Source organism: Micromonospora sp. NBC_01796 (assembly GCF_035917455.1).
GTDB lineage: Bacteria > Actinomycetota > Actinomycetes > Mycobacteriales > Micromonosporaceae > Micromonospora_G.
The window spans coordinates 5252169-5367135 of sequence record NZ_CP109078.1; the positions used below are offsets into that span (position 1 = coordinate 5252169).

At 71.1% G+C, this 114967-nt stretch carries 99 protein-coding genes, 1 tRNA gene and 2 pseudogenes (2 of these 102 only partly in view); 61 read left to right on the forward strand and 41 right to left on the reverse strand.

Annotated features, from left to right (window positions below):
• On the forward strand, window positions 1–582 hold the end of the coding sequence (locus OIE47_RS24270; RefSeq protein ID WP_326556820.1) for an ATP-binding protein. It extends 2748 nt beyond the left edge of the window; only the last 582 of its 3330 coding nucleotides appear in the window; the start codon falls outside the window, past its left edge; the stop codon is at window positions 580–582.
• Window positions 583–889: 307 nt separating this feature from the next.
• Here OIE47_RS24270 and OIE47_RS24275 read toward each other — a convergent pair whose 3' ends face one another.
• Window positions 890–1735: a GNAT family N-acetyltransferase gene (locus tag OIE47_RS24275; protein ID WP_442791986.1), complete on the reverse strand. Its 846-nt coding sequence runs from the start codon at window positions 1733–1735 to the stop codon at window positions 890–892.
• 194 nt (window positions 1736–1929) lie between these two features.
• Here OIE47_RS24275 and gltB point away from each other — a divergent pair, with 194 nt between their 5' ends.
• The 6 genes from gltB (at window position 1930) to OIE47_RS24305 (ending at window position 13094) form a co-directional block, all read left to right on the forward strand.
• On the forward strand, window positions 1930–6645 hold the full coding sequence (gene gltB, locus OIE47_RS24280) for a glutamate synthase large subunit (RefSeq protein WP_326563228.1): 4716 nt from the start codon (window positions 1930–1932) through the stop codon (window positions 6643–6645).
• Window positions 6638–8119: a glutamate synthase subunit beta gene (locus OIE47_RS24285; protein WP_326556822.1), complete on the forward strand. Its 1482-nt coding sequence runs from the start codon at window positions 6638–6640 to the stop codon at window positions 8117–8119. The genes gltB and OIE47_RS24285 overlap by 8 nt, the downstream gene beginning before the upstream one ends.
• A gap of 276 nt (window positions 8120–8395) precedes the next feature.
• Entirely contained in the window at window positions 8396–8980 is a 585-nt protein-coding gene (locus tag OIE47_RS24290; protein ID WP_326556823.1) for a hypothetical protein, read from the forward strand.
• A gap of 266 nt (window positions 8981–9246) precedes the next feature.
• Complete coding sequence (locus tag OIE47_RS24295) at window positions 9247–11787, forward strand: FtsK/SpoIIIE domain-containing protein (protein WP_326556824.1); 2541 nt, start codon at window positions 9247–9249, stop codon at window positions 11785–11787.
• Entirely contained in the window at window positions 11784–12638 is an 855-nt protein-coding gene (locus OIE47_RS24300) for a hypothetical protein (RefSeq protein ID WP_326556825.1), read from the forward strand. The genes OIE47_RS24295 and OIE47_RS24300 overlap by 4 nt, the downstream gene beginning before the upstream one ends.
• 30 nt (window positions 12639–12668) lie before the next feature.
• Complete coding sequence (locus OIE47_RS24305) at window positions 12669–13094, forward strand: hypothetical protein (protein ID WP_326556826.1); 426 nt, start codon at window positions 12669–12671, stop codon at window positions 13092–13094.
• Here OIE47_RS24305 and OIE47_RS24310 read toward each other — a convergent pair.
• Both OIE47_RS24310 and OIE47_RS24315 read right to left on the reverse strand, forming a co-directional pair.
• Window positions 13052–14023 carry a hypothetical protein gene (locus OIE47_RS24310; protein ID WP_326556827.1) on the reverse strand — a complete coding sequence of 324 codons (972 nt, stop codon included), beginning with the start codon at window positions 14021–14023 and terminating at the stop codon, window positions 13052–13054. The two genes, OIE47_RS24305 and OIE47_RS24310, sit on opposite strands and share 43 nt — an antisense overlap.
• Window positions 14020–14358 carry a hypothetical protein gene (locus OIE47_RS24315; RefSeq protein ID WP_326556828.1) on the reverse strand — a complete coding sequence of 113 codons (339 nt, stop codon included), beginning with the start codon at window positions 14356–14358 and terminating at the stop codon, window positions 14020–14022. Before OIE47_RS24315 ends, OIE47_RS24310 begins: the two co-directional genes overlap by 4 nt.
• A 103-nt stretch (window positions 14359–14461) precedes the next feature.
• Here OIE47_RS24315 and OIE47_RS24320 point away from each other — a divergent pair, with 103 nt between their 5' ends.
• The 3 genes from OIE47_RS24320 to OIE47_RS24330 all read left to right on the forward strand — a co-directional run bounded on the left by OIE47_RS24320 (window position 14462) and on the right by OIE47_RS24330 (window position 15941).
• Window positions 14462–14680 (forward strand): winged helix-turn-helix domain-containing protein, encoded by a 219-nt coding sequence (locus OIE47_RS24320; protein WP_326556829.1) that lies wholly within the window; start codon window positions 14462–14464, stop codon window positions 14678–14680.
• Window positions 14681–14859: 179 nt separating this feature from the next.
• Window positions 14860–15312 carry a nuclear transport factor 2 family protein gene (locus OIE47_RS24325; RefSeq protein ID WP_326556831.1) on the forward strand — a complete coding sequence of 151 codons (453 nt, stop codon included), beginning with the start codon at window positions 14860–14862 and terminating at the stop codon, window positions 15310–15312.
• A gap of 11 nt (window positions 15313–15323) precedes the next feature.
• Complete coding sequence (locus tag OIE47_RS24330; protein WP_326556832.1) at window positions 15324–15941, forward strand: TetR/AcrR family transcriptional regulator; 618 nt, start codon at window positions 15324–15326, stop codon at window positions 15939–15941.
• A 30-nt stretch (window positions 15942–15971) separates the two neighbouring features.
• Here the strand turns inward: OIE47_RS24330 and OIE47_RS24335 are convergent, their stop codons facing one another.
• The 4 genes from OIE47_RS24335 to OIE47_RS24350 all read right to left on the reverse strand — a co-directional run bounded on the left by OIE47_RS24335 (window position 15972) and on the right by OIE47_RS24350 (window position 18112).
• Window positions 15972–16673, reverse strand: coding sequence for a hypothetical protein (locus OIE47_RS24335; protein ID WP_326556833.1), 702 nt, complete (start codon window positions 16671–16673; stop codon window positions 15972–15974).
• A complete protein-coding gene (locus OIE47_RS24340; protein ID WP_326556834.1) occupies window positions 16670–17308 on the reverse strand; it encodes a hypothetical protein in 639 nt (212 codons plus the stop codon). Before OIE47_RS24340 ends, OIE47_RS24335 begins: the two co-directional genes overlap by 4 nt.
• Before the next feature lie 14 nt (window positions 17309–17322).
• Complete coding sequence (locus OIE47_RS24345) at window positions 17323–17583, reverse strand: hypothetical protein (RefSeq protein WP_326556835.1); 261 nt, start codon at window positions 17581–17583, stop codon at window positions 17323–17325.
• A 91-nt stretch (window positions 17584–17674) separates the two neighbouring features.
• Window positions 17675–18112 (reverse strand): nuclear transport factor 2 family protein, encoded by a 438-nt coding sequence (locus OIE47_RS24350; protein WP_326556836.1) that lies wholly within the window; start codon window positions 18110–18112, stop codon window positions 17675–17677.
• 35 nt (window positions 18113–18147) lie between these two features.
• Between OIE47_RS24350 and OIE47_RS24355 the strand changes: the two genes are divergently transcribed.
• Both OIE47_RS24355 and OIE47_RS24360 read left to right on the forward strand, forming a co-directional pair.
• Window positions 18148–18960: a helix-turn-helix domain-containing protein gene (locus tag OIE47_RS24355; RefSeq protein ID WP_326556837.1), complete on the forward strand. Its 813-nt coding sequence runs from the start codon at window positions 18148–18150 to the stop codon at window positions 18958–18960.
• 169 nt (window positions 18961–19129) lie between these two features.
• On the forward strand, window positions 19130–19510 hold the full coding sequence (locus tag OIE47_RS24360) for a hypothetical protein (RefSeq protein WP_326556838.1): 381 nt from the start codon (window positions 19130–19132) through the stop codon (window positions 19508–19510).
• Window positions 19511–19555: 45 nt separating this feature from the next.
• Here the strand turns inward: OIE47_RS24360 and OIE47_RS24365 are convergent, their stop codons facing one another.
• On the reverse strand, window positions 19556–21250 hold the full coding sequence (locus OIE47_RS24365; protein WP_326556839.1) for a S9 family peptidase: 1695 nt from the start codon (window positions 21248–21250) through the stop codon (window positions 19556–19558).
• 555 nt (window positions 21251–21805) lie between these two features.
• On the opposite strand from OIE47_RS24365, the gene OIE47_RS24370 reads away from it, so the two are divergent.
• Window positions 21806–22738: an ArsR/SmtB family transcription factor gene (locus tag OIE47_RS24370; RefSeq protein WP_326556840.1), complete on the forward strand. Its 933-nt coding sequence runs from the start codon at window positions 21806–21808 to the stop codon at window positions 22736–22738.
• A gap of 50 nt (window positions 22739–22788) precedes the next feature.
• Here the strand turns inward: OIE47_RS24370 and OIE47_RS24375 are convergent, their stop codons facing one another.
• Together OIE47_RS24375 and OIE47_RS24380 are read right to left on the reverse strand one after the other, a co-directional pair.
• Window positions 22789–24435 (reverse strand): amidase, encoded by a 1647-nt coding sequence (locus tag OIE47_RS24375; protein ID WP_326556841.1) that lies wholly within the window; start codon window positions 24433–24435, stop codon window positions 22789–22791.
• Window positions 24435–24734, reverse strand: coding sequence for a hypothetical protein (locus OIE47_RS24380; RefSeq protein WP_326556842.1), 300 nt, complete (start codon window positions 24732–24734; stop codon window positions 24435–24437). The genes OIE47_RS24375 and OIE47_RS24380 overlap by 1 nt, the downstream gene beginning before the upstream one ends.
• 226 nt (window positions 24735–24960) lie before the next feature.
• On the opposite strand from OIE47_RS24380, the gene OIE47_RS24385 reads away from it, so the two are divergent.
• Both OIE47_RS24385 and OIE47_RS24390 read left to right on the forward strand, forming a co-directional pair.
• Window positions 24961–25524 (forward strand): O-acetyl-ADP-ribose deacetylase, encoded by a 564-nt coding sequence (locus tag OIE47_RS24385; RefSeq protein ID WP_326556843.1) that lies wholly within the window; start codon window positions 24961–24963, stop codon window positions 25522–25524.
• Between the two features lie 319 nt (window positions 25525–25843).
• Entirely contained in the window at window positions 25844–26974 is a 1131-nt protein-coding gene (locus OIE47_RS24390; protein ID WP_326556844.1) for a lytic polysaccharide monooxygenase auxiliary activity family 9 protein, read from the forward strand.
• A gap of 98 nt (window positions 26975–27072) precedes the next feature.
• On the opposite strand, the gene OIE47_RS24395 is transcribed toward OIE47_RS24390, so the two are convergent.
• The gene (locus OIE47_RS24395) at window positions 27073–29334 is read right to left on the reverse strand and encodes a discoidin domain-containing protein (protein ID WP_326556845.1); all 2262 of its coding nucleotides are present in this window, start codon (window positions 29332–29334) and stop codon (window positions 27073–27075) included.
• A 497-nt stretch (window positions 29335–29831) separates the two neighbouring features.
• Between OIE47_RS24395 and pyk the strand changes: the two genes are divergently transcribed.
• The 3 genes from pyk to OIE47_RS24410 all read left to right on the forward strand — a co-directional run bounded on the left by pyk (window position 29832) and on the right by OIE47_RS24410 (window position 32806).
• Window positions 29832–31283 carry a pyruvate kinase gene (gene pyk, locus OIE47_RS24400; protein WP_326556846.1) on the forward strand — a complete coding sequence of 484 codons (1452 nt, stop codon included), beginning with the start codon at window positions 29832–29834 and terminating at the stop codon, window positions 31281–31283.
• On the forward strand, window positions 31280–32164 hold the full coding sequence (locus OIE47_RS24405) for an acyl-CoA thioesterase (RefSeq protein WP_326556847.1): 885 nt from the start codon (window positions 31280–31282) through the stop codon (window positions 32162–32164). The genes pyk and OIE47_RS24405 overlap by 4 nt, the downstream gene beginning before the upstream one ends.
• A 156-nt stretch (window positions 32165–32320) precedes the next feature.
• Window positions 32321–32806 (forward strand): RrF2 family transcriptional regulator, encoded by a 486-nt coding sequence (locus tag OIE47_RS24410; RefSeq protein WP_326556848.1) that lies wholly within the window; start codon window positions 32321–32323, stop codon window positions 32804–32806.
• Between the two features lie 19 nt (window positions 32807–32825).
• Here the strand turns inward: OIE47_RS24410 and OIE47_RS24415 are convergent, their stop codons facing one another.
• From OIE47_RS24415 to OIE47_RS24435, 5 genes are all read right to left on the reverse strand, one after another.
• Window positions 32826–33038 carry a hypothetical protein gene (locus OIE47_RS24415; protein ID WP_326556849.1) on the reverse strand — a complete coding sequence of 71 codons (213 nt, stop codon included), beginning with the start codon at window positions 33036–33038 and terminating at the stop codon, window positions 32826–32828.
• A gap of 170 nt (window positions 33039–33208) precedes the next feature.
• Complete coding sequence (locus OIE47_RS24420; protein WP_326556850.1) at window positions 33209–34717, reverse strand: pyridoxal-dependent decarboxylase; 1509 nt, start codon at window positions 34715–34717, stop codon at window positions 33209–33211.
• A gap of 56 nt (window positions 34718–34773) precedes the next feature.
• On the reverse strand, window positions 34774–35832 hold the full coding sequence (locus tag OIE47_RS24425; protein ID WP_326556851.1) for a LacI family DNA-binding transcriptional regulator: 1059 nt from the start codon (window positions 35830–35832) through the stop codon (window positions 34774–34776).
• Window positions 35832–38936 carry a glycoside hydrolase family 3 C-terminal domain-containing protein gene (locus tag OIE47_RS24430; protein WP_326556852.1) on the reverse strand — a complete coding sequence of 1035 codons (3105 nt, stop codon included), beginning with the start codon at window positions 38934–38936 and terminating at the stop codon, window positions 35832–35834. The genes OIE47_RS24425 and OIE47_RS24430 overlap by 1 nt, the downstream gene beginning before the upstream one ends.
• A 296-nt stretch (window positions 38937–39232) precedes the next feature.
• A complete protein-coding gene (locus OIE47_RS24435; RefSeq protein WP_326556853.1) occupies window positions 39233–40453 on the reverse strand; it encodes an ROK family transcriptional regulator in 1221 nt (406 codons plus the stop codon).
• Between the two features lie 222 nt (window positions 40454–40675).
• Here OIE47_RS24435 and OIE47_RS24440 point away from each other — a divergent pair, with 222 nt between their 5' ends.
• The 5 genes from OIE47_RS24440 to OIE47_RS24460 all read left to right on the forward strand — a co-directional run bounded on the left by OIE47_RS24440 (window position 40676) and on the right by OIE47_RS24460 (window position 49509).
• Complete coding sequence (locus OIE47_RS24440) at window positions 40676–42352, forward strand: extracellular solute-binding protein (protein ID WP_326556854.1); 1677 nt, start codon at window positions 40676–40678, stop codon at window positions 42350–42352.
• The gene (locus tag OIE47_RS24445) at window positions 42349–43398 is read left to right on the forward strand and encodes an ABC transporter permease (RefSeq protein ID WP_326556855.1); all 1050 of its coding nucleotides are present in this window, start codon (window positions 42349–42351) and stop codon (window positions 43396–43398) included. The genes OIE47_RS24440 and OIE47_RS24445 overlap by 4 nt, the downstream gene beginning before the upstream one ends.
• Window positions 43395–44435, forward strand: a complete 1041-nt coding sequence (locus OIE47_RS24450) for a carbohydrate ABC transporter permease (RefSeq protein ID WP_326556856.1) — start codon at window positions 43395–43397, stop codon at window positions 44433–44435. Before OIE47_RS24445 ends, OIE47_RS24450 begins: the two co-directional genes overlap by 4 nt.
• 272 nt (window positions 44436–44707) lie before the next feature.
• Window positions 44708–46936, forward strand: coding sequence for a beta-galactosidase (locus OIE47_RS24455; RefSeq protein ID WP_326556857.1), 2229 nt, complete (start codon window positions 44708–44710; stop codon window positions 46934–46936).
• 224 nt (window positions 46937–47160) lie between these two features.
• Window positions 47161–49509: a rhamnogalacturonan lyase family protein gene (locus OIE47_RS24460; protein ID WP_326556858.1), complete on the forward strand. Its 2349-nt coding sequence runs from the start codon at window positions 47161–47163 to the stop codon at window positions 49507–49509.
• Between the two features lie 196 nt (window positions 49510–49705).
• Here the strand turns inward: OIE47_RS24460 and OIE47_RS24465 are convergent, their stop codons facing one another.
• Complete coding sequence (locus tag OIE47_RS24465; protein WP_326556859.1) at window positions 49706–50701, reverse strand: LLM class flavin-dependent oxidoreductase; 996 nt, start codon at window positions 50699–50701, stop codon at window positions 49706–49708.
• A 121-nt stretch (window positions 50702–50822) separates the two neighbouring features.
• Entirely contained in the window at window positions 50823–50990 is a 168-nt protein-coding gene (locus tag OIE47_RS24470; RefSeq protein WP_326556860.1) for a hypothetical protein, read from the reverse strand.
• Window positions 50991–51339: 349 nt separating this feature from the next.
• Here OIE47_RS24470 and OIE47_RS24475 point away from each other — a divergent pair, with 349 nt between their 5' ends.
• From OIE47_RS24475 to OIE47_RS24495, 5 genes are read left to right on the forward strand one after another with little or no spacing between them, the layout of a single operon-like run.
• Window positions 51340–52170: an IclR family transcriptional regulator gene (locus OIE47_RS24475; RefSeq protein ID WP_326556861.1), complete on the forward strand. Its 831-nt coding sequence runs from the start codon at window positions 51340–51342 to the stop codon at window positions 52168–52170.
• 21 nt (window positions 52171–52191) lie between these two features.
• A complete protein-coding gene (locus OIE47_RS24480) occupies window positions 52192–53643 on the forward strand; it encodes an aldehyde dehydrogenase family protein (RefSeq protein ID WP_326556862.1) in 1452 nt (483 codons plus the stop codon).
• Window positions 53640–55172, forward strand: coding sequence for a sugar ABC transporter ATP-binding protein (locus OIE47_RS24485; RefSeq protein WP_326556863.1), 1533 nt, complete (start codon window positions 53640–53642; stop codon window positions 55170–55172). The genes OIE47_RS24480 and OIE47_RS24485 overlap by 4 nt, the downstream gene beginning before the upstream one ends.
• Entirely contained in the window at window positions 55169–56170 is a 1002-nt protein-coding gene (locus tag OIE47_RS24490) for an ABC transporter permease (RefSeq protein ID WP_326556864.1), read from the forward strand. The genes OIE47_RS24485 and OIE47_RS24490 overlap by 4 nt, the downstream gene beginning before the upstream one ends.
• 54 nt (window positions 56171–56224) lie before the next feature.
• Complete coding sequence (locus tag OIE47_RS24495; protein WP_326556865.1) at window positions 56225–57202, forward strand: substrate-binding domain-containing protein; 978 nt, start codon at window positions 56225–56227, stop codon at window positions 57200–57202.
• Window positions 57203–57290: 88 nt separating this feature from the next.
• Here the strand turns inward: OIE47_RS24495 and OIE47_RS24500 are convergent, their stop codons facing one another.
• From OIE47_RS24500 to OIE47_RS24525, 6 genes are all read right to left on the reverse strand, one after another.
• A complete protein-coding gene (locus tag OIE47_RS24500) occupies window positions 57291–57641 on the reverse strand; it encodes a DoxX family protein (RefSeq protein WP_326556866.1) in 351 nt (116 codons plus the stop codon).
• A gap of 174 nt (window positions 57642–57815) precedes the next feature.
• Complete coding sequence (locus OIE47_RS24505; protein WP_326556867.1) at window positions 57816–59330, reverse strand: glycoside hydrolase family 130 protein; 1515 nt, start codon at window positions 59328–59330, stop codon at window positions 57816–57818.
• Window positions 59327–60325: a glycosyltransferase gene (locus tag OIE47_RS24510; protein WP_326563229.1), complete on the reverse strand. Its 999-nt coding sequence runs from the start codon at window positions 60323–60325 to the stop codon at window positions 59327–59329. Before OIE47_RS24510 ends, OIE47_RS24505 begins: the two co-directional genes overlap by 4 nt.
• A 161-nt stretch (window positions 60326–60486) precedes the next feature.
• The gene (locus OIE47_RS24515) at window positions 60487–61632 is read right to left on the reverse strand and encodes a glycosyltransferase (protein WP_326556868.1); all 1146 of its coding nucleotides are present in this window, start codon (window positions 61630–61632) and stop codon (window positions 60487–60489) included.
• Between the two features lie 195 nt (window positions 61633–61827).
• Complete coding sequence (locus OIE47_RS24520) at window positions 61828–62829, reverse strand: glycosyltransferase family 4 protein (protein ID WP_326556869.1); 1002 nt, start codon at window positions 62827–62829, stop codon at window positions 61828–61830.
• Window positions 62826–62999 carry a hypothetical protein gene (locus tag OIE47_RS24525; protein ID WP_326556870.1) on the reverse strand — a complete coding sequence of 58 codons (174 nt, stop codon included), beginning with the start codon at window positions 62997–62999 and terminating at the stop codon, window positions 62826–62828. The genes OIE47_RS24520 and OIE47_RS24525 overlap by 4 nt, the downstream gene beginning before the upstream one ends.
• 434 nt (window positions 63000–63433) lie before the next feature.
• Between OIE47_RS24525 and OIE47_RS24530 the strand changes: the two genes are divergently transcribed.
• From OIE47_RS24530 to OIE47_RS24545, 4 genes are all read left to right on the forward strand, one after another.
• The gene (locus OIE47_RS24530; RefSeq protein ID WP_326556871.1) at window positions 63434–63793 is read left to right on the forward strand and encodes a LapA family protein; all 360 of its coding nucleotides are present in this window, start codon (window positions 63434–63436) and stop codon (window positions 63791–63793) included.
• Window positions 63790–64314, forward strand: a complete 525-nt coding sequence (locus OIE47_RS24535) for a DUF5994 family protein (protein WP_326556872.1) — start codon at window positions 63790–63792, stop codon at window positions 64312–64314. Before OIE47_RS24530 ends, OIE47_RS24535 begins: the two co-directional genes overlap by 4 nt.
• A 73-nt stretch (window positions 64315–64387) precedes the next feature.
• Complete coding sequence (locus OIE47_RS24540; protein ID WP_326556873.1) at window positions 64388–65218, forward strand: transglutaminase-like domain-containing protein; 831 nt, start codon at window positions 64388–64390, stop codon at window positions 65216–65218.
• A 143-nt stretch (window positions 65219–65361) separates the two neighbouring features.
• The gene (locus OIE47_RS24545; RefSeq protein ID WP_326563230.1) at window positions 65362–66168 is read left to right on the forward strand and encodes an SAM-dependent methyltransferase; all 807 of its coding nucleotides are present in this window, start codon (window positions 65362–65364) and stop codon (window positions 66166–66168) included.
• A 4-nt stretch (window positions 66169–66172) separates the two neighbouring features.
• Here the strand turns inward: OIE47_RS24545 and OIE47_RS24550 are convergent, their stop codons facing one another.
• The gene (locus OIE47_RS24550; protein WP_326556874.1) at window positions 66173–66970 is read right to left on the reverse strand and encodes an SAM-dependent methyltransferase; all 798 of its coding nucleotides are present in this window, start codon (window positions 66968–66970) and stop codon (window positions 66173–66175) included.
• A 48-nt stretch (window positions 66971–67018) separates the two neighbouring features.
• Window positions 67019–67684, reverse strand: a complete 666-nt coding sequence (locus OIE47_RS24555) for a DedA family protein (RefSeq protein WP_326563231.1) — start codon at window positions 67682–67684, stop codon at window positions 67019–67021.
• A gap of 176 nt (window positions 67685–67860) precedes the next feature.
• On the opposite strand from OIE47_RS24555, the gene OIE47_RS24560 reads away from it, so the two are divergent.
• Window positions 67861–69072 carry a sensor histidine kinase gene (locus OIE47_RS24560; RefSeq protein ID WP_326556875.1) on the forward strand — a complete coding sequence of 404 codons (1212 nt, stop codon included), beginning with the start codon at window positions 67861–67863 and terminating at the stop codon, window positions 69070–69072.
• Complete coding sequence (locus tag OIE47_RS24565) at window positions 69069–69713, forward strand: response regulator transcription factor (protein WP_326556876.1); 645 nt, start codon at window positions 69069–69071, stop codon at window positions 69711–69713. Before OIE47_RS24560 ends, OIE47_RS24565 begins: the two co-directional genes overlap by 4 nt.
• A gap of 235 nt (window positions 69714–69948) precedes the next feature.
• On the opposite strand, the gene OIE47_RS24570 is transcribed toward OIE47_RS24565, so the two are convergent.
• Window positions 69949–70551 carry a hypothetical protein gene (locus OIE47_RS24570; protein WP_326556877.1) on the reverse strand — a complete coding sequence of 201 codons (603 nt, stop codon included), beginning with the start codon at window positions 70549–70551 and terminating at the stop codon, window positions 69949–69951.
• Window positions 70552–71167: 616 nt separating this feature from the next.
• Between OIE47_RS24570 and OIE47_RS24575 the strand changes: the two genes are divergently transcribed.
• Together OIE47_RS24575 and OIE47_RS24580 are read left to right on the forward strand one after the other, a co-directional pair.
• Window positions 71168–71902, forward strand: a complete 735-nt coding sequence (locus OIE47_RS24575) for a GAF and ANTAR domain-containing protein (protein ID WP_326556878.1) — start codon at window positions 71168–71170, stop codon at window positions 71900–71902.
• A 42-nt stretch (window positions 71903–71944) separates the two neighbouring features.
• Window positions 71945–72682, forward strand: coding sequence for a GAF and ANTAR domain-containing protein (locus OIE47_RS24580; RefSeq protein ID WP_326556879.1), 738 nt, complete (start codon window positions 71945–71947; stop codon window positions 72680–72682).
• Window positions 72683–72905: 223 nt separating this feature from the next.
• On the opposite strand, the gene OIE47_RS24585 is transcribed toward OIE47_RS24580, so the two are convergent.
• Window positions 72906–72979 (reverse strand) — tRNA-Leu (locus OIE47_RS24585).
• 108 nt (window positions 72980–73087) lie between these two features.
• Here OIE47_RS24585 and OIE47_RS24590 point away from each other — a divergent pair.
• The 8 genes from OIE47_RS24590 to polA all read left to right on the forward strand — a co-directional run bounded on the left by OIE47_RS24590 (window position 73088) and on the right by polA (window position 82961).
• On the forward strand, window positions 73088–73708 hold the full coding sequence (locus OIE47_RS24590) for an ANTAR domain-containing response regulator (protein WP_326556880.1): 621 nt from the start codon (window positions 73088–73090) through the stop codon (window positions 73706–73708).
• 38 nt (window positions 73709–73746) lie between these two features.
• On the forward strand, window positions 73747–74940 hold the full coding sequence (locus OIE47_RS24595) for a hypothetical protein (RefSeq protein ID WP_326556881.1): 1194 nt from the start codon (window positions 73747–73749) through the stop codon (window positions 74938–74940).
• Window positions 74941–75178: 238 nt separating this feature from the next.
• A complete protein-coding gene (locus OIE47_RS24600; RefSeq protein ID WP_326556882.1) occupies window positions 75179–76333 on the forward strand; it encodes a branched-chain amino acid ABC transporter substrate-binding protein in 1155 nt (384 codons plus the stop codon).
• A gap of 64 nt (window positions 76334–76397) precedes the next feature.
• A complete protein-coding gene (locus OIE47_RS24605) occupies window positions 76398–77339 on the forward strand; it encodes a branched-chain amino acid ABC transporter permease (protein WP_326556883.1) in 942 nt (313 codons plus the stop codon).
• Complete coding sequence (locus OIE47_RS24610; protein ID WP_326556884.1) at window positions 77336–78481, forward strand: branched-chain amino acid ABC transporter permease; 1146 nt, start codon at window positions 77336–77338, stop codon at window positions 78479–78481. Before OIE47_RS24605 ends, OIE47_RS24610 begins: the two co-directional genes overlap by 4 nt.
• Window positions 78474–79400, forward strand: a complete 927-nt coding sequence (locus OIE47_RS24615; RefSeq protein WP_326556885.1) for an ABC transporter ATP-binding protein — start codon at window positions 78474–78476, stop codon at window positions 79398–79400. The genes OIE47_RS24610 and OIE47_RS24615 overlap by 8 nt, the downstream gene beginning before the upstream one ends.
• Window positions 79390–80100 (forward strand): ABC transporter ATP-binding protein, encoded by a 711-nt coding sequence (locus OIE47_RS24620; RefSeq protein WP_326556886.1) that lies wholly within the window; start codon window positions 79390–79392, stop codon window positions 80098–80100. The genes OIE47_RS24615 and OIE47_RS24620 overlap by 11 nt, the downstream gene beginning before the upstream one ends.
• 146 nt (window positions 80101–80246) lie before the next feature.
• Window positions 80247–82961 (forward strand): DNA polymerase I, encoded by a 2715-nt coding sequence (gene polA / locus OIE47_RS24625; RefSeq protein ID WP_442791987.1) that lies wholly within the window; start codon window positions 80247–80249, stop codon window positions 82959–82961.
• Window positions 82962–82979: 18 nt separating this feature from the next.
• On the opposite strand, the pseudogene OIE47_RS24630 reads toward polA, so the two are convergent.
• The 3 genes and pseudogenes from OIE47_RS24630 to OIE47_RS24640 all read right to left on the reverse strand — a co-directional run.
• A pseudogene (locus tag OIE47_RS24630) lies at window positions 82980–83312 on the reverse strand (DUF3140 domain-containing protein); the annotation flags it as partial.
• On the reverse strand, window positions 83299–83517 hold the full coding sequence (locus OIE47_RS24635) for a DUF2945 domain-containing protein (RefSeq protein ID WP_326556888.1): 219 nt from the start codon (window positions 83515–83517) through the stop codon (window positions 83299–83301). The pseudogene OIE47_RS24630 and the gene OIE47_RS24635, both read right to left, overlap by 14 nt.
• A 55-nt stretch (window positions 83518–83572) precedes the next feature.
• Window positions 83573–84391 (reverse strand): class I SAM-dependent methyltransferase, encoded by an 819-nt coding sequence (locus tag OIE47_RS24640; RefSeq protein WP_326556889.1) that lies wholly within the window; start codon window positions 84389–84391, stop codon window positions 83573–83575.
• A gap of 333 nt (window positions 84392–84724) precedes the next feature.
• Here OIE47_RS24640 and rpsA point away from each other — a divergent pair, with 333 nt between their 5' ends.
• Window positions 84725–86221: a 30S ribosomal protein S1 gene (gene rpsA / locus OIE47_RS24645; protein WP_326556890.1), complete on the forward strand. Its 1497-nt coding sequence runs from the start codon at window positions 84725–84727 to the stop codon at window positions 86219–86221.
• Window positions 86222–86483: 262 nt separating this feature from the next.
• Window positions 86484–87665 carry a dephospho-CoA kinase gene (gene coaE / locus OIE47_RS24650; protein ID WP_326556891.1) on the forward strand — a complete coding sequence of 394 codons (1182 nt, stop codon included), beginning with the start codon at window positions 86484–86486 and terminating at the stop codon, window positions 87663–87665.
• Window positions 87666–87688: 23 nt separating this feature from the next.
• Here coaE and OIE47_RS24655 read toward each other — a convergent pair whose 3' ends face one another.
• Window positions 87689–89338, reverse strand: coding sequence for a hypothetical protein (locus OIE47_RS24655; RefSeq protein WP_326556892.1), 1650 nt, complete (start codon window positions 89336–89338; stop codon window positions 87689–87691).
• Between the two features lie 345 nt (window positions 89339–89683).
• On the opposite strand from OIE47_RS24655, the gene uvrB reads away from it, so the two are divergent.
• Window positions 89684–91792, forward strand: coding sequence for an excinuclease ABC subunit UvrB (gene uvrB / locus OIE47_RS24660; RefSeq protein ID WP_326556893.1), 2109 nt, complete (start codon window positions 89684–89686; stop codon window positions 91790–91792).
• Window positions 91793–91813: 21 nt separating this feature from the next.
• Here uvrB and OIE47_RS24665 read toward each other — a convergent pair whose 3' ends face one another.
• The gene (locus tag OIE47_RS24665; RefSeq protein WP_326556894.1) at window positions 91814–92452 is read right to left on the reverse strand and encodes an MBL fold metallo-hydrolase; all 639 of its coding nucleotides are present in this window, start codon (window positions 92450–92452) and stop codon (window positions 91814–91816) included.
• 187 nt (window positions 92453–92639) lie between these two features.
• On the opposite strand from OIE47_RS24665, the gene OIE47_RS24670 reads away from it, so the two are divergent.
• The 7 genes from OIE47_RS24670 to OIE47_RS24700 all read left to right on the forward strand — a co-directional run bounded on the left by OIE47_RS24670 (window position 92640) and on the right by OIE47_RS24700 (window position 99878).
• The gene (locus OIE47_RS24670) at window positions 92640–93533 is read left to right on the forward strand and encodes a GNAT family N-acetyltransferase (RefSeq protein WP_326556895.1); all 894 of its coding nucleotides are present in this window, start codon (window positions 92640–92642) and stop codon (window positions 93531–93533) included.
• A gap of 221 nt (window positions 93534–93754) precedes the next feature.
• Window positions 93755–94678, forward strand: a complete 924-nt coding sequence (locus OIE47_RS24675; RefSeq protein ID WP_326556896.1) for an STM4015 family protein — start codon at window positions 93755–93757, stop codon at window positions 94676–94678.
• A complete protein-coding gene (locus OIE47_RS24680) occupies window positions 94675–95625 on the forward strand; it encodes an STM4015 family protein (protein ID WP_326556897.1) in 951 nt (316 codons plus the stop codon). Before OIE47_RS24675 ends, OIE47_RS24680 begins: the two co-directional genes overlap by 4 nt.
• Entirely contained in the window at window positions 95622–96773 is a 1152-nt protein-coding gene (locus tag OIE47_RS24685) for an STM4014 family protein (protein ID WP_326556898.1), read from the forward strand. The genes OIE47_RS24680 and OIE47_RS24685 overlap by 4 nt, the downstream gene beginning before the upstream one ends.
• Complete coding sequence (locus tag OIE47_RS24690; protein ID WP_326556899.1) at window positions 96770–97591, forward strand: STM4013/SEN3800 family hydrolase; 822 nt, start codon at window positions 96770–96772, stop codon at window positions 97589–97591. The genes OIE47_RS24685 and OIE47_RS24690 overlap by 4 nt, the downstream gene beginning before the upstream one ends.
• On the forward strand, window positions 97588–98991 hold the full coding sequence (locus OIE47_RS24695) for an STM4012 family radical SAM protein (RefSeq protein ID WP_326556900.1): 1404 nt from the start codon (window positions 97588–97590) through the stop codon (window positions 98989–98991). Before OIE47_RS24690 ends, OIE47_RS24695 begins: the two co-directional genes overlap by 4 nt.
• The gene (locus tag OIE47_RS24700) at window positions 98988–99878 is read left to right on the forward strand and encodes an STM4011 family radical SAM protein (RefSeq protein WP_326556901.1); all 891 of its coding nucleotides are present in this window, start codon (window positions 98988–98990) and stop codon (window positions 99876–99878) included. Before OIE47_RS24695 ends, OIE47_RS24700 begins: the two co-directional genes overlap by 4 nt.
• A 23-nt stretch (window positions 99879–99901) precedes the next feature.
• On the opposite strand, the gene OIE47_RS24705 is transcribed toward OIE47_RS24700, so the two are convergent.
• The 3 genes from OIE47_RS24705 to OIE47_RS24715 form a co-directional block, all read right to left on the reverse strand.
• Entirely contained in the window at window positions 99902–101134 is a 1233-nt protein-coding gene (locus OIE47_RS24705; RefSeq protein WP_326556902.1) for a DUF6745 domain-containing protein, read from the reverse strand.
• Window positions 101134–101454 carry a hypothetical protein gene (locus OIE47_RS24710; RefSeq protein ID WP_326556903.1) on the reverse strand — a complete coding sequence of 107 codons (321 nt, stop codon included), beginning with the start codon at window positions 101452–101454 and terminating at the stop codon, window positions 101134–101136. Before OIE47_RS24710 ends, OIE47_RS24705 begins: the two co-directional genes overlap by 1 nt.
• Window positions 101455–101638: 184 nt before the next feature.
• Window positions 101639–101932 (reverse strand): antibiotic biosynthesis monooxygenase family protein, encoded by a 294-nt coding sequence (locus tag OIE47_RS24715; RefSeq protein WP_326556904.1) that lies wholly within the window; start codon window positions 101930–101932, stop codon window positions 101639–101641.
• A gap of 563 nt (window positions 101933–102495) precedes the next feature.
• On the opposite strand from OIE47_RS24715, the gene OIE47_RS24720 reads away from it, so the two are divergent.
• Window positions 102496–103494 carry a TerC family protein gene (locus OIE47_RS24720; RefSeq protein ID WP_326556905.1) on the forward strand — a complete coding sequence of 333 codons (999 nt, stop codon included), beginning with the start codon at window positions 102496–102498 and terminating at the stop codon, window positions 103492–103494.
• An 18-nt stretch (window positions 103495–103512) separates the two neighbouring features.
• Here OIE47_RS24720 and OIE47_RS24725 read toward each other — a convergent pair whose 3' ends face one another.
• The 4 genes from OIE47_RS24725 to typA form a co-directional block, all read right to left on the reverse strand.
• Window positions 103513–104454, reverse strand: a complete 942-nt coding sequence (locus tag OIE47_RS24725; protein ID WP_326556906.1) for a C40 family peptidase — start codon at window positions 104452–104454, stop codon at window positions 103513–103515.
• A 210-nt stretch (window positions 104455–104664) separates the two neighbouring features.
• Window positions 104665–105738: a mandelate racemase/muconate lactonizing enzyme family protein gene (locus OIE47_RS24730; RefSeq protein WP_326556907.1), complete on the reverse strand. Its 1074-nt coding sequence runs from the start codon at window positions 105736–105738 to the stop codon at window positions 104665–104667.
• A gap of 27 nt (window positions 105739–105765) precedes the next feature.
• Window positions 105766–106635 carry a serine hydrolase gene (locus OIE47_RS24735; protein WP_326556908.1) on the reverse strand — a complete coding sequence of 290 codons (870 nt, stop codon included), beginning with the start codon at window positions 106633–106635 and terminating at the stop codon, window positions 105766–105768.
• Window positions 106636–106687: 52 nt separating this feature from the next.
• Entirely contained in the window at window positions 106688–108556 is a 1869-nt protein-coding gene (gene typA / locus OIE47_RS24740; protein ID WP_326556909.1) for a translational GTPase TypA, read from the reverse strand.
• Window positions 108557–108687: 131 nt separating this feature from the next.
• On the opposite strand from typA, the gene OIE47_RS24745 reads away from it, so the two are divergent.
• From OIE47_RS24745 to OIE47_RS24760, 4 genes are all read left to right on the forward strand, one after another.
• Window positions 108688–110085 carry a VTT domain-containing protein gene (locus tag OIE47_RS24745; RefSeq protein WP_326563232.1) on the forward strand — a complete coding sequence of 466 codons (1398 nt, stop codon included), beginning with the start codon at window positions 108688–108690 and terminating at the stop codon, window positions 110083–110085.
• 97 nt (window positions 110086–110182) lie between these two features.
• Window positions 110183–111049, forward strand: coding sequence for a transglycosylase SLT domain-containing protein (locus OIE47_RS24750; RefSeq protein ID WP_326556910.1), 867 nt, complete (start codon window positions 110183–110185; stop codon window positions 111047–111049).
• A gap of 221 nt (window positions 111050–111270) precedes the next feature.
• Entirely contained in the window at window positions 111271–111864 is a 594-nt protein-coding gene (locus OIE47_RS24755) for a peptidoglycan recognition family protein (protein WP_326556911.1), read from the forward strand.
• A 28-nt stretch (window positions 111865–111892) separates the two neighbouring features.
• On the forward strand, window positions 111893–112105 hold the full coding sequence (locus tag OIE47_RS24760; protein WP_326556912.1) for a hypothetical protein: 213 nt from the start codon (window positions 111893–111895) through the stop codon (window positions 112103–112105).
• 36 nt (window positions 112106–112141) lie between these two features.
• Here OIE47_RS24760 and OIE47_RS24765 read toward each other — a convergent pair whose 3' ends face one another.
• Window positions 112142–113167 carry an NAD-dependent epimerase/dehydratase family protein gene (locus OIE47_RS24765; protein ID WP_326556913.1) on the reverse strand — a complete coding sequence of 342 codons (1026 nt, stop codon included), beginning with the start codon at window positions 113165–113167 and terminating at the stop codon, window positions 112142–112144.
• A 147-nt stretch (window positions 113168–113314) separates the two neighbouring features.
• Between OIE47_RS24765 and OIE47_RS24770 the strand changes: the two genes are divergently transcribed.
• Entirely contained in the window at window positions 113315–113890 is a 576-nt protein-coding gene (locus OIE47_RS24770; protein ID WP_326556914.1) for an ArsR/SmtB family transcription factor, read from the forward strand.
• A pseudogene (locus OIE47_RS24775) lies at window positions 113887–114967 on the forward strand (MFS transporter); its annotated part runs 176 nt beyond the window's last position; the annotation flags it as partial. The gene OIE47_RS24770 and the pseudogene OIE47_RS24775, both read left to right, overlap by 4 nt.

Genomic DNA, 114967 nt, shown 5'->3' on the forward strand with positions numbered 1-114967 from the left:
AGCCGCCGCTGGTACGAGCAGCTCGGCGAGCCGAGGGCCGAGGCGGAGACGCTGATGAACCTCGGCGCGGTGGCTCTCTACCGGGGCGACACCGACCGGGCGGCGTCACTGCTCGACGTGGCGTTGCGGCGCTACTCCGTACTCGGGTTTCCCGAGGGGGTGGGTTGGGCGCACAACCTGCGTGGCCTGGTGGAGCTGCGCGGTCGGCGTACCGATCGGGCAGCGGCACACCTGTTGACCAGTCTCGCGGCCCATCGCCAGGTCGGCGACCGGTGGCGTACGGCCAGCGTGCTGGAGGCGTTGGCCGAGGTGGCCCGGCTCGACGGTGCTCCGGGCCGGGGTGCCCGGCTGCTCGGCGCCGCGGCCCGGATCCGGGACGAGATCGGCGCCCCGGTCCCCGCCTGTGAACGCCCCGACACCGAGGCCACCGCCCGTGCCCTCCGCTCCCAACTCGGCGAGGCCGCCTTCCTCGCGGCCCAGGAGTACGGCCGCGACGCCCCCCTCGACACCCTCCTCGCCACCCCCACACCCACCCGCACCGACCGCTCCCAGGGCCGCCACGCCCTCCCCCGAACCGGCTGACCCTGCTGGGGTGGGTTCGGCCCGCTGTGCCTGCTGGGATGGGGTTGGGCCCGCCGTGCCTGCTGGGGTGGGGTTGGGCCCGCCGTGCCCGGCGAGCGCCGTCACGCTTGATCCGCTCGCCGGTCACGGCGGGCCCAACCCCGGGCTCTCCGGCCCCGCAGATCTGGGCGTTGATCATGAAGTTAGCGACACCGCGGAGCTGATTTTTCGTCGCTAACTTCATGATCAACGCGTTGGGGGCGGGGGCGTTGGGGAGGGGGCGGCGGGGTGGGGTGGGGCGAGGCGGGGTGGGGTGGGGTGGGGTGGGTTAGGGGGTTACGGGGGTGGGTTCGGCTATGCAGGCGGTGCCTAGGCGGCGGAAGCCGGCGTGGAGGTAGACGCGGGCTATGTCGTCGCTGCCGGCGGAGAGGAAGACGACCTCGGTTCCGGCTTCCAGGAGGTGTCGGGCCAGTGCGGCGGTGACGGCGGCGGCCAGGCCGCGGCGGCGGGCGGTGGGGAGGGTGGCGATGCCGGCGATCTCGGCCACGTTGCCGACCCGCATCGCCATGCCGGCCGAGACCGCGCCCTCGTCGGGTGTCTCCGCCAGCGCGAAAACCCTGGTCCCGGCTTCGACCTGGGCCCGTTCCTCGTCCACCCGCCGGGGTGCCAGGGAGACCAGGGCGGCGTCGCGGGCGATCGGGCCGGCGTCTCCGGGGGCGGTGCCGGGCACGCCGAACCCGATGGCGGCGACCGCTCGCTGGGTGGCGACGTCGCGGCCGAAGTCGGGCGAGGTCGGGTCGGCAAACCGCACCGGTACGTCGCCGAGGCTGTCGGCCGGCGGCAGCGCTGCCGGATCCAGCACCATCAGCGGTGCCTCCAACACGGCCAGCCCGGCCGATCGGGCCACCGGCAGTAGACTCGGGTGGTTCTCGTGCACCCACTCGAACGCCTCGGGTACGCCGAGGGCGCGTTGCCGTTCACGGACCGCGGTCACGTCGGCGGCGTTCGGGGGCTCGGATGCGCCGGGGCGGGGACGGGCGTAGAACGGCCAACCAGCACCATCTCGGACGAAGAGCACCAGGCCGCCGTACTCTTCCACGTGAGCTACATCACGCGGCACTCCGTCGTAAAAGTGTTCTAAGCGCTCAAATACCTCACGATGCACCAGGCTCACCGCGCGAGACTACACGTCCCACTCCGTGGAAGTGTGATCAATCCGTACTGGTGGTGCGACGTGGGACCTAACGTAGACTCAAGAAACCTCGCAGGGCCGACGTCGTCCCGACCCATGATTGAACGTGAGTGACGACAGGAGACCCGGTGGTTTTTCCGTACCCTCAGGGACCTCGCCTCTCCTCGCCGCCCGCCTTGCCGGCGTCGCCGGCCCCGGGTATCGCGAACCTGGCCCGGACCCCCGAAGCGCAAGGGCTGTACGACCCCGCGTACGAGCGTGACGCCTGCGGGGTGGCCTTCATCGCCGACCTCAACGGACGCCGCTCGCACGACGTGGTGGCCAAGGGGCTCGGCGCGCTGTGCCGGCTCGACCACCGGGGCGCCCGTGGCGCGGAGCAGAACACCGGCGACGGCGCCGGCATCATGCTCCAGGTACCGGACGGATTCCTCCGCGAGGTGGTCGACTTCCCGCTGCCGCCGGCCGGGCAGTACGCCACCGGCCTGGTCTTCCTGCCCCGCGAACCGGACGCCGAACAGCGTGCCCGCGCCGTGCTGGAGAAGTACGCCCTGGTCGAGGGCGCGGAGGTCCTCGGCTGGCGGGACCTGCCGGTCGACGCGACCGACCTGGGCGAGACCGCCCTGGCGGCGCGTCCGCTGATCCGGCAGGTGTTCCTCGCCGCGCGTCGGCTCACCGGTTCGCCCGCCGGTCCGGCGGGTAGCGCGCTGACCGGGCTCGAACTGGACCGGGTCGCGTTCTGCGTGCGCAAGCAGACCGAGCGGGAGACCGCCGAGCGCGGGGTGCCGGCGTACTTCCCGTCGCTGTCCGCCCGGACCATGGTCTACAAGGGCATGCTCACCCCGGACCAGTTGCCGGCGTTCTTCCCCGACCTGACCGACGAGCGGGTGACCAGCGCGATCGCCCTGGTCCACTCCCGGTTCTCCACCAACACCTTCCCGTCGTGGCCGCTGGCGCACCCGTACCGGTTCATCGCCCACAATGGAGAGATCAACACCATCCGGGGCAACAAGAACTGGATGAACGCCCGCGAGGCGCTGCTGGCCAGCCCGAAGGTGCCCGGCAACCTCAAGCGGCTGTTCCCGGTCTGCACCCCCGGCGCCTCCGACTCGGCGAACTTCGACGAGGTCCTCGAACTGCTGCACCTGGCCGGGCGGAGCCTGCCGCACGCGGTCCTGATGATGATCCCCGAGGCGTGGGAGAACGACCCGGAGATGGCGCCCGCCGAGCGGGCCTTCTACCGGTTCCACGCCAGCCTGATGGAACCGTGGGACGGGCCGGCGTCGGTCGCGTTCACCGACGGGACCATGGTCGGCGCGGTCCTCGACCGCAACGGGCTGCGCCCCGGCCGCTGGTGGCAGACCAGCGACGGACTGGTGGTCCTGGGCAGCGAGGCGGGCGTGCTCGACCTCGACCCGGCGACCGTGGTGGCCAAGGGTCGCCTCCAGCCGGGCCGGATGTTCCTGGTCGACACCGCCGCCGGCCGGATCGTCCACGACGACGAGATCAAGGCCGGACTCGCCGCCGAGCAGCCGTACGCCGAATGGCTGCACGCCGGGCTGATCGACCTGGCCGACCTGCCGGCCCGCGAGCACACCGTCTACACCCACGACTCGGTCCAGCGTCGTCAGCAGACCTTCGGTTACACCGAGGAGGAGCTGAAGATCCTGCTCGGGCCGATGGCGCGTACCGGGGCCGAACCGCTCGGGTCGATGGGCACCGACACCCCGATCTCCCCGCTGAGCACCCGCCCCCGGCTGCTCTACGACTACTTCCACCAGCTTTTCGCGCAGGTCACGAACCCGCCCCTGGACGCGATCCGCGAGGAACTGGTCACCAGCCTCCAGTCGACCATCGGCCCGGAGGGCAACCTGCTCGACCCCGGCCCGGCGAGCTGCCGGCAGATCGTGCTCCCGTACCCGGTGCTGGACAACGACGAGCTGGCCAAGCTGCTGGACGTGGACGAGGACGGTGACCTGCCCGGTTTCAAGGCGGTACGGGTCTCCGGGCTCTACCGCCTGCGCGACGGCGCGGCCGGGATCCGCGCCCGGCTGACCGAGATCTGCCGGCACGTCTCGGAGGCGATCGAGGACGGCGTACGGATCCTCGTCCTCTCCGACCGCGACTCCACCGCCGACCTGGCCCCGATCCCGTCACTGCTGCTCACCGCGGCCGTGCACCAGCACCTGGTACGCGAGCAGACCCGGACCCGGGCGGCGCTGATCGTCGAGTCCGGCGACTGCCGGGAGGTGCACCACGCCGCCGTGCTGATCGGGTACGGCGCCGCCGCGGTGAACCCGTACCTGGCGTTCGAGTCGGTCGAGGACCTGATCGCGACGGGTGCACTCGCCGGGATCGAGCCGGCCAAGGCGGTCCGCAACTACGTCAAGGCGCTCGGCAAGGGCGTCCTGAAGATCATGTCGAAGATGGGCATCTCCACCGTCTCGTCGTACTGCGGTGCGCAGGTGTTCGAGGCGGTCGGCCTCGACTCCCGGCTGGTCCAGCGGTACTTCGCCGGTACGGCCGGCAAGATCGGCGGGATCGGCCTGACCGGCATCCACGAGGAGATCGCCGCCCGGCACGCGGTCGCGTACCCGCCGAGCGCGGCTCAGGGCGCGCACCGGCGGCTCGAGGTCGGCGGCGAGTACCAGTGGCGGCGCGAGGGTGAACTGCACCTGTTCAACCCGGAGACGGTGTTCCTGCTCCAGCACGCCACCCGCTCCCGCCAGTACGAGGTGTTCCGCGACTACACCGCCAAGGTCGACGAACTGGCCGCGAAGGCGGGTTCGCTGCGCGGGCTGTTCACCCTCCGTACGGGGGTCCGGCCGGCGGTGCCACTGGACGAGGTCGAGCCGGCCAGCGAGATCGTCAAGCGGTTCGCCACCGGGGCCATGTCGTACGGGTCGATCTCGGCCGAGGCGCACGAGACCCTCGCGATCGCGATGAACAACCTCGGCGGCAAGTCGAACACGGGCGAGGGCGGCGAGGACGTCGAGCGCCTCTACGACCCGCGTCGCCGCTCCTCGGTCAAACAGATCGCCAGCGGCCGGTTCGGCGTCACCAGCGAATACCTGGTCAACGCCGACGACCTCCAGATCAAGATGGCGCAGGGGGCGAAGCCCGGCGAGGGCGGCCAGCTCCCCGGCAACAAGGTCTGGCCGTGGATCGCCCGTACCCGGCACGCCACCCCCGGCGTCGGCCTGATCTCCCCGCCGCCGCACCACGACATCTACTCCATCGAGGACCTGGCCCAACTCGTCCACGACCTGAAGAACGTCAACCCGGCCGCCCGGGTGCACGTCAAGCTGGTCAGCGAGATCGGCGTCGGTACGGTCGCCGCCGGGGTGGCGAAGCTCAAGGCCGACGTCATCCTGATCTCCGGCCACGACGGCGGCACCGGCGCCTCCCCGCTGAACTCGCTCAAGCACGCCGGCACCCCGTGGGAGCTGGGACTGGCCGAGGCGCAGCAGACCCTGCTGCTCAACCGGCTCCGCGACCGGGTCACCGTGCAGGTCGACGGCCAGCTCAAGACCGGTCGGGACGTACTCGTCGCGGCGCTGCTCGGGGCCGAGGAGTTCGGCTTCGCCACCGCCCCGCTGATCGTCGCCGGGTGCGTCATGATGCGCGTCTGCCACCTCGACACCTGCCCGGTCGGCATCGCCACCCAGAACCCGGTGCTGCGCGAGCGCTACACCGGCAAGCCGGAGTTCGTGGAGAACTTCTTCCTCTTCCTCGCCGAGGAGGTCCGCGGTTACCTGGCCGAGCTGGGCTTCCGGACCCTGGAGGAGGCGATCGGGCAGACCGAACTGCTCGACCTCGCCCCGGCGCTGAACCACTGGAAGGCGCGCGGGCTCGACCTGCGGCCCGTACTCCATGTGCCGGACCTGCCCGAGGGCGCCGCCCGGCGCGGCATCCGGGCCCAGGACCACGGCCTGGCCGCCGCCCTGGACAACGAACTGCTCGCCCTGGCCGCCCCGGCGCTGGCCGACGGCACCCAGGTCCGGGCGTCGATCCGGGTCCGCAACGAGCACCGCAGCGTCGGTGCGATGCTCGGCGGCGAGGTGACCCGCCGGTTCGGCGGCGCCGGCCTGCCCGCCGACACCATCGAGTTCGCCCTCACCGGCACCGCCGGCCAGTCCTTCGGCGCGTTCCTGCCGGCCGGGGTCACCCTGCGGCTGCACGGCGACGCCAACGACTACGTCGGCAAGGGACTCTCCGGCGGCCGGCTGGTCGTCCGCCCGGACGCCGCCGCGCCGTTCGCCGCCCGCGCCGCGGACCGGACCGACGGTACGCCCGGCGCCGAGGACCAGATCATCGCCGGCAACACCATCCTGTACGGGGCCACCGCCGGTGAACTCTTCCTCCGGGGCCGGGTCGGTGAGCGGTTCGCGGTCCGCAACTCCGGCGCGGTGACGGTGGTCGAGGGGGTCGGCGACCACGGGTGCGAGTACATGACCGGTGGCACCGTCGTGGTGCTCGGCCCGACCGGGCGGAACTTCGCGGCCGGCATGTCCGGTGGCGCCGCCTTCGTCTGGCAGCTCGACCCGCGCCGGGTCAACCCCGAACTGGTCGACCTGGCCCCGCTCACCGTCGACGAGCGGGTCACCCTGCACGACCTGGTCCAGCGGCACTTCGCCGAGACCGACTCGGCGGTCGCCGAGCGGCTGCTCAAGCGCTGGCCGGAGGCGGTCGAGGAGTTCACCGCCGTGGTACCCCGCGACTACAAGCGGGTAATGCAGATCATGCGGGCCGCCGAAGCCGCCGGCCACAACGTCGACGAGGCGGTCATGACCGCGCTGGCCGCCCCCGTGGCGCCGCCGGCCGCGCCCGTGCCGTCGCCCGCCGCGCCCGCGCAGGTCACGCCGCGCGCGTCCCAGGAGGTGGCTCGTGCCTGACCCGAACGGTTTCCTGCGCTACGACCGGCGGTTGCCGGCCCGCCGTCCGGTGCCGGTGCGGATCAGCGACTGGCGGGAGGTCTACCCGGCCGCCGCCGACGATCTCGTACGCGAACAGGCCACCCGCTGCATGGACTGCGGCATCCCGTTCTGCCACGACGGCTGCCCGCTGGGCAACCGGATCCCGGACTGGAACGACCTGGTACGTACCGGCAACTGGTCGCACGCGATCGAGTCGCTGCACGCCACGAACAACTTCCCGGAGTTCACCGGGCGGCTCTGTCCGGCACCGTGCGAGGCGGCCTGCGTACTCGGGATCTCCGGGGGGCAGCCGGTCACCATCAAGCAGGTCGAGGTCGAGATCATCAACCGGGCGGTGGACCTGGACCTGGTCCGTCCGCAGGTGGTGGCGAAGCCGTCCGGCAAGCGCATTGCCGTCGTGGGTTCCGGGCCGGCGGGACTCGCTGCCGCGCAGCAGTTGGCCAGGGCTGGGCACGCTGTCACCGTCTACGAGCGCGACGACAGGATCGGCGGCCTGCTCCGGTACGGCATCCCCGACTTCAAGCTGGAGAAGGAGCACATCGACCGGCGGCTGGAACAGCTCACCGCCGAGGGCGTCGCCTTCGTCACCGGCGTCAACGTCGGTGTCGACATTACCGCCGAGCAGCTCCGCGCCGAGTACGACGCCGTCCTGCTCGCCTGCGGTGCGCTCCAGGGCCGGGACACCCAGGCCACTCCCGGGCGGGCCCTGCGCGGCGTGCGCCAGGCGATGGAGCACCTGGTCGCGGCGAACCGGGTGGTGAACGGACTGGACGAGAGCACCCCGATCGACGCCGCCGGCAAACACGTTGTGATCATCGGTGGTGGTGACACCGGCGCGGACTGCCTCGGTGTGGCCCACCGGCAGGGCGCTGTCGGCGTACACCAGCTCGACCTGTACCCGGTGCCACCGGGCAGCCGGGACGAGAACCGCGACCCGTGGCCGACCTGGCCGTGGATCCTGCGCGACTACCCGGCGCACGAGGAGGGCGGCGAGCGGGTCTTCGCCGTCGCGGTCCAGGAGTTCGTCGACGACGGCACCGGCCAGGTACGCGCGGTCCGGGTCGCCGAGGTCAGCGTGACCAAACAGGACGGGCAGCGGATCATGACCGTCAAGCCCGGCTCGGAACGGGAACTTCCGGCCGACCTGGTGCTGCTGGCGATCGGCTTCGACGGAACCGAGGAGCAGCCGCTGCTCGACCAGCTCGGGGTGGCCCGCAACCGGCGCGGCGCGATCGACGCCACCGCCGACTGGCAGACCTCCACCGACGGGGTCTTCGTCGCCGGTGACATGCACCGGGGCGCGTCGCTGATCGTCTGGGCGATCGCCGAGGGCCGCGCGGCCGCCGCCGCGATCCACACCTACCTCGACGGTCCCGGCACCCTGCCGGCCCCGGTCACCGCCTCCGCCCAACCCCTGACCGCCGCCCGCTGACACCCCACCGCGGCTCCCCACGCGGGTCAAGATCCGCAGACTTCCACTGAGAAGGGTGGCTATCCCACGCCGGATAGCCACCCTTTTCGGTGAGGGTTGTTCCGGGAAGCGGGGCGGGCCGGGATTACCGTCCGCAGTGTAGTGGGAATGTAGAGGACGCCTCGAAAATCTCCGCAAGGCGTTTGTGCGGATGGAGAGAGGGCTCGCCTCGATCTGGGTCGGAGCGCAGCTGCCCGTTCGTCTGCCTGTCGGTGTCCCTAGTCGGAGGAGTTGTTTGTGTCGAGGAACTGGTTCGGCTCACGAATGCCATTTCTGACGAGCATGGTCCTGGCGGCCCTGTTCCTCGGTCCCGTCAATGCCGCCATCGCCGCACCCACCGGCCCGGGTGCCGGTGGCCAGGACTTCCGGGCCGACGCCCGGTCGGCGGGCCTCACCGCTGCTGAAGCCGATGAGCTGCAGAAACGTGTCGACGCCCGGCTGGATCAGCTCGGCGGCAAGCAGGTCGCCGCAAACAAGATCGAGTACGCCCCCGGCAGCCACCTGCTCCTCAATCTGCCCGGGGAGAAGTACGCCCGCGAACTCAACCAGCCGATCGGCACACTGGCGAGCTGTGCCGAACTCTACTTCTGCGCCTGGAGCGGAGGCGGATGGAGTGGGGAAAAGCGTTCCGAATGGAGATGTTCGGTCTGGATCCACATCCCGACGTGGGCCGGATACGGATCCTGGATGAACACTCAAACTCCGGGTACCCGGGCGTATTTCCTCGGAGCGGACGGTAGTGAACTCGGCCGCTCGTCGGCCGCCCCCAGTCACAGCTCGAACTACGTCTGGACTCCCGTCTACCACATCGACCCCTGCTGAGGCAGGCGCCCGAACGCCTCGGTGACGCTCGACCCCCGACAGGTGCGCTGAGGCGCTAGGGCCGAGGTCGGGGTCGCCACAGCCCAGGCGGCGCGACGATCCTGCACTTGTGGTGGTACACAAACTCGGATGACTGCCCCAATCCGGGCGCCACAAGTGCAAGATCGTCGGAGGAGTGGTGACTCGGTCGCGTCCGGGTGCCCGTACGGGGGTGCTTCGGTTAGTGTTCCGGTGACTACGCACGCCGACAGGGGTGGGGGAGCAGGGTGGGCAGGCTCGCGGTCACGTACGGGCGGGCGGTCGCGGCACACCGGCAGGCGCGTGCGCATCTGGACGCCGCCCGTCGAGGGCTCGCCGGAGTCACCGCCCCGCCGCCACCGCCCGAGACCGGGGACATGGTGCAGCGGCTGCGCCGGGTCGGCGAAGCTCTCAGCGCCGTGTCGGCCGGACCGGAGTTTCCGGGCCGCCCGGTGCCGATCCGGGTCGGTGAGGCGGCCACTTCGGACGGCGGTTTCCCGGTGGTCGTACCGCTGGTCGGTGGGGCGCACCTGGCGATCGACACCGACGCCCGCGATCCACGTACGGGGGCGGCGCTGCGTTCCCTGGTGATCCGGCTCCTGATGGCCGCCCCGGCCGGCTCGGTACGGGTGGTGGCGATCGACAACGCCGCGCTCGGCGCCACGTTCCTGCCCCTGCGACCACTCGTCGACGCGGGTGTGCTGAGCCCGCCCGCGACCAGTGACGGGGAGATCCAGGCCCTGCTCACCGGCGCCGAGCAGCACGCCCGCGCCAGCCACTCCGACCCGAACGGCCGGGACCGGTTGCTGCTGGTGGTGGCGGCGTCCATGCCGGAGGGTCGGGCCGAGCTGACCCGGCTGGCCGCGTTGACACACGCCGGCCCGGCAGCCGGGGTGTGCGTGCTGGCGGCCGGTTACCCGCCCCGGTCGACGGGGCTGGAACCACCTCCGTTCGGCAACACCACCCGGGTGACCCGCGACAGCGACTACGCCTGGGTCGGTGACCCGCCGTGGTGGCCGTACAGCGGGGACGGGACCGGGTTGGTGGTGCCGGTCCTGCTCGACGGGGACCCGCCCGCCGGGACGATCGCCGCCGTCGCGGAACGGCACGGGGACGCCACCCGGCGGGACGCCAGCCTGGAGTTCGCCGACCTGCTGCCGGCCCGCAACTGGACCGAGTCGGCCGGCACCGGGCTGCGTACGGTCATCGGCCGCAACGGCCGCGACCCGGTGACCCTGGCGTTCGACGACGCGACCCCGCACTGGCTGGTCGGCGGCCGGACCGGCTCCGGCAAGACCGTCTTCCTGCTCGACGTCCTCTATGGACTCGCCGCCCGCTACTCGCCCGACGAACTGGCCCTCTTCCTGCTCGACTTCAAGGAGGGGGTCAGTTTCACCGAGTTCGTCCCGACCGGGCACGACGGTTCCTGGATCCCGCACGCCCGCGCCGTCGGCATCGAGTCCGACCGGGAGTACGGCGTGGCGGTCCTGCGGGAGCTGCGGCGGGAGCTGAACCGGCGGGCGAACGCGCTCAAGCGCCACGGTGTCACCAAGCTCGCCGACCTGCCCCGCGACGGCAAACCCGTGCCACGGGTGGTGGCCGTCATCGACGAGTTCCACGTGCTGTTCGCCGGCAACGACGCGCTCGCCCGCGAGGCGGTCGCACTGCTCGAGGAACTGGCCCGCAAGGGCCGCTCGTACGGCATCCACCTGGTGCTGGCCAGCCAGAGCATGTCCGGGATCGAGGCGCTCTACGGCAAGGTCGACTCGATTTTCGGCCAGTTCCCGCTCCGGGTGGCGTTGCCGGGCGGCTCCGGCGTACTCGATGCCCTGAACGAGGCCGCCGGGGCGCTGCCGCTCGGTTCCGCGATCATCAACCCCGCCGCCGGCCTCTCCTCGGCGAACACGGTGGTCCGCTTCCCGGACGCGCACGGCAGCGCCGCGCGGGTCGCGGCCCTGCGGCACGAACTGTGGCAGGGGCGGGCGCAGGGCTCGTTCCCACCCGCGGTCTTCAAGGGGTACGACTCCGCACACGTCGAGGACGACCCGACGTACCGTGGCCTGATGCCCGGTGGACGCCGGCCGATGGCCCTGGTCGGCCGGGTGGTCGACGTGAACCTGACGTCGGCGATGTTCATGCTCGACGCCACCCCCGGCCGGCACCTGGCGGTGGTCGGCACCACCCCGGTCGGCGCCGACGTGCTGCAGGCGGCCACCCTCAGCCTGGCCCGCCAGGCCCAGCCGGGTACCGCCCGATTCCTGCTCGCGCCGCTGGTCGCCGCCGCCGACGAGGTGGCCGACGCGACCGCCGACGCACTGGTCGCGGCCGGTCACCCGGTGACCCGGTTGGACGCGATGGCGTTGCGGGAGGAGATCCGCAAACTCGCCGAGCCGGTCGCCCAGCCGAGCGACCGGACCTATCTGGTGGCCTTCGGCATGGACGGGGCCAGCGGGGTGCTGTCCGCCAAGGACCAGAACTACCGGTCCGGCCTGGACGACCTCCAGCAGGTCCTGCGCCACGGCCCGGCGTACGGGGTGCACCTGCTCGGCTGGTGGCGGGGGCTGCGCCGGCTCGCCGACGACATCGGCGGGGCGCACAACAAGGACGACATCGCCTGCCTGGTGGCGCTGAACGTGCCCGGTGGGGAACTGGGCATGTACCTCGGGATGCACGATTTGGCGTACACGCCCCGGGCGAACCGGGCGCTGCTGGTGGATCGGCACGACCAGCGCAGCCGGCTGATCGTGCCGTTCGTTCGACCCGGGTACGAGCTGGACGAGGGGCAGTGACGATGCAGGGCTTCGACGAGTACGCCACCCTGGCCCGGCACCTGCACCAGCTCCAGCGCACCGGTGAGCGTACGACCGCGCAGGCGGCGGCCCGCCGTGATGCCACCGGTGACACGATCGACCAGCTCGGGCAGCGGCTCACCATGCAGGAGCAACGGCTGGTCGAACTCGCCAAACTGATCGGGGAGCCGGTCCCGCAGCTCAGCGCCCCACTGCCGCCGCTGACCGTCGCCGGTCACCTCGGGTCGCCGGCTTCCCGTCACCAGGGGGCGGAGCAGGAGTTGGCGGGCGGTTCGGCGTACCCGGAACTGCCGGTTGGTCCCGATCGGGTGGCGCTGACCTCGACGCCCGCGTCGGCACCGGCGGTGCCCGGCCCGCGGCTGCCGTCGGCAGGCGAGGACGGTCCGCCGACGCGACACCTGTCGTCCCCGGCCGCGCCGGTGAACCCGGACGTCGAGCTGGACCTGGCGCACCGGGCGGCGGCAGCGGCCGACGAGGCCGCCGCCCAGGTCGAGGAGCTGGCCCAGCAGCCGGCGCTGCTACCGGGCTCGTCGCCGTTCAGCCGGGCGATCGTGGTCTACGTCGGCTTCATCGCCGCCGGCAACCTGGCTCAGGCCCTGCTGGCGCTCGTCGCCAAGGCCGGCGCCGTCGACGGCTTCACCCTGTACGCCTGGATGCTCGCCGGACTGCCGGCGTTGACCTTCTTCGCCGCCTACTTCGCCCTCGGCGCCTGGGGGCGGGCCCGGATCGGGGGCGGCCGACCGGCCCGGTACGCCAGGCTCGGCTTCGCCATGTGTTTTGTCATCATGTCGATCACCTCCTGTTTCTGGACCGTCCTGCTGGACGTCTGAGCCGGGTCGGGCGGTGTTGAGTTCGGCGGTGTGGAGGAGATCGGTCAGTTCGGCGGAGGACATGCCCTCGTCATCGAGCAGCCCGACGATGAGCATGGTCTGGGCGGCGATCGTCATGGGGTCCATCGACAGCGGCTCCCGTTGACCGAGCGCGGCCTGGATCAGGGCCTCGGCGGTCACCGGGTCGATCTCGACACCACTGTGGTCGTACCGCTCGCGGACACTCGCGACGAACCGGATGATCGGGGCGTGGTCCTGACCGGGGCGGAATCGCCGGTCGACGCAGAGCAGGAAAACGCAGTCGAGCAGCTCGCCGTACCGTCGCCAACCGGTCTCGTCGAGGCTGCGCAGCCGATGGCGGTGTTCGCGTACCCGGCCGAGGGCCAGGTCACGCACCGCCCTGCTGTACGGGTTCAGGCTGTCCACGAGCGGGTGAACTCCTTCCAGGCTTCGTGACGCCACCGGGCCATGAAGCCCCGCCAGCCGCCCCACGGGTGGCGTCGGACGACGAGCCGGGCGGCCACCGTCGCGCCCTCTCGGGTCTGTGTGACGGTCGGGCGGGCTCGGGTCAGCAGGCGGTCCAGTCGGACGGTGACGCTGATGGGGGCGGGTTCGGGGGTGCCGGCGAGGTTGGCGGCGTACCGGTCGAGGGCACGGGAGCCGATGGCGAGGCGGGCGGCGACCAGGTCGAGTCGGCGGCCCGCCCACGCCCAGCGCTCGGCTGCGGCGAGAGCACGCGGATCGTCCTGGTCGCGGCGGAGCCAGTCTTCGGCGGTGGACAGCTGTCGGCGTACCCGATCGACCTGGTCGGCGGCGCGGCCGGCGCCGAGGCGGGCAGCCTTGAGGCCGGCGAGCACGTAGCCGATGTTGTGGGGTTCGGCGTGGGGGAGTCGGCGGGCCTCGGCCAGGCCGGAGTAGACCGTGGTCAAGGCTTCCCAGGCGAGATCGAGGGCGCTGTCCCAGTTGGCGAGGGCGGTTCGGGGGAGTGGATGCTCGACGCCGTCGACCTGCTGGCTGGCGCGTTCGAGCGCTTCGGTCGCGGCCAGGCAGGCGGCGCGCAGGGCGTCGACCGTGCCGTCCGCGGTGCGGATCGCGGTGTTGAGCAAACCGTTCGCTCCGGGATTCTTGGCTGAGGTCGACTGGTGGCGGGCGATGGGCCAGTTCGACGGGTGGCTCCGGTTGTCCGGCGGAGGATTGCGGGTGCGCCGGGAGTAGTGCGCCAGCGTCCGTTCCGCCTGGTCCCGCTCGTCGCAGGGGCCGGGCCGCCCGCACCCCAGACACACCCCGGTGTACGCGGACACGACGTGCCGATCGATCGCCTGTTGCGCCTCGGCGGCTCGGGTCCGGGCGTACCGGCTGTAGTAGGTCTCGGAGAGGGCGTTCACCTCCCCGCCTCCGCGACCTGAGTGATCAGTCGCGCCCACTGGACGTCGGTGCACGGGTACGCCGCACCGCAGGTGCAGTTGACGGTGGCGATTCGCATCGGTGCGTGGGTCCGCAGGATGTCGTCGGCGTCTTCGAGATCTTCTTCGGAGAGGAAGTCGGGTGGTGGCGGGTTACTGGGTTGCGGGGTGGGTGGGGTGGCGCTCACCGGTTTGGTGCCTCCCGTCGCTGAGGTGCGGGCAGGTTCACGCACCCGGCCGACCAGGGGGAACCGATCGGCCGGGCTCTGTGCGGTGGGGACCAACTCCGGGTTGCTGACCAGGGAGCCGGCTGCCATCGAGCTTTGCATGGGTGCGTATGTAAAGCAAGCCATGAGCGGCGATTGGTTGCTATATAAAGTTCGCCTGTGATCAAATGGCGGTGCTGACCAGGGAGACCAGATGCCCGCCAAACCGAAGTGGGAGCGGCTCGCCGACCACCTGCGTGCGCAGATCGAGTCAGGCGAACTCGCTCCAGGAGACAAGCTGCCGTCGACCTCGCAACTCTGTCAGGAGCACAACGTCTCGGCGATCGTGGTGCGACAGGCGATCTTCAAGCTCAGAACCGAAGGCCTCATCGAAGGCGTTCAGGGCGTGGGAGTGTTCGTCACCGAGCGGTGACCGAGGCTGTGGCGACTTTGCGCCCCTCTAGGGGCAGTGGAACGCCACAGCGCCTCGTCTGCTTGTGGTGGCACGGATCGACTGAGCGCTTGACAGTGTCAAGTTGCCGTGTCAGTCTCAGGGGGCCCCTTACTTGACAGTGTCAAGCAAAGAGCTTCCCGTGCGTCGAAGGAGCGATCATGTATCACGCCATCGTCAAGCGCATCGCTACCAAGAACTTCAACCGGGTCAACGAGAAGGACTACGACGCCCTGCTCAAGGACTGTGTGCCGGACGTCTACCACCGCTTCGGTGGGGATCACGCCCTCGGCGGTGAGCGCCACGACCGGGAGGCGTTGAGGCGGTGGTTCGAGCGCCTCGGACGACTCAGCCCAACCCTGAGACTGACGGTGCGCGACGTCTGGGTGAAGGGCACTCCCCACAACACGACGATCATCATCCGCTGGACGGCGACCCAGAACATGCCGGACGGTTCGCCGTACAACAACCATGGCGTACACATCGTGCAGATGAAATGGGGCAAGATCGTGTCGATCGACGCCAACGAGGACTCTCAGCTCGTCGCTGCGGCCCTGCGGGTCTTCGCCGCCCAAGGTGTGACCGAAGCTTCGGCCGAGCCCATCGTGAGCTGAGCGGAACACCGATGTCCATCAAGCCCGATGCGGATGGTCGCACCGCTCTGCTCAGCGCCGCCCGGGCGGAACTCGATGAACACGGCCATGCCGGGATCAGCCTCCGCGCGGTTGCCCGCCGTGCCGGCGTCTCCCACGCCGCCCCCAAATACTTCTTTCAGGATCGCGCAGGGCTCCTGACCGCGATCGCGACCGAGGGCTTCACCGCGTTGGCGGCCGCGTTGCGCACGGTCTCGGCGTCGCGGCCAGCCAACCCGCTCTCGGCCCTGGGCCGGGCGTACATCGACTTCGGCCTGGGCAACCGCGCCCTGTTCGACCTGATGTTCCGCCCCACCGAGCTGCACACCGACGACCCGGCCCTGCGTACGGCACAGGAAGAGGCGATCGGCGAACTCGGCTCGGCCGTTTTCGGCCGGGCATCGGGGTCGGGCAAGGGCGAGGTTCCGCAACTGTCGCTGGTGAGCTGGGCCCTGGCGCACGGCCTGGTCGTGCTCGCCCGCGACGGCGCGCTGCAATCCGCGACCAACGCCCCTACCCCCGAAGAGGCCGCGGAGACCGCCCGAAGCCTGGCTGGCCTGTTCGCCGCCCATCTGGGTGCTGACCCGGATACTCGAAAGACTCCAAGCTGAGGTCGGTGGCGGCGTTGACTTCGCCATTCGTCAGATGCTCGCCCGGTAGGCGCGTAGGTCCTCGCTGGCGCTGCGCAGCAGGACAGCGCTGTCGTACACCTTGTCCCGAGCACCCGACATCGCGTCATGGGTACGCCGCACCACATCCGCGCGTCCGCCGTAGATCAGGACCATCATCGAGTCCTGGCTGTTGCGCATGCTCGCGGCAACCGCGTTGAGCTTGGCTGCCGTCTGCTCGATCTGCTCCATGACCTGCTCGATCCCGGAGATCACCTGCCCGGCGATCCCGCCTCCTGATCCGCTACCCGACAAAACGCGGCTGCGGCCGGTTGGTGTCGTGCCGGAGGCTCCACGACGGGCATGTAATCCGCCAGCCCTCAAGCTGTTGCCGCTGTCGGTCACGCGAGCGTTGTTGGCCTCCTGGTCGCTTGTGCTGTCGTTGACCTGGTTCGGAGTACGGGCTTCTCGTCGCTCGCGCATTCGATCGACACTTGCGGCGATCACGCCTTTGCCGAAGGACCCGAGCGCGTTGCCAATGATGGCGCCGGTGATCACCGACGCCGTCGCAGGCATCCCCCACCTGCTGCTCAGGAGGCCCATCAGCGCACCCAGTGCCGTCGCCCCCTGCTGAACCGCGCTCCCGGTCCCCTCCTTGAGGGTTTCGTAGCCGATCCGCCGGATGAAGGGCCGCTCGACTTTTCCGTTCCGGCGTATCTGCCGGCTACTTCTCATGACTCGACCAGCGGGTCCAAGAACGCGCAGCTCGTTGCGATCATCAGCGGCAGGTGCACCGCAAAGTCCTGGGCAACGCCTCCTGGAACGAGCCCCAGGATCTCTTCGCCCAGGGCCTCTTCCTCGGACTCGTCGGCAAGATCCACGCAGGCAGCCCAGAGGTTGGGGTGCAGAAACGAAAACGACCACAAGCCGTACGCGTCGTTCGGCAGAGCCAAGACTGGCTGGTTGGCGAAGCCGATGCGGTGGAGGTGGGGCTCCTCGGCGGTGGAGCCGAGGCCCTGGCCCAGGGGGAGGAGCTTGTGGCGGCGGAAGACGGGTTCGAGGTTGCCTTCCGGGTCGAACTCGACCAGTAGGCCGCGCCCGATCAGGTTGTCGACGATCTCGGCGGCGCGTGGCTCGGGCTTGGGTGCGGTCTGGACGAGCTGGATCAGGGACTTCCGATTCACCGCCAGCTTGGCGTGCCGCTCGGCGTCGACAAAGGCCGCCGCCCACACGGCCGCTTCAACCTCGGTCAGTTCCACCAGGTCGTCGCCGAGGTGGATCTCGTAGCACTCCGGGGTCGGGTCCGGCGGGCGTACGTACCGGTAGCGCGGTCCCATGGAGAGCCCGACGGGCACGATGACGGTTGGCATGACGTACCCCTTGGTCAGAAGCTGGCGGCGTAGCTGTTGGTGGCCTCGACCGCGCCCTGCGCGAGCGTTGTCGCCTCGTGCAGTTTTTGCTTGGCCTGCTCCATTCTGGCCAGTGCCTCACCGACGCGCGAGTGGCTGGTGCCCTGGGTGAGGCTGCGCAGCAGCGCGGTGGTCTGTTCCAACTGGTCGGCGATGCCCCTGATGGTGGCCGCCTGCTGGCTGGTTTCACTGCTGAATCGGGCCACGCCCGCCTTGATCTCTTCGATCGACGCCATGTTGTTGATCCTCCCCGGTCTAGGTCGTTCTTCCCCGAGCTGACCGTACCCGACCGAGCACAGTAGGTCAGTCCTGCTGGCGATGCCCGCCTCAGGAAAGAGGCACCGCGAGTTCATCGCCGCCACGGGCATCCCGAGCTACCTCTGGAGCGGATTCCCACCACACCAGATTGGCGGCTGCGTGGGCGACCGGTTCGATGATTTCCCATATCTCTGCGATGAGCCCGTCGGCGATACGCATGACGTCGACGACCACGATCTCCGGGCCCGAGTCGGGTAGCCGGCGTCGTGAGTGCACCACGACGTGGTCACCGTCGGCCAGCAGGTGAAGGATTTCGACCTGCATACCGGCGGTGGGGCCCAGTGCGGCGCGGACGGCGGTGAGCCACTGCGCCCTGGTCGAGGCTGTCGAATCCGGCCGGTGGTGGACGAAGTCGTCGCTGAGGAACGAGGCGAGCGTATCGACGTTGCCGGTCTCGATCAGCCCTGCCAGCGCACGTTGGACGATGGTCTTGTTCTCGGTGGTCATGGGGCCGAGTGTTGCGTCGGCCCGTTCGGTTGTCGATGAACTCGCATGTCATGGCGTTCGGCGTGACGATGAGTACGCTCATGATCGTGCACACGGTCGGGGCACTCCTGCGGCAGTGGCGGCAGCACCGGGGGCTCAGTCAACTCGACCTGGCGATTGCCGCGGATGTCTCGGCTCGTCACGTCAGTCTGGTCGAGACCGGCAAGTCCAAGCCGAGCGCGGACATGGTCCTCCGGCTTGCCGATCAGCTTCATGTGCCGCTGCGTGATCGCAATCGGCTGTTGCTCGCCGCCGGCTTCGCGCCCCGGTACGCGGAGCGTCCGCTCGACGACACCGCCCTGTCGGCTGCCCTCGACGCGGTCCGCAGGGTGCTCCGGGCGCACGAGCCGTATCCGGCGCTGGTCTTCGACCGCCGGTGGAACATCGTGATGACCAACCGCGCGGTCGACCCGTTCTTCGCGCAGGTCGCTCCCGATCTGCTGCGGCCACCGGTGAACCTGGTTCGGCTGGGCCTGGACCCGCGCGGGCTTGCTCCCATGGTCGTCAACCTGGCAGACGTGCGTGCGGTCTTCCGCAGCCGGATCTCGCGCCAGCTCGCCGCGGCTCCCGACGCGGAGCTGACCGCACTCTACGAAGAACTGCTGAGACCTCTGCCCGAGGACCCGATGGGCCAGCGGGTCGACGCCGACGTGGTGATCCCGATGATCCTCCGGATCGGCGGACGAGAGTTGCGACTGTTCTCGACCATCACCACATTCGGCACCCCGATGGACATCACGATCGACGAGATCGCGATCGAGTCCTACTACCCGGCGGACCCGGAGAGCGCCGCCTACTTCACGCCATAGCGCACAGGCATGGTGCCCCCGGTCGGGACCGGGATCACCGGCAGGGTGTTGACGTCACCCATGAGGTAGTGCAAGATTCAACTACTTGGTGTTGGGGCGTATTTGTGCGCTTACAAGCCAATTTTGCCGCGCGGCAGAGCCCATCGACCCCCTGTTCACAGGAGGATTCATGCGACTCCGCAAGCCAACCCTCACGTCCGTACTCGCCGCCGCGTCCGTCGCGGCGATGGCGTCCGCCGCGCTCGCCGCGCCCGCGTACGCCTCGGCCGGCTCGACGACGGCTGCCCCGCCCAGCACCACCTGCACCTACGTGGACGGCACCGTCTGCTTCTGGGACTCGATCTGGTTCGACGGTCCGCAGGTGCAGTACAGCGTGCCGCTGAGCACCGGCTGCGTGAACAGCCCGATCGAGATCCACGGCCACGTCAACCTGACCGACAAGACTCTGCTGCTCTACCGGGGAGCCGACTGCACCGGTCTGGTGAGCCAGGCTCCGCCCAGTGACCTGCACAGTTCCAACCAGGCGATCCGGAGTTTCCGGGTCGCCTAGTCACGTCCTGCTTCCGGCGGCGCCCCGACCGAGCCGGTCGGGGCGTCAGCCGAGGCGGTCGGCCAGGAAACGTTCGATCTCCTCGAAGAGGACCACCCGGTCGGCGGTGGGGATCTGGACGTGTCCGAGCCGGTCGCTGATCGCGACGGCGCAGCGTACGAGGTCCGATCGGGTGTACGCGGCCAGCAGGGCGGCGTGTCCGCCGTACGAGGTGCCGAGGAAGGCGACCCGATCGCGGTCGACCAGACCGGACCGCACCCCGTGCGCGACCGCGTCGTAGAGGTCCTGTTGCATTCTGCCGCCGTACCCGTTGTTGCCGGCGCGCCGGAACTCGACGCCGAATCCGCGTGAACCACGGTGGTTGATGTGCAGGGACAGGTATCCGAGTGAGGCGAGGTACTGCGCCTCGGTGTGGAAGCGCCACGAGTCCCGGTCGGCCGGGCCGTCGTGCACCACCACGACGGTGGGCAGCGGCAGCCGGTGGTAGACCGGGCGCATGGCGTACCCGGTCAGTTCGCGGCCGTCACCGGCGACGAAGATGAAGTCTTCCAGTTTCGGAAGCTGGTAGCCGGCCAGGTCGGGGCGGTCGAGGAAGAGCGGTTCGGACCGGCCGGTCGCCGGTTCGAAGACGTGGTACGCGACCGGCCCGTCATCCCGCACCCGCCCGACCAACCAGGTACGGTCGTCCGCGCTCCGGTCCACGAGGACGGCCGAACCGGCATCGGTGGCGGTGAGCCGCTCCACCGCCTGCTGCCGGGCCGGGTTGAGCGCGTGGTAGCGCAGGCGCTGGTCGGTGACCGCGCAGATGTCCGGTAGCCCGGTCGACGGCTCGAACCAGACTCCGTCGCCCGCGATCGGGTAACCGTCGACGTCGAGCGTGGGATGGGCGAACACCGTCATCGTGGCGCCGCTGGTCGAGCCGATCGAGATCAGTCTGCGGGTCTTCGCGTCGTAGCTGGTGAGCAGGAACAGGCGGCGTCCGTCCGCGCTGAAGCCCTGGACGGAGAGATCGTCGGCCTCCCTGGCCCCGATCCTCAGCACCTCGCGCGCCGATTCGAGGCGGTCGCCCAGCACGATCTCCACCGACCCGTCGCCGCCCGCCCGGATGCCGCCGCGAGGACGCAGCACGGGGTCCACGAACCACTGCCGGAAGCCCTGGTCACCCGCGACCGACACCGGTTCCCCACCCGAGCCGCCGACACCGGGACCGCTGCCGGGGCCGGGGTCGGCGCCGGAGTCGGAGTCGGGTGGGTCGGTCAGGGTGAGGCGGAACAGTTCGAGGCCGGAGGAACCGGGACGGCGACAGCTGTAGACGGCGGTGGTCGGGTCGTGGCGCGACAGCCAGTACTCGGTGACCGAACCGGGCGTCTCGCACCGCACCGCACCGACCCCGCCGCCGCTGCGGGCGACGGTCGGGCGGAGTCCGGCAAGGCTCCACCGTGCGCCACCCACGGGACCGTGCCGGTAGATCAGCATGGTGCCGTCGGTGGTCCAGCGCAGGTCGGCGACCGTTTCACCCGGATGGGCGGCGAGGCGGCGCTCGTCACCGTCGGCCGTACGCAGCCACAACTCCGGTCCCTCGTCGGTGTTCCGGACGAACGCGACGGCACCCCCGTCCGGGGCGAGCCGAGGCGAGGTGTTGTACGCCGGCGCGAGCAACGCCCGCCTCAACCGCGTCCTGGTGCTCGTCCGTACGCCGGTCATCACCCGGCCCCGTCGCATGAAGCGGCCGAACCGCACTGCCGATCCTGCACTACCCAAGCCCGATGTCGTCCCGCCGTGGACCGAATCAGTTCCACTGTGGTCCGACTCGCGGCGCGGAGGTTTCTCACCGCCGTGTCGCCCTCTCCCCGTGGCGATCGCCCCCGCGGACCGCCGTGGGGCCATCTTCACCACGCCGGTTTTGTCGCGTCAAGACCCCCGTTTATCGGCTGCAACTACGCAATGTCATCGAACCTCCGGTACGGGATGGTTCGGGCGAACGTGGCATATCCGAGCTGGCGACCCCGACCGTGCGTCTGCGCGGGGACCGACGAGCATCGACCTGCGTCACCCTCCGTGCAGGTGACCGGCATTCCGGAACCGAGCCTTTCGGGTCTGGCCGAAAGGCTCGACGGTGGGTTCGCCCCTTGTCGCCTCGCGCACCCGACGGTAATACTTGTCGAACTTTATCGGCACGCCAGCCAACGGGGGGCAATCGTGCTGCATATCCATTTCTCTGCCCAGGATCTGGCCAGAACACGTGTCGCGGCCACCTGGGGACCGCTCGGTGAGACGTTCCTGAGTCTCTTGACATTGCACAGACCTGCAACGCCGGGACTGTTCGGCGGCTGGCGGGAACGCGTCCGTCGTACGTCGACTGTGACCACCCATCCGGCAGTTGCTCTCTTCGGCGACCTGGACGGCGACCTGTTCGCCGCCACCGGGCCGACCGACTCACTCGAAGAAGGACTCGACGCCCTGCTGAGGGCCGGTCCCGAGCGGGTCCGGCCGGAGTTGGTCGGTGCGGCCCGATCCGGGCCGGGCGCCGGTGGTTGGGCGACGCGCCGGCCGAGACCGCCGGTCCGCGAGCCGCTGTCCGAACGGGTCGACCGGCGCGACATGGTGCGCTTTTTGCATGAATATCATCAGGTGGCGGTAGCGCCCTACTGGCCGCAGATCCAATCGCGTTTGCAGGCCGAGCACGCGACCTATGCCGGCGCCCTGGCGGCGTCCGGGGTGGAGGCCATGTTCGCCGCCTTACCGCCCGGTTTTCATTGGCGCTCACCGATATTAGAGGTGGGGCGTGGCACACCGGTCAGCAACCTGGTACTCGGCGGACGCGGCCTGGTGCTGGTGCCGTCCGCCTTCTGTCAAGGTACGCCCAGCGTCGTCACCAGCACCCTCGACGACCGGGCACCGGTGATCCTGTTCGTTCCCGTCATGCGTACGGTCGCGGACGCCGCCGCCATGCTGACCGCGCCCGGTGCCGGGGCGGTGTCGAAGGCGCTGGCCGCACTGCTCGGCCGGACCAGGGCCAACGCCCTCGAAGCGGTCGCCCGCGGTGCGTGCACCACCGGTCAGCTCGCCGAACGGCTCGCCGGTTCGCTGGCCAGCGCCAGCGAGCACGCGACGGTCCTGCGCCGGGCCGGGCTCATCACCACGATCCGTCAGGGCAAGGCCGTCCTGCACGCCCTCACCCCGCTCGGAGCCGACCTGCTCAACGGCATCCCGCGCCCGCACCGCTGAGTTTTCGCAGGCGGGAGGGGCCCCTCCGAACGAGGGGCCCCTCCCGGCACTCACTGGGTGAGGGCGGCGACCTCGTCGGCGGTGAGGCGGTGGGTCACGGCGGCGGTCCGCGCCGCGGCGGCACCCGCCGGCGGGTTCGGGGGCCGGCGCCAGTGCCAGTCGGTGACCGCCTGGTACGCGGCCACCAGCGACAACAACCGGTCCTCTCCGTACGGGAGTCCGCCGAGGATCGCGCCGATCGGCACCCCGGCGGCGGTGAACCCGATCGGGAAGGCGATCTCCGGCAGGCCGAGGATGTCGAACGGCACCGGACCGGTCTGCACCACCACGTCACAGGTCTCGAAGAGCTGGTCCAGGACCCGTTCCATCAGCAGCAGCTTGGCCCGCTGACCGGTGATGAACTCGTTGCCGCCCATCAGGGCACCCTGCAACCAGCTCGTCACCGAGACACCGAACCCGCGCAGGTCCGTACGCAGGTACGGCATGAACGGCTCGCTGCGCTCCGGCAGCCGTACGTTGTTGAAGTTGTTGCCGGTGAGCAGGTCCCACTCGTCCGGCAGGGTGACGTCGACCAGGGTCGCACCGGGGATCGCGGCCAGCTTGGCCAGGTACGCCTGCTGGGCCAGCGCGGTCGCGGAGGTGCCGCTGCCGTAACCGGGCAGGACACCGATCCTGGTCGGCCAGCGCAGCTTCAGGGTGCTGCCGTCGTAGAGGGGGGTGGCGGCGTTGAGCAGGTTCGGCACCTCGGGCAGGCCCTGCGTACGCGGGTCGGCCGGGTCCTCGCCGGCCATCGCGGTCAGCATGATCGCGGCGTCCTTGGCGTCGCGGGCCAGCGGTCCGGGATGGTCGCGGGTGTAGCTGAGCGGGATGATGCCGTTGAGGGACACCCGACCCATGGTCGGCTTGAGCCCGGTGAGGTTCTGCGCGTTCGACGGGGCGGTGATCGAACCGCCGGTCTGGGTGCCGATCCCGGACGAGACGAGCCGACCGGCGACCGAGGTCGCGGTCCCGGTGGACGAACCTCCCGGGTCGGTGCCCGGGTTGGTCGGCGTCCAGGCGTTGACCGTGGTGACCACACCGGACGGGGTGGTGGCGCGGGTGGTGGCCAGCGGACCCATCTGGGTCTTGCCCATCACGATCCCGCCGTTGACCTTCAGCTTGGCGACCGCGGTGGCGTCGTACGGCGGGACGAAGTCCTGGAACAGGTAGGAGTTCGCGGTCGTGGGCACCCCCTCGGTCCAGTAGTTGTCCTTGATCGCGAGCGGGATGCCGTGCAGCGCGCCGCGGTGCGGCTTGCGGGCCGCGGCCCGCGCCGCCTTGACTGCCGCGTCGGCGAGCACCAGGTTGAAGGCTTTGTACGTGCCGTCGTACGCCTCGATCCGGGCCAGGTACGCCTCGACGAGCTGCTCCGGGGTGAGCTTGCCGGCACGGATCAGCCACGCGGCCTCGGAGATGGTCAGCTCGGTCGGATCGGCCACCGCCTCCGGCCGGGGCTTGGTGTAGGCGCTCGGCTTGTCCAGGGCCGGGTTCCACTTCACCGGGTTGCCGCCGGCGGCGGTGCCGCTGTCCGGGGCGGCGAGGGCGATCGAGGGGAGGGCGATGGTGCTGCCGACGGTTGCGGCGGCGGCCAGGGCGGCGGTACGGGCGAGGAAGGCGCGGCGGTCGACCGTACGGTCCTGGGGTTGGATCGTTGTCATCACTTCCGCCATTCGGTGCTGATCGAGGGGTAGAGCATCGGTGCGGCCTGCTGCGAGATCGCCCTGGCGACGACGGGGGTGGACCCGGCGGGCGCCGGAAGCTGGTACGCGGCCAGCGACGTCACGGTGCTCCGGACGAACGACCGCAGCGAGGCGAGTACGGAGTCCTGGCCGGGGGAGCCGGTCACCGGGTCGGCGGTGGTCCCCGGGGGGAGTTGACTCAGGTCTATGCCGAGCGAGGCGAGTCGGGCCCGGATCAGGATGTCGAGTTCGGAGTCGGTCGGCGGTGTGGGTGCCATGGTGCTCCTCCGCTTGGGAAAACGTTGCCCCACTCTCGGTTCACCCTGTGTCGAGATCATGACCTCAAGATCACATACCCGTGAACCACCCCCGTTCCCACCAGCCGCAATGCCTGTCGATCTAGGGCAAATACGTGCTTGTGGATCTCCATCGCGGCGGAGGTTGGCGCGGCGGTGCCGGCCCCGTTCGCCCCGTTGCGCGGACCGGGGGTGAAAACATGGGGGAATGGTGCTGCGCATTGAGGTCGTGCGGGGGGACATCACCGCCGAGGACGTGGACGCGGTGGTGACCGCCGCCAACGAGTCGTTGCTCGGTGGGGGCGGGGTGGACGGGGCGATCCACCGGGCTGCCGGGGCGCGGCTGGCGGACGCGGGTGCGGCGATCGCGCCCTGCGATCCGGGCGACGCGAAGGCGACCCCGGCCTTCGACCTCGACCCGCCGGTCCGGCACGTGATCCACACCGTCGGTCCGGTCTGGGAGGGCGGCGAACACGGCGAGGCGGAGGTGCTCGCCTCCTGCTACCGGCGCAGCCTGGAGGTCGCCGACGCACTCGGCGTACGCCGGATCGCCTTCCCGGCCATCGCGACCGGCGTCTACGGGTTCCCGCCCGAGCAGGCGGCCCGGATCGCGGTCGACACGATCCGGTCCACCCCGTCACGGGTCGAACTGATCCGCCTGGTCGCCTTCGACGACCCAACCCACACCCTGCTCCAGAAAGCGCTCGACAACCCCCACGAGCCACCCCGACCACCAGCAAATCGCCCGGCCCTCCGGGGTGACCATCGTTGATCATGAAGTTAGCGACCTCTGGGAGCCCTCGGAGGCGCGCTAACTTCATGATCAACAGCCGTGGTCACGGGGGAGGGGGGTGGGGTGGGGGGTGTTAGTTTGGGAGCCAAACTATTGACAGGTGCATAGAGACGTGTGAATCTACTGAGGTAGGGCCGGTGCGGGAGCCATGTAGCCGGTGCGGGGGTGACGGGCAGCCTCCCGCGTACTCGTTCCACGCCTTCCGCCTTCGCGCGTGCTCGCGTACGGCCCGCCCCATGGTTCCGTTCTCCCACCCGCGGCTCGTGCGGGGCACCCTACTTCTCCACCGGGAGCCCCGATGCCCCTGTCCACCCGACCACTGACCACCCGAGTGCTGGCCGTCGCCGCGCTCGTCATGCTGCTGCTCACCACCGTGTGGGTGCAGAACGCCTCTGCGCACGGCTCCACGATCAGCCCACCGTCTCGCAACTACGGCTGCTGGCTGCGCTGGGGCGGCAACTTCCAGGCGCCCGAGATGGCCACCGAGGATCCGATGTGCTGGCAGGCCTGGCAGAACGACCCGAACGGCATGTGGAACTGGAACGGTCTCTACCGCGAGGGCGTGGCCGGCAACCACCAGGCCGCCGTCCCGGACGGGCAGTTGTGCAGCGGTGGCCGTACCGGCGGACCCCGCTACGCGGCGATGGACACCCCCGGCGCGTGGCGGGCCGCGTCGGTGAACAACAACTTCACCCTGACCGTGCACGACCAGGCCCTGCACGGCGCCGACTACTACCGGGTGTACGTCTCCCGGCAGGGCTACAACCCGCTCACCCAACCGCTGCGCTGGGCCGACCTCGAACAGGTCGCCTCGACCGGGGTGATCCCGCCCGGCCAGGGGACCCGGACCAACGACCCGGTCCTCAACGGCGTCTCCAACTCGATCAACGTGTCCGCGCCGGGGCGTACCGGCCGGCACGTGGTGTTCACCATCTGGCAGGCCAGCCACATGGACCAGTCGTACTACTGGTGCAGTGACGTGAACTTCCCCGGCGGTGCCGGTCCGACACCGACCCCGACGGTCACCCCCACCCGTACGCCGACACCCACCCCGACCCCGACCCGGACCGCGACCCCGACGCCCACCCCGACCCGCACCACGCCGCCGGCCACCACCCCGGGTACGCCGCGCGGCTGCACCGCCACCTACACGGTCACCGGCCAGTGGTCGGGCGGCTTCCAGGGTGACGTACGGGTGACCGCCGGCAGCGCCGCGATCAGCGGCTGGACGGTGACCTGGACCTGGCCCAACGGGCAGACGGTCGCGTCGAGCTGGGGCGCCACCGTCACCTCCTCCGGCACCGGTGTCACCGCCACCAACGTCGCCTACAACGGCAGTCTCGGCGCCGGTGCGAGCACCACCTTCGGTTTCCTCGGCTCGTGGACCGGCAGCAACGGTTCACCCACCCCGACCTGCGTCGCCACCTGACGTACGCGGGAACCGCAACGGGCCGCGCCCGGCCCGGTCGACGAACGACCGGACCGGGCGCGGTGGAAACCCCGTAGGCGTGCCGAGCCAGGGACTCGTTACGGGTAGTTGACCACGTAGATGGTCTGCGCGGCCTGGTTGGCCGGGCCACCGGTGTTGTTGATGACGCGGTTGATCGTGCCCACGCCACCGAGCGAGACCGAGACCATGTTGTGGAATTTGACCCCGGTCTTGTTCGGCACCTCGAAGGAGCGTTCGCCGACCACCGCCGGGTTCACGTTGAAGTAGCAGTAGCTGCCCAACCCCCACGCCTCGTGGGTGTTGACCGAGTCAGCCACCTTGTACGCCGCATAACCGCGGGTCGACCCGTTCATCCAGGCCGCCTGGTTCGGCGGGTCGTACGGCATCTCGTTCTGGTAGAAGTACGTCCGGCCGCGTTCGCCGTTCCAGATGGTCTGGTACTTCTGGTAGTGCTCGACGAAGAGGCCGTACATCGTGACGTCGTCACCGTTGACGATCAGGCCGGTGTCGGCCGTGTTGATCGTCCACCCGTAGGTGCCGGCGTTGCCGTGGTCGGCACGCCACAACCACATGTGGTCGCCGATCACGTCGTCGCTGTTGACCACCAGGCTGTTGGTGGCCTTGCCTGCGACCGCCCCGCCGATGCGGAAGAAGACGTCGTGCAGCGAGGTCGGGTTGGCCGCGTGGTCCGCGCTGGAGCCGGCCGGGCCGACCTCCATCAGGGCGGCGGAGTTGGTGGTGCCGGCCTCGAACATGATGCCGGCGACCTTCACCCCGTCCACGTCCGCGACGGTCATCGCGGTGACGCCGTTCTGCGGCTCGATCGTGGCCAGGCCGAGGCCGAGCACGACGGTGTTCGGCCGGGTGATCCGGATCGTGTCGTTGATCCGGTGCACGCCCGGGGCGAACAGCAGGTCCCGGCCCTGGGCCAGGGCGGCGTTGATGGTCGCCGCGGTGGTGCCGGGACGGACGATGAAGTACTGGCTCAGCGAGGTCGAGCTACCGGCCGGGGTCTTGTTGTACCAGGAGGTGCCGGTGCTGTTGGCCCGCAGCGCCGGTACGAAGACCCGGTACTCGCCGGAGCCGTCGACGTACAGGAAGGGCTTCTCCCGGACCGTCGGGGTCGTGTTGATCACGGTGTGCGAGGGGTTCGGGAAGTTCGGCGCCGGTGCGCCGACCACGCCCTGGAACACCATGTTCCACACCGAGCCGGTCCAGCCGTTGCCGAACTCGCTGTTGCGCGAGTACCACTGCTGCTGCGAGCCGCTGACGACCAGGCCGTCGATCCGGGTGTCGGCCAGCAGGCCGCCACTGGACCAGCCGTCGCCGCCGTTCCAGAGCTGGATCTGGTTCTGCGCGCCGCGCAGGTGCATCCGCCGGTACGGGGCGGCCTGCGACACCGCCCAGCGTTCCACGGTCACCCCGGCCGGCAGGGTCACCGACAGGTTCTCCGCCGCCCGCCAGAAGTTCTGGGTGGCGTTGCCGCCGAACCAGGTCGCCTCGGCCCGTACGTGACCGTTGAGGTTCACGTCGTCGGGGGAGAAGCCGAGGCCGGCGACCTGGGTGAAGAAGCCCAGGTTCACGTCGGCGGTGTAGTTGCCGGGCTTGAACAGCACGGCGTACCGCTCCGGACCGAACTGGTTCTGCTCCTGCTGGTTGAAGATCGTGTTCAGCCGGCTCTGGATGGTCGAGGTCGGCGTCGACGGGTCGAAGACGAAGGTGTTCGACCCGAAGTTCGGGTTGCGCGGGTCGGTCGGCTCGACCGGGGTGCCGGTCACCGGCGGCGTGGTCGGCGGGGTGGTCGGCGGGACGGTGCCGAATTCGCCGTACACCTGGAACTCCCAGAGCGAGTAGCCGTAGCCGGTGGTCCTGGCCGTGCCGTACATCCGTACGTAGCGGCCGCTGCCGGTCACCGGGAGCGTCTGCACGCCGCCGGTGCTGGTGGTGGTCGAGTAGATCGTGGTCCAGGGTGCGGACCCGGTGGCCGAGGTCTGGATCTGGAACGCCCGCCCGGCGGCGGTCTCCCAGTTCAGCACCACCTGGCTGAGGGTGGCGGTGGCGCCGAGGTCGACCTGTAGCCACTGCGGGTCGCTGAACGCGCTGGACCAGCGCGTGCCGGTGTTGCCGTCGACCGCGGCGGGGGCGAGGGTGCCACCGTTCTCGCTGGACGAGGCGGTGGCCGCCTTGCCCTGGGAGATCAGGGTCGGCGCGGCCTGCGCGGCGGTCGGTGCGGTGGCGATGAACGGTACGGGCGCCAGCAGTGCGGCGGCCAGGGCGGCGAGCACACCCCATCGGGATCGGGTCGAGGGTGTGCGCGTGGTGCGACGATGAACTTCCATTGGGCCCACCTGTCGGTGATAGGGCGCGGTGGGGCGGCCCAGTCGTGGCGTGGCGACGCCGTGGCTGGGTGGGTACGGCCGGCCGCCGGGGGGATCCGGCGGTCGGCCCGCGCCTGCGGGATCTAACAGTGAGAGCGCTCTCCCGACGAGTGTTACGCCGCTGTTTCGGGCCGTCAAGACGAACATCGATTCCTGTCCGATATGACGGTTAAATGAGTAGTCATCACGCAGCGGCGGTTAGCGAGAATTGTCGGCGCCGAGATCTCGTGGCGTGCCGACTTGCGGGCCAATCGCGGCAGCGGGACCGACCGGGCGTGTCGTGGACAACACGACGGCGGTACGCTTCCGGACGCGCGGTCGCTGATGCCCGCCACCCAACGCGTCGCCCGGCGAGAGACGACACCCGCCGGACACCTGCGCACCGCACGGCGTTGGACGAGAATTCCAGAATCCGACAGGGTCGGCCCGTGGACCGATCTGGGAGAGAGACTAGCCTGATGGGCGTGACACGCCGCGCGAAAATCGTCTGCACGCTTGGCCCCGCGACTTCGAGCCCGGAGCGCATCCGTGGCCTTGTCGAGGCCGGCATGGACGTGGCCCGGCTGAACTTCAGCCACGGCAGCCACGCCGACCACGAGCAGGTCTTTCACCTGGTCCGGCAGACCGCCCAGGCCACCGGGAAAGCGGTCGCGATCCTGGCCGACCTGCAGGGCCCCAAGATCCGCCTCGGCCGGTTCGCCGACGGCCCGCACGAGTGGCGCACCGGTGACTCGGTGGTGATCACCGGCGATGACATCCTGGGCACCCGGGAGCGGGTTTCCTGCACCTACAGCAAGCTTCCCCAGGAGGTCCGCCCCGGCGACCGCCTGCTGATCGACGACGGCCGGGTCGCGGTCGAGGTCAGCTCGATCGAGGGCAACGACATCCGGGTCCTGGTCACCGAGGGTGGCGCGGTCTCCAACAACAAGGGCGTCTCGCTGCCGAACGTCGCGGTGAGCGTGCCGGCGATGTCGGACAAGGACGCCGAGGACCTCCGGTTCGCCCTCGGTCTCGGCGTCGACATGATCGCCATGTCCTTCGTCCGGTCGGCCGACGACATCAAGCTGGCGCACAACATCATGCAGGAGGTCGGCGTCCACCGGCCGGTCATGGCCAAGGTCGAGAAGCCGGAGGCGGTGGACCACCTGGAGGCCATCGTCGCCGCGTTCGACGGCGGTGTCATGGTCGCCCGCGGTGACCTCGGCGTCGAGCTTCCGCTGGACCAGGTGCCGCTGGTGCAGAAGCGGGCCGTGCAGCTCTGCCGGGAGAACGCCCGCCCGGTCATCGTCGCCACCCAGATGCTCGACTCCATGATCGAGAACTCCCGCCCGACCCGCGCGGAGGCCTCCGACGTGGCGAACGCGGTGCTCGACGGCGCCGACGCGGTGATGCTCTCCGGTGAGACCAGCGTCGGCAAGTATCCGGTGCTCACCGTGAGCACCATGGCGAAGATCATCACCACCACCGAGTCCGGGTCGATCGGCGTGCCCCGGCTCCAGCACGACCCGCGTACGCACGGCGGCGCGCTCACCGTCGCCGCCTCGCAGATCGCCCGTGCCATCGGCGCCAAGGCCCTGGTCGCCTTCTCCCAGACCGGCGACACCGTACGCCGGCTCTCCCGGCTGCACTGCGACCTGCCGCTGCTCGCCTTCACCCCGGTGCCGGAGGTGCGCGACCAGCTCGCCCTCGCCTGGGGCGTGGAGACCTTCCTGATGCCGTTCGTGCAGCACACCGACGACATGTTCCGCCAGGTCGACCAGGCGCTGCTCGGTCTGGGCCGGGGCAACCCCGGTGACTACGTGGTGATCGTCGCGGGCAGCCCGCCCGGCACCCCCGGCTTCACCAACACCCTGCGGGTGCACCAGCTCGGCTCCCTCGTCGACGCCGCGGCGGCCCGGGCCCTGCAGTGACGTCCGGCGGGCCGGTCGGTGGACAGGTCGCGGTCGATCAGCTCCTCGAGGTGCTCGACCTGACCCAGATCGACGAGATGACCTTCCGTGGGATGAGTCCGCCGGTCGGTCCGCAACGGGTGTACGGCGGTCAGGTCGCCGGCCAGGCACTGGTGGCCGCCGGCCGGACCGTCGAGGCGACCCGGTTCGTCCACTCGCTGCACGGCTACTTCGTCCGCCCCGGCGACCCGGTCGAGCCGATCGAGTACGAGGTCGAACGGATCCGCGACGGGCGTTCGTTCTCGGTCCGGCGGTCGGTCGCCAAACAGCACGGCAAGACCATCTTCTTCATGTCCGCCTCGTTCCAGCGGCTGGAGGAGGGGCTGGACCACCAGGCCCCGGTCCCGCCGGACGTACCCGGTCCGGACGAGGTGCCGACCATGGCCGACCGGCTGGCCCGCTACCCGGAGCGGCTCGGCATCTGGTCGCTCATCCCGCGCCCGATCGACGTCCGGTACGTCGGGGAGCCCGGCTGGGTACGCCCCGGCGACCGGCCCGCCGACCCGTACCAGCGGGTGTGGATGCGGATCGACGGCAAGCTGCCCGACGACCCGCTGCTGCACGCCTGCGCGCTGACGTACGCCTCCGACCTGACCCTGCTCGACTCGGTCCTCTCGGTGCACGGCGAGGTCTGGGGACCCGGCGGTGTGGTCGGCGCGAGCCTCGACCACGCCCTCTGGTTCCACCGGCCGTTCCGGGCCGACGAGTGGTTCCTCTACGACTGCTGGAGCCCGTCCGCCTCCGGCGCACGGGGGCTGGCCACCGGCCGGATGTTCACCGTCGACGGCCGCCAGATCGCCAGCTCGGTCCAGGAGGGTCTGCTCCGCCGGGTCGGCGCCTGACCGCTGCACCAGTCAGGGCGCAACCGTGCCGGACAACCGCGTGACCTGCGCCGGACAAGCGCGGGATACGCGTGCTTTCCGCCGGAAGTAGCGCCTTGAGTGGCTTGCCACCCCCGGCACCGTTCGCCGGGCGGCGCGGGGGCTAACCTTGCCGGCATGCGTCTCTCCGCACGGGTCGACTACGCGTTGCGCGCCACGGCCGAACTCGCCGCCACCGCGGACGACACCGCCGCTGCGGCCGGCCCCGCCCGACGCCCGAATCCCGTCACCGCCGAGCAGATCGCCCGCGCGCAGGAGATTCCGCCGAAGTTCCTGGAAAGCATCCTGTTGCAACTGCGCCGGGGCGGGATCGTGCACGCCCAGCGTGGCCCGGAGGGCGGCTACTGGTTGGCCCGCAAGGCGGCGGAAATCTCCCTCGCCGACGTGATCCGGGTGATCGACGGCCCGCTCGCGCACATCCGTGGGCAGCGTCCCGAGGATCTCGGCTACCAGGGCGCCGCCCGATCCCTGCAGGAGGTCTGGATCGCCCTGCGGGCCAGTGAGCGGGAGATCCTCGAACTGGTCACCGTGGCCGACGTGGCCAGCGGCAAACTGCCCGACCGGGTCACCGAACTGGTCAGCGACCCGAACGCCTGGACCTGAGCCAGGCACGGCGGGGCGATCACGCCGCCCGCAGGTACCTCCACCGGCCGTGGTCGGCGACCGCCAGCGGCTCGGTGTCGGCGAGGATCCGCTCCGGCCGCAGGAAGACCACCGGACTCTGACCCTTGCCGGCCGGCGCGTCCGGATCCGGAAGGTCGCCGGAGGGGGTGGCGCGGTCGGTGCCGGGCAGAATCGGATTGTTGCCGGGTTTCCAGGACGCTGTCAGTCCCATCGGATGCTCCATCCGCTGTTCGCCGGGCCCGGGGCGGGCCGTCCGCGAGTCCCTCCATCACAGCACCGGCCGCTGAGAGCCGGCTGCGTGTGAGCTACCGGAACGGTGGGAACCGGCTGTACCCACCGGGGTCCGCGCCGAGCCGGCGCGGACCGTCGACGGGATCAACGCTACCCATCCGTCGCCCGTACCGCAGCGGCATCGGCCGCGCCGCGGTGCAGGGCCGTCGCGGTCCGCTCGATCAGGTACCAGGCCAGCGCCACCTCGCGCTCGCTGGTCTGCGGTGCCCCGACGGCGAGCCGCAGCGTGTGCCGGCCGCCGACCCGGGTATGGGTCAGGTGGACCCGGCCGGTCGCGTTGACCCGGTGCAGCAGTTCGGCGTTCAGGGCATCGGCCGCCGCTCCGGGCTGCCCGTCCGACGGCTCGACCGTGGTGGCCCGCAGCCGGAAGCAGACCAGCGAGAACGGGTGCGGGACGACCACCTCGAACCGGTCGTCCGCCCGGACCAGGTCCGCGAACCGTGCGGCCAGGGCAATACCGGTACAGATGTGCGCCCGCAGCCCCTCGGCGCCGTACGAGCGCAGGACGAACCAGAGCTTCAACGCCCGGAACCGCCGACCCAGCGGCACCTGCCAGTCGCGGTAGTCGACCACCGCACCTGACTCCGACGCCGCGTTGCGCAGGAACTCCGGCAGTACGCTCAGCGCCTCGGTCAGCCCGGCCCGGTCGGCGACCCAGAACGCGTCGCAGTCGAAACCGGTGAGCAGCCACTTGTGCGGGTCGAAGCAGTACGAGTCGGCGTACTCCAGACCCGCGTGCGACCAGCGCAGTTCGGGGCAGATCGCAGCCGCTCCGGCGTACGCGGCGTCGACGTGCAACCAGGTGCCGTACGTCTGGCACAGCTCGCCGATCGCGGGCAGCGGGTCGACGGCGGTGGTGGAGGTGGTCCCGATCGTCGCCACCACCAGCGCAGGTACGTCGCCGGCGGCCAGGTCCGCCTCGATCGCCGCGCGCAGCAACTCCGGCCGCAGGGCCAGGGTGTACGGGTCGGCGCCGATCGCGCGCACCCCGTCGTCGCCCAGCCCGGCGATCCGGGCCGCCTTCTGCACCGACGAGTGCGCCTCGGCCGAGGTGTAGACCCGGTAGCGGCGGTCGAGTCCCCGGCCGCGCCAGCGCCCGCCGCTGGCCCGGTGCAGGGCGGCGAGGGTGGCCACCAGGGTCGCCGACGACGCGGAGTCCTGGATCACCCCGCCACCGGTGCCGGTGGACCGGAACCGGGTCGGCAGGTCGAGCAGCTCGGCCAACCAGTCCAGCATCACCGTTTCCACCTCGGTGCAGGCCGGGGCGCTGGCCCAGAGCATGCCCTGCACCCCGAGCCCCGCGCTGACGAGGTCGCCGAGCACGCTCGGCCCGGAGGTGTTGGCGGGGAAGTAGCCGAAGAAGGCCGGGTGCTGCCAGTGGGTGAGGCCGGGGGTGACAACCGTGTCGAGGTCGGCCAGGATCCGGTCGAACGGCTCGCCCCGCTCCGGTGGTGAGGCCGGCAGCCGGGCGGCGACCGTACCGGGCGGGTCGGCGGGGGTCACCGGTCGGTCGGCGAGGGTGGCCCAGTAGTCGGCGATCCAGTCGATCACGGCGTACCCGTTGCGGCGGAACTCCTCCGGGTCCATGTGCGTGGCCATGCCCGAGAGTCGATCAGGGATCGACGTCCGGGACAAGAGTGGATCGCCGATTGACCTCAGTGGACGGTGGGGGAGAGGGCGGGTGCGCCGGTGCTGGCCCGGACGGTGAGCCGGGGGTCGAGCAGGGTCCCCTCCGGCACCTCCTTGCCGGCCAGCTTGTCCATCAGCAGCGTCACCGCCCGCTGCCCGACCTCCTCGGCCGGAATGAGCACCGACGTCAGCGCCGGGGCGGCCCGCTCGGCGACCTCGTCCGGGCAGATCGCCACCACCGAGACGTCGCCCGGCACCGTACGACCCAGCGCCGGCAGGGCGGCCAGCACCTGTCCCACCGCCGCCTCGTTGTGCACCACCAGCCCGGACAGGTCCGGCTGCCGGTCGAACAGCCCGGCCAGTTCCCGGCGTACGGAGTCGAAGTTCTCCTCGCACGGCTGGGCGATAGCGGTCAGGCCGAGCCGGTGCGCGGTCTCGGTGAACCCGGCCCGGGTTCGGTGGGCGTACCCGGTGTCCCGGTCGTAGACCACCGCCGGGGCGCCGAGCAGGGCGAGGCGTTGGTGCCCGAGCCGGGCCAGGTGCTCCACGCAGACCTGACCGGCCTGGTAGAAGTCGAGGTCGACGCAGGTCAGGCCGGTGGCGTCGGCGGGGAAACCGATCAGCACGCTGGGCCGCTCCAACTCGCGCAGCAGCGGCACCCTCGGGTCGTGCATCTCCACGTCCATCAGGATCAGCCCGTCGACCATCGCGCTGGCCGCGATCCGGCGCAGCTCTGCCGGGCCCTCGTCGGCCGTCATCAGCAGCACGTCGTGGTCGAACCGGCGGGCCGTGGTCACCACGGCGGTGGCGAACTGCATCAGCACCGGCAGGTGCATGCCCGAGCGCAGCGGGAGCACCAGGGCGATCACGTTCGCCCGCCGGCTGGCCAGCGCCCGCGCACCCGCGTTCGGGTGGTAACCGAGCTTCCGTACGCTGGCCAGGACCCGTTCGCGGGTGGTGGCCGAGATGGCCCGCTTGCCGCTCAGGACGTACGAGACGGTGCTCACCGCCACCCCGGCGTGCCGGGCCACGTCGGCGATGGTCACCATGTCCGGGCGTTTCGGTACGAGGTTCGGATCGGACACTAAACGCCTCCAGCATCAGCCACGGACCGTTGACCGATCGTCGCGCTGACGAAGTTCAACCAGCTCACGGTAACGCCTGGGGCGTCGAACAGCAGGTACAGGTCCCGTACTCCGGACGCCTGCGTCCGCTGCCAGCGACCGGTGACCTCGGCCCAGTCGCGTGGTTGGCGCGCGGCCGGGTCGCGCAGGCCCATCGCCGGGACCGGGATCGTCCCCACCACCGGCCCGTCGACCGGGTCGTCCAACCGGAGGGTGAGCCCGGCCGGGTGCGGGGTCGTCTCGGGCAGGTGCGGGGGCGGGCTGGCGATCCGGGCGGTCACACCGGTCACACCGGTGCCGAAGTCGACCTCGGCGAACCGGACCCAGGCGCCCGCCTCGGTGGCCTGCACCGCGTCGCCGAGCCTGCCGTCGGGCACCGCCACGATCCCGGCGTACTCGTCGTGGGCGGCGGCGCGCAGCCGGGCACGGAGGGGATCGCGGGGACCGATCCGCTCACCGCGTACGGCCAGCGTGGTGCTGGCCAGGAGATCCCCGCTGGACCGTCCGATCCAGACGGTGTGCGGGGCCTGCTCGACCACGTACCGGTCCCCGGTCACGTCCCAGTGCGCCAGGTCGGCGGCGCGCAGCGGGAGACGTACGGTGGTGCTCTCGCCGGGGGTGAGGGTGACCCGGGCGAAGCCGCGCAACTGGCGCAGCGGCTGCTTCACCCGCGACTGCCGCTGCCGGGTGTAGAGCTGCACCACCTCGACGCCGGGCCGCGCACCGGTGTTGGTCACCTCGACGCTGACCTCGACGGTGCCGTCCGGCTCCACCTCGTCGGTGTCGCACCGCAGGTCGGCGTAGCCGAACGTGGTGTAACTCAGCCCGTGCCCGAACGGGTAGAGCGGGTCGCCCCGGTAGTACAGGTAGGTCGCGTCGCTGGTGATCACGTCGTAGTCGAACAGGTCGGGCAGTTCGGTCGCGGCGCGGTACCAGGTCTGGGTCAGCCGTCCGCCGGGGTCGGTGTCGCCGCAGAGTACGGCGGCCAGCGCGTGCCCGTACTCCTGGCCGCCGTGGGCCGACCACAGTACGGCCGGCAGGTGCGCGTCGGCCCAGTTCACCGCGTACGGGTACCCGCTGGTCAGCACGAGCACCGTACGCGGGTTCGCCGCGTGTACGGCGCGCAGCAGTGCCTCCTGGGCGGCGGGCAGGGCCAGGTCGACCCGGTCCTCGGTCTCCCGCCCGTTGACCATCGGGTGGTTGCCGAGCACCACCACCGCCACCTGCGCGTCCCCCGCGATCGCCGCCGCCGTGGCGGCACCGTCCTCGACCGTCTCGACGGTGAAGGCGGTCGCCCCGGCGGCGTCGGGGGTCTCGGCGCGCAGCACCCCGTCCGGGCCGACGGTGACGAACCGTTCGCCGGCCATGTGCCAGAGCAGGGTGGTCCCGTCGCCCCGCTCGACCAGCCGGAACGTCTCCCGTACCAGCCAGCCGCCGGGGCCGGGCCGGTCGTTGACCAGGACACCGGTCCGGTCGCCCCCGACGTGTTGACCGTTGGCGACCGCCCGGAGTGCGACCAGGTCCCGGCCCCAGTCGTACACCTCGAACCAGCTCGCGGGTGCGGGGTCGGGGCGTACCCGCAGGGGTGCGCCGTCGGCTTCGGTGCCGGCGTGCACGTAACCGGCGTCCGGGCCGGCCACCCGCAGGGCGATCCGGTCGACCCCGGGGTGGTACGTCACCCCGGCACCGATCCGTTCGGTCAGCCCGTCGAGCGCGGTCACCGCGTACGGCAGGGTGCCGCTGTACCAGTCGACGTGCAGGGTCCCGGCGAGCGGACCGAGCACCGCGACCCGGTTGGTCCGGCTCGGGTCGAGGGGGAGCACCCCGTTGTTGCGCAGCAGGACGAACGACTGCTCGGCGGCCTGCCGGGCCAGCCGCCGGTGCGCGGCGCAGTCGACCACCTCCGCCCCGATCCGGGTGTACGGGTTGCGCGCGGGCGGGTCGAACTCGCCCAGCCGGAACCGGATGGTGAGCAGCCGCCGTACCGCGTCGTCCAGGTCGGACTCCACCAGCAGGCCCCGGCGCAGCGCCTCGGTGAACCGCCACCGGGACGGGGCCCCGTCGGTGTCGTCCTCGGTGACGTTGTCGACCCCGGCCCGCAGCGCGGCGGCGTAACCGCTCGGGTGGTCCGGCAGGTAGCCCTGGGCGCCGGCCAGGTTGGTGACCGCGCCCGCGTCGCCGACCACCATGATCTCGCCGGGCGCGCTGGCCCGCAGTTCCCCGTGCAGCAGTGGACTCAGATGCGCCGGCCGCCCGTTGACCAGGTTGTACGACGCCATCACGGCCACCGCCGCGTCGGCCGCGAGCGGGGCCCGGTACGAGGGCAGCTCGTACTCGTGCAGCACCCTCGGCGGGAGGTTGCTGGAACTGAGGCAGCGGTCGGTTTCGTTGTTGTAGCCGAGGAAGTGTTTCAGGGTCGGTGCGGTCTTGAGATAGTCCGGGTGGTCCCCGCGCAGTCCGGTCGCGTACGCGGTGCCGAGCAGGCCGGTCAACCAGGGATCCTCGGCGTAACCCTCCTCGTTGCGCCCCCACCGGGGGTCCCGCAGCGGGTTCACCACCGGTGCCCAGACGTTGAGCCCGATCCGGGCCGGGTCCTGCCGGTGCCGGGCGCGTACCTCGTCGCCGACCGCGTCCCCGACCGCGCGCAGCAGCTCCGGGTGCCAGCTGCTGGCCAGCCCGAGGGCCTGGGGGAAGACGGTGGCCGGGCCGAGCCAGGCCAGCCCGTGCAGGGCTTCGGTGCCGGTGCGGAAGGTGTCGATGCCGAGCCGGGGGATCGGCGCCTGGTACTGGTGCAGGAGCCCGATCTTCTCGTCCCGGGTGAGCCGTCCGAGCAGGTCGGCGACCCGGTCCGGGAGCGGCCGGTCGGGGTCGCGGAAGCCCTGGCCGGCGTCGGTCCGGGCGGCGGGACCGGCCAGGTCGGCGGGTATCCGCAGCCCGGCCGGGCTTTCCGGGACCGACGGGCTGGGCAGGTCGGCGGGATCCGGCAGGATGACCGGTCCGGTGGGTTCGCCTGCGCCGGGGGGTGCGCACACGGGTAGGGCCTCGCGCATGGTGGGCTGGCGCATGTCGATCACCTTTCGTGATCCTGCGGGCGGATCCACCGGCGCGGGCGGGCGGAACGCCTCGAAGACTCGGTTCGAGCATGGTGGGGTGGCGGTGTGGGGTCGGTCGCCAGCCCGGGAAGCTCGAAGCGCTTCGACGACCAGGAAAAAGTGTGCCTCACCGGTACGCCGGACGCCGGGGCGTGGTGGCAAGGCACCTTCGAGGCTTCCACCCGCCGCCGGGCCGGTCAAGGGATGACGTCGGTCGATTTGATACCGCCCGGTCCATTCCCGGTCGTGCCACCACGGGGCGCGGCGGGTCAGAGCGGCGGGGCGGTGGGCAGCCGGCCGGCATCGACCATGGCGAGGGCGCGGGCCGCGCCGCCGACCGCCGCCGCACCCGGTCCGAGGGCGGAGGCGGCCAGCCTGGTTCCCCCGGCGTCCGGTGCCACCGTACGGGCGGCAAGCTCGGTCTCGGCGGCCGGCAACAGCCACGGTGCGAGCGTGACGAAGTAGCCGCCGAGCAGCACCACCTCGGGGTTGACCAGGTTCCCGAGCACGGCGATCCCGTGTCCGAGGTGCCGCCCGGCCTCGGTGAGCGTGTCCAGTGCCAACCGGTCGCCCTGCCGGGCGCGGCTGCGGACCCGTTCCACCTCGGGGGCGTAGTCGGCGACCGGACCGTCCGGCGTGGTGTCCGGCAGCGCCCGCCGGATCAGCGCCGGGATGCCGGCCAGGGCCTCCAGGCAGCCGCGCCGGCCGCAGGGGCAGACCGGACCGGTCGGGTCGAGGCAGAGGTGGCCGATCTCCCCGGCGAAGCCCCGCCCGCCGCGCAGCAGCCGGCCGTCGGCCACCACCCCGGCGCCGATGCCGGCGCTCGCGGTGAGGTGGACCAGGTTGGCGGTGCCGGCGTACGGGCCGTGCCGGTGCTCGGCCAGCGCGGCCAGGTTGGCGTCGTTGTCGACCACCACGTCGAAGGCCGGCTCCCGCAGCGCCCGGCGCAGGTCGGCGCCGAGGGTCAGGTCCCGCCAGCCCAGGCTCGGCGCGATCCTGACCGTGCCCGCGGCGTCGATCAGTCCGGGTACGCCGACCGTGAGCCCGAGGATGGTGCGCCCCTGGCCGGCGAGCCGGTTGATCGCCCGCCCGGCCAGGGTGGCGATCGAGCTGACCGCCCGGGTACCGATGCCGCCCGAGCCGGCGAAGGCCCGGCGCCAGGTGAGCAGTTCGGTCCCGCCGAGGTCGACCGCGACCACGGTGAGCTGGTCGGCGCCGACCTCGATCCCGATCGCCGCGTACGGCTCGCCGTCGAGGACCAGCATGGTGGCGGGGCGGCCGATCCGGTTCTCGGTGAGCCCGGTCTCGCGCAGCAGCCGCCGGTCGATCAGGTCGGCGACCAGGCTGGACACGGTCGCCTTGTTGAGCCCGGTCGAGGCGGCGATGTCCGCCCGCGAGCAGGGTGCGTGCGCGCGTACGTAACGCAGCACGACGGCGAGGTTGGTGGCCCGTACGTCGGCGAGGTCGGCCGGCTCGGCACCGGTCTGCATCGTGATCAAAGTCTTTCCGCTCCCCGCGTACTGGTGGTGTAGGGAAGGGCCCCTTGTTATCGCTATTTGTAGCGGAAGGGGCCCCTGCGAACACCTGGCGTGCCGCCGGTGACTCCCTTGTGGCAGCGGTCACCGTCGATTAACTTAGTTTAGTCACCCGACGAAATAACTCTACCTGTGCGTCGCTGCGCCGCACACCCCACCGATTGAAGGGAGCGTGGCGTGGATCCAACGCATCCGAGCGGGGCCACCGACCGCCGCCGATTCCTCGCCCTGTTCGGCCTCGGCACCGCCGCACTGGCCAGTGGTGGCCTGCTGGCCGGTTGCAGCAAGGAGGCCGGCAGCCGGGGCAGCGCCACCCAGGCCGACGCGGTCAAGGGCGTACTGCCGAACTACAGGGCGGTCGACCTGATCAAACCGGACATCCCCGGCCAGGGGCCGATCCCGCAGGGCTTCCTCACCTACCCCCGTGAGCTGGTGGTCTCGGTGCCGGACAAGCCCGGTGCCGGGGGGCCGGAGATCAGGACGATGTCGCCGTGGTGGGGGCCGACCCCGCCCGCCCTCGGGCGAAACTCCTATCTGGACGCGGTCAACGCCCAGCTCGGCGTCACGGTCAACCCGAGCCTGCAGGACGGGAACACCTACTCCGACAAGCTCAGCGCGGTGCTCGGCGCGCGGGACGTACCGGACCTGCTGGTCGGTCCGAACTGGGAAATCGACAAGATCTCCCGGTTCTCGGACGCGGTGAAGGCACTGTTCGAGGATCTGACCGACTACCTCAAGGGCGACGCGGTGCACGCGTACCCGAATCTGGCCGCCCTCTCCACCGGCGCCTGGGAGTACGCGGCCTGGGGCGGACGGCTCTACTCCGTACCGTTCCCGACCGACGGCCCGTTCGCGTTCGCGATGTTCCACCGCAAGGACCTCACCGACGCGGCCGGTGTCGGCGCGCCGACCACCACCGACGAGCTGTACCGGTTCGGCAAGGAGATGACCAGGGCGGACCGGGGCGTCTGGGCGTTCGGCAGCGTCTTCTCCATGGTGCAGCAGTACTTCGGCTGCCCCGGCGTGCAGAACGGCTGGCGGCGCAAGCCCGACGGTGGCCTGGTCCACAAGTACGAGCTGCCCGAGTACCGGGCCGCGCTGGAGTTCACCGCCCGCCTCTTCACCGAGGGGCTGGTGCACCCGGACACGGTGGCCACCAAGGGCGCCGACGAGAAGCAGCTCTTCAACGGGGGCAAGATCCTGATGTACCAGGACGGTCTGGGAGCCTGGCAGGGGATGCAGGGCGAGCAGGTCAAGGTGACCCCGACCTTCAACATGCAGCCGATACCGGTGTTCGGCGCGGGCGCCACCAAGCCGGTGATCTGGGGCAGCGAGAAGCCGATCTTCTTCACCTTCGTCAAGAAGGGGCTCGGCAAGGCGCGTACCGAGGAGATCCTGCGGGTGCTCAACTGGGGCGCCGCCCCGTTCGGCAGCCGCGAGTACGAGCTGCGCGAGTACGGCGTGGAGGGCAGGCACTTCACCCGAGCCGCCGACGGCAGCCCGATCCCCACCGAGTTGGGGCGCAAGGAGAAGGCCTCCCAGTACGACTACCTCGGTGGCCGGGTGCCGGTGAAGGTACGCAGCGGCGACACCCCGAACTACGTACAGGACTACCTCGGTTACCACCGGGCGACGATCACCCATCTGGAACCGGACCTGTTCGCCGGGATCAAGCTCGAACTGCCGGCGAACTACTCCAAGGTGCTGGTACCCAGCGAAGACAAGATCAACGACATCCTCCGTGGGCGGCGGCCGATCGGCGACCTCGACCAGGTGGCCAGTGAGTTCCGGTCCGGTGGCGGGGACGAGGGGCGGGCCTTCCTGGAAAAGGCCCTGGCCGACAACGGCAGATGACCACCGACGAGAAGGCCGCCGACCGGGGGGCAGTCGGTCGCCGGGCTGCCGCTCGACGTGGCGGGGGTCGACCTGTCGCGGGTCGGCGGGGCGCCGGTCGGGGCAGGCGGCCGGGCCGGCGCACCCTGGCCGACCGGCTGCGCCGGGACTGGCCACTGCTGGTGATGGCCGCGCCCGCCGCGGTGCTGCTGTTGGTCTTCCACTACCTGCCGACGCTGGGCAACGTGATCGCCTTCCAGGACTACAACCCGTTCCTGGGCGACGATCCGCTCGACGCGTTCATCCACAGCGAGTGGATCGGGTTCGGCAACTTCGAGACCCTCTTCCGCGACCCCGCGTTCTGGGACGCGGTCCGCAACACCCTGACCATCACCGCGTTCCAGCTCGTCTTCTTCTTCCCACTGCCGATCCTGCTGGCGATCCTGCTCAACAGCGTGGTCTCCGGCCGGGTACGCGGCTTCGTGCAGAGCGTGGTGTACCTGCCGCACTTCTTCAGCTGGGTGCTGGTGGTCACCTTCTTCGTGCAGATGCTCGGTGGTGCCGGCCTGCTCGCGCAGGAGTTGCGCCAGGCCGGTTTCGAGCCGTGGGACGTGATGACCGACCCGGACACGTTCATGGTGCTGGTCACCGCCGAGGCGGTCTGGAAGGACGCCGGCTGGGGCGCGATCGTCTTCCTGGCCGCGCTGTCGGCGATAGACCAGAACCTGTACGAGGCCGCCGCCGCCGACGGTGCGGGCCCCTGGCGGCGGCTCTGGCACATCACCCTGCCCGGACTCCGGCCGGTGATCATCCTGCTGCTGATCATGCGGCTCGGTGACGCGCTCTCGGTCGGCTTCGAGCAGTTCATCCTGCAACGGGAGGCGGTCGGCCGGCAGGCCGCCGAGGTCCTCGACACCTTCGTCTACTACCAGGCGATCGTGCCCCAGCAGTGGGGCCTCGGAGCGGCGGCCGGACTGTTCAAGGCCGCCGTCGGACTGATCCTGATCCTGGCCGCGAACAAGGCCGCACACCGGCTCGGCGAGCAGGGGGTGTACGCGAAATCATGAGCGTCACGTCGACACGGCACGGTGGACCGGCGCGGGTCGAGCCTCCGGGCAGGGATTGGACCGGCCGCATCCGGGACCGGTGGCAGCGGAACCGGCGGCAGCGGGGCCAGTGGCAGCGGGACCGGCGTCGGCGGGAGCGGGAGCGCCGGCCGGCCTGGGCGGAGGCACCGACCCCGATCGGCCGGTTCGGCAAGGGTGTCCTGCTCACGCTGCTGGTGCTGGCCGTACTCGGGCCGATCTGGGCGGTGGTGGTGACCAGCCTCGCCTCCCGGGACACGATCAACGAGGCGGGCGGGATCGTGCTCGTGCCCCGAGAACTCGACATCTCGGCGTACGTGACGATCTTCTCCGGCGGGACGGTCACCCAGGCGGTCTGGATCAGCACCCTGGTCACCGTGGCCGGTACGGCGGTCAGCCTGGTGCTGACCGTGCTCGCCGCGTACGGGCTGTCCCGGCCGGACTCGCTGGCGCACCGGCCGCTGCTCTTCTTCTTCCTGCTGACGTTCCTGATCTTCCCCGGCCTGGTGCCGAGTTACCTGGTGGTGACCGGGCTGGGCCTGAAGAACAGCCTCTGGTCGCTGATCCTGCCCAGTGCGATCAGCGTGTTCAACCTGGTGGTGATCCGTGCCTTCTTCATGAACGTGCCGGGCGAGTTGGTGGACAGCGCCCGGATCGACGGGGCGGGAGAGTTCCGCATCCTGACCCGGATCATGCTGCCGCTGTCCCGGGCGGTGGTGGCGGTGGTCGGGCTGTTCTACGCGGTCGGCTACTGGAACTCGTACTTCAACGCGGTGCTCTATCTGGACGACAACGACAAGTTCCCGATCCAGCGGGTGTTGCAGAGCTACCTGCTCGCCGGCCAGTCCCCGCACGTCACCGGCAGCGTGCCCAACCTGCCGGGGATCAGCGCGTACCCGCCGACGCTGGCGATCAAGATGGCGGTCGTGGTGGTGACCGTGATCCCGGCGGTGGTGGTCTACCCGTTCGTGCAGCGCCACTTCACCAAGGGCGTGCTCACCGGGGCGGTCAAGGGCTGACCGGGGGCGGGGCGCCCCCCACCTGGGCACCCCGCCGGACCCGTACCCGCGGGGTCCCAGCCGCCGAAACTCACCCCGTGGGCAGTGGGCCGACCGGCAAGCCGGTCTGTCCGGTCCACTCGCACCGCCGAGCGGCCTGCCCTCTAGTTTCTTTGGTATCCAAACAAACTGTCAATGGTTCGACGCCCATCAAAGCCTGGAACTGGCAATCTCGCAGGTGTGGCGCTTCAACACTGGTGTCCAATTAGGTGGGAAACCAAACAAAAGAACGGGTGGAGGCGAGCGGTTTGCGGTGGCCGAAGGGGATCGACGGGCTCTGTTACGGCGGGGACTACAACCCGGAGCAGTGGCCGCCGCAGGTCTGGGCGCAGGACGTGGCACTGATGCGGCAGGCGCGGGTCAACCTGGTCACCGTCGGGGTCTTCGCCTGGTCCCGGCTCGAACCACAACCGGGCCGGTACGACTTCGACTGGTTGGACCGGGTGCTGGACCTGCTGCACGACGGCGGGATCCGGGTCGCCCTGGCCACCCCGACCGCGTCCCCGCCACCGTGGTTCTCGGCGGCCCATCCCGACGCGCTCCCGGTCACCGCGACCGGCGTACGCCTGCACCACGGCAGCCGGGACACCTACTGCGCGAGCGCACCGGCCTACCGTACGGCCGCCGGGACGATCACCGCCGCGCTGGCCGAGCGCTACCGGGACCACCCCGCGCTGGCGCTGTGGCACGTGCACAACGAGTACGGCACCACCTGCCACTGCCCGTACGCGACCGAGGCGTTCCGGCGCTGGCTGCGGGACCGCCACCACAGTCTGGACCGGGTCAACGACGCCTGGAGCACGAGCTTCTGGAGCCAGCACTACACGGACTGGGCGCAGATCTCGACGCCCCGCGCCACCCAGTACCTGGCCAACCCGGCCCAGGTGCTCGACTTCCGCCGGTTCTGGTCCGACGAGTTGCTGACCGCGTACGCCGAGCAGCGCGACCTGCTCCGGGCCGCAACCCCGGACGTGCCGGTGACCACCAACTACGTCTTCGGGAACTGGGTCCCGGTCGACCACGCCCGCTGGTCGAGCGAGGTGGACCTGGTCGCGATCGACCACTACCCGTCGGCCGCCGACCGGGGCGCGGAGGAGCAGATCGCGTTCGCCGCCGACCTGGCCCGGTCCTGGGCCCGTCGGGTCCCGCCGGCCGTGTCCGCCCCGGCCGGTGTCGACGTCCCGACCGCCGGTCTCGAACCGTCCGGCGACAACGGGCCGGGGTGGTTGCTGCTGGAGAGCGCGCCGAACCTGATCTACACGCCCGGTCGGATGCACAGCCGGGAGCCGGGGCGGCTGGCCCGCAACAGCCTCGCGTACGTGGCCCGAGGGTCGGGTGGGGCGATGTTCTTCCAGTGGCGGGCACCGGCAGGTGGGGCGGAGCGCTTCCACTCGGCGCTGGTGCCGCACGCCGGGTCGGACAGCCGGGTGTTCCGGGAGACCGTCGAGCTGGGGCGCGTGCTGCACGAGCTGCCGGCGGTGCGGGCCGGGGCGGTCGAGGCGTCGGCGGCGATCGGGTGGGACGCCGAGTGCTGGTGGGCGCTGGACGGCCCCGGCCTGCCCACGGACCGGCTCGACTATCTCGACGAGGTCCGCGCGGCCCACCGGCTGCTGTGGCGGGCCGGCTTCAGCACCGACTTCGTCGGCCCGGACCAACTCACCCGGGACCGGTTCGCTCCCGACCGACCCGACGCGGCTGGCAGCCCGGACGGGTTCGACTCGGCCGGCGGCCCGGACCCGCTGGCCGGGTACCACCTGCTTGTCCTGCCCGCGTTCTACCTGGTCTCGGACGTGACCGCGGCGCGGATACGGGCCTTCGTCGCGGGTGGTGGGCACCTGGTGGTCGGTTACCTCAGCGGGGTCGCCGACGAGCACGGCCGGGTCCGGCTGGGCGGTTATCCGGGCGCGTTCCGGGAGGTGCTCGGCATCCGGGTGGAGGAGTTCCATCCTCTCCCCGCCAACGAGCGGTACCCCCTCGTCGGCGTCGAACATGCGGGGCGGACCGGGGAGCCGGCCGCCGAGGCAACGGCCGAGGCAGGCGCGAACGTCACCGGTCGACTGTGGACCGAGACCGTACGGCTGGTCGGGGCGCGGACCGTGTTCGCGTACGGCGACGGGCGGTTGGCCGGTCAGCCGGCGGTGACCCGACACCGGTACGGCAAGGGCGTGGCCTGGTACGTCTCCACCCGACTCGACGACGCCGCGTACCGGGGGTTGCTGACCACCGCGGCGCTGGCGGCCGGGGCGGCGCCGACCTGCCCGGCGGCGCCGGACGGGGTGGAGGCGGTCCGCCGCCGCTCGCCCGACGGCCCGAGCTGGCTGTTCCTGCTCAACCACGACCCCGAGCCGCGAACCGTGCCCCTGCCCCAACCGGCGGTGCCGGTGAACGCGACGGGAACGGTGGAACCGGCGACCGAAGTGGTCGTGCCGGGCGGCGGGTATGTCGTCCTGCGGGAGAACTGAAACCTTTAAATTCGGCCCGGTCTATCTTGTGGGCTGCGGAAGGGTTGTCCTAGGCTCCAGGTGCGTTCGGAGCCTCCATCCTTCGTCGAACCGGCCATTGAACTGATCCATTTCCCGGCCGTTTCCGCGTGGCGAGTCGAGCCGCCGGCCCTGGGCAGGCCGGCAGCACCCGTCCGGTCAGCCGGCCGGCGGCACCGCCGCGCACCCGTCCCCACGGAGTAGAGATGCCCAGCTCACGAGAACGCCTCCCCTACCGATCGGCGGGGCTGCGATCCCGCCGCACCGCGCTGCTCGCCGCCGTCACCGCCGGCACCCTCGCCGTCACCGGGGCCATGACCGCGGTGGTCGCCTCGGCTGCCGCCGCAGGCTGTCGGGTCGACTACCAGGTCGCCAACCAGTGGCAGGGCGGGTTCGGCGCCGGCGTCACCATCACCAACCTCGGCGACCCGCTCACCGCCTGGTCCCTGACCTGGTCGTACGCCGCCGGTCAGCAGGTGACCCAGGCCTGGAACGCCACGGTCACCCAGTCCGGCGCCCAGGTGACCGCCGTCAACGTCGGTTACAACGGGGCGGTTGCCACCAACGGCACCGTCTCGTTCGGCTTCAACGGATCCTGGAACAACAGCAGCAACCCGGTGCCGGCAAGTTTCGCGGTCAACGGCACCACCTGCACCGGTGGGATCACCCCGACCACCGGCCCGCCCCCGACCACACCGCCGACCGGGACACCGACCCCGACGCCGACCGGCACGACCCCGGCACCGACAACCGACCCGCCGCCGACCACGCCGACCACCCCACCGACGACGCCACCGCCGGCGGCGGCCGGGGCGAAGCAGGCCGAGGACCTGGACCGGGGGCTGGTCAGCGTCCGGTCCGGCAGCGCCAACCTTGTCTCCTGGCGGCTGCTCGGCACCGAGGGAACGGGCGTGTCGTTCAACCTCTACCGGGGCTCGACCAGGGTGAACGCCTCGCCTATCACCGGCGCCACGAACTATCTGGACAGCGGTGCCGCGGCCGGGTCGGCCTACACCGTACGGGCGGTGGTGGGCGGGACCGAGCAGGCCGCGTCGGCGCCGGCGCTCCAGTTCGCCAACGGTTACCTCGACGTACGGCTGCAGGTGCCGCCGGGCGGGACCACCCCGTCCGGGGAGGCGTACACGTACTCGGCCAACGACGCCTCCGTCGGTGACCTCGACGGCGACGGCCGGTACGAGATCGTGCTGAAGTGGGATCCGTCCAACGCGAAGGACAACTCGCAGTCCGGGTACACCGGGAACGTGTACGTCGACGCGTACACCCTGACCGGGACCCGGTTGTGGCGGATCGACCTGGGTCGCAACATCCGGGCCGGTGCCCACTACACCCAGTTCCAGGTGTACGACTACGACGGCGACGGTGACGCCGAGGTGGCGATGAAAACCGCCGACGGCACCCGGTCCGGCAGCGGGCAGCTCATCGGCTCGTCCTCGGCCGACCACCGCAACGCAAGCGGGTACGTCCTCGCCGGGCCGGAGTACCTGAGCATGTTCGACGGTCGGACCGGGGCGGTCGCGTCCACGGTGGACTACCTGCCGGCTCGCGGCACGGTCTCCTCGTGGGGCGACAACTACGGCAACCGGGTGGACCGGTTCCTCGCCGGCACCGCGTACCTGGACGGGCAGCGTCCGTCGCTGATCATGTCGCGCGGCTACTACACCCGTACGGTGATCGTGGCGTGGGACTTCCGCAACGGGAGCCTGACCCGGCGCTGGACGTTCGACTCCAACTCAGCCGGCAGCCAGTACGCCGGCCAGGGCAACCACAGTCTCGCGATCGCCGACGTGGACGCCGACGGCCGGGACGAGATCCTGTTCGGCGCGATGTGCGTCGACGACAACGGGAGCGTGCTCTGGAACACCGGGCACGGGCACGGCGACGCCGCACACGTCGGTGACCTGGACCCGAGCCGGGCGGGGCTGGAGTATTTCAAGGTCAGCGAGGATGCCAGCAAGCCGTCGTCCTGGTTCGCGAACGCGCGTACCGGTCAGATCCTGTGGTCGACCGGTGCGTCCGGGGACAACGGCCGGGGAGTGGCCGGGGACATCTACGCCGGCAGCGCGGGCGCGGAGTCGTGGTCGTCGGCGGTCGACGGGCTGCGCAGCCCGAGCGGGGCGAACGTCGGCCGTAAGCCCTCGTCGGCGAACTTCCTGGTCTGGTGGGACGGGGATCCGGTACGCGAACTGCTCGACGCCACCCGGATCGACAAGTACGGCACCGGCGGCGACACCCGGCTGCTCACCGGCAGCGGGGTGGCCTCGAACAACGGCACCAAGTCCACGCCCGCGCTGTCGGCCGACATCCTCGGCGACTGGCGCGAGGAGGCGATCTGGCGTACGAGTGACAGCTCGGCGCTACGGATCTACAGCACGCCGACGACGACCAGCACCAGGATCGCGACGTTGATGCACGATCCGCAGTATCGGGTGGCGGTCGCGTGGCAGAACACCGCCTACAACCAGCCGCCGCATCCGAGCTTCTTCATCGGTAACGGGATGGCCACCCCGCCCCAGCCCAACATCTATCTGCGCTGAGGCCCAGTCGTACCGGACCGGGTAGGGGCCCACCCCACCCGGCCCGGTACGACACACACCGCGACATAACGCGACCCGTCCCGACCGCGCATGTCGAACCACCACCGGTAGTAACACTAGGCGGGGTTACGGGGCGTGCCGGTGACAGCCACGTGAAGATGCTGTTTCGTGGCCCCGGATCGGGGGGTGTTCCCCGTCACTTGTCGTGCCGGAGCCCGCCCGCGACCTGTTCGGCGATCAGCTCGAAGGAGCGGATCCGTTCGTCGACGTCGTAGACCATCGCGGTCAGCATCAGCTCGTCTGCCCGGGTCCGCTCCAGCAGCTCGGTGAGCTGCCTGCGGACGGTCTCGGGGCTGCCCATCGCCTGTCCCTGCATCCGTTCCCGGCTGAACTGCCGCTCCGCCTCCGTGAACGGGTACGCCGCCGCCTCCTCGGGCGTGGCCAGCGGCTCCGGCCGACCCGAGCGCAGGCGCAGGAAGGAGAGCGCGGCGGGCCCGGACAGCCACTGCGCGTGCTCGTCGGTCTCCGCGCAGATCGCGTTCACCGCGACCATCGCGTACGGCTTGTCCAGCCACTGCGACGGGCGGAAGTTCTGCCGGTAGAGGGCCAGCGCCGGCAGGGTGTTGGTGGAGCTGAAGTGGTGGGCGAAGGAGAACGGCAGGCCGAGCAGCCCGGCGAGCTGTGCGCTGAAGCCGCTCGACCCGAGCAGCCAGACGGCGGGCATGTTCCCCCGGCCGGGGCTGGCGGTGATCGGGCCGGGGTGGTCCCCGGTGAAGTAGTTGATCAGGTCGGCGAGCTCCTGCGGGAAGTTCTCGGCCGAGAGTCCCTCCATGGTGCGACGCAGCGCCAGCGCGGTCACCTGGTCGGTCCCCGGCGCCCGGCCGATGCCCAGGTCGATCCGGCCGGGATGCAGCGCCTCCAGGGTGCCGAACTGTTCGGCGACCACCAGCGGCGCGTGGTTGGGCAGCATCACCCCGCCCGAACCGACCCGGATCGTCGAGGTGGCCGCGGCCAGGTGGGCGATCACCACGGGTGGGGCGCTGCTGGCGATGGCCGGCATGTTGTGGTGTTCGGCCACCCAGAAGCGCTGGTAGCCCAACTCCTCGGTCCGCCGCGCGAGGGCGGTGGTGTGCCGCAGGGCCTCACCGGCGGTGGTGCCGGCGGCGACCGGGGCAAGGTCAAGAACAGACATGGGTACGTCGATCACACAGTCGATCAACAGTCGGCCCGCCCAAATTGTTCCACTCGGGCGGATCGGGTGAGCTTGCCCACCGAGGTGCTCGTCGGCACGGGTGCCGGCGGCCCGTTGCCCGTCAGCCGATCAGGGTCCAGAGGTGTTGGGCGGAGGGCGACTCGAACTCACCCCGGGCGGCCTGCTGGGCCAGCTCCTCGCGGCTGAGCCCCAGTTCGGCGAGCTGCCCGTCGACGAAACGGTTCCAGTCCTCGTCGGCCTGGCGCCGCTCCTGCTCGTCACCTGTCATGACTCGGACCCTACCGCCCCGGTACGACGGCCGGGCCGGGTGGTCGCGGCCCCGGCGGTGGGCCGGACCGGCTCGGTGACATTGATCAAGGTATGTGCGGAATGGGTGAAGACATTGGATGTCTTCCTCTGCGGGAAAAGATCGATCCGGACCTGGCTGCGGGGCCAGTCCCCCCGATGCGCGTGGGAGCGTCGATGACCAGCGCTTTGTGGGTTTTGGTGAGCCCTGGCTGATCTTGAGGTGGGCGGATACCTCCGATGTCTGGCGGCTCAAAAGGTTGACAGAGTTGTTTCACGGTGTAAACATCGCCGATATCTGAACTCGATGGAAATGGATTCGAGTAACTCGAATGAGGAGCGGAAGAAAATCGTCCAGCGTCGATAAGGCATTCGAGCTGATCGGCGCGGTTTCCGAGGCTGGCGGGGCCGGACTGACCCTGGGCGAGCTTGCCGCGGAAGCCGGCATCGCGCTGAGCACCACCCACCGGTACACCACCTCACTGCTCGAACTCGGCGTGTTCGAACGGGACCCGGCCGGCGCCTTCCACCTCGGCGTCACCCTCATCGCGCTCGCCGGGCAGTACCTCGAAGAGGACGGTCTGCGCGCCGCGGCCCGCCCGTACCTGGTCGAACTGGTCGAGTTGAGCGGGGAGACGGTGCACCTGGGCATCCCGGTCGGCAACCACATCGTCTACGTGGACAAGGTGGAGAGCGCGAAGTCCGTACGGCTGGTCTCCCGGATCGGCAGCCGGGTGGCGATGCACAGCACCTCGATGGGCAAGGCCGTACTCGCCGCGCTGGACGAGCGGCGGCGCGCGGAGATCCTCACCGGTCCACTGCCGGTCCGTACCGCCAGGACGCTCACCGGAGCGGCGCTGAACACCGAACTCGACCTCGTCCGGGCCCGCGGGTTCGCGATCGACGACGAGGAGAACGAGGAGGGCGTCCGCTGTTTCGGCCTGCCGATCCTGAGTGCCTCCGGCCAGCCGGTCGGCGCGTTCAGCGTGTCGGCTCCGGCGCACCGGTTCAGCATCGACGACTGCCATCGCCTCGCGCCGACCGCACTGGCCATGGCCGTCAATATCGGTCGACGGATCGGTTATCCGGCCCATCGCCGCCGCCCGTCGCCGGAAAACCACACCCGACCGGAACACCCGAGCATCAGCGAACACGCCCGCTGACCCAGCCAAGGAGTGGAACGGATGTCCGCCGTCACATCGTCAACTGGTTCCGCCCCGTCCACCGACGCCGTCCCGGCGGCCGAGTCGGTCATCACCGTGCACAATCCGGGCACCGGCGCGCTGCTCGGCGAGGTCGAGGCAGCCGGTGAGGAACGCGTACTGGCGGTGGTCGACGCCGCCCAGGCCGGTCAGCGGGCGATGGCCGCACTGCCCGCACACGAGCGGGCGGGGCTGCTGCGCCGGATCGCCGACCTGGTCGAGGCCGAACAGGAGAGCCTGGCCCGGCTGCTCGCGGCCGAGAACGGCAAGCCGCTGCCGCAGACCAGGGGCGAGGTCGAGGCGGCGATCCGGATCTTCCGCGCCCACGCGGGCGAGGCGACCCGGCTCTTCGGTCGGCAGATCCCGCTGGACGCCGTACCCGGAATGGAGCGGCACCTGGCGGTGACCGTGCGCGAACCGATCGGCGTGGTGGCCGCGCTGGTCCCGTTCAACTACCCGGTCGAGCTGTACGCGCACAAGGCCGCCGCCGCCCTCGCCGCCGGCAACGCCGTGGTGGTGCAGCCACCCGCGCGCTGCCCGCTCAGCCTGGTCCGGATCGCCGAACTGGTCGAACTGGCCGGTGCCCCCCGGTACGCGCACCAGGTCGTCACCGGCGGGGTACGGGTCTCCCAACTCCTGGCCGAACTGCCCGGCATCGCGGCGGTGAGCCTCACCGGCAGCACCTCGGCCGGGCGGGAGATCGCCCGACGGGCCGCCGCCACCCTGAAGAAGGTCTTCCTCGAACTCGGCGGCAACGACGCGCTGATCGTCTGCGACGACGCGGACGTGGAGCAGGCCGCCCGGGCGGTGGTGCTCGGCCGGCTGGCCCGGGGCAACGGGCAGATCTGCTGCGCGGTCAAGCGGGTCTACGTGCAGGACGGCGCGTACGACGCGTTCGTGGCGTCGCTGCTCGCGCAGACCGCCGAGCTGACCGTCGGCGACCAGTTGGTCGAGACGACCGACGTCGGTCCGCTGATCGCCGAGTCGGCCGCGGCACAGGTCGAGGACGCGGTCGGCCGGCTCGTGCACGACGGTGCCCGGCTGGTCGCCGGTGGGGCCCGGCGGGGCGCCTTCGTCGACCCGACCGTCCTGGTCGACGTGCCGCCGGACAGTCCCGCCCTGGCCGCGGAGATCTTCGGCCCGGTGGCGCCGGTGGCCCGGTTCACCGACCCGTTCGACGCGGTCGCGATGGCGAACGAGTCGCCGTACGGGCTGCACGCGGCGGTGTTCACCCGGGACATCTCGCGCGCCTTCACCCTGGCCCGGCGGCTCGACGTCGGCGGGGTGCTGATCAACGGCTCGACCGCCGTACGCGCGGAGAACCTGCCGTTCGGCGGGACCAAGGACACCGGCGGCTACCGCGAGGGCGTACACGACACCGCCCTGGACTTCACCCGGCAGAAGACCATCGTGGTGATGGAGGCCTTCGAATGAGCCTCGAACTGCGGGGGGTGCACAAGGACTACGGCGGCGTCGAGGTGCTGCACGGGGTCGACCTGGTCGGACAGCCGGGCGAGGTGCTGGCCGTGGTCGGCGCGAACGGTGCCGGCAAGTCCACCCTGATCAAGATCCTGGCCGGGGCGCAGCCGATGAGCGCGGGCGAGATGCGCCTCGACGGCGAGCGGGTAGAGCTGCGTTCGCCGCACGACGCGCACGACCACGGCATCCGTACGGTCTACCAGGAACTCAGCCTCGTCCCCGAGCTGTCGGTCACGGAGAACCTGCTGATGGGGAACTTCCCCCGGCGGGCCGGCCTGATCGACTGGGCCGCCGCGCACCGCCGGGCGGGCGCCCTGCTCGACTCGATCGGGTTCGGCGCTATCAACCCCCGTACCGTCGCGGGCCGGCTCTCGGTGGCCCGGCAGCAGATGGTCGAGATCGCGAAGGCGCTGGTCGCCGAGCCACGGGTGCTGGTGCTCGACGAGCCCTCCGCGGTGCTGGCCGGCAGCGACCTCGACTCGCTCTTCGCGCTGGTACGGCGGCTGACCCAACGCGGCGTGCTGGTGGTGTACGTCTCGCACCGGCTGGCCGAGGTGCTCGAACTCGCCAGCACCATCGTGGTGATCAAGGACGGTCGGGTGGTCGCCACGACCACCCCGGCCGAGACCGACGAGGACGAGCTGATCCGGCTGATGGCCGGGCGCCGACTGGCCCAGATTTACCCGGACCGGCGGGAGGGCAGGGGCGCTCCCCGGCTGACCGTCACCGGGCTCGGCCGGCCGGGGGAGTTCACCGACGTCTCGTTCACCCTGCACGAGGGCGAGGTCGTCGGCTTGTTCGGGCTGGTCGGCTCGGGCCGCAGCGAACTGGCCCGGTGCGTCTTCGGCGCCGAGCGGGCCGCGACCGGCGAGGTCCGGGTCGCGGGCGGGGGAGGGGACTTCCGTACCCCGGCGGAGGCGATCGCGGCCGGGGTCGCACTGGTCACCGAGGACCGCAAACGCACCGGGCTGGTCCTCGACCTGACCGTATGGGACAACATCGCCCTCACCACCCTGCACCGGCACAGCCGGGTCGGCCTGGTCGACCGGGCCCGCCAACGGCGGGACGTGACCACGATGGTCGACCGGCTCGCCATCCAACCGGCGCACTGCGCCTCGATGGCGGTGGTCAACCTCAGCGGCGGCAACCAGCAGAAGGCGGTGCTGGCCAAGTGGCTGCTGGTCGGGCCGAGCGTGCTCATCCTCGACGAACCGACCCGGGGCGTGGACATGGCCACCCGGGTGGAGATCTACCGCATCATCGACGACCTGGCCCGGTCCGGGCTGAGCGTCCTGCTCATCTCCTCGGACCTGACCGAGGTGCTCGGGGCCAGCGACCGGGTCCTGGTGATGCGGCAGGGCCGGCTCACCGGTGAACTGGCCGCCGACCGGACCACCGAGGACGAGGTGCTCGGGTACGCGATCGGACCGGCCGCCGGCCGGATGGAGCGGACGCCCGTGACCGGGCACGAGGAGAGGGTATGACGGGGCAGCTCACCGACACCGCGCCGGACACCGCCACCAGCGGCGGACCACGACGGCCGTTGCGACTGGTGGTCAACGGCCGGGACCGTACGGTCGAGGCGGTGCTCGGCACGCTCGTCGTCGGACTGATCGTGGTGGCCGCCCTGACCTCCGACACGTTCTTCACCCAGACCAACCTGACCAACCTGCTCAAGCAGATGGTCACCACCGGGCTGCTCGCCTTCGGCATGCTGGTGGTCATCCTCACCGGCGGCATCGACCTCTCGGTCGGCTCGGTGGTCGCGTTCGCCGGGATCGTCACCGCCGGACTGGTCTCGGGGCTGCCGATCCCGCTGGCGATGCTGGTCGGCATCCTGGCCGGGATCGGGTTCGGGCTGGTCAACGGCACCCTGATCGCCCGGTTCGGGCTGGCACCGTTCGTGGTGACGCTGGCCGCGCTGACCACCGTCCGGGGGTTGGCGTTCGTCTACTCCGAGGTGCCGATCGCCCCGGACGACCCGGCGTTCTTCACCCTCGGCACGGCGATGGTCGGTCCGATCCCACTGACCACGGTGATCATGCTGGCGGTCTTCGGCCTGGGCGGGGTGTTCCTGTCCCGTACCCCGGCCGGACGGTCGATCATCGCGATCGGCGGCAACCCGGAGACCGTACGCCTCGCCGGCATCAACGTACGCCGGCACGTGATCCTCGCGTACACGATCAGCGGTGCCTGCGCCGGACTGGCCGGGGTGATCCTGGCCAGCCGGGTCGGGATCGCCCAGCCGAGCGTCGGTGTCGCCTTCGAACTGGACGCGATCGCCGCGTGCGTGATCGGCGGGGCGAGCCTGGCCGGCGGGCGCGGTACGGCGAAGGCGACCCTCGGCGGTGTCCTCGTCCTCGCCCTGATCAACAACCTGCTGAACCTGTACGGCGTGCAGAGCTTCTGGCAGCAGGTCCTCAAGGGACTGATCATCATCGCGGTGATCCTGGTCCAGCGGGTCAACCGGGTACGCCCCTGACGCGGGACGCGCCCACACCACCACCCCACCCACCACACCACGGGAGATGTTGGCATGAACCCGAAGAAGCTCAGCCGACTGCTGGTCACCGGCACCCTCGCCCTCGCCCTCGGCCTGACCGCCTGCTCCGAGTCCGACGGCTCGGGTGCCGGCGGGGACGGCTCGTACACGATCGGCGTGGCGAACTTCATGTTGAGCGGGCCCTACTTCAGCGGCATGGACAAGGCCATCGCGGCCCAGGCGAAGAAGAAGGGGAACGTCGAGATCATCAGCACCGACGCGAACGGTGACGCCGCCAAGCTCGCCGCGAACGTCGAGGACCTGCTCAGTAAGAACGTCGACGCGGTGATCATCTCCGGTGGACCGCTGGAGTCGGCCCCGGCGGCCCTCAACGCGATCAAGGCGGCGGGCAAGCCGGTGGTGCTGGTCGACCGGAAGTTCCAGACCGGCGAGTACACCAGTTGGATCGGCCCGGACAACAAGGCGATCGGCGTACAGAACGGGGAGTTCCTCGCCGAGAAGCTGCCCAGCGGCGGCAAGGTCGCCATCATCAAGGGGGGGCCGGCGGACAACAGCATCGGGCTGGCCCGTACCGACGGGGTGAAGTCGGTGCTCGGCGGCAAGCCGGGAATCACCCTGGTCGAGGCGCCGGACTTCGGCAACTGGGGCTCCGACGGCGGGCTGACCGTGATGGAGAGCCTGCTCGCCACCAACGCCGACCTGGCCGCGGTGTTCTGCGAGAACGACGCGATGTGCCTGGGCGCGCAGCGGGCGATCGCCGACGCGGGCAAGGACAAGCAGATCATCATCGCCGGTGTGGACGGTCAGGCCGAGGCGTTGAAGGCCATTCTCGACGGGACGAACTACCTGGTCACCGGCCTGAACGACGCGGACATCATCGGCAGCCTGGGCCTGGACCGGGCGGTCGAGATCCTGGGCGGCACCAAGACGGAGAAGGACACGGTGGTCCCCTCGCCGAGGGTGACCAAGGAGAACGCGGCCCAGTTCCTCGACCCCAAGGGCGGCTTCTGAGCCGGGACGATCTCGGGGCGATCGATGATCGCCGGCTTCGGTTGACCGGTCCACGCCTGGTGCGGGACCGGTCAACCGGTCGGGAGCGCTACAGCGAGAGGATGCGGGTGACCAGGGTCGCGATCGCGACGAGCAGGATCGTCGCCGGTGCGCCGGCGCCCTTGGTGTCGCCGTTGCGTACGTGTGCGATGACCGCGCCGACGAAGTAGAGGACCACCCCGATGGCCGCGGCGACGCCGAGCGGCGCGAAGAAGATCCCGACGATCAGCCCGGCCGCGCCGATGATCTCGATGATGGCCAGCGGCGGGTACCAGTTGAGCGGTACCCCGGCCGCGGTGAGCCCCTTGACCACCGCCTCGTCCTTGGTCAGCTTGCCTCGGGCGGACATCAGGAGCACGGCGGAGAGCAGGATCGCGAGGACAACGTAGGCGATGGACATGGTGCTCCCTGGGGGATGTGGGTGCCGTCGAGGCCGGGGGAGTTTCGGGTGGCGCGCCGGGGCGCGTCCGTCACCCTAGAGAGATCGTTGATCGATGTCAACGATCTGCTGTCCCTGACTATCTACTTCCCCGCAGATCATCCCGGCGTCGCCGCCACCGACCGCAGAGGTCGCCTACCGGGAGGGAACGCCCACCATCGCCCCGAGCAGGGCCGAGAGCGCGATGGTGGCGAACCCGACCCGTGCATCACCGGCGCCGTACGGCAACCACAGGGTCCCGTCGTGCAGCAGGCCGCCGCACGAGTAGACGACGTTCGGCACGTACCCGTCGCGTTCGGTGTCGTCGGGACGCAGCAGCGCGTCCGGCAACTCGGCGACGACCCGCTCGGGACGGGCCAGGTCGAGCAGCATCGCCCCGATGGCGTACTGCCGCATCGTGCCGACCCCGTGAGTGAGGACGAGCCAACCGGCCTCGGTCTCGATCGGCGAGCCGCAGTTCCCGACCTGGATCAGTTCCCAGCCCCGGCGGGGGCCGTGCAACGGCACCGGGGACTGCCACCGGTTCTCCGCGTCCAGGGTGGACAGGCCGATGGTCTCCCCGTCGGACCGGCACAGGGCGAGCCGGCGACCGCCGACCGGACGCGGGAACAGCGCGACGCCCTTGTTCCGGGCGGCGGGCCCGCGCATCGGGGTCACCTCGAAGTGCCGCAGGTCGTCGCTGTCGAGCATCCGCGCGGCGATGTTCCGGCCGTCGTACGCGGTGTAGGTGGCCCGGTACGCCGACTCGCCGTTGTCGTCGACCCACCGTACGAAACGGGCGTCCTCCATCCCGTTGCACTCGGCGGGAGTCGCCGGCCACAGGACCCGTCGGTGCAGCGGCACGTCGGCGGGAAACGTGATGGCGTAACCGGCGGAGATCGTACGGCGGAGCTGTTCGAGCGTACGGTGCGCGGTGGCTCGGGTGAGCAGGTCGATCGGGAGCTGCCCCAGCGCCCGTTCGAAGGCGTCGTCGTCGAACCGCTCGGTCAGACAACCCAGTACGGTGGCCGACACCTCGTTGTCCCAGCCCTCCTCGGCGAGCCCGGCGGCCAGCAGGTCCCGCCGATGCAGAGCGCCGGTACGCCCCCCGGTGACCAGGGGCCCGTCCCGGTCCGCGACATCGAGGCGGGAACCCGGCCCGAGTACGGCACCGGCGAACCCGATCGAGGACAGGTGGCCCTCGCCGATCTGCCGCAGACTGATCGCCGCGCGCAGCTCACCGGGGGCGAGGCCGGTCTGGTCGGGATGCACGACCATCGACGGGTTGCACAGGGCGGCGGCCTCCACCGCGTACTCGTGGGAGAAGTAGGCCCCGACCAGCAGGCGGGCCTCGGGCGACAGCTCGCTGGTCCGTGGCACCCGGTGGTGGACCAGGTCGTAGTGGTGCCGGAAGGTCGCCTCCAGATCGTGGTGCCGGCCGCCGAAACGCCGCAACGTCTGCCGGAGCAGAGTGCCGGTCTCCGCGTCCCCGAGGTCGGCGATCCGTTCGATCAGGGCGTGCGCCCGGGTCCGGGCGAGGACGGCGTCCTCGCCCGGCACGAAGAGCTTCACGATCACCCGGCGCGGGTCCGGTGCCAGCGTCGGGCCGACCCGGACGGCCAGGTCCTGCGGGTGCTGCGGGTCCTGCGGGGCGGAGGTTCCGTCGGTCATGGCCGTCCTCGGGCGTGTTGCAGGGTGGAGATGAGGGCGAGGGTCGACTCGGCGCCCTGGTTGAGGTTGGGCCCGTGCGGGGTCAGGCCGTCGTACCCGCCGCCGGTGGCCGGGTCCCACATCGCGGTGCCCACGTCGTTCTCACCGAGGAACCAGGCCACCGCCTGCCGTACGCCGATCTGCCAGCCGGGGTCACCGGTGGCCGTGGCGGCGGTGGCGCAGGCGTCGGCGAGCGCGGCCACCTCGATCGGCTGCTGGTCGTGGCGTAGTCGGGGGCCGTGGCGTAACCAACCGTCGACCGGGACGACCGACAGCCGGCCGTGGCGCAGTTGCACCTCGCGCAACCACGTCAGCATCGCCAGGCCGGTGGCGAGCAGGTCACCGTTGCCGCGAAGCTGGCCGGCGGCGACGACCACCTCGGCGAGGGCCGCGTTGGCGTAGGTCAACCGGGGGCGCGGCCACGGCCAGTCCGGGCTGTCGTCCGGCCTGCCGACGGCGGTGGCGGCGTCGTCGAGCAGTTCGGCCGCCGCCCGGTGGTCCGGATGTCCACGCAGCACCTCGGCGGCGCCGAGACCGGCGAAGGCCATGGCGTGCGGGGCGGGGGAGCGGCGGGCGGCCCCGAGGGTGAAGGCGACGAGGGCCTCCTCCCGGATCCACGGGGCCGGACTGCGGGTCGCGGCGGTGCCCAGACCCCACAGCGCCCGCCCCCACCAGTCGCCGACCCCGGGCTCGTCGGCCCACCGCCGGTCATAACCGAGCCGGTTGTGGAACGCGCCGTCGTCACCCTGTGCGTGGGTCAGGAAGGCCAGGTAACACTCGGCGAGCCCGAGCACGGTGGCGGGCGGATCGGGTTCGCGGCTGGCGACCACGAGCCCGCGTGCGACGTCGTCGGTGCAGTAACCGTGCTCGCGGCGGGCGATCGCGTGCCGGGCGTGTTCGAACAGGCCGGTGTCGTCGGTCAACCGGCTCAGGTGCGCGAAGCTGGGCGCCGGCACACCGCCGGTCCGGGCGAGCGCGGTGACGTTCCGGTCGGCCGCCCCACCGTCGCCGCCGGGCTCGCCGTTTTCGCTGGCAACGCCGTTTTCGCTGGCAACGCCGGGTCCGCCGGCGCCTTCGCCGGTGACGCGGGCGCCGCCGCCGATGACACGTACGCCGGTCACGCCGGCACCGGCGGCGTCGCCAGGACCGGCCGGTTGGCCGTACGCAGCCCGGCGGCGAGTGCGGCGTAGCGGGCCGCCACCGCCGGCCACAGCAGGGTCGGGGCGAGTGGACCGGTCCGGCCGGCGAGACTGCCGGACAGGCCGGGTTCGGTCAGGATCCGGCGGATGGCGGTGGCCATGGCGGCCGGGTCCTGGTGGGGTACGAGCAGTCCCGGCCCGTCGGTGAGCAGTTCGATCGCGTGCGGGAAGGGGGTGGCGACCACGGGAACCCCGGCGGCCACCGCCTCGATCAGGACCCCGGAGGTGACCTGTTCACGCGAGTCGTACGGCAGCACGACAACGTCGGCGGAACGGATCAGCCGGCTCAGTGCCGCCTCGTCCCGGTATACCGGCTCGTAGCGGACCGCGTCGGTGATGCCGAGCAGCGTGCCGAGGCCCTGCAGGCTCGTCCGGTATGTCTCCCCGTGCTGTTCGAGCACCTTGGGATGGGTCTTGCCGGCGACCGTGTAGGTGGGGGACGGGCTGAGGTCGCGCAACCGGGCCAGTGCCCGCAGCGCCCACTCGATGCCCTTGCCTGGGCCTATCAGCCCCCAGGTGAGCAGGTGCGGACGGGTGCGGGCGGTGGTGGTGGCACCGGTGTGGTCGCCGGCACCGTGCGGGATGACGGTGACCTTCGCCGGGTCGACCGCGTACCCGATCAGCAGCCGGTCCCGGGCGGTCTCGGTCATGGTGACCACCGCGCCGGCCGCCGTCACCACCTCCTCCAGCGTCGCCCGCTGTCCGGCGGTGGGCTGGGCCAGCACGGTGTGCAGGACCACGATGGCGGGCCGGTCGAGTGCGCGCAGCAGCGGCAGTACGGCCGATCCGTCGGTGCCGGGGTAGATCCCGTACTCGTGCTGGACGATGGCGACGTCGAACGCGTTGAGGGCCTCGGCGGCGTCCTGCCAACCGGTGCCGCTGCGCGGGGACCAGGTGTGTACGACGCCGGGGCCGGCGCGCTCGTCCTCGCCGGCGCTGATCACCCGTACGATCCCGCCCGGTCGCCCACCGGCGGTGAGCTGGGCGGACAGGGCCGAGTTGAAGGTGGCCAGTCCGCACTGGGTCGGCGGGTGGGTGCTGAGAAAACCGTAACTGGCGGCCATGTGGCGCCTTCCGGTCATCGGCTGCCGCCGCGTGGGCGGCGTCAGCCTCACGCGATAAGGGCGCTCACCCGACCAGCGTGTGTGGCGGGCGGAACGGGTGCACGACGACCGCCGCCTTCGCGGCTGCGGGTCTGCCGGGCACCTGGCCGGACTCTGGGCGAGTTCCCGGCTTTCCGACGCTATCAGCGCCGGCTGTCAGTCGATCAGGACTCGGTAGACATCAAGGTAGTCCCGGACCATCCGGTCCACCCCGAAACGCTGCCGGGCGCGGTCCCGGCAGCCGGCCCGGTCGATGGCACCGATCCGGTCGACGGCGGCGACGGCCTGGTCCACGGTCTGCACCAGGTATCCGGTCACCCCGTCGTCGACCACCTCGGGCATCGACCCGAGCCGGTACGCCACCACCGGTGTCCCGCACGCCATCGCCTCCACCACGGACAGCCCGAAGGGCTCGGCGAACGCGATCGGGTGCAGCAGGGCCGCGGCGGCGCCGAGGATCTCACCACGCCGGTCCGGGCCGACCGCGCCGAGGAAGGTGACCTTCTCGCCGTCGACGTGCGGGGCGACCTGTTCGGCGTAGTACCGCTCGTCCTGGACGATGCCGCAGATGGTCAGCGGCCGACCGGCCAGCCGGGCGATCTCGATCGCGGTGTGGATGCCCTTGTCCGGATGGATCCGGCCGAAGGCGACCAGTCCGGGGCCTCCGTCCGGGGCGAACGGGAAACCGTCGAGGTCGATCCCGTGCGGCACCGTGGCCACGTAGTCGAGACCGGGGAACCGGTCGGCGTCGGAGATCGAGACGTACGCCGACTTCGCCCGCTCGTACGCGGGCAGGATGCCGGGGCCGGAGAAGCCGTGGACCGTGGTCAGCATCGGGGCGCGACAGTGCCCGGCGAACGCCAGCGGCAGCCAGTCCAGGTGGTTGTGGACCAGGTCGAACTCACCCGACCGGGCCAGCGCGTGGGCGACGTGCATCGCCTCCCACACCCGCCCGTCCAGGTCCGGGTCGTCGGCGTACCCGCGCGGACAGACCCCGTCGAGCTTGGCGGACGTGACCGAGTCGAGCGTGGCGAAGAGCGTCACGTCCACGCCACGGGCCGCAAGCCCCTCGGCGAGCAGGCCGGTCACCCTCTCCCACGGCCCGTAGTGATGTGGTGGCGTACGCCATGCCACCGGCCCCAGCAGGGCCACCCTCACCTGGTCGGCTGGTCGGCGAACTCGGCCGGATCGAGGTTGAGCGTCGAGAGCAGACCGGAGTTGCGGACGGTGTCGATCCGGTCGGGCATCTCCTTGTCGAGCCACTCGGCCCGGTGGTGCTGGCCGCGGCGACGCAACGCCTCAAGGATCTTATCTTTGTCGATTTCCATGTCCTGCTCTCTTCACGCGCCTAGTCGGTCGAGAAAGTGCCGATCGTGCTCCGGCTGGCGGGCCGGATGGTCGCCGTCGCCACCCACCCGGGTACGTTTCCGGGCCCTCGGGCGCGACATCCCCGCCGCCCACCTCCGAGCCGCCGCGCGCGGCGACCGGGGTTGAATGAAAGAGAACTCGCCGCCCGGTAGCAGGACCTGTCTCCGGGCCGGCGATCACCACTCTACTCCGAGGGGGTCGGCCCGACGCCGTACGCGGGTGCCCCGGCCGTTCGGGGGCCGGCCCGCCGCCGGCATCTGCGGCGGGGAGGCAAGTCCGACATCCGGACGTACGGGATCGTCACCGGACGGGAGTAGGGTTCGGGTGTTGCCCTGGACTTCGGCGCCTCGGGTTTCGCGGACTCCGCACACCGCCGCCGAACGAAGGTCCCGCCATGACTCGCATTGTCAGTCCGGCGCGTTCGGCCGACGGCCGACCCACCAAACCCGCCAACGGCCGGCCCCGTCCGGTCTCCCGTACCGGCACGCTGGCGCCCTGGATCGCCTCCGCGATCGCCGCGTTCGTCCTGCTGATGCTGATCTTCGTGCTCCAGAACGGCCAGTCGTCGCAGGTGCACTTCCTGGGCCTGAACGGGCAGTTGCCGATGGGTGTGGCGATGCTCCTGGCGGCCGTGGCCGGCGTACTCCTGGTGTCGATCCCGGCCGTCGCCCGCCTCGTCCGGGCACGGATGGTGGCCGGTCGAGTGGCCCCGGAGACCACCATCCCCGCCGAGCCGACCGGCCCGGCCGCGTGACCACCGTCGCGGACCGCAAGATCTGGACCAGCGCGGAAGAACCACCGCCGGCCCGGATCCGGCTCACCACGTCCCGGTCCCGCCGGGAGATGCTCGACGGGAGCTGGTGGCCCGGCTCCCGCGACCCGGTACGGGAACTCACCAGCCTGGTCGTCGCCCTGACCGCCGAGGGGGTCGGCACGGTGGAACGGGTCATGTTGCAGCCGACCGCGTGGGACCGGCATCCCCGTCGGATCGGGATCGGTGACCGGGTCCTGCGGGTGGGTTGGTTCACCACCCTCGACGCCGGTCTGGTGATCCTCACCGGACAGGGCGACCTCCGGATCGACCTGGCGGTGGTGCCGCCACAGACCGCGTTCGCGGTCGCCACGGCGGCCATGCAGGCGGCCTCCCGGCCCGGCGCCGGGATTCGGCCACCGGAACAGCGGCATCCCGGTCCGCCGTTGTCGTCCCGAGCGGGCGAGGGCGGCAACGGCCATAATCAGTCCCGGCGGGACTCCGCGACGGCGACTCGGGCCTGAATCCGGCGAGGGACCACCGGTCCGGATGGGTACGGGTCCGCGCCCCAGGTGACGAGGACGGGACGTACCAACGGTGAACCTTGCACAGACCGGTCCGGAGACCGTGCAGGTCGGTTGCACCCTGACCCTCGACGTCACCGCACCGGCCGGTGTGGTGCTCCAGATCGCGCCCGCCCGACCGGCCGGCGGTGACCTCAGCGAACGCCTGGACATCGTGAACAACACCGTGCCGGTGACCGCCAGCGAGATCGCCGGACCGGTGGGCGGTCGCGCGCACCTGATCCGGGTGCAGCCGGGCAAGCTGACCGTCGACTACCGGGCGACGGTCACCACCGGAGGTGGGACCACCGACCGGGTCGGCGACGCGGCCCGGGTGGAGGCGTTGCGGCCGAGTCGCTACTGCCCCTCCGACCGGCTCGCCGGCTTCGCCCAGAGCCACTTCGGCGACCTGCCGACCGCCGGACAGCGGGTACGGGCGATCACCGACTACGTCTGGCGGCACATCGCGTACGTCTCCGGGTCCAGCGGTCCGACCACCGACGCACTGGACACGCTGTTGAGCGGGCAGGGAGTCTGCCGCGACTTCGCGCACCTGGTGGCCGCGCTGTGCCGGGCGGTCGACGTACCGGCGAGGATCGCCGCCGTCTACGCCCCCGGCCTGTCCCCGATGGACTTCCACGCGGTGGTGGAGACCGACATCGACGGCCGGTGGCAGGTCTGGGACGCGACCCGGCTGGCACCCCGGCAGAGCCTGGTACGCATCACCACCGGCCGGGATGCCGCCGACATCGCGTTCTGCACGGTGATCTCCGGCCGGCTCGACCTGGAGAGTCTGGAGATCAACGCGGTCTCCGGCGGTGACCTGCCGCTGGACGACCACGAGCGGTTGGTCACCCTGGCCTGACCGGACCACCGCCACCGAACGGGAACGCTGCGACGGCTCGGCCGCCCCGTAAACGACGACGGGTGTCGCTAGGGTGTGGGTCGCCGAGAAGTTTTCACGATCTGTGGGGGGTAGCGGTGTCTCAGCCGTCGGATGTCGGGAACCTGGACGTGGAGTGGGCGCCCCCCGGAATCGACACCAGCCTGCCGCACTCCGCCCGGATGTACGACTACTGGATCGGCGGCAAGGACAACTTCGCCGCCGACCGGGCCATGGGCGACGCGTTCGCCGCCGCCATCCCGAGCATCCGCACCATGGCCCAGGAGAACCGGGCCTTCATGCACCGGGTGGTCCGCTACCTGACCGACCAGGCGGGCATCCGCCAGTTCCTGGACATCGGCACCGGCATCCCCACCCGGCCGAACGTCCACGAGATCGCCCAGGCCATCGCACCGCAGACCCGGGTGGCGTACGTGGACCACGACCCGATCGTGCTGGTGCACGCCCGCGCGTTGATGGTCAGCGGGACCGAGGGCGAGACCGTCTACCTCGACGCCGACCTGCGCGAGCCGGGGAAGATCCTCGCCGACCCGGACCTCACCGCCACGCTGGACCTGGAGCGGCCGGTGGGGCTGCTGCTGATCGCGATCCTGATGCTGATGGCCGACGAGGACGACCCGTGGGAGAAGGTCGCCGCCCTGCTGGACGCGCTGCCCTCCGGCAGCTACGTCGCGATCACGCACCCCGGACTGGACTTCGACCCCGAGGCGATGGGTGGCATCGCGGCGGCGGCGACCCAGGGCGGCATGACCCTGGTGCCACGGGTACGCGACGAGGTGGCTCGCTTCTTCGGCGACTGGGAACTGGTCGAGCCGGGTGTCGTACCGGTGATGGCCTGGCATCCCGAGGGTGCGCCGCCGGCCGACCCGAACGGTGCGTACTACTGGTCCGGCGTGGCCCGCAAGCGGTAGCCGGTCAACGCACCCGGCCGACGCCCGCGGCGACCTTGAGTTTGGTCGGCGGCACGTCCTCGTCGGGTGACCACTGTCGCAGGTCGACCACGCCGGGCGGCAGCAGGTCGAAGCCGTCGAAGAAGCTCTCGATCTCGTCCCGGCCCCGGAACGTCATCGGCGCCGGGGAGTTCGCCGAGATCTCCTCGAGCTTCGCCCTGGCCGCGGGATCACTGCCGTCGACGCAGAACTGGGAGATGCAGACGTAACTGCCCGGTGCCATCCGTTCCCGGAACCGGGCGATCAGGGCGGCCGGGTTCTCCGCGTCGGTGACCAGATGGAACAGCCCGATGAAGAGAACCAGGACCGGCTGTTCGAAGTCGATCAGATGCTCGGATCGCAACCGGTCGAGGAGCTGGTCCGGTTCGCGTACGTCCGCCTTGATCGAGACCACGCCGTCGTCGGTGGCCAACAGGGCGTTGTTGTGGACGAACACGATCGGGTCGTTGTCGACATAGACCACCCGCGCGTCGGGGGCGAGGCCGCGGGCCGTCTCGTGCACGTTGGGCGGGGTGGGGATGCCCGCCCCCACGTCCAGGAACTGCCGGATCCCGGCCTCGGCGCACATCCGGGTCACCCGGAGCAGGAACCGGCGCTGGGCCCGGCCGAGCGCGGGCAGGTCCGGGGCGAGCGCGATCACCTGCCCGGCCGCCTCCCGGTCGACCGCGAAGTTGTCCTTGCCGCCGAGCACGTAGTCGTACGCCCGCGCATGGCTCATCTGGGTGGTGTCGATACCGGCCGGTGCGTCGTCCTGCTGGGTCATGCCCGCTCCCCGTGACGATGGATGCCCCTCGATCGCGCGGCCCCGATCCTAGTCGCGGACGTCGATGCCCGACGTCCCCCGCGACTCCACCATGGACAGCTCCGCGACGGGCTCGCGAACATGCCGATCCCGGCGCAGGTACCGGACCACCTCGACGGTGACCGTGATGGTCAGGGCGATACCGAGCCCGAGCAGCAGGCCCTTCACCGGATCGTGCTCGAACGCCATCCCCCCGAGGTAGCCCACCAGGGCGGAGTAGACCGCCCAGGACCCCGCGGCCAGGGCGTCGAACAGGAGGAAGGCGCGTCGCGGGTAGCCGACCGCGCCCATGGTCAGGGTGATCGCGGTCCGCCCGCCGGGGACGTACCGGGCGACCACCAGGGCCAGGCCGCCCCGGCTCAGCAGGGCGCCGCGCGCCCAGGCGAACGCGGCGTGCCGGCGGGTCCCGGCCGGCAGGCGGCTGTCCAGCCGGGCACCGGAGGCCCGCCCGATGAGGTACGAGACATGGTCGCCGACAAACGCACCGGCGGCGGCGACCGCGATCACCGGCAGCAGGTCCGGTTGACCGGTCGCGGCGAACACCCCGGCGGTGATCACCGCGGTCTCGCTCGGTACGACCGGGAAGAACCCGTCGACCACCGCCACGGCGAAGATCGCCAGGTACACCCACGGTGAGGTCATGGTCTGCTGGAGCAGGTCGAGAACGGCATCCATCATCGGTGCCCCGACGGCCGGGTGTTGGCGCAGTTGTTGGTCATGTGACGACCCTCGCCGTACCGCGGGGTCCACCGCATCCGACGGCGGTCAGCCGACGCCCCCCACGAAAGTAGGGGGTCACCGGCGACGATCGCAGCGGGAACGGGCGGTCGGTTGCCGCCTACGCTGGGCCGGTGACGTACCACCGTCGGGCGCTCGCCCTGCTGCGCCACCGGTACGCGTCGATCCGGGCACCCGGCGGCTACCACCGGCTGGTCCCGTACGCGTTGGCGGTGACGGTCTTCGTCTGTTCGAGGATGTCCGCCAGCGGCGACATCGGCGTCCGCTCGTCCTGGCCCGGCCTCGCCCTCGTCGGTCTGGCGGGCGCCTCGGCCCTGGCCGCCGGGGTCGCCCGGGTACGACGTGGGCCGATCTTCGTCGTGGCCGCGGTGGCCTGGATCGCGCTCGCCATGTGGCCGGCGCTCGTGGTCGCGTCCTACTACGCCGGGACGAGCCTGCCCCGCGACCGGATCAAGGTCTACCTGTCCGGGGCGGCGGTGGTCATGGGCCTGTCGATTCCGGTCGGCATCGCGGCCGGCGGTCAGCGGTACATCACCACCGTGGCGACCGGGAACTTCCTGATCATGTGTGCGCTGCTGGTCGCGCTGCCGCTGCTCGGCGGACTCTGGGTCAACGCACGCCGCGAGGTGTTCACCGCTCTGCGCGACCGCGCCGACCAGCTCGAACGCGAGCAGCACGCCCGGATCGACCGGGTCCGGGCGGAGGAACGCAACCGGATCGCGCGGGAGATGCACGACGTGGTCGCCCACCGGGTCTCGCTGATGGTGCTGCACGCCGGAGCCATGGAGGTGAACGCCCCGGATCCGCGTACCGCCGAGTCGGCAGCGCTGATCCGTACCATCGGTCGGGAGGCGTTGACCAACCTGCGGGACGTGCTCGGCGTACTGCGGTCGGCGCGGGTGGCCGAGGCGGTGCTCGCGCCACAGCCGGGGTTCGGCGACCTCGACCGCCTGCTCGACGCGTCCCGCGACGTGGGGGTCACGGTCACCCGGCATGACGAGGGTCTTCCCCGGCCGCTGCCGGTCACGGTGCAACGCGCGGTCTACCGCGTGACCCAGGAGGCGCTGACCAACGTGCACAAGTACGCCCCGGACGGCGCGACCGACGTGCACCTGCGGTACCTGGCGGACGGGTTCGAGGTCGCCGTACGCAACAGACCCTCGGCCACGGCGGGCGTACCGCTGCCCGGTGCCGGGCTCGGCCTGGTCGGGCTGCGGGAACGGGTGGAACTGCTCGACGGGCGGCTGGAGGCCGGTGCCGAGCCGGACGGCGGGTTCACCGTCCGGGCCCGGATCCCGTACCCGGACCGGGAGGAGGCGGCGTGATCCGGGTACTGGTGGTCGACGACGAACACCTGGTCCGGTCGGGACTGCGGATGATCCTGGAGGCGGCCGGTGACATCGCCGTGGTGGGCGAGGCACGCGACGGCGCGGAGGCGGTCGAGGCCGTCGTCCGGCTCGGGCCGGAGGTGGTCCTGATGGACGTACGGATGCCCGGCGTGGACGGGCTCACCGCCGCGGCCCGGATCCGCGCCGTCCCGGGTCCACCAAAGGTGATCATGCTGACCACCTTCGACCTCGACGAGTACGTCCACCGGGCGCTCCGTGCCGGCGCGGTGGGATTCCTGCTCAAGGACACCCCGCCGACGGAACTCGCCGCCGCCGTCCGTACGGTCCACGCCGGCAACGCGATGCTCGCCCCGACGGTCACGATGCGCCTGCTCAGCTCCTTCGTGGAGCGGGCGCCGGCCCGCGCCCGGCAGGCCCGTGACCGGCTCGCCGCGCTCACCGGCCGGGAACGCGACGTGATTCTCGCGCTCGCCCGTGGCCTGTCCAACGCCGGGATCGGCGGTGAACTGGGGCTGAGCGAGGCCACGGTCAAGGCGCACGTCAGTCGTGCGCTGGCGAAGCTCGGGCTCGGCAACCGGGTCCAGGCGGCGATCCTGGTCCGGGACGCCGAGGGGTGACCGGACCCCTCGGCGTCGGCCGGTGTCCGCCGGTCCCGTCGCCGGGGCCGTTGTGGGCGTGCCGTCGCCCCGGCGGGTGCGTAGCGGACGCGACGGAACCGGTTCCCTCCGCGCGCCCCACGCGGAGGGAACCGTCGGGGCGGGCGCCGTCGTGCCCACCCCTGTCCGGCACCGGAAACGGCCACCCGGTCGTCCCGGTCGTCGGAGGTCGACCGGCAGCGCCGACCGTGGCCGGTCACGGAGATGCGGCGGGAGGGGTTCGTCTCGTTGTCCTCGCCAGCCCCAGCAGGTCCTTCGTGATCTGTCCGGAGCGCCACCAGGCGGCGACCGGAATCGCGGCGACGAACGCCGCCGCCGGCATCGTGGTGAACCCGGAGACGGCGAACAGGGCGACGGCCCACATGCCGGTGGTCGTGCCGAGCAGGATCAGCGCGCCGAGTCGTATCGCCAGGCCGGTGGAGTGCTGACCCCGCCAGGTGATGCCGACCAGGCCGAGGACGCCCACCGGCACGAAACTCGCCTTCCAGATCGTGTGGGTCAGGATGGGCATCGTCCCGGCGAATGGCGACATCCGGGCGTCGGACACGAGCATGGCGATTCCGCACGCCACGGCGGCGACCATGAAAGTCACCTCGAACGGGCGCCAACTCGTCGCGACCATCGAGACGGTCCGGCAGTCCCAGTCATAATCCGATCGGGGATCGGCCCCATTGACCCGGGAATCGGCCGTGTTGGCCGCACCCGACGGTTCGGTACGCGTGTTGTACCGCGCTTTCGACAGTTGCGCGGGGAGTATTATCCGGTCGAAGGTGTTCCTGAAGACTGGCTCATTGTTCATGGTGTCATTTCCTCCGCCTGGCACAGCCCGGTGCCGGGTGAATGCGCTCGATGGATTCGGAGCAGGGGTGATCGCGGCCCGACGGCGCCGTACCGGTACGGCCGGGGAGTCCGGTGACGTGCTGCTCCCCGCACACGGGCCAGCGGCTGCCGTACGCATCGTGTGCACTGTGCTGGCGGCGCGACCGTAACCAAATGGGTGGTGATCGCGGTCGCGACCTGTTTATCCGGGTGACAGAACGCTCAGACCGGTTCGCGCGCGGACCGTGACCGACGCGGACGCGGCATCGTTGTGGACGCTAACGCGCCTGGGAAAAGGTCATGGGGCCCCACCTTCGGACGTGAAAATCCATTGCCGAGGTCTGGGGCAATGTCCACTAAATGGACCCGGCCACGTTATCCCGGTGCAGAATTTGATGTCAAGAGTGGGTCCGGAGGCCGGCGACCGGTCGGGTGGGCCGTGGCCACGGCGGGTATCGTTCTTCTGGTCGATCCGCCGATGTCGCTCCCACCCCGGCGGCACCTCTGAATGATCCCGGAAGGTGCGCAATGCCGGTGTCTTCCCGGGCATGCTCTCGTTCGTCGCGCCGACCCGGGTGTAGTGCTCCGGACAACCGATGGTGACCGAATCCGCGGACCGCTGGGTCCGGGCGTTGGGTCTGATCGCCGAACAGTCCTGGCCGGATGACGGATCTCCCGGGGTCAGGCAGTCACTGTCGCGGATCTGCCGTGCGGCCGTGCACGCACTCTCCGCGTCCGGGGTCGGGATCAGCGTGCTGACCCGGGACGGGTCGCAGGGCTACGTCGTCGCGTCCGACGAAGCAACGTACCTGCTCGCGGAGTTGCAGTTCACGCTCGGGGAAGGGCCCGGGGTCGATGCCTTCGACACCCGTCGCCCGGTGCTGGTGACGGATCTGGCCGACGACGGCGCGGTGGGCCGCTGGCCGATCTGGGCCGCCGCGATGACCGAGCGTCGCATCCGTGCCGCGTACGCGTTTCCGCTCCAGGTCGGGGCGGCCCGGCTCGGCGTGATGGTCCTCTTCTGCGAGCGGGCCGGTTCGATGTCCGGCGACACACTGGACCAGGCGCTCACCTTCGCCGAGATCGTCATGATGACGGTGCTCGACGGTGAGGGAGACTCCGCCAAGGGGGCGCAGGCCCTCGGGTTCGACGATGGGTCGGGCTACCGGGCGGAGGTGGCGCAGGCACAGGGCATGATCATGGTGCAGCTCGGAGTGAGCATCGGCGACGCGCTGATCCGGCTGCGTGCCCATGCCTATGCGCAGGCGCGCCCGCTGCACCAGGTCGCGCGCGACGTCGTCGACCGCAAGCTGCGATTCGACGGGTCCTGATCATGAATCTCGGCACTCACTATGGACAGGCATGGAGTTGTCATGACCACAGTCTCACCACTTCGGCTCGCCAAGGTTTTCGTCGAGGTCTCCGACACCCTGGTGGACAGGTTCGACCTGATCGAATTCCTGCACATGCTGACCATGCGGGCCGCCGAACTCGCCGCCGCCGACGTCGTGGGTCTCGTCCTCGCCAACCAGCAGGGGCAGCTCCAGTTCATGGCCGGTTCCCGCGAGGAGGCCCGACTGCTGGAGTTGTTCCAGCTGCAGAATGACGAGGGACCGTGTCTCGACGCGATCCGTACCGGCGTGACGGTCGTCGAAACGGACCTGCGGTCGGCGGGGACGCGTTGGCCACAGTTCGCGCCGCACGCCACCGCCGCGGGATTCCGTTACGCGTACGCGTTCCCGCTCCGCCTGCGCGCCCAGGTCATCGGGGCGCTGAACGTGTTCGGCGTGGACGACGGCAGGCTGCTCACGGACGACGACATCCCGGTCGTCCAGGCGTTGGCCGACCTGGCATCGATCGCCATCCTGCAGGAGCGTTTCATGAGCCGCGGTGAGGAACTCACCGTTCAGCTCCAGAGCGCGCTCAACAGCCGGGTCGTCATCGAACAGGCGAAGGGTGCGATCGCACAGCACAGCGGTGTCAGCGTGGACGAGGCGTTCATTCTCATCCGGGGATATGCCCGGTCCAAGAACCTGCGGCTCGTCGACGTGGCCCGCACCATCGTCACGGACCTCGCAGCCATCCCCGAATTCGCCCGGGCCGGCGGTTAGGGTCGGTGCCGGGGCCGTGTTGCGGGCGGGGTGCCACCCCGGTAACTCCATCCGTGCGGCGATCGGTGTCGGTGATCGGACACCCGTACGCCGTCGATTCGGGAAAGGCGCGACCCGGTGCTCGGGTCGCGCCTTGTTGAAGATCACACCTCGGTGCCGGTGCGACGACGATGCGCACTAAGAGTCAGTAGGCAACCACGCTGCGCGTTTGTGTTGCCCGACGTGCCCCCGGTGGGATTCGAACCCACACTGTCGGAGGTTTGAGCTCCGTTTCTCTACCGGTTGGAATACGGGGACGTTGCCACGGACCTGACGAGTAGGCCCGGTCTAGGGTACCCACTACGCTGATGACGGCGACACCCGGCCGGGCGGGTGTCGGACAAACAGCGCTGGGGGTAGAGGTTCGTGGCCGACACGCAGGCGGGTATCGAGCGTAGGCGGGTGCTGATCGCCGAGGATGAGGCGCTCATCCGGCTGGATCTCGCCGAGATGCTGGTCGAAGAGGGCTACGACGTGGTCGGGGAGGCGGGCGACGGGGAGACCGCCGTACGCCTGGCCGAGGAGCTCAAACCCGATCTCGTCATTCTCGACATCAAGATGCCGATCATGGACGGGTTGGCCGCCGCGGAGCGGATCGCCGCCGGCCGGATCGCCCCGGTGGTCATCCTGACCGCGTTCAGCCAACGTGACCTGGTCGAACGGGCGCGGGCGGCCGGGGCGATGGCATACCTGGTCAAGCCCTTCCAGAAGAGCGACCTGGTGCCGGCGATCGAGATCGCGCTGTCGCGCTACTCGGAGATCGCCGCGCTGGAGTCCGAGGTCGCCGGTCTGACCGACCGCCTGGAGATCCGCAAGACGGTGGAGCGGGCCAAGGGCGCGCTGATGACGACGTACGGCATGACCGAGCCGCAGGCGTTCAAGTGGATCCAGCGCACCGCGATGGACCACCGGATGACCATGCGCGAGGTCGCCGAGCGGATCCTGGCCGAGGGTACGGGCGGCGAAACCCCCGCCGAGACCAGCTGAACCTGGCCCGCACCGGGCCGGCTGCCTAGGATCGGCCCATGTCCATCCGTTGGCGGATCGTCGCCGGTCTCGCCGTACTGACCGTGCTCGCGGTCGGCTGCGAGCGGCCGACCGCCGAGGATCCGGAACACGTGGACGGACCCGTCCGGCCCGGCTGGCACGCGCTGCGACTACCCATGCCGGCCGGTGCGGCGGGTCGGCTGGTCCTGCGCGACACGGCCACCTGCGCCGGTCGCTGGTACATCGCCGGTGCGGTCGCCGACGCCGCCGGGGAGACCCGACCGGCCGTATGGACCAGCACGGACGCGTTGACGTGGAGTTCGGTGGAGCTCACCGCGAAGACCTACTACGGCCGGCAGAACGTGCTCTCCGTGGTGGCCTGCCGGGACGGCCGGGTCGCGGCGATCGGGGCGAAGAGCGGCGGCGCGCACGCGAACCCCCGGGTGAGTACGTGGCGGCAGAACCCCGACGGGACGCTGACCGAGGTGATCGCGCCGTTCGAGCTGTACGGCGGTCCGCAGGCGGTGAACGTGGCACGGGTGGTGGCCGGACCGGCGGGTTGGATGATCGTCGGCAACCGGATGAGCGGTGCCGCCGCCTGGACCTCCGCCGACGCGGCCCGGTTCGAGATCGTCGAGGCGGCGCCCGAGCTGGCCAGCGACGCCCGGGGCGAGACGTGGGCGTTCGACGTACTGCCGCTGGGCGACCGGTGGCTGGTGGTCGGCGGTGTCATCCTGACCGGCCGGATCGACCGCGACCCGCTCGCCTGGACCTCGACCGACGGCCGGACCTGGCGGCGGCTCTCCGTCCCGGCCGACGACGGCTACGAGGAGATGCAGCGAGTGGTGCTGGTCGGCGGGGTGCCGGTCGCGCTCGGTCTGAGTGGTGACGGCTTCGGGGTGTGGCGCGGCGGGGCCGGGCCGGACAGCGACGGGTGGACGGCGGTGGGCCGGTTCGGCAGCCGGAGCACTCACGGGGTGCCGGCCGTACGGGGACTCGCGGCCACCGGGGACCGGCTTTTCGCGGCGACCTCCGACGGTGTCGGGCACGGGCTCTGGACCTCGGCCGACTCGGGCCGTTCATGGCGGCCGATCGCGGCGCCGACCGCCCTGCCGGGCGGGGCCGAACGGCAGGTCGCGGTGTCCGCCGGAGCGGACCGCCTGCTTGTCGTCGCCGACGACGGTGTCGGCGGCAGTGCCTGGTGGACAGCGGTGCCGCTCGATGGTGCGTGATGTCCGGTTCCCCGGAAAGTTTGTTACGGCAATGGACCTGTCCGCACTCGTGTTCGTAACGTTTTAGCAAGCCCGGCTCTCAGGTCTTCCGGGAGCGATTACAGCTCCAGTACGCTGCGCCATCACGAGCCGCACGCAGGCGGGCGGCTCTATACCGGGTGGTGCTGGCTGCGTGGGCAACAGATGCGCCGCGCCTCCCGGGATGCCGTTGCCTGCATCTTGAGGAGGTCAAGGAGCCGTGAGGCGAAAGTATGTACGGGCGCTCGGCACCGTCGCGATGGCGGCGGTGGCGATGGTCGCCGCGACTGGCTGCCAGGACTCCGGCGGGGACGACACCGCTGGCGGCGGAGACTGTGGCGGCAAGATCGCCATCTTCGGTGCCTTCACGGGTCCGAACGCCGGTCTGGTCCTGCCGTCGCTCAATGGCGCGAAGCTGGCCGTCAAGCAGCACAACGCCGCGAACGCCGACTGCCAGGTAACGCTGCAGGAGTTCGACACCCAGGGTGACGCCACCCAGGCCACCCCGGTTGCCAACCAGGTCGCCGGTGACCAGTCCTTCACCTCGGTGATCGGCGGGCACTTCTCGGGTGAGTCCAAGGCGACCATGCAGACCTACGAGGCTGCCGGTCTGATCATGGTCAGCCCGTCGGCCACCGCGACCGAGCTGACCGCGGCGAACAACAAGGCTTTCCACCGCGTGGTCGGTAACGACGGCACCCAGGGTGCGGCTGCGGTTGCCTACATCAAGGACGTGCTGAAGTCGCAGAAGGTCTTCGTCATCGACGACGGCCAGACCTACGGCGCCGGCATCATCGCCGAGGTCAAGAAGGGCCTGGCTGCCGGCGTTGTCGGCGAGGACAAGGTCCAGACCGACCAGCAGAACTTCGACGCCACCATCTCGAAGATCAAGTCCTCGGGTGCCGACGTGATCGCCTACGGCGGTTACACCAACGAGGCGGCGCCGCTGCTCAAGCAGGCCCGGGCGGCCAACGTCACGGCCAAGTTCCTCGGCTTCGACGGTCTCTACGACCCCGGCTTCCCGGCCGGTGCCGGTACCGCCGCCGAGGGCGCGATCGTGACCTGCCCGTGTCTGCCGGCCGCCGAGGCCGGCGGTACCTTCTCCGCCGACTACGAGAAGGAGTACGGCATCGCGCCGGGCTCCTACGGTGCTGAGGGCTACGACGGCGCGAAGATCCTGCTCGAGGGCTACGCGGATGGCAAGACCACCCGCAAGGAGCTCTTCGACTGGGTGAACGCGTACGACAAGCAGGGTGTCTCGAAGTACATCAAGTTCGACGAGACCGGCGACGTCGACAAGTCGAAGGTTGTCATCTGGTCGTACGAGGTCAAGGGCGGCCAGTTCGTGCCCCAGCAGGAGATCAAGCTCAGCTGAGCCGGTTTACGGAGGCGGCCGGGGGGATATCCCCCCGGCCGCGCTCGGTGCAAAGGGAGATTTCGTGAACTTCGATGAACTCTTCGGGCACCTCGGCCAGCACACTGTGGACGGTTTGGCGAAGGGCTCGATCTACGCCCTCGTCGCGCTCGGCTACACGTTGGTCTACGGCGTTCTGAAGCTGATTAACTTTGCCCACTCCGAGGTTTTCATGGTGGGTACCTTCGCCGTCCTCGGTGTGTGGAACCTCTTCGGCGCCACTGATGCCCCGCCGCTGGGCACACTGATCCTCCTGCTCATCGCCGGACTGGCCGCGGCGATGCTCGCCTCCGGCGCCACGGCGGTGGCGGTGGAACGGGTGGCCTACCGCAGACTGCGGCAGATGAACGCACCACCACTGATCTTCCTTATCACCGCGATCGGCCTGTCGCTGGTGCTCTCGGAGGCGTTCGGGCTCTGGCAGGGCCGGCTGGTCGTCGGCATGCCCACCCTGATCGAGCGGGACGTGTGGCTCACCATCGGCAACACCGAGATCGCCAACACCCAGGTGATCACCGTCGTGGCGGCGCTGCTGATGATGGCCGGGCTCGACCAGTTCATCAACCGCACCCGGTACGGCCGAGGGGTCCGCGCCGTCGCGCAGAACCCGGACGCCGCCGCGTTGATGGGTGTCAACAAGGACCGGGTGATCATGCTGATCTTCCTGCTCGGCGGGCTGCTCGCGGGCGCCGCCGCGCTGCTCTGGGCGATCCGGTACGGCAACACCCGGTTCAACGTGGGCTTCATCCTCGGGCTCAAGGCGTTCACCGCGGCGGTACTCGGTGGCATCGGCAACCTGCGCGGCGCGCTGCTCGGCGGTCTGCTGCTCGGCGTGGTCGAGGTCTACGCGGCTACCCTGACGTCATCCAACTGGGAAGACGTGGCCGCGTTCGTCGTACTGGTGGTCGTGCTGCTGTTCCGCCCGACCGGCCTGCTCGGTGAATCGTTGGGGAGGGCGCGCGCATGACCGCGACCAGCAACAGTCCGGCGCAGGCGGGACGCAAGACCAGGATCGGCATCGGTGACCGTTGGCGGGGACTGCCACGGTGGCAGCGAAGCCTCGCCTTCGTCGCCTTCGTCGCCTTCCTCTACTACCTGCCCCTGCTGGGCATTCCGGGCCTCACCTGGCTGCGGACCGACTCGATCGCGGGCGGCAACAACTGGGCGGGCGTGCTCTTCATCTGCGCGGTCTACGTCCTCATCGCGATCGGGTTGAATGTGGTGGTCGGCCTGGCCGGCCTGCTCGACCTCGGCTACGTCGGCTTCTTCGCGGTCGGCGCGTACAGTGTGGCGCTCTTCGGCTCCACCCAGTCGCCGGTGGTCAAGGCACTCCAGAACCGGTTCGACCTGGCCGAGGGCTGGGCGGTCACCTGGGCGATCTGTATCCCGCTCGCGATCGCGTTCACCATGATCTCGGGTGTGGTGCTCGGCTGGCCGACGCTGCGGCTGCGGGGCGACTACCTGGCCATCGTGACACTCGGTTTCGGTGAGATCATCCGGATCGTCGTCCGCAACTCGAACTGGTCCGGCGGACCGGCCGGTGTGGCCGGTATCCCCGGCCCGCAGGGCTCTCCCTCGGCCGACAACAACGTGTTCGGGCTGATCGACGTCAAGCCCTGGTACTGGCTGGCGCTCACCGTGGTGCTGATCGTCGTCTTCGCGGTGCGCCGGCTGGAGAACAGCCGGGTCGGTCGGGCGTGGCTGGCCATTCGGGAGGACGAGGACGCCGCCGCCGTGATGGGCGTACACGGGTTCAAGTTCAAGCTCTGGGCGTTCGCCATCGGCGCCGCGCTCGGTGGCCTCTCCGGCTTCCTCTTCGCCAGCCGGCAGGGTTTCATCGAGCCGAACCAGTTCAACGCGCAGCTCTCCATCCTCTTCGTCGCGATGGTGGTGGTCGGCGGCGCCGGCAACATGGCCGGTGTGGCTCTCGGTGCGTTCCTGCTGGCCTACCTGCCGGAGCGGTTCCGTGACTTCGCCGAGTACCGGTACCTGGTGTTCGGTCTGGCGCTGGTGCTGGTCATGCTGCTGCGTCCGCAGGGCCTGATCCCGAGCCGGCGGCGGGCACACGAGCTGCAGGACCGTGCAGAGGAGGCACCCGCCAATGTCTGACGAGATCAAGGCCCCCGGCGGCCCCATCCCGCGCCAGCGTGAGGTGCTGCTCGACGTCGACCACGTCACGCTGCGCTTCGGCGGGGTGGTCGCGCTCGACGACGTCAGCTTCAGCCTCTACCGGGGCGAGATCCTCGGGCTGATCGGTCCGAACGGCGCCGGCAAGACCACCTGCTTCAACGTGATGACCGGGGTCTACCGGCCGACCGAGGGTGAGGTGCGGTTCGACAAGGGACAGATCGTCGGCCGCAAGCCGCACGACATCAACCGGCTCGGTATCGCCCGGACGTTCCAGAACATCCGGCTGTTCCCGGAGATGACCGCGCTGGAGAACGTGCTGGTCGGTACCGACTCGCAGCACAAGACCAGCGTGGTCGGGGCGCTGTTCCGGCTCTACCGGGTACGTCCGAAGCCCGAGGAACTGCCCGTGGTCGACTCGACCAACGGGCTGGTCCGTACCTGGCAGCAGGTGCGTCGGGCCTCTGCCAAGGTGTTCGGGATCTCCCGGCACACGCTGGAGGAGAAGGCGGCGCGCCGCAAGGCGTTGGAACTGCTCCGGTTCGTCGGGATCAGCGGCCGGGTCAACGAGTTGGCCCGCAACCTGCCCTACGGCGACCAGCGTCGGCTGGAGATCGCCCGGGCGCTGGCCACCGAGCCCAAACTGCTCTGCCTGGACGAGCCGGCCGCCGGCTTCAACCCGGCGGAGAAGGAGGACCTGCTCCAGCTGATCCGGCAGATCCGCGACCTCGGCTACACCGTGCTGCTCATCGAGCACGACATGCGGCTGGTCATGGGCGTCACCGACCGGATCGTGGTGCTGGAGTTCGGCAAGAAGATCGCCGAGGGTACGCCCGCCGAGGTGCGGGACAACCCGAAGGTGATCGCGGCCTACCTGGGGGTGCCGGCAGATGCTGCTTGAGATCGATAACGTGACGCTGGCGTACGGCCGGATCGAGGCTCTGCACGGGATCAGCCTGCACGTCGACGAGGGCGAGGTGGTGGCCCTGATCGGTGCGAACGGCGCCGGCAAGACCACCACGATGCGGGCCGTCTCGGGCCTGCGCCCGATCAGCCGGGGTGCCATCAAGTTCGAGGGCCAGGACATCAGCAACCTCCGGGCCGACCTGCGGGTCATCCGGGGCATCTGCCAGTCGCCCGAGGGTCGGGGCATCTTCCCCGGCATGTCCGTGATCGAGAACCTCGACATGGGCGCCTACACCCGGCGGGACACGGCGGGGATCGCGGCCGACCTGGACCGGGTGCTCGGGCTGTTCCCGCGCCTGGCCGAGCGGCGCAAGCAGGCCGGCGGCACGCTCTCCGGCGGTGAGCAGCAGATGTTGGCGGTCGGCCGGGCGCTGATGAGCCGGCCGAAGCTGCTGCTGCTCGACGAGCCGTCGATGGGGCTCGCCCCGATGGTGATCCAGCAGATCTTCGACATCATCACGGAGATCAACCAGCAGGGCACCACCATCCTGCTGGTGGAGCAGAACGCCCAGCAGGCGCTCTCCCGGGCCCACCGCGGTTACGTGTTGGAGACCGGTCGGATCGTCAAGGAGGGCAGCGGGGCGGACCTGCTGCTCGACCCGGCGGTCAAGGAGGCGTACCTCGGCGTCGCCTGATCCGACGTTCGAGGGTGGGCCCGGCGCGTCACGCGCCGGGCCCACCGCCGTCTCAGGCCGCCGCCGGACCCGGACGGAGGTATCGGTGCCCGTCGCGCCGATCGTCGCCCTCGTCCGCTTCTGCCGCCGCGTGGGGTGCGACCGACATGTCGGTGGGCCCGACTAGAGTCGGTCAGGTGACCGACGCACCCCGCCTCCTGTTGTTGGACGGCCATTCGCTGGCCTACCGGGCCTTCTTCGCGCTCCCGGTGGAGAACTTCTCCACCACCACCGGACAGCCGACGAACGCGGTGTACGGCTTCACCTCGATGCTGATCAACGTGCTCCGCGACGAGCGGCCGACCCACCTGATCGTCTCCTTCGACATCTCCCGCCGGTCGTTCCGCACCGAGCGCTACGCCGAGTACAAGGCCGGTCGGGCGGAGACGCCGACCGACTTCCACGGCCAGGTGAGCCTGGTCAAGGAGGTGCTCGCCGCGCTGCGGGTGCCGGTGGTGGAGAAGGAGGGCTACGAGGCCGACGACGTCATCGCCACCCTCGCCCGGCAGGGGCGGGAGAGCGGGATGGACGTGCTGATCTGCAGCGGTGACCGGGACGCCTTCCAGTTGATCGGCAACCAGGTCACCGTGCTCTACCCCCGCAAGGGCGTCTCCGACCTGGCTCGGATGGATCCGGCGGCGGTGACCGACCGCTACGGGGTCGGCCCGGAGCAGTACCGCGACCTGGCCGCCCTGGTCGGGGAGAGCAGCGACAACCTGCCCGGCGTGCCGGGGGTCGGTCCGAAGACCGCCGCCAAGTGGATCAACCAGTACGGCGGGGTGGAGGGCGTGATCGCCCGCGCCGACGAGATCAAGGGCAAGGCCGGCGAGAGCCTGCGCGAACGGCTCGCCGACGTGATCCGCAACTACGAGCTCAACCAGCTGGTCGACGACCTGGAGCTGTCGCTGGGGGCGGAGGACGCCCGCTGGGCCGGGTGGGACCGCGAGGCGGTGCACCAGGTTTTCGACACCCTCCAGTTCCGGGTCCTGCGCGACCGGCTCTACCAGTACCTGGAGGCGGTCCAGCCGGAGGCCGAGTCCGGCTTCGAGTTGGCCACCGAGGTGCTGGGCACCGGCACGGTGGCGGCCTGGCTGGCCCGGCACGCCCCCACCGGTGTGCCGACCGGGCTGGCCGTGGCCGGCACCTTCGGGCGCGGCACCGGCAGCCTGACCGGGGTGGCGGTGGCCACCACCGACGGTGCCGGCGGCTGGTTCGATCCGGCCACCCTCGATCCGGCCGACGAGGCGGCGGTGTCCGAGTGGCTGGCCGACGAGGCGCGACCGAAGGTCCTGCACGACAGCAAGCCGGCGTCGCTGGCGTTCGCCGCGCACGGCTGGCAACTGCGGGGGATCACCCGGGACACCGCGCTGGCGGCGTACCTGGCCCGGCCGGACCAGCGCTCCTACGACCTGGGTGACCTGGCCCTGCGCTACCTGCACCGGGAGCTGCGGGTCGACCAGCCGGAGTCCGGCCAGCTCACCTTCGAGGGGCTCGGCAACGACGGCGAGGTCGAGCAGAACCTGATGCTGCGGGCCGCGGCGACCCTCGATCTCGCCGACGCCATCGACGCCGAGCTCGCCCGCGACGGTGAACTCTCGGCCCGGTTGCTGGCCGATGTCGAACTTCCGCTGGTGCGGGTCCTCGGCGAGATGGAGCGGGTCGGCATCGCCGCCGACACCGACTACCTCTCCGAGCTGGAGGCGCACTTCGCCGGTGAGGTGAAGGCGGCCGCGCAGGCGGCGTACGAGGTGGTCGGGCGGGAGTTCAACCTCGGCTCGCCCAAGCAGCTCCAGGAGATCCTCTTCACCGAGCTGGGGCTGCCCAAGACCAAGAAGATCAAGACCGGCTACACCACCGACGCGGACGCGCTGCAGTGGCTCTACGCGCAGAACCCGCATCCGGTGCTGGGCCACCTTCTGCGCCACCGGGACGTGGCCCGGCTGAAGTCGACCGTCGACGGGCTGCTCAAGTCGATCTCCGACGACGGCCGGATCCACACCACCTACAACCAGACGGTGGCGGCCACCGGGCGGCTCTCGTCGACCGACCCGAACCTGCAGAACATCCCGATCCGGACCGAGGAGGGGCGGCGGATCCGGCGCGCCTTCGTGGTCGGCGCCGGCTACGACACCCTGCTCACCGCCGACTACAGCCAGATCGAGATGCGGATCATGGCGCACCTCTCCGTCGACGAGGCGCTGATCGAGGCGTTCAACTCCGGCGAGGACTTCCACGCGGCCACCGCGTCGTTCGTCTTCCACGTACCGGTCGCCGAGGTCACCGCCGACCAGCGCCGCAAGATCAAGGCGATGAACTACGGCCTGGCGTACGGGCTGAGCGCCTTCGGTCTTGCCCAGCAGCTCAACATCGCCGCCGACGAGGCGCGCGGGCTGATGGAGGAGTACTTCATCCGGTTCGGTGGTGTCCGCGACTACCTCCAGGAGGTGGTCCGGCGGGCCGTGCGCGACGGCTACACCGAGACCATGCTCGGCCGACGGCGTTACCTGCCGGACCTGGTCAGCGACAACCGGCAGCGGCGGGAGATGGCCGAGCGGATGGCGCTCAACGCCCCGATCCAGGGCTCGGCCGCCGACATGATCAAGGTAGCCATGCTGCACGTCGACACCGCCCTGCGCGGGTCCGGCCTGCGGTCCCGGATGCTGCTGCAGGTCCACGACGAGCTGGTCTTCGAGGTCTACCCCGGCGAGCGGGAGCAGCTCGAGGAGTTGGTCCGGCGCGAGATGGGCAACGCCCACCCGCTGTCGGTGCCGCTGGAGGTCTCGGTCGGCGCGGGCCAGGACTGGAACAGCGCCGACCACTGACCGGCGTCGACCCGCTCACTTGAGCGGGTCGTGGCCCCAGTTCATGAGCGAGAAGCGCCACCGGGTGCGGCTGATGTCGCCCCGGGGGCGCTGCGCCATGTGCCGGTGCACGTAACCGACGACCTTGCGCATGTGCGCGTAGTCCCGGTCGGTCAGCTCCGCCCGCTTGCGGCGCAGCAGGCCGATGATCCGCCGCCCCGACTCGTGGCCGACCGACTCACCCCCGCCGGAGTGCTGGCCGACGGCCTTGGAGTCGTCGGTCTCCAGCCACGTCTCCAGCTCACCGGGTTTCATGTTCACCGCGTCGGTGAAGGTCCGGTAGACGTCGGCCTGGTCGTCACCGCGGGGCACGACGCAACGCCCCGGGCTTGTGCACCGCCTCGCCGCCGGAGTCCGACCGGACCCGGTACTGCGGGTCCTCCCTGCTGGCGTCGACCGTACGTCTGGCGGCTGTTGTCCGTTTCGTGATCTCCTCCTGGACGGTGCCGTACGCGGTCCCGCCGTGGCTGCGCCAGCTCACCCGATCGCCCTTGTGCAGCTTCTCGTCCTTGTCCATGACACGGTCTACCCTGCCGCTCCGGGGGAAAACCGGGGCGTGCGGCGCCGAGACTTCATCCCGCCACGGGGGGTTTGTCCGAAACGAAGATCGCGGTGCCGGGGAAGAGTCGGCCGCGCAGCGGACTCCACTGGCCCCAGAGCTGCTCGTGTCCCTCCGGCCACTCCGGCTCCACCACGTCGCGCAGCCGGAACCCGGCGCCGACCAGCTCCCGGACCCGGTCGCCGAGGGTACGGTGCTGCTCGACGTAGCTGGGCACCCCGTCGGCGTCCTGCTCCACGTACGGGCGGCGGTCGAAGTAGGAGTGCACCGCCTTGAGGCCCCCCTCGCCCGGGTCGTCGAGGAAGATCCACCGCATCGGGTGGGTGACCGAGAAGACCCACCGGCCGCCGGGACGCAGCACCCGGTGCACCTCCCGCATCACCGCCGCCGAGTCGGCCACGAACGGCACGGCGCCGAACGCCGTACAGACGATGTCGAAGGCACCGTCGGCGAAGGGCAGGGCCAGGGCGTCGGCCTGGACCAGCGGAACCCGTACCCCGGAGGTCCCGGCCGCGTGGGCGGCGTGCCGCAGCATGCCCGCGGAGAGGTCCAGGGCGACCGGCCGGGCCCGCTGGGTGGCCAGCCAGCGGGAGGCGGAGGCGGCGCCGCAGCCGAGCTCGAGCACCCGGCGGCCGGGCAGGTCGCCGAGCAGCCGGGCGTCGGCCTCGCGCAGCCGCTCCGGGCACCAGACGAAGTCGACGTCGCCGAGGAACTCCCCGTGCTCGGCCTGGTAGTCGTCGGCGTCGCGGTCCCACCACTGCCGGCTGGCCCGTCGGGTCTCCGTGTCGCTGACCGTGCGCCGGGTCACACCCGCGGCCTCGTCGTCACTCATCCCGGCCACGCTAGAGGCCGGGTACGCGCACGTCGCGCGCGGCCTCGACGCCGCGCCGGGCGGGCCTGCGTACGGGCGAGTTCCCGCGCTGTGGACGGCGTGTCGCATCAGGTGGCAGGAGGGCTTGCATGCTGTGGTAATGCGCACGGTAAGCTGTTCGATGCGCTCGCGGATCGTGTGCCTCGGCAGGGAGCAGGTCCGCGGTCGACGGGCATATCCCACGGTCTCACGCATGATCGTTAGGTGTGTACGGCGACGGATCCGCTGGCGCAAACAGGTCACTGCGACACAAACGCCTGCTGTGACACCCATCCGACCGGAGCAACCGCCCACATGACGAGCAGCATCGAGGCCCCCTCGAGCGCCAACCGGGTCACCCACGACGATCTCGGCTCTGAGGAAGCTTTCCTCGCCGCGATCGACGAGACCATCAAGTACTTCAACGACGGCGACATTGTCGAAGGCACCGTCGTCAAGGTCGATCGGGACGAGGTCCTGCTCGACATCGGCTACAAGACCGAGGGCGTCATTCCCTCGCGCGAGTTGTCGATCAAGCACGATGTCGACCCCGCCGACGTGGTCTCCGTAGGTGACCACATCGAAGCCCTGGTTCTCCAGAAGGAGGACAAAGAGGGCCGGCTGATCCTCTCGAAGAAGCGGGCGCAGTACGAGCGCGCCTGGGGCACGATCGAGAAGATCAAGGACGAGGACGGCGTCGTTCGCGGTTCCGTCATCGAGGTGGTCAAGGGTGGCCTCATCCTCGACATCGGCCTGCGGGGCTTCCTGCCCGCGTCGCTGGTGGAGATGCGTCGGGTGCGGGATCTGCAGCCGTACGTGGGCCGGGAACTCGAAGCCAAGATCATCGAGCTGGACAAGAACCGCAACAACGTGGTCCTGTCCCGCCGGGCCTGGCTCGAGCAGACCCAGTCCGAGGTGCGCACCGAGTTCCTCAACAAGTTGCAGAAGGGGCAGGTCCGCAAGGGCGTCGTCTCCTCGATCGTCAACTTCGGTGCGTTCGTCGACCTCGGTGGCGTCGACGGTCTGGTGCACGTCTCCGAGCTGTCCTGGAAGCACATCGACCACCCCTCCGAGGTGGTTGAGGTCGGCCAGGAGGTCGAGGTCGAGGTCCTGGACGTCGACCTGGACCGCGAGCGTGTCTCGCTGTCGCTGAAGGCGACCCAGGAGGACCCGTGGCGGCAGTTCGCCCGGACCCACGCGATCCAGCAGATCGTGCCGGGTAAGGTCACCAAGCTGGTCCCGTTCGGTGCGTTCGTCCGGGTGGACGACGGCATCGAGGGCCTGGTCCACATCTCCGAGCTGGCCGAGCGCCACGTGGAGATCCCGGAGCAGGTCGTCCAGGTCGGCTCGGACGTCATGGTCAAGGTCATCGACATCGACCTGGAGCGTCGGCGGATCTCGCTCTCGCTCAAGCAGGCCAACGAGGGCTTCGTCGAGGGCGAGGAGCACTTCGACCCGACCCTCTACGGCATGGCCGCGACGTACGACACCGAGGGCAACTACATCTACCCCGAGGGCTTCGACCCGGAGACCGGGGAGTGGCTCGAGGGCTTCGACAAGCAGCGGGAGACCTGGGAGACGCAGTACGCCGAGGCTCGTACCCGCTGGGAGGCCCACACCAAGCAGGTGCAGACCTCCCGCGCCGCCGACGCCGAGGCCGCTGCCAACCCGACTCCGGTCAGCACCGGTGGCGGCGGGGCGACCTCCTCGTCCACCCCGGCGCCGGCCCGTCAGGCCGAGGAGCCGGCCGGCACCCTGGCCACCGACGAGGCGCTCGCCGCACTGCGGGAGAAGCTCGCCGGCGGTAAGTGAGCCGGCTCGCGGGTAACTTCGCCCGCAGGTAGAACCAAACGACGGCCCCGTCCTTCCCACCAGAAGGACGGGGCCGCCGTCCACCCACCCCAGCCCCCCACCCCCACCCCCACCCCCACCCCCACCCCCCACCCACCCCGCTTCGTTGATCATGAAGTTAGCGACGGGTTCAGGCACTCGAGCCGTCGCTAACTTCATGATCAACGCGTCTGGTGGGTGGGGTGGGTTGCCCCGGATCGGCCCGACGGGGTTGACTGGGCCGGTGCTGATGGTCGGACTCACCGGTGGCATCGGATCGGGCAAGAGCGTCGTCGCCACCCGGCTGGCCGGGCTCGGCGCGGTGCTCATCGACGCCGACCGGATCGCCCGCGAGGTGGTCGCCCCCGGAACCGAGGGGCTGGCCGAGATCGTGGCGACCTTCGGCGACCGGGTGCTCGCCGCCGACGGCAGCCTGGACCGGGCGGCACTCGGCGCCCTCGTCTTCGACGACGAACCCGCCCGGCGGCAACTGGAGCGGATCACCCATCCGAGGGTCCGGACCCGTACCGCCGAACTCGCCGCCGGGGCACCCGCCGACGCGATAGTGGTCAACGACGTACCGCTGCTGGTCGAGGCGGGGCTCGCGCCGACGTACCATCTCGTGGTCGTGGTGAGCGCGGACCGGGACACCCGGGTGGACCGGCTGGTCCGCGACCGGGGGATGAGCGTCGAGCAGGCGGAGCAGCGGATCCGGGCCCAGACCGGTGACCAGCAGCGGCGGGCCGCCGCCGACGTGGTGCTGACCAACGACGCGGACCTGGCCGACCTGTACGCGCGGGTGGACGACCTCTGGCGGGACCGGCTGGTGCCCTACGAGCGTCACCTGCGCGACCGGATCGCGGTCCGGGGCGGGACGGTGGTCCTCACCGAGGCCGACCCCGACTGGCCGGTCCAGTACCAGCGGCTGGCCGCCCGGATCCGGCACGCGGTACGCCCCGCGGATCTCCGGGTCGACCACATCGGCTCCACCTCGGTGCCCGGACTGGCCGCCAAGAACGTGATCGACATCCAGCTCACCGTCGAGTCCCTGGACCAGGCCGACGCGCTCGCCGGCCCGCTCGCCGACGCCGGGTTCCCCCGGTGCGCCGGCGACTGGTGGGACCAGCCCCGGCACGCGGACGGCGGGGCGCGGTGGGAGAAGCGGCTGCACGGCAGCGCCGACCCGGCCCGGCCGGTCAACCTGCACCTGCGGGTCGACGGCTCGCCGGGCTGGCGCTACGCCCTGCTGATGCGCGACCACCTCCGGGCCGACGAGGAGCAGCGCGCCGGTTACCAGGCGCTCAAGCGGGGCCTTGCCGCCGGCGGCCCGGACACCGCCAGCTACACGGCTGCCAAGGAACCCTGGTTCGACGGTGAGCACCTGCTGGCCGAGCGGTGGGCGGCGGCCACCGACTGGCGCCCCTGAAGCAGGTTGCGGATCCGGTCGGTTCAACCCAGGGGCACGGCGGGCAGCTCCGGCACCGGGCCGGGGGTCAGGTCGAGCTGGGCGAACGCACCGGTCCGGGTACGCAGCTCCAACCGGCGCAGCAGGCCCGAGCGGTCCACCCAGTAGCGCATCCGGGCCTGGCCACGGCCGACCTCCGACTCGGCCTCCTTCGGGACCTCGAACACGGTCACCGGCCGCCCGTCGAGCTCGTCCTGCCGCAGCCAGCTCACCGATTCACGCAGCCGGTCCGCCGGCCCCAACCCGGCGCTCCCGATCGCCAGCGCCTCGTTGACCAGCAGGTCCAGGTCCGGGGCACCGAGCGAGTCGGTACGTCGCTGCCAGCTCAGGTGATCCCAGTCCCGGTCCCGGGGCGGGGGGAGCGGAGGCGGCCCGGCGCCACCTCCGGACCGGACGTCGGGGTCGGACGGGACGTCGCGTACGGCCACCCCGGTGCGGTTGGCCCGCAGCAGGGTCCGTTCGCCCGGCCGGTCCAGCTCGTGCACGGCGAGGTAGGCGACACTGTCGGACCAGTCCACCCATCCGGACGCCCGGAGGTTCACGGCGGGTAGTTCGGCGACCGGCGCGGTGGTGGGCACCGCGAGCGTGATCTCCGCACCGCCGAGCGCCCGGTTCTCGGCCCGTACCCGGGCGAGGAGGTCGGTCTCGGTGCGGGTGGCCGCCCGTGGTTGTACCGGTGCGCCGCCGAGGGCCGCGACGGCGGTCAGCTCGGGCCGCTCGGCCCGGTCGAAGTCGACCTGGACCGGGACGTCACCGGCGAGCAGGGCCTCGAACCGGTGCAGGTGTCCGTCGAGGTCCAGCCAGTACCGTACGGCTCCGCCGCCCAGCCCGCCCGTCGGCGGTGCCGGGATCGTCGCGTCGGTGGCGGGAGCGGGGCCCCCGGTGAGCGCGGGCACCGCGGGGCCGAGCAGCACGTCGACGGTTGTCCCACCGGCCCGGTCCACGCCCAGCCACCGAGCGGTGTCCCGGGCCAGCAGCGGCCCGGTCGGGTCCGGCCGGTCGGCGGCGACGGCGAAGAGCAGGGTGAGGAACGAGTCGACCGCCGCCGGGACCGGCCCACCGGTGACCATCCGGCGGACCCGCCAGCCGTCCCCGGGCGGCGTCGGCGGTGGTGGCGGTGGCGGTGACGGGGCGACCAGGGCCGGGAACGGGCCCGGTCCGCCGCCGGTCGGTCCGGGCCCGGCCGGCGGGTCCGGTCGGCTCAACACCAGTCCGGGTACGGCCTGGAGCAGTCCCCGCTGACTCCCGGCCCCCGGCCCGGCCACGCTCAGGTAGGCCAGCCCGCGCGGCCAGTCGACGGTGCCGGCGAGTTCGATCTGGGTGCCGGGGATGCCGAGCGTGGCGTACACGCCGACCCGTCCGGCGCGGTAGTTGGTGATCCGCATCGCCGCCAGCCGGTCCGCCTCGGCCGAGGTGAGGGCGCGGGCCGGGTCGGTCGGGCCGGGCGGGGCACAGGAGACCAGTCCGGCGGCGAGACCGGCGCCGGAGCCGAGTGCGAGGCAGCCGAGTACACCCAGCGTCGCCAGCCGGGCCCGTCCGCTCAGGGTCCGGGTGGGTTGCCGGGGCTCGGCGGGCGATGGTGGCGGACCGGTGGCGGGCCGTCGGCGCCCGGCGGGAGGCAACGAGGTGCTCACGGGTGGTTGAACGGCGAATCCGGGGCAAAGTGACGTACCGGCGCTGGTGTGGCTGGGGGTCCGGCTGGTGGGGGCGTGGCGCGAGGGGCGCTCGCGGCGGCCGGTCTGCGCGTTGGCGCGACCGCGTCGGGTGCGCACGCCGACGAGGGCCGGGGCTGCAACCACTGCGCCGGGGCGCGACCGGCCGTTGTGGAGGCCCGGTTGCGAACCCGGTCGGCCGCCGCGAGCGGCCTACTACTGAACGGTAGCGCGGTGATCTCCACCACACAATGCGTATATCGAAGCCGATCGTGTACCGACCGTTGCCCACCAGGGCTGTCACACCCCCGGCGTACCTTTGATGACATGGCGCTCGACATCCCACGACTCGACGGCCGGTTCGAGGTCATCAGCGAATTCCGACCCTCCGGCGACCAGCCGACGGCGATCAACGATCTTGAGCAGCGGGTGCGGCGGGGCGATCGCCATTCGGTGCTGCTCGGCGCGACCGGCACCGGCAAGAGCGCGACCACCGCGTGGCTGGTCGAGCGGTTGCAGCGGCCGACCCTGGTGGTGGCACCCAACAAGACGCTCTGCGCGCAGCTCGCCAAGGAGTTCAGCGAGCTGCTGCCGAACAACGCGGTCGAATACTTCGTCTCGTACTACGACTACTACCAGCCCGAGGCGTACATCCCGCAGACCGACACCTACATCGAGAAGGACTCCTCGATCAACGAGGAGGTCGAGCGGCTGCGGCACTCGGCCACCATGTCCCTGCTCACCCGCCGGGACGTGATCGTGGTGGCGACGGTGTCGGCGATCTACGGGCTGGGCACCCCGGACGAATACCTCGACCGGGCGGTGCGGATCAAGGTCGGGCAGGAGTTCGAGCGGGACAAGCTGCTCCGCCGGCTGGTCGACATCCAGTACACCCGCAACGACATGGCCTTCAACCGGGGCACCTTCCGGGTCCGGGGTGACACCCTGGAGATCATCCCCGCGTACGAGGAGCTGGCCCTGCGGGTCGAGTTCTTCGGTGACGAGGTGGAGAAGCTCTACTACCTGCACCCGCTCACCGGCGAGGTGGTCCGCGAGGTCGACCACCTGCTGATCTTCCCCGCCACCCACTACGCGGCCGGTCCCGAGCGGATGGAGCGGGCGGTGCGCGGCATCGAGGCCGAGCTGACCGAGCGGCTGGCCGACCTGGAGCGGCAGGGCAAGCTGCTCGAAGCGCAGCGGCTGCGGATGCGGACCACCTACGACCTCGAGATGATGCGCCAGGTCGGGTTCTGCTCCGGCATCGAGAACTACTCCATGCACATCGACGGCCGCGAGCCCGGCAGCCCACCGCACTGCCTGCTCGACTACTTCCCGGACGACTTCCTCACCGTGGTCGACGAGTCGCACGTGACCATCCCGCAGATCGGCGGGATGTTCGAGGGCGACGCGTCGCGCAAGCGGATGCTGATCGACCACGGTTTCCGGCTGCCCAGCGCCGCCGACAACCGCCCGCTGCGGTTCGACGAGTTCCTCGAACGGGTCGGCCAGATGGTCTTCCTCTCCGCCACCCCCGGCAACTGGGAGATGGAGCAGGCCCAGGGCGAGTTCGTCGAGCAGGTCATCCGGCCGACCGGGCTGGTCGACCCCGAGGTGATCGTCAAGCCCACCAAGGGGCAGATCGACGACCTGATGCACGAGATCAAGCTGCGTACCGACCGGGACGAGCGGGTGCTGGTCACCACGCTGACCAAGAAGATGGCCGAGGACCTCTCCGACTACCTGCTGGAGCACGGCATCCGGGTCCGCTACCTGCACTCGGAGGTCGACACGCTGCGCCGGGTCGAGCTGCTGCGCGAGCTGCGCAAGGGCGACTACGACGTGCTGGTCGGCATCAACCTGCTCCGTGAGGGGCTGGACCTGCCCGAGGTCTCCCTGGTCGCGATCCTCGACGCGGACAAGGAGGGCTTCCTGCGCAGCGGCCGGTCCCTCATCCAGACCATCGGCCGGGCCGCCCGGAACGTCTCCGGCCAGGTGCACATGTACGCCGACAAGATGACCCCGTCGATGGCCAACGCGATCGACGAGACCAACCGGCGCCGGGCCAAGCAGGTCGCGCACAACGAGGCCAACGGGATCACCCCCGAACCGCTCCGGAAGAAGATCCACGACATCCTGGACGACATCTACCGGGAGGCCGAGGACACCGAGAACACCCGGGTCGGCGGTGCCGTACGGCAGCTCTCCCGGGGCAAGGCACCGGTGCCGGAGACCCGCAGCAAGGCCGTTCGGGGCAGCTCCGGTCCGGTCCGCGCCGGGATGGCCCGCGCCGAGATGGCCCAGCTCATCCAGGAACTCAACGACCAGATGCTGGCCGCCGCCCGGGAGTTGCAGTTCGAGTTGGCGGCCCGGATCCGGGACGAGGTCCAGGAGATGAAGAAGGAACTGCGCGGAATGGACGCGACCGGGGTGCAGTAGGTCGGGCGCGGGGAGACCGGTTCAGACCTCCACGGTCTCCCCGTCGGGCACCGGCTGGTACGACACGTCGGTCTTCGGGCCACCCCCGCCGACCAGGTTCTGGACCATGCCGCGGCCGATGTCGCTCAACCCGGCGTCGTGCACCGGGACGACCCGACCCGGTTGCACCTCGCGTACGTAGTCGATCAGCTCGGCGGTCTTCGACCACGGGGCGTGCGCCGGCAGCATCAGGGTGCTGATCGGCCGGTCCGGTACGGTCAGCGCGTCGCCGGGGTGGAAGAGCTGACCGTCGACGAGGTACCCGATGTTGGTCAGCCGGGGGATGTCCGGGTGGATCACCGCGTGCAGTTCGCCGTACACGGCGATCTCGACGCCGTTGACCGAGAAGGTGTCGCCCTCGCCGACCACCCGGAGCCGGTCGCCGAGCCCGTCGAGCTTCCCGCCCACCGAACGGTTGGCGAACACCCGGAGCTGCGGTTCGGCCTGCACCGCCGCCCGGATCTTGTCCTCGACGAAGTGGTCCGGGTGCTCGTGCGTGATCAGTACGGCGTCCGCGCCGGCCAGGGCGCCCGGATCGCTGAACGCCCCCGGATCGACCACCAGCGTGGTCCCGTCCTGCTCCAACCGGACACAGGCGTGCCCCAACTTCGTCAGTCGCATGGTTCTCCTCCGCCGACGTGATCTGCCGTGGCGTTTCCGCCGGGTCGCGTACCGGTGCGCGGTGTCGCCCCGGACCGGGACGGACCCGGACGAGGTGCCGGACCCTGCGGACACCGTACCGAGGAGGCGTGCGGCGGCGGCGGAAATCGGTGGGCGTCGCGGCCCTGCCGGCCTAGGCTGCCCGATCGTGGACACCGAACCGAGTTGGCGGGTGCTGACCCCCGACGACCTCCCGGCGGTCGCCGCCCTCGCCCGGCGCTGCCTGGCCGGCGACGGGGGACTGCCGCTGGTGGCCGACCCGTCGTTCCTGGCCCGCCGCTTCGCCGCCGACGGCGGTGTGGCCCGGGGCGCGGTCGACGCGGCGGGCACGGTCGTCGCCGCCGGCGCGATCCGACCCCAGGACACCAACGGGGTACGCCGAGCCGTCGCCACCGGCCTGGTCGACCCGGCCCACCGGGGGCGGGGGCTGGGCGGTGCCCTGCTCGACTGGGTGCTCGACCCGGCGCTGGTCGGCGCGGACCGGATCACCCTGGAAACCGAGTCGCTCACCGACCGGGCGTCGGCCCTGTTCGCCGCCCGTGGCCTGCGGCAGACGTTCGCCGAGGACGTCCTCCGGTTCGACCTCGCCGCCGCCGAACCGCCCCGGATCGACCTGCCGGCCGGGCTGGGCGTACGGCCGTGGTCGGCGGAACTGGCCGAGCGGTTCTTCGCCGTCTACCACGCCGCGTTCGCCGAGCGACCCGGTTATCCCGGCTGGTCGGTCGGGCAGTGGGTGGAGTGGACCACCGACGACGAGGACTTCCGGCCGGAGTGGACCCTGCTCGCCACCGACGAGACCGGTGCCGACCTGGGGTTCGTCAGCGCCGCCGTGGGGTGGGTCGTGCAGGTGGGCGTACGCCCGCAGGCGCGGGGCCGGGGGCTGGGGGCCGCACTGGTGGTCGAGGCGCTCACCCGGATGCGGGCCGCCGGATCGGTCGAGGTGCTGCTCGACGTCAACGTGGACAATCCCGCCGCGCACCTGTACCGACGCCTCGGCTTCACCGACCTGGGCCGCCGAGCCCGCTTCGAACCGGCCGGATAGCCCCGCCGCCGCTGGCCCCGGCACCCCGCCGCCGCCAGCCCGGCGTCCCGGCGCGACCGGCGTGGGAATGCGCTGCGCCCGGTGTCGCGAAGGGCCCTGTTGCGCGTCCGAATCCGATCACGAGGGCCCCTTCTTCCGCGCGGTGTGGATGGGCGACGATGTCGTTCCGGCTTGCTATGGTGTCGCCCGCCCGCACCCCCAGCGCCCGGGAGACCTCGTCGATGACCATCAACACCCACCTCACCGAATTCGCCGGCCGGCCGGTTGTTGTCTTCGATCCGTCGGAGGCCCTGCCGTCCGATCCCGGTGCGGTGGCCTGGCGGCTCACCGCCGACTACGACACGTCCGCCGGGGACTTCGCCGGCCTGGTCGAGCAGTTCCTCGGCAAGGTCGAGCCGGCCTCGGTCCAGGCGTTGATCATCGGCCAGTGGGGTTCCGCGTACGAGGAGGAGGCCCCGGTCGAGCTGCTGGTCGGACTCGCCGACCGGTTGACCGGGCTGCGGGCGCTCTTCCTCGGCGAGATGACCTTCGAGGAGTGCGAGATCTCCTGGATCCAGCAGGCGGACGTGACTCCGCTGCTGGTCGCGTACCCGGAGTTGGAAACCCTGCGGGTGCGCGGCGCGGACGGGCTGGTGGTCACACCGACCCGGCACGAGGCCCTGCGGGAGTTGGCGTTCGAGTCCGGTGGCCTGCCCGCGGCGGTGGTCCGGGCGGTCGGTGAGTGTGACCTGCCGGGGTTGACCCACCTGGAGCTGTGGCTCGGCACCGACAACTACGGCGGTGACGCCACCGTGGAGGACCTGGCCCCGATCCTGGCCGGGACCAGGCTGCCCGCGCTGACCTACCTCGGGTTGCGGGACGCCGAGATCGCCGACCCGGTGGCGGCGGCGCTGGCCGGTGCGCCGGTGGTGGCCCGGCTGCAGACCCTGGACCTGTCGCTGGGCATCCTCTCCGACACCGGTGCCGCGGCCCTGCTGGCCGGGCAGCCGCTGACCCACCTGCGTCGGCTCGACCTGCACCACCACTTCATCACCCCGGAACTGGCCGCCCGGCTGGTCGAGGAACTGCCCGGGGTCGAGGTCGACCTCACCGACGTCCAGGAGGCCGACAGCGACGGCGACCGGTACGTGGACGTGGCCGAATGATCGGGGGGCACCTGACCGAGTTCGGCGGCCTTCCGGTGCACGAGTTCGACCCGGACGCGCCGCTGCCCCCGGACCCCTCGGCGGTCGCCTGGCGGATCGAGGCATTCGAGGACGACGAGAACTGGGAGGAGATCCCCTCGCCGGCCTTCCAGCAGCGGTTCGAGGAGTTCCTCGACGCGGTCGACCCGAAGTCGGTCACCGCGCTGGTCCTCGGCGCGTGGGGGTACGCCGCGTTCAACGACCCGCCCTACGCCCAGCTCTGCGCCGCGGCCGACCGGTTGACCGGGCTGCGGGCGCTGTTCCTCGGCGACATGGTCAGCGAGGAGTGCGAGATCTCCTGGATCCGCCAGGGTGACCTGACGCCGGTCCTGGAGGCGTACCCGGCGCTGGAGGTGTTGCGGGTCCGGGGTTCCGGAACCCACGACTGCCTGCTCCGGCTCCGCCCGGTACGCCACGGGTCGCTGCGGGAGTTGGCGTTCGAGTCCGGTGGGCTCCCCGCCGAACTCGTCCGGGCGGTCGGCGAGTGCGACCTGCCCGCACTGACCCACCTGGAGCTGTGGCTCGGCACCGACAACTACGGCGGTGACGCCACCGTGGAGGACCTGGCCCCGATCCTGGCCGGGACCAGGCTGCCCGCGCTGACCTACCTCGGCCTGCGGGACGCCGAGATCGCCGACCAGGTCGCGGCGGCGCTCGCCGGTGCGCCGGTGGTGGCCAGGCTGCACACCCTGGACCTGTCGCTGGGCATGCTCGGCGACCGGGGCGCGGCGGCGCTGCTCGCCGGGCAGCCGCTGACCCACCTGCGCCGGCTCAACCTCAACCACCACTTCGTCACCGACGACCTGGCCGCCCGGCTGGTCGCCGAACTGCCCGCGGTGGACGTCGACCTGACCGAGGGCAACGACGCCGACGACGAGGACGAGTACTTCGTGGCCGTGGCGGAATGACCACCGGCGTACCGCTGCTGGTCGTCGGCAACCCGGACAACCGGCGGGTCGGGATGTTCCGGGCCGCCGCCGTACCCGCCTGGCCCGGTCCGGTGCGGACGCTGCCCTGGCGGGAGTTGGCCCGGGGCCCGGTCCGGCTGCCCGACCGGGCGGTGGTCCGGGTCGACTCGCCCGGCGAGGACCCGGAGGTCGACCGGCTCCTGCGGGGCGCCGACACACCCGCGGCACACGGCGAGATCGTCGGCGCCGCCGCCTGGTACGCGGGGCTGCGCGCCGGGCTGGACCGGCTCGCCACCGCCGCACGGGACGCCGGGGCGACCCTGCTCAACGATCCCGGCGACATCGCCGTCATGTTCGACAAACGCGCCTGCCACGCGCGGCTGACCGGGGCCGGGATACCGGTACCGGCCGCACTGCCGGCCGCACCCGCCGACTACGGCGACCTGCGCGCGATGATGCGTACCACCGGGTGGGCCCGGGTGTTCGTCAAGCCCGCGCACGGGTCGTCCGCGTCCGGCGTACTGGCCCTGGAGACCGCGTCGGGCCGGGTGCAGGCGACCACCTCGGTGGAACTCGCCGCCGACGGTCGGCTGTTCAACTCGCTGCGGGTGCGCCGCTACCGCACCGAACGGGAGGTGGCCGCGATCGTCGACCGGCTCGCACCGGACGGGCTGCACGTCGAGCGGTGGTTTCCCAAGGCCGGGCTGGGCGGGCGGACGGTCGACCTGCGGGTCCTGGTGGTCGCCGGGGAGCCGGGACACGTGGTGGTCCGGTCCAGCCGAGGGCCACTGACCAACCTGCACCTGGGCAACAACCGCGGCGACCTGGCCGAGGTCCGCGCGGCGATGGGAGAACCGGCGTACGCGGCCGCGCTGGACACCTGCGTACGCGCCGCCGCCTGCTTTCCCCGCAGCCTGCACGCCGGGGTCGACCTGATGATCGGCACCGACTGGCGGCGGCATATGGTGGCCGAGGTGAACGCGTTCGGCGACCTCCTGCCCAACCTGGTCGACCACGCGGGCAGGGACGGTTACGCCGCCCAACTGCACGCGCTGCACAGCGGCCGGTTCGACCGGTGGACCGCGCGCGATCGGACGCCGGAGCGGGCGGTGGCGATGGCCGCCGGCCGGAGGGGGTGGGTCGGATGAGGGACCTGATCGGCAGCCACGACCTGCTGTTCGTCACCCTGGACACGCTGCGCTACGACGTGGCCGCCGAACTCGCCGAGACCGGGCGGACCCCGAACCTGGCCCGTGCGCTGCCCGGCGGATGGGAACGTCGGCACAGCCCGGCAAGCTTCACCTACGCCGCACACCAGGCGTTCTTCGCCGGCTTCCTGCCGACCCCGACCACACCGGGACCGCACCCCCGGCTGTTCGCGGCGGCCTTCCCCGGCAGTGAGAGCACCGGCGACGAGACCTGGGTCTTCGACGCTCCGGACGTGGTGACCGGGCTCGCCGCCGCCGGCTACCACACCGTCTGCGTCGGCGGGGTCGGCTTCTTCAACCGCAAACCACCGCTCGGCGCGGTGCTGCCGGGACTCTTCGCCGAGTCGCACTGGGAACCCGAGTTCGGGGTCGCCGCACCGGGTTGCTTCGAGGCGCAACTCGACCGGATCGCGACCGTCGTACCGACCGTCCCGGACGAGCAGCCGCTGTTCCTGTTCGTCAACGTGGCCGCGATGCACCAGCCGAACCGGCACTACCTGCCCGGCGCCGAACGGGACAACCGGGACAGCCACGCCGCCGCCCTGGAGTACGTCGACCGGCACATCGGCCGGCTCTTCGCCCTGGCCAGCTCCCGTGACCGGAACTGCCTGGTGGTGCTCTGCGCCGACCACGGCACCGCGTACGGCGAGGACGGCCACAGTGGACACCGGCTCGGCCACGAGGTGGTGTGGACGGTGCCGTACGGGCAGTTCGTGCTGGAGCCGGGCGCCTGGGGCAAACCGGGGGACTGGGAGTGAACGAGGTGGACGGGCTCGACGGGTCGCCGTACCAGGGCTACCTGTACGCGTACCCGCACAAGACCGCGTACCGCCCACTGCGGCCCCGGCCGGCGCTGCGTGACGTCTGGGCCGGTGAGCCCGTCGACGCCCTCTTCCTCTACCTGCATCTGCCGTTCTGCGAGATGCGGTGCGGCTTCTGCAACCTGTTCACCCGCGCCAATCCCCCGGCCGAGCAGGTGCGCGGCTACCTCGACCAGTTGGCCCGGCAGGCCGACCGCGTACGCGACGCGCTCGGCGCCGACGCCGACTTCGCCCGGGTGGCGATCGGCGGGGGCACCCCGACGTACCTGACCGCGGCCGAGCTGACCGAGATGTTCGACGTACTGGCCGGGTTCGGTGCCCGGCTCGGTGCGGTGCCGATGGCGGTCGAGACGTCTCCGGCGACCGCCACCCCGGACCGGATCGCCGTGCTCGCCGAGCGGGGCACCACCCGGATCAGCATCGGGGTACAGAGCTTCCTGGACACCGAGGCGCACGCCGCCGGCCGCCCCCAGCGGCGGGAGGAGGTGGAGCGGGCCCTTGCCACCATCCGGGGGCACCGGACGGTGGAGCTGAACCTCGACCTGATCTACGGGATACCGGGGCAGACGGCCCGTACCTGGGCACAGTCGCTGACCGCCGCGCTGGACTGGCGACCGGAGGAGATCTTCCTCTACCCGCTCTACGTACGTCCCCTGACCGGGTTGGGCCGGCGCGGCACCACGACCGAGGTCGCCCCGCTCGACGGCGCGCCCGGCAGCCGCGACGAAAGCTGGGACAACCAGCGGCTCGACCTCTTCCGGCAGGGACGGGACACGCTCAGGGCGGCCGGCTACCGGCAGCTCTCGCTGCGCCACTTCCGCCGGGCCGACCTGCCCGCTGACGACGGGAGCGGTGGCGCCGGGAGCGGCGGCGACCGGCCCGACTACTGCTGCCAGGACGACGGGATGGTGGGGCTCGGTTGCGGTGCCCGGTCGTACACCACCGACCTGCACTACTCCTTCGACTACGCGGTCGGGATCGGCCAGGTCCGGGCCATCATCGACGACTACCTGCGCCGCCCGGCCAGCGACTTCGAGGTGGCCGAGGTGGGTTTCCGGCTCGACGGGGTGGAGCAGCGGCGGCGGTGGCTGGTGAAGTCGTTGCTCCGGGCCGAGGGGTTCGCGCCGACGGCGTACCGGGAGCGGTTCGGCACCGCGGTCGGTGACGACTTCCCCCAGCTCGCCCGGCTCGGTGACCGGGGTTGGCTCAGCGGCGACCCGGGCGGCACCGAGCGGCTCGCGCTGACGGACGCCGGGCTGGAACGGGCCGACGCGATCGGCCCGTGGCTGGTCTCCGGCCCGGTACGCACCGCGATGGCGGAGTACGCACTGCGGTGAACCTCTCCATTCTCTACCGTGGACCGCTCGCGAGCTGCAACTACGACTGCGCGTACTGCCCGTTCGCGAAGCGCCGGGACAGCCCGGCGCAGTTGCGCGCGGACCGGGAGGCGCTGCGCCGGTTCGTCGACTGGGTGCGGCGAAACCCGGACGGCGACCGGATCTCGGTGCTCTTCACCCCGTGGGGCGAGGGCCTGACCCGGTCCTGGTACCGCGACGCCCTGGTCGAACTGTCCAAACTGGACCACGTGGACCGGGTCGCGATCCAGACCAACCTCGCCGGCCGGGTGGAGTGGCTGGCCGACGCGGATCGGCGGACGGCCGCGCTCTGGGCGACCTACCACCCCGACCAGGTACGCCGGGAGACCTTCCTGGGCCGCTGCGAGCGGCTACGGGAGCTGGGCGTGCGCTACTCGGTCGGGGTGGTCGGGCTCCCGGACCACCTGGACGAGGCACGGGCGCTGCGCGCGGCCCTGCCCGACGAGGTGTACCTCTGGGTCAACGCCGCCGACGGGTGGCAGTACACCGGGGCGGAGGAGGCCGACTGGACGGCGATCGACCCGCTCTTCGGCTACAGCGTCCGGCCGCATCCGTCGGCCGGTGCGGCCTGCCGGGCCGGCGAGAGCGTCATCTCCGTACGCGGGGACGGCGAGGTCCGGCGCTGCCACTTCGTGGACACCCCGCTGGGCAACCTCTACGACGGCTCGTACCGCTCCGGGCTGGGCCCGCACCCGTGCCCGAACGCGGCCTGCGACTGCCACATCGGTTACGTCCACCTGAAGACCCTGCCGCTGTACGAGGTGTTCGCCGGCGGGGTGCTGGAGCGGATTCCGGCACCGGGGCCGGCCGGTGCCCGGTGGGGCGTACCGGCCGGCGCCCTGCGCTGAGTCGCGTACGCGAGCGCTGTCGCTCAGGTCTGTACCAGCGGGGCGTACTCCTCCTCGGTCAGACCGAACGTCCAGGCCACCCCACCCCGAGCGGTACGCGTCTGCGGCGGCACCCGCAGCCAGTAGGTGCGCCGGGTGCCGTCCGGCTCCGGGGTCGAGTTGACCACCTCGACCATCACCAACGGCTCGTCCTGCGGCAGCTCGATCCGCCACAGCACACCGCACTCGTCCCGGTGGATCGCCCTCGCGTTGCTGTCGCGCAGGTAGCGGTCGTAGCCGAAGTGCTCCAGCATCACCCGCCGGACCTCGGCGTTGGACTCCGCGCGGATCCGCTCGACGTTGAGTCGGGGCAGCTCCTCGGCGACCTCGGCCGGGATCGGCATCCCGCGCCAGACGTGCAGCCCGAAACCGTCCGGGTAGAGCAGCGCCGGACCGTCGCCGTGGTGCAGCCGGCCGAGATTGTCCCGCTCGACCCGGACCGGCCGCTCGGTCAGGATCACCACCCGCTCGTACGGCCACCACCAGCCGGCCGCCCCGGCGACCCCGGCCAGCCCGGTCAGGCCGGGGGTGTCGTCGAACGCGCTCAGCCAGGCCGCGTCGTGCTGGCCGAACACCACGTCGAGCAGTGCCGCCCGGGTCCGGCGGGCGAACCCGTCCGGCACGCCGTCGGTCAGCTCGTCGGTGAGCCGGGTGCGCAGCGGGGTGACCACCCGGTCGGTGAGCAGGTGCCAGGTACGCTGCCCGCCGGCCGCCCAGTGCGTCGCCCAGCCGGTGGCCCCGAGCCGGGTCACCGCGTCGGCACGAGCCGCCGCCCACGGGGCCGTACGCACCCGGGCCCGGACCGAGCGACCAGCGGCACCGGCGCGTGGCTCGAATCCCTGTGCCCGCAGGTCGGTCATCACCTGGGCCAGTGCCCGGCCGACCGGGGTGTCACCGGCGATGGCCGATGCATCCTCGACGGGGTCGACGGTCGTGGGGGAGGGCCCGCCGGGCCCGGCGGCCCCGAACCCGCCGGGTCCGGCGGTGCCGGAGGAGGAATCGGACAGGAGTGCCGCCGCGAGCGCCCCGGCGTACGGGGACCCGAGCCAGAGCACGGTTTCGGGGGCGGCGAGGCCGGCGGCGGCGTACGCCTCCCGGACGGCGGCCTCCGCGGCCGGTCGGTCCGCTGGCCCAGTGGCCAGTCCCCGGGCCAGCCACTCGTCGGCGGTACGGGCCAGCAGGGCGGCGGCGGTCTCGTCGAGCAGAGTGGTGGTCATCAGTCGGCCACCGGTCGCCACGTGCCGGGCAGGTATTCCCGCTGGCGGACCACCCGGTAGGCCCCCGAGGGCAGTGGGATCGGACCGTGCTCCTCGTGCCCGAGCCGGCCGTAGCCCTCGATCAGCAGGATCGTCGGCTCGGTCTGGTCCGGCAGGGTCCAGAGGCTGACGCCCGCACCGGTGACCACGTGGGCGTGCCCGGTGGCCTCACCACGGGCCAGCACCAACCGCCCCCGCGCGTCCCGGCCGGCGGGAACCAGCCCGGCCGGCACCGTGGCGGGGTCGATCGGATGGACGAGGACGTCGCCCTGTCGGTACATGCGTCGGCTCCCTCAGGTCGCGTGTGGACGACGAGAGGCTAGCGGTGCGGTACGACAGAACACCCCGGCTTCGGGCACTGAGCCGGACCCCGGCTCAGGCCCGAGAAGGTCCCGGTTCAGGCCGGAGAGGTTCTCCGCCTCAGACCGGCGAACATTCTCGGTTCAGGCCGGAGAACGCCCTGGTTCAGGCAGGTACGTCGGTGAAGTGCTCGACCAGCGGCGGTGCGGCGAAAAACGGGCCGATGAGCCCGCGCCAGGTGGTGAACCGTTCGGTGCCACGGAAGTTCTCCTCGTGCGCCGCGACCGAGTCCCACTCGACCAGCAGCACGAACCGGGAGGGCGACTCGACACCCCGGGTCATCCGTACCGACCGGAGGCCGGGCGTGCTGGCGAGGACCTTGTGGCCCTCGGCGTACGCCGCCGCGAACTCGTCCTCGCGCCCCGGAACAACCTCAATCAGCGCAACCTCAAGCACCATCCCCCCACCCTCCCACGCCCCCTCCCCCCACCCCCTCCCACCCCCACCCTCCCACCCCCTCCCACCCCCCACCCTCCCACCCCCCGCCCCACCCTCCCACCCCCCACCCCACCCGTCGATCTTGCAGTTGTGGTGCCTGGATTTGGGTGCCTTGTTGGCGTATGTCAACCGCCACAACTGCAAGATCGACGGGCCAGGGCGGGTGGGGCGGCGCGGGGTGGGTGGGGTGGGGAGGGGTGGCGCCTAGCCTCCTAGGATGGGTTAGGGGGTGTGGGGTGAGGGTGGGGAAGAACGCATCGGTCCGAGGTGTCTGAACGGTCCGGGATGGGGGATGATGGCGGCAAGGAGGGGAGTATTCCCCTGCGGCGGCGTCGTCAACACGGTCTACCTCCGGCTGGCCCGGTGGTCGACCCGGCCCGTCGGTCAGCGGCAGCCGGAGCGGTGCTCCGGGCGCCGGTGGCGGAAGAGACCTCCGACAGTCACCACATTCGGCACCACCAGCCACGGCACGCCCCCACGGGTGTGCCGTTTCGGGTGTGCCGAGTGTCTGCCGGAGGAATGATTTGAACGTGTCCACCTGGGTGTGGGTCGTAACGCTGGTCGCGCTGGGCGCGGTACTGACCGTTGATCTCCTGATCATCGGGCGGCGACCGCACGAGCCGAGTATCCGCGAGTCCAGTCTCTGGGTCGGCTTCTACGTCGCGCTCGCCCTGCTCTTCGGGGTCGGACTCTGGCTGACCACGGATCTGTCCACGGCGGGTGAGTTCTACACCGGCTGGCTGACCGAGTACAGCCTCTCGGTCGACAACCTCTTCGTCTTCGTGATCATCATGGGCCGCTTCGCGGTGCCCCGGGAGTACCAGCAGAAGGTGCTGCTGATCGGCATCGTCCTGGCGCTGGTGATGCGCGGCGGTTTCATCGCGGCCGGTGCCGCGCTGATCTCCCAGTTCTCCTGGGTCTTCTACATCTTCGGCGCGTTCCTGGTCTACACCGCGATCAACTTCTTCCGGCAGGGTGAGCCGGAGGAGGAGGACTTCAAGGAGAACCTGCTGATCCGGTGGAGCCGACGGGCGCTGCCGATCTCGAAGGACTTCGCCGGTGGCCGGCTGACCGTACGGGAGAACGGCAGGCGCATGTTCACCCCGCTGCTGGTCGTGATGATCGCGATCGGCACCACGGATCTGATCTTCGCCCTCGACTCCATCCCGGCGATCTTCGGGATCACCCAGAACGCGTACCTGGTCTTCACCGCCAACGTGTTCGCGCTGATGGGGTTGCGCCAGCTCTACTTCCTGCTCGGCGGGCTGCTCGACCGGCTGGTCTACCTCAACATCGGCCTCGCGGTGGTGCTCGGCTTCATCGGGGTCAAGCTTGTCCTGGAGGCACTGGCCGACAACAACCTCCCGTTCATCAACGGCGGGGAGCACGTGGGTTGGGCGCCGCACGTACCGATCTGGCTCTCGCTGGTGGTCATCCTCGGCACGCTGGGCGTCGCCACCGTGGCCAGCCTGCTCAAATCGGCCAGCGACCGGCGCAAGGAGCTCGCTGCCGCGGGTCGCTGACCGGACGGGCGAACCGGGTCAGTCGGCGCAGGTGCGGACCCGGTGCACCCCGACCAGGGTGGCCCGCCGGTCCTCGGTGAGGGACTCCTCGAGGACCCGCCGCTGGGTGTACGAGGCGTGCAGCATGCGCCGGTTGTCGTCGCCGTAGCCCGGCTCGGCGGTGACGATGCCGATGTGGTGGATGTTGCGGCCGGGGCGGGCGAAGAAGTAGAGGTCGCCGGGGCGTTCGGCGCCCAGTGGCAGGGGTGTGGTGGCGTTCGCCTGGTCGTCGGCGTCGCGGGGTAGCCGTACGCCGAACCGGCGCCAGGCCAGGTGCACCAGCCCGGAGCAGTCGATCCCGTACGCGGACACCCCGCCCCACAGGTAGATGACGTCGAGCAGGCGGTTCGCCACCGCGAGCACCTCGACCGCGTTCGGCGGGCGGTTCGGGACCGGGGCGAGATGGTCGGTCGGCAGCCAGAGCGGGTCGTGGTGGCCGGGGGCGTACACCGGGCTCCACCCGTGGCGGGCCGGACCGGCCGGGGTCAGCCGGGTTCCGAGGATCACGCCGGGCAGCACCGGGTCACCGTCCGGCGCGGTGAACAGCGCGGTGACCGTGGCGTCGACCACGACCTGTGCCACCCCGGCCGGACCGGTGGTGGCGGGGGAGAGCTGTTCCACCGGCAGCCAGCCGGGATAACCGCGCGGGTCGAGCTTGGCTGCGGGTTGTTCGGTCGCGATCAGGCGGGCCCACCCGTCCGGTCGGATCTCCTCGATCAGCACCCGTTCGCCGAGCAGCAACTGACTGAGCACGCAGTCGCCGACCTGCTGGTCCGCGGTCATCGCGGAGATCCAGGCGGGGATGTCGGTGGTCCGCGGGGCGAGGGCCGGCTCGTCCACCGGCCGGACCGCCTCGGGCCCGGCCCAGAGGGTCGCGACGGCCACCCGGACCACCGCCTCCTGACCGGCCCGTAACGTCATCCCGGACCGTGCTGCCGTGCCGACCTGCGGCGCCGTGCCGACCTGCGATGCCGTGCCGACCTGCGATGCCGTGCCGGATCGCGATGTCCTGGCGGCCTGCGTTGTTACTCCAGCCTGCGCCATCAGCGGGGACCCTTCTCCCGGTCTTCCCGGCCGACCCTACGGAAGAGCCGAACGAGCGGCAATAAGTCGTCTTGCCCAGTGGGGGCGTCAGCGCACGCCGTCGATGCCGAGGCCGGGCGCGTCGGGCAGGAGTACGCAGGCGTTCTCGTACCGGATCCCGCCCTGCACGGGTGAGGAGGCGAGCCACCAGGCGGCGTCCAGGTCGGAGACGGCGGTGGTGCCGTACGCGGCGACCAGGCTGGCGGCGGCGCCGACCCCGATCTGGCTCTCCATCATCGAGCCGACGATGGTCCCGATCCCGTGTGCGGCGGCGAGTTCGAGCAGCCCCCGGGCGGCGCCGAGGCCCCCGCACTTGGCGAGTTTCACGTTGACCATGTCGGCCGCCCGTCGCTGGATCACCGCGACCAGGTCGCGCAGCCCGAAGACCGTCTCGTCGGCGAGGACCGGCACGGTGACCCGGTCGCTGACCCAGGCGAGCCCGTCCAGGTCCCACCGGGACACCGGTTGCTCGACCAGTTCCACGTCCAGGCCGGCGTCCTCGACGCCCCGGATGATCCGGACGGCCTCCCTCGGCGTCCAGCCCTGGTTGGCGTCGAGCCGGATCCGGATGTCGGGTCCGGCGGCGGCCCGGACGGCCCGGACCCGGGCCAGGTCGCCGGCGGCGTCCGTACCCACCTTGATTTTCAGGACGGTGAAGCCGTCGGTCACCCGCCCGGTGGTGGCGGCGGAGAGGGCGCCGGCCTCGCCGGCGGCCAGGGTGACGTCGGTCGGCACCCGCAGGGTCGTGCCGCCGAGCAGCCGGACCAGGGGTACGCCGAGCCGGCGCGCGGCCAGGTCGTGCAGGGCGGTGTCGGTGGCGGCGCGGGCGGCCTCGTTGCCGGCGACGGCCCGGTGCACCTCGGCGCACCGGGCGACCAGGTCGTCGGGGTCCCGACCGACCAGGAGCGGGGCGAGCAGCTCGGACACGCACGCCTCGGCGCCGGCGATCGAGGAGCCGGTCACCTGCCATACCTGGGGTGCCTCGCCGAAGCCGGACCGGCCGTCGGTGTCGACGATCTCCACCACCAGCGTCTCGACGGTGGTCGCCCGGCGCAGCGCGGTGACGAACGGGGTGTGCAGCGGGGCGGTGAGCCGGTGGGTGCGGACCGAGGCGATGGCCATGTCCGGCACCCTATCGGCCGGCGATCTTCAGCTCGGTGGTGTCGGCACCGGGGCGAGGTCCCGACGGGTGGCCCAGACCGTCGCGGAGACCCGGGCGATCAGCCGCCGGGCAGCCGCGTCCGGGTCGCCACCGTCCGGGTGGTCGCTGGTGCAGACCACCACCGTGTACGGGGGCGCGTCGTTGGGGAAGACCACCCCGGCGGCGTGCCGTACGCCGTGTACCCAGCCGTTCTTGTGTGCGACCCGGGTGCCGTCCGGTAGTCCGGCGGCGAGGTCCTCCCGGTGTTCCTGGTCGAGCAGGACCCGGAGCATCGTGGTGCAGGCCGCCGTGCTCGCCAGTGGGCCGGGCGCCTCGGTGCCGAGGACGATGGTGCCGAGCAGGGCGGCCAGGTCGGCGGCGGTGACCGGGTTGTCGATGCCGGCTTCGCGGGCGGCGAAGTCCTCGATGCCCCGCCCGGTGTGGCTGTCCCGGGCGCCGGCCAGGGCCCAGACGGCGGCGACGGCGGGCAGGCCGACGTGTCCGAGGACGAGGTTGGTGGCCAGGTTGCTGGATCGGACGATCATGCGTTCGGCCAGCCAGCGGAGCGGGGCCCGGCCGCCGACCCGGGCCCAGACGGCCGGGTCGTTGTCGTAGCTCGGGCTGCACCGGAAGCGGGGTGCGCCTGGTTTGGCGGAGTCGAACCCGTTCTCGACCGGGACCGGGGCGTCGGGGTCGAGGGCGCCGGTGTCGGCGGCCCGGTAGAGGGCACCGAGTACGGCGACCTTCATTGTGCTGGCCGCGTAGTGGGTCTGCTGCGGCAGCCGGGTGTACGCGGGCGCGGCGTCGAGCCGGCCCGCGTACACCGAGACCGTGCCGGCCGTGTCGGCCAGCTCACGGTCGAGCCTGTCCCAGTTCATGCCGCCGACCGTAGCCGATCGGCGGATCTTCCGTGGTGCGGTGCGGATTGGGTCAGCCGGCGTGCTTGCGGCGCGCCGTGGCCCGGCCCCGGGCGTTCTGGTCGAGGACGACCTTGCGCAGCCGGATTGCCGCCGGGGTCACCTCGACGCACTCGTCCTCGCGACAGAACTCGAGGGCCTGCTCCAGCGTCAGCTTGCGCGGCGGGATCAGCTTCTCCGTCTCGTCGCTGCTGGAGGCGCGCATGTTGGTGAGCTTCTTTTCCTTGGTGATGTTGACGTCCATGTCGTCGGCGCGGGAGTTCTCACCGACCAGCATGCCCTCGTAGACCTCGCTGGTGGGTTCGACGAACAGGGTCCCGCGTTCCTGCAGGTTCATCATCGCGAACGGGGTGACCACGCCGGACCGGTCGGCGACCAGGGAGCCGTTGTTGCGGGTACGCAGCTCTCCGAACCACGGCTCGTAGGACTCGAAGACGTGGTGCAGGATGCCGGTGCCCCGGGTGTCGGTGAGGAACTCGGTCCGGAAGCCGATCAGGCCTCGGGCCGGGACCAGCCACTCCATCCGGATCCATCCGGTGCCGTGGTTGACCAGCTGTTCCATCCGCCCCTTGCGGGTGGCGAGAAGCTGGGTGATCGCCCCGAGGTACTCCTCCGGGGAGTCGATGGTCAGCCGCTCGACCGGCTCGCAGGTCTTGCCGTCGATCTCCTTGGTGACGACCTGCGGCTTGCCGACGGTCAGCTCGTACTGCTCGCGGCGCATCTGCTCGACCAGGATGGCCAGCGCCAGTTCGCCCCGGCCCTGCACCTCCCAGGCGTCCGGCCGTTCGGTCGGCAGGACCCGCAGCGAGACGTTGCCGATCAGTTCCTTGTCCAGCCGGTCCTTGACCATCCGGGCGGTGACCTTGGCGCCCTTGACCCGGCCGACCAGCGGCGAGGTGTTGGTGCCGATGGTCATCGAGATGGCCGGCTCGTCGACGGTGATCAGCGGCAGCGGTCGGGGGTCTTCCAGGTTCGCGAGCGTCTCGCCGATCATGATGTTGGGGATGCCGGCGACGGCGATGATGTCGCCCGGCCCGGCGGAGTCGGCGGGCTTGCGCTCCAGGCCGTCGGTCATCAGCATCTCGGAGATCCGGACCCGCTCGGTGGTCCCGTCGGTACGGCACCAGGCGACCGTCTCGCCCTTGCGGATGGTGCCCTCGCGGACCCGGCACAGGGCGAGCCGGCCGAGGAACGGCGAGGCGTCGAGGTTGGTGACGTGCGCCTGCATCGGGGCGCCCTCGGTGTACGAGGGCGGCGGGATGGTGGTCAGCAGGGTGCGGAACAGGGGTTCCAGGGAGGTGCTGTCGCCGGGCACGGTGGCGTCGGCGGGCTGGGTCAGCGAGGCGATGCCGTCGCGGGCGCAGGCGTAGATGATCGGGAAGTCGATCTGCTCCTCGTCGGCGTCCAGGTCGAGGAAGAGCTCGTAGGTGTCGTCGAGCACCTCCTTGATCCGGGCGTCCGACCGGTCCACCTTGTTGATCACGAGGATGATCGGCATCCGGGCCTTGAGGGCCTTGCGGAGCACGAACCGGGTCTGCGGCAGCGGGCCTTCGCTCGCGTCGACCAGCAGGATCACGCCGTCGACCATGGTCAGACCGCGTTCGACCTCGCCGCCGAAGTCGGCGTGGCCGGGGGTGTCGATGATGTTGATCACGACCGGGTCGCCGCCGTCCGCCGGCACGTAGCGCACGGCGGTGTTCTTGGCGAGAATGGTGATGCCCTTTTCCCGCTCGAGGTCCATCGAGTCCATCACCCGGTCGGCCATCTCGGCCCGGGCGCTGAACGCCCCGGACTGCCGCAACATGGCGTCGACCAGGGTTGTCTTGCCGTGGTCAACGTGAGCGATAATGGCGACGTTGCGTAGGTCGGCGCGGGTCTGCATGTCACTATCCTCCCTCCTCCTCCGGCGCGGTTGCGTCGGGGTCACCCCTGGGGTGGTCGGGATCTCCCTCAAACCGCTGTCATGGGGTTGTTCCGGGCTGGCATGCTGGCCGGCGTGGTCCGGGGGTGGATATGCATACGGTGGTGACGCTGCTTGAGCAGTTGCCGCCGCTGCTTGTCTACCTGGTGGCCGCGGCGCTGGTCGGGGGCGAGACCGGGCTGTTGGTGCTGGGGCTGTTGGTGCCCAGTGAGGCGACCCTGCTGCTGGTCGGGTTCCTCGCCTACACCGGGACGCTGGATCTCGGCACCGCGCTGGTCGTGATGATCTCGTCGGCGCTGGTCGGGGACTCGGTGGCGTTCCGCAGCGGCCGTCGGCACGGGCCGCGGATCCGGGCCAGCAAGTGGGGGCAGCGGATCGGTGCGCGCCGGTGGGCGAAGGCCGACGAGATGCTGGACCGGCTCGGCGGACGCGCGGTCCTGGCGGCCCGGTGGATCGCGTACGCGCGGACGCTGGTGCCCCGGCTCGCGGGCAACGCCGGGATGCCCTACCGGCGGTTCGCCCCGTGGAACCTGGCCGGGGTGGTGAGCTGGGTCGGCGGCTCGGTGGTGGTCGGCTACCTGGCCGGGGAGTCGTACGAGACCGTCTCCAGTTATCTCGGCAAGGCGACCGGGGCGGTCCTGGTGCTGCTGGTCGCGGTGCTGGTGATCGTGCTGGGCGGGCGGTGGCTGGGCCGCAACCCCGATCCGGTACGCGCGCTGCTGGGCCGGGCCCGCGCGTTGCCGCCGGTGCGTTGGCTCGCCGGCCGCTACGGGGTGCTGTTCTTCCTGCTCGCGATGCACATCGGTCCCGGCTGGACCCTGTTGATCAACCTGCTGGCCGGGCTCGGGCTGCTGTTCGCCATCGGTCTGGGGCTGGCGTACCTGGTCGATGTGGTGGTCCACCAGAGCGGCCTGTACGTGGTGGACCACGCGATCGCCCAGTGGTTCGCCGAACAGCGTGCCAGCGGTACGGCCGACGCGGCGATCACCGTACTCAACGTGTTCCGCGGGTCGTTCCTGATCATCGCGGTGGCCCTGGTCGCGGTGCTGGTCGGTTGGCGGTCCCGGCCGTGGCAGGCCGACCTGGTGAGCGTGGTCGGCACGGTCGGGGCGTCCCTGCCGTTGGTGCTGCTGGCCCTGGTCGCGGACCTGACCCAACCGGGTCAGCGCACGCCCGAGGAGGCGGGTGCGGGGGTGGCGGCGTTCCCGAACCAGAACGCGATCGTCACCGCCAGCCTGTGCACGCTGGCCTGGTTGCTGGCCCGGCAGAACCGGTGGCCGTTCGCGGTGGCCGCGTGGACGGGTGCGGCGGTCGGGGTGCTCATGGTCGGGGCGGCGCGGCTCTACGTCGGTTGGAGTTCGGCCAGCGAGACGGTCACCTCGATCCTGCTCGGGGTGCTCTGGACGGCGGTGTTCATGGTCGCCTGGGCCACCCGGGACCGGGCCGTACGCGGCGCCGCGCCACCGGAGCCTCAACCGATCGGTTCGTGATCCGTGCCCGTTGAGTGGATGATTCGCCGCGGTCGGGGTCCGGGTCGGTTGTCGTTCCCTTGTTACGGTGCGTTCGGACTCGACGGGGAGGGCTCCGATGACTGGATCGACGCGCCGGATCGGACTGGCCGCGGGTGCGCTGTCGCTCGCCCTGGTGCTGGCCGGGTGCGGCGGTGACGCCCCGGTCGATCGGGTGACCGCACCGGTCGGGGTGACCGTCTCCGGATCCACCGGTGAGCCGAGCGCACCGCCGTCCGCCCCGGTCGCCGAGGGCCTGGGTACCGGCCCGACCAGGTCGGCGTCCCCGAGCCCGAGCAGGACCACCGCCAAGCCCAAGCCGCCGAAGTCGAAGGCCCCGCCGAAGCCGGTGCCGAAGAAGGACATCCCGCCGCCGCCGGCTGTCCAGCCGGCGCCGCCCGGCTGCACCGGGCCGAAGTACGTCGGCACCCAGGCCAGTCGGGCCGATGTGAAGGCGGCGCTCGCCGAGGCAGCGAACGTGACCTACTGGCCCACCTCGGCGCCGGAGATCAAGGTGCCGCTTAACCTGCTCAAGGCGATCGCCTGGCAGGAGAGCGGTTGGCAGTCCAACATCCAGGCGTGCGACGGTGGTGTCGGGCTGATGCAGGTGATGCCGGGTACGGCGTCCCAGATCAACAACCGGTTCGGCCAGTCGTACCAGATCGGCCAGTACCAGGACAACGCGAAGCTCGGCGCGAACTACCTGGCCTGGCTGATCAAGTACCTGAGTGAGCGGACCGGCCTCGGTTACGACATCAACGCTACGGACTGTGTCGACCATGTCGATCCGTGCATGCTCAACGCGGTGATCTCGGCGTACAACATGGGGCCCGAGAGGGGACTCGTGCTGCAACCCGACGGGACGTACGACCTCAAGATTACGAACCCCCGGTATACGGACAACGTGCGTACGTTGATGACCGAGTGCGAGTGCCTCGGATTCTGACCCGGACGGCCATCCTGGTCCACCGTCCCTTGTGATCAATTTGTCGTCGTAAATCGGCTGCCGGCACTGCGCCGGTAGTCGATCTGACGTGCGCCCGACAGAAGATGGCACGCATTTTCCCTGGTCAGTGGCGTGTGGGCGACGATACTCTCAAGTCGGACAGGTTGGACGATCGGCACTGTCAATCCATTTGGGTAAGACGCGCCGATAGGAGAAATTCAATGGCACTCTGGACCGATCTCGCCACCTGGCGTGGTCCCACCGTCAACTCTGGTGACGGCGACAAGAACGGCAATGAGGCCAGCGACCGGATGACCGAGCACCGCGGCATCGTGTTGCACATCGCCGAGGGCTACTTCGAGGGCACCATCGCCTGGCAGAAGAACCCGACGGCCGACGTCTCGTCACACTTCGTAGTCGCGAAGGACGGCCGGATCGCGCAGATGGTGGACACCGACATCCGATCCTGGGCACAACGGTCCGGGAACCCCACGTGGCTCAGCGTCGAGAACGAGGGCTTCGTTCCGGGCGCACTCACCCCACAACAGATCGAGGCGAACGCACGCCTGCTCGTGCGCGCCAACCAGGTCTACGACATCCCACTGCAGATCGCCACCAGTCCGTCGGGGCGGGGGCTCGGCCACCACAGCATGGGGGCCGAGAACGGGGTCGACTGGGGACATCCCCACTGTCCCGGTCCCGCCATCATCGCCCAGAAGCCGGCCATCGTCTCCCGGGCGTTGGAACTGAGCGGCTCGGAGGTGGTGCCGGTGGCCCCGGATCGGCCCCGGCGCAGATGGATCATCGACAACTAGGAGATCGACGACCAGAAAGGTCCGTCCCATGTATCTCATCCAGAGCACGACGCAGAACCCGAGCCCCATCTTCCTCGTGCACGACAGCGGCAAGGTCCGGCACATCGGCCCGGTCGAATTCAACTACCTCCGTTCCCTCGGCGGTGGCGCGACCGTGCCGCTGCTGGTGGAGCCGAATCCGGACGCGTTCGCCCGGCTGCTCGCCGAGGCCCGCGTCTCGCAGGGCTACCTGCAGAACTGAGTCGCACCTGGCCCGGAGCCGGCGACCGTCCGCCGGTCAGCGGTGCCGGGCCAGCCAGGCGTCCTCGGCGGCGTAGTCGAAGTAGTCGGTCCGGTACTCCAGCAGGTCGGTGAAGACGTCACGCCAGTCCCGGTCGCGGGTGGCGTCCACCAGCCAGCTCACCGTCTCCGGCAGGGACCGGAGGTAGTCGGTGACCGGGCGGTAGCCGAGCTGTCGTTGGGCCACGCTCATGTCGAGCACCACGGGGTTCGCCGTCGACCAGGGTGTCTCGCCCACCGGGGGTGCCGGCGAGGGCCCGTCGATCAGCACCTCGTCGGCGGAGTGGTCGAGCACGGAGTGGATGGCGGCGCCGATCTCCCGTACGGTCGGCGCCTCCGGGTCGGCGGCGTTGAGCACCCTGGCTCCCGGCTCGGACGCGGCCAGCCGGATCAGCTCGGCCAGGTTGGCGGTGGACACCGGGTGGAACCGGCTCTCGCCCCCGTAGGCGAGCACCCGGGCCGGCCTGCGGTCCAGCGCCCGCTTCACGAAGTGCCACTCGCGGGGGTGCACGGTGTGCGGGCCGTGGATGGCCCCGGCACGCAACACGGTGGTGGGCAGGATCGCGCCGGCGTCGAGCAACTCGCGCTCCAGGGCGGCCTTGTCGGCCGCGTAGTCCCCGGTGCCGGCCATGGTGGTCGGCTGGGTCTCGGCGATCGGTACGGGGAAGGTCACCCCGTCGGCGCCGAAGCCCAGCCCCTGGTCGTCGAGGTAGACCGCGGCGCTGGAGAGCACCACGGCCGAGCCGATCCGGTCAGAGAGTTCGATCAGTTGTCGGGCGTGCCGGGCGCCGTACGCGACGGTGTCGACCACCAGGTCGCAGCCGTCGCCGATCGCCTCGACGAGCTCGTCGTCGTTCTCCCGGTCGAGCGGAACCGGGTGCACGTGCCAGTCGAGCGGCCACAGTGGCCCGCCCCGTCCGCCCCGGGAACCGGCCCGGACCTGCCACCCGTCACGCACCAGGGCGCGTACGGTCGCCCGGCCTACCTGGCCGGTTGCTCCGATGACCAACGCAGTCCTCTCCATACGCCCACGGTAGGCGGGCGGGCGGCCCGACCTGCGCCCCTTCTGCCGACGGCGAATAAGCCGAGAGCTCAACCCGTCCACGGTTCAGCAACAGGCATTGCGCAACAACTCTTGCGCAATGCCTGTTGCTGATGCCAGACTCCTCGCATGGACAGAGCAGAGATCCGGCAGGTGACCGACTCGCGGGTGCTGGCGGCGCTGGCACACCCGTTGCGGCGCCGGCTGATGGACGCGTTGAAGGTCGACGGGCCGTCCACGGTGAGTGCGCTCGCCGCGCGGACCGGCCAGGCGGTGGCGAACATCAGCCACCACCTCAAGGTGCTGGCCGCCAGCGAACTGGTCGAGGAGGCGCCCGAACTGGCCCGCGACCGGCGGGAACGATGGTGGCGACCGGTCTCCGCCGGGGTGCGCTGGTCGCAGGCCGACTTCGCCGACGACCCGGCCGCGATGGCGGTCTTCAACGCCTCGCTCTCGCTCAACCTCGACCGGCACGCCAGCCTGGTCCGGGCCTGGTGGGCGGCGACCGAGACCGGGGCGGGCGGGTGGACCGAGGGACCGTTCTCCGCGGACAAGTGGCTGCACCTCACCCCGGCCGAGCTGACTCAGCTCAGCGGCGAGCTGATCGGGGTGCTGGACCGGTGGGCCAACCGGGAGGTCCCGGACGACGGCGAGCACCGGGAGCCGGTCTTCGTCTTCGCCCACGGCGTACCGGCGCAGCCGTGACCGGCGACCCGGCCGGGCAGACGGTCGCACCCCGCCGGAGTCTGCTGCGGCACCGGGACTTCCGGCTGCTCTGGATCGGACAGACCACCAGCAAGCTCGGCAGCAGCGTCACCGGCGTGGCGCTGCCGCTGGTGGCGGTCGCCACCGTCGATGCGACCACCTTCCAGGTGGCCCTGCTGGCCGCGGCCGCCTGGGTGCCCTGGCTGGTGATCGGGCTACCGGCCGGCGCGTGGGTGGACCGGCTGCCGCGCCGACCGGTGATGATCCTGGCCGACCTCGCCTGCCTGGTGCTGTTCCTCAGCGTGCCGGTCGCCGCCTGGTTCGGCGTACTGGGCATCGGGCAACTGCTCGCGGTCGCCCTCGGCACCGGGACGGCCAGCGTGTTCTTCCAGACGTCCTACCAGGTCTACCTGCCCACGCTGTTGCGGCCGGAGGAGGTGGCCGAGGGCAACGCGAAGCTGCAGGGCACCGAGTCGGCGGCGCACGTGGTCGGCCCCGGTCTCGCCGGGCTGCTCGCCCAACTGGTCGGCGCGGCGTCCGCGCTGCTCGCCGACGCGGCCAGCTTCCTGGTCTCGGTGCTGTGCCTCTGGTCCATCCGTACGCCCGAAGCCCGGCCCGCCCGGGACCCGCACCGGGAGAACCTGCGCCGGCAGATCCGCGCCGGAATCCGGTTCGTGGCCCTCGACCCCTACCTGCGGGTGATGACGGTCTTCGGCGCGGCCAGCAACATCGCCCTGGTCGGCTACCAGGCGATCCTGGTGGTCTTCCTGGTCCGCGAGGTGGGGGTGAGTCCGGGCCTGGTCGGCGCCCTGATCGCCCTGACCAGCCTCGGTGGGGTACTCGGTGCGACCGCCGCCGGCTGGCTCGCCCGGCGCTTCGGCACCGCCCGTGGACTGCTCCTGTCCGAGCTGGGTGCGGCACCGTTCGCCCTGCTCATCCCGCTCACCGCGCCCGGTCCCCGGCTCGGTTTCCTGGTCGCCGGGGGCGTCGTCGTCGGCGCCGGGATCGTCGCCGGCAACGTGATCAAGGGGAGTTTCCGGCAGACGTACACCCCGCACCACCTGCTCGGCCGGGTCA

Coding starts and splice junctions, on each gene's coding strand:
- OIE47_RS24315 (WP_326556828.1), bottom strand. CDS start 14,358: ATGGCAGCCGGCTCCCTGGTCAGCAACCCGGAGTTGGTCCCCACCGCA.
- OIE47_RS24320 (WP_326556829.1), top strand. CDS start 14,462: ATGCCCGCCAAACCGAAGTGGGAGCGGCTCGCCGACCACCTGCGTGCG.
- OIE47_RS24325 (WP_326556831.1), top strand. CDS start 14,860: ATGTATCACGCCATCGTCAAGCGCATCGCTACCAAGAACTTCAACCGG.
- OIE47_RS24330 (WP_326556832.1), top strand. CDS start 15,324: ATGTCCATCAAGCCCGATGCGGATGGTCGCACCGCTCTGCTCAGCGCC.
- OIE47_RS24335 (WP_326556833.1), bottom strand. CDS start 16,673: ATGAGAAGTAGCCGGCAGATACGCCGGAACGGAAAAGTCGAGCGGCCC.
- OIE47_RS24340 (WP_326556834.1), bottom strand. CDS start 17,308: ATGCCAACCGTCATCGTGCCCGTCGGGCTCTCCATGGGACCGCGCTAC.
- OIE47_RS24345 (WP_326556835.1), bottom strand. CDS start 17,583: ATGGCGTCGATCGAAGAGATCAAGGCGGGCGTGGCCCGATTCAGCAGT.
- OIE47_RS24350 (WP_326556836.1), bottom strand. CDS start 18,112: ATGACCACCGAGAACAAGACCATCGTCCAACGTGCGCTGGCAGGGCTG.
- OIE47_RS24355 (WP_326556837.1), top strand. CDS start 18,148: ATGAACTCGCATGTCATGGCGTTCGGCGTGACGATGAGTACGCTCATG.
- OIE47_RS24360 (WP_326556838.1), top strand. CDS start 19,130: ATGCGACTCCGCAAGCCAACCCTCACGTCCGTACTCGCCGCCGCGTCC.
- OIE47_RS24375 (WP_326556841.1), bottom strand. CDS start 24,435: ATGACAACGATCCAACCCCAGGACCGTACGGTCGACCGCCGCGCCTTC.
- OIE47_RS24380 (WP_326556842.1), bottom strand. CDS start 24,734: ATGGCACCCACACCGCCGACCGACTCCGAACTCGACATCCTGATCCGG.
- OIE47_RS24385 (WP_326556843.1), top strand. CDS start 24,961: ATGGTGCTGCGCATTGAGGTCGTGCGGGGGGACATCACCGCCGAGGAC.
- OIE47_RS24390 (WP_326556844.1), top strand. CDS start 25,844: ATGCCCCTGTCCACCCGACCACTGACCACCCGAGTGCTGGCCGTCGCC.
- OIE47_RS24395 (WP_326556845.1), bottom strand. CDS start 29,334: ATGGAAGTTCATCGTCGCACCACGCGCACACCCTCGACCCGATCCCGA.
- pyk (WP_326556846.1), top strand. CDS start 29,832: ATGGGCGTGACACGCCGCGCGAAAATCGTCTGCACGCTTGGCCCCGCG.
- OIE47_RS24410 (WP_326556848.1), top strand. CDS start 32,321: ATGCGTCTCTCCGCACGGGTCGACTACGCGTTGCGCGCCACGGCCGAA.
- OIE47_RS24415 (WP_326556849.1), bottom strand. CDS start 33,038: ATGGGACTGACAGCGTCCTGGAAACCCGGCAACAATCCGATTCTGCCC.
- OIE47_RS24420 (WP_326556850.1), bottom strand. CDS start 34,717: ATGGCCACGCACATGGACCCGGAGGAGTTCCGCCGCAACGGGTACGCC.
- OIE47_RS24430 (WP_326556852.1), bottom strand. CDS start 38,936: ATGCGCCAGCCCACCATGCGCGAGGCCCTACCCGTGTGCGCACCCCCC.
- OIE47_RS24435 (WP_326556853.1), bottom strand. CDS start 40,453: ATGCAGACCGGTGCCGAGCCGGCCGACCTCGCCGACGTACGGGCCACC.
- OIE47_RS24445 (WP_326556855.1), top strand. CDS start 42,349: ATGACCACCGACGAGAAGGCCGCCGACCGGGGGGCAGTCGGTCGCCGG.
- OIE47_RS24450 (WP_326556856.1), top strand. CDS start 43,395: ATGAGCGTCACGTCGACACGGCACGGTGGACCGGCGCGGGTCGAGCCT.
- OIE47_RS24460 (WP_326556858.1), top strand. CDS start 47,161: ATGCCCAGCTCACGAGAACGCCTCCCCTACCGATCGGCGGGGCTGCGA.
- OIE47_RS24465 (WP_326556859.1), bottom strand. CDS start 50,701: ATGTCTGTTCTTGACCTTGCCCCGGTCGCCGCCGGCACCACCGCCGGT.
- OIE47_RS24470 (WP_326556860.1), bottom strand. CDS start 50,990: ATGACAGGTGACGAGCAGGAGCGGCGCCAGGCCGACGAGGACTGGAAC.
- OIE47_RS24475 (WP_326556861.1), top strand. CDS start 51,340: ATGAGGAGCGGAAGAAAATCGTCCAGCGTCGATAAGGCATTCGAGCTG.
- OIE47_RS24480 (WP_326556862.1), top strand. CDS start 52,192: ATGTCCGCCGTCACATCGTCAACTGGTTCCGCCCCGTCCACCGACGCC.
- OIE47_RS24485 (WP_326556863.1), top strand. CDS start 53,640: ATGAGCCTCGAACTGCGGGGGGTGCACAAGGACTACGGCGGCGTCGAG.
- OIE47_RS24490 (WP_326556864.1), top strand. CDS start 55,169: ATGACGGGGCAGCTCACCGACACCGCGCCGGACACCGCCACCAGCGGC.
- OIE47_RS24495 (WP_326556865.1), top strand. CDS start 56,225: ATGAACCCGAAGAAGCTCAGCCGACTGCTGGTCACCGGCACCCTCGCC.
- OIE47_RS24500 (WP_326556866.1), bottom strand. CDS start 57,641: ATGTCCATCGCCTACGTTGTCCTCGCGATCCTGCTCTCCGCCGTGCTC.
- OIE47_RS24505 (WP_326556867.1), bottom strand. CDS start 59,330: ATGACCGACGGAACCTCCGCCCCGCAGGACCCGCAGCACCCGCAGGAC.
- OIE47_RS24515 (WP_326556868.1), bottom strand. CDS start 61,632: ATGGCCGCCAGTTACGGTTTTCTCAGCACCCACCCGCCGACCCAGTGC.
- OIE47_RS24525 (WP_326556870.1), bottom strand. CDS start 62,999: ATGGAAATCGACAAAGATAAGATCCTTGAGGCGTTGCGTCGCCGCGGC.
- OIE47_RS24530 (WP_326556871.1), top strand. CDS start 63,434: ATGACTCGCATTGTCAGTCCGGCGCGTTCGGCCGACGGCCGACCCACC.
- OIE47_RS24550 (WP_326556874.1), bottom strand. CDS start 66,970: ATGACCCAGCAGGACGACGCACCGGCCGGTATCGACACCACCCAGATG.
- OIE47_RS24555 (WP_326563231.1), bottom strand. CDS start 67,684: ATGGATGCCGTTCTCGACCTGCTCCAGCAGACCATGACCTCACCGTGG.
- OIE47_RS24570 (WP_326556877.1), bottom strand. CDS start 70,551: ATGAACAATGAGCCAGTCTTCAGGAACACCTTCGACCGGATAATACTC.
- OIE47_RS24575 (WP_326556878.1), top strand. CDS start 71,168: ATGGTGACCGAATCCGCGGACCGCTGGGTCCGGGCGTTGGGTCTGATC.
- OIE47_RS24580 (WP_326556879.1), top strand. CDS start 71,945: ATGACCACAGTCTCACCACTTCGGCTCGCCAAGGTTTTCGTCGAGGTC.
- OIE47_RS24595 (WP_326556881.1), top strand. CDS start 73,747: ATGTCCATCCGTTGGCGGATCGTCGCCGGTCTCGCCGTACTGACCGTG.
- OIE47_RS24610 (WP_326556884.1), top strand. CDS start 77,336: ATGACCGCGACCAGCAACAGTCCGGCGCAGGCGGGACGCAAGACCAGG.
- OIE47_RS24615 (WP_326556885.1), top strand. CDS start 78,474: ATGTCTGACGAGATCAAGGCCCCCGGCGGCCCCATCCCGCGCCAGCGT.
- OIE47_RS24620 (WP_326556886.1), top strand. CDS start 79,390: ATGCTGCTTGAGATCGATAACGTGACGCTGGCGTACGGCCGGATCGAG.
- polA (WP_442791987.1), top strand. CDS start 80,247: ATGTCGGTGGGCCCGACTAGAGTCGGTCAGGTGACCGACGCACCCCGC.
- OIE47_RS24635 (WP_326556888.1), bottom strand. CDS start 83,517: ATGGACAAGGACGAGAAGCTGCACAAGGGCGATCGGGTGAGCTGGCGC.
- OIE47_RS24640 (WP_326556889.1), bottom strand. CDS start 84,391: ATGAGTGACGACGAGGCCGCGGGTGTGACCCGGCGCACGGTCAGCGAC.
- rpsA (WP_326556890.1), top strand. CDS start 84,725: ATGACGAGCAGCATCGAGGCCCCCTCGAGCGCCAACCGGGTCACCCAC.
- uvrB (WP_326556893.1), top strand. CDS start 89,684: ATGGCGCTCGACATCCCACGACTCGACGGCCGGTTCGAGGTCATCAGC.
- OIE47_RS24665 (WP_326556894.1), bottom strand. CDS start 92,452: ATGCGACTGACGAAGTTGGGGCACGCCTGTGTCCGGTTGGAGCAGGAC.
- OIE47_RS24675 (WP_326556896.1), top strand. CDS start 93,755: ATGACCATCAACACCCACCTCACCGAATTCGCCGGCCGGCCGGTTGTT.
- OIE47_RS24680 (WP_326556897.1), top strand. CDS start 94,675: ATGATCGGGGGGCACCTGACCGAGTTCGGCGGCCTTCCGGTGCACGAG.
- OIE47_RS24685 (WP_326556898.1), top strand. CDS start 95,622: ATGACCACCGGCGTACCGCTGCTGGTCGTCGGCAACCCGGACAACCGG.
- OIE47_RS24690 (WP_326556899.1), top strand. CDS start 96,770: ATGAGGGACCTGATCGGCAGCCACGACCTGCTGTTCGTCACCCTGGAC.
- OIE47_RS24705 (WP_326556902.1), bottom strand. CDS start 101,134: ATGACCACCACTCTGCTCGACGAGACCGCCGCCGCCCTGCTGGCCCGT.
- OIE47_RS24710 (WP_326556903.1), bottom strand. CDS start 101,454: ATGTACCGACAGGGCGACGTCCTCGTCCATCCGATCGACCCCGCCACG.
- OIE47_RS24715 (WP_326556904.1), bottom strand. CDS start 101,932: ATGGTGCTTGAGGTTGCGCTGATTGAGGTTGTTCCGGGGCGCGAGGAC.
- OIE47_RS24725 (WP_326556906.1), bottom strand. CDS start 104,454: ATGACGTTACGGGCCGGTCAGGAGGCGGTGGTCCGGGTGGCCGTCGCG.
- OIE47_RS24730 (WP_326556907.1), bottom strand. CDS start 105,738: ATGGCCATCGCCTCGGTCCGCACCCACCGGCTCACCGCCCCGCTGCAC.
- OIE47_RS24735 (WP_326556908.1), bottom strand. CDS start 106,635: ATGAACTGGGACAGGCTCGACCGTGAGCTGGCCGACACGGCCGGCACG.
- typA (WP_326556909.1), bottom strand. CDS start 108,556: ATGCAGACCCGCGCCGACCTACGCAACGTCGCCATTATCGCTCACGTT.
- OIE47_RS24745 (WP_326563232.1), top strand. CDS start 108,688: ATGCATACGGTGGTGACGCTGCTTGAGCAGTTGCCGCCGCTGCTTGTC.
- OIE47_RS24750 (WP_326556910.1), top strand. CDS start 110,183: ATGACTGGATCGACGCGCCGGATCGGACTGGCCGCGGGTGCGCTGTCG.
- OIE47_RS24755 (WP_326556911.1), top strand. CDS start 111,271: ATGGCACTCTGGACCGATCTCGCCACCTGGCGTGGTCCCACCGTCAAC.
- OIE47_RS24760 (WP_326556912.1), top strand. CDS start 111,893: ATGTATCTCATCCAGAGCACGACGCAGAACCCGAGCCCCATCTTCCTC.
- OIE47_RS24765 (WP_326556913.1), bottom strand. CDS start 113,167: ATGGAGAGGACTGCGTTGGTCATCGGAGCAACCGGCCAGGTAGGCCGG.
- OIE47_RS24770 (WP_326556914.1), top strand. CDS start 113,315: ATGGACAGAGCAGAGATCCGGCAGGTGACCGACTCGCGGGTGCTGGCG.